90 protein-coding genes and 3 pseudogenes are annotated in these 101,991 nt (G+C 41.3%); 51 read left to right on the top strand and 42 right to left on the bottom strand.

Going from position 1 to position 101,991, the window contains the following annotated elements; genetic code table 11:
- Positions 1-68 precede the first annotated feature (68 nt).
- From V7K42_RS07380 to V7K42_RS07370, 3 genes are all read right to left on the bottom strand, one after another.
- Positions 69-203, bottom strand: coding sequence for a hypothetical protein (locus V7K42_RS07380; RefSeq protein ID WP_334914898.1), 135 nt, complete (start codon positions 201-203; stop codon positions 69-71).
- Positions 204-551: 348 nt separating this feature from the next.
- Positions 552-1,220, bottom strand: a complete 669-nt coding sequence (locus V7K42_RS07375; RefSeq protein WP_334914897.1) for a (2Fe-2S) ferredoxin domain-containing protein — start codon at positions 1,218-1,220, stop codon at positions 552-554.
- Between the two features lie 75 nt (positions 1,221-1,295).
- Positions 1,296-1,541 carry an Asr1405/Asl0597 family protein gene (locus V7K42_RS07370; protein WP_334886955.1) on the bottom strand — a complete coding sequence of 82 codons (246 nt, stop codon included), beginning with the start codon at positions 1,539-1,541 and terminating at the stop codon, positions 1,296-1,298.
- 443 nt (positions 1,542-1,984) lie between these two features.
- Between V7K42_RS07370 and V7K42_RS07365 the strand changes: the two genes are divergently transcribed.
- The 7 genes from V7K42_RS07365 to nblB all read left to right on the top strand — a co-directional run bounded on the left by V7K42_RS07365 (position 1,985) and on the right by nblB (position 11,093).
- Entirely contained in the window at positions 1,985-2,539 is a 555-nt protein-coding gene (locus V7K42_RS07365; protein ID WP_292866553.1) for a Dps family protein, read from the top strand.
- Between the two features lie 874 nt (positions 2,540-3,413).
- The gene (gene carB / locus V7K42_RS07360) at positions 3,414-6,680 is read left to right on the top strand and encodes a carbamoyl-phosphate synthase large subunit (protein ID WP_334914895.1); all 3,267 of its coding nucleotides are present in this window, start codon (positions 3,414-3,416) and stop codon (positions 6,678-6,680) included.
- Positions 6,681-7,264: 584 nt separating this feature from the next.
- Positions 7,265-8,221, top strand: coding sequence for an RNA polymerase sigma factor, RpoD/SigA family (locus V7K42_RS07355; RefSeq protein WP_334914893.1), 957 nt, complete (start codon positions 7,265-7,267; stop codon positions 8,219-8,221).
- Positions 8,222-8,480: 259 nt separating this feature from the next.
- Positions 8,481-8,825, top strand: a complete 345-nt coding sequence (locus tag V7K42_RS07350) for a DUF760 domain-containing protein (protein WP_334886949.1) — start codon at positions 8,481-8,483, stop codon at positions 8,823-8,825.
- A 251-nt stretch (positions 8,826-9,076) separates the two neighbouring features.
- On the top strand, positions 9,077-9,511 hold the full coding sequence (mutT, locus tag V7K42_RS07345) for an 8-oxo-dGTP diphosphatase MutT (RefSeq protein WP_334914891.1): 435 nt from the start codon (positions 9,077-9,079) through the stop codon (positions 9,509-9,511).
- Between the two features lie 385 nt (positions 9,512-9,896).
- Entirely contained in the window at positions 9,897-10,361 is a 465-nt protein-coding gene (locus tag V7K42_RS07340; RefSeq protein ID WP_334886945.1) for a CBS domain-containing protein, read from the top strand.
- Between the two features lie 66 nt (positions 10,362-10,427).
- Positions 10,428-11,093, top strand: a complete 666-nt coding sequence (gene nblB, locus V7K42_RS07335; RefSeq protein ID WP_334914889.1) for a phycobilisome degradation protein NblB — start codon at positions 10,428-10,430, stop codon at positions 11,091-11,093.
- A gap of 159 nt (positions 11,094-11,252) precedes the next feature.
- Here nblB and V7K42_RS07330 read toward each other — a convergent pair whose 3' ends face one another.
- The 3 genes from V7K42_RS07330 to V7K42_RS07320 form a co-directional block, all read right to left on the bottom strand.
- Positions 11,253-11,885 (bottom strand): PEP-CTERM sorting domain-containing protein, encoded by a 633-nt coding sequence (locus tag V7K42_RS07330; RefSeq protein ID WP_334914887.1) that lies wholly within the window; start codon positions 11,883-11,885, stop codon positions 11,253-11,255.
- A gap of 429 nt (positions 11,886-12,314) precedes the next feature.
- Positions 12,315-12,833 (bottom strand): DUF456 domain-containing protein, encoded by a 519-nt coding sequence (locus tag V7K42_RS07325; RefSeq protein ID WP_334914885.1) that lies wholly within the window; start codon positions 12,831-12,833, stop codon positions 12,315-12,317.
- Between the two features lie 305 nt (positions 12,834-13,138).
- On the bottom strand, positions 13,139-15,034 hold the full coding sequence (locus tag V7K42_RS07320; RefSeq protein ID WP_334914883.1) for a serine/threonine-protein kinase: 1,896 nt from the start codon (positions 15,032-15,034) through the stop codon (positions 13,139-13,141).
- Positions 15,035-15,328: 294 nt separating this feature from the next.
- On the opposite strand from V7K42_RS07320, the gene V7K42_RS07315 reads away from it, so the two are divergent.
- Positions 15,329-16,249 carry a c-type heme family protein gene (locus V7K42_RS07315; protein WP_334914881.1) on the top strand — a complete coding sequence of 307 codons (921 nt, stop codon included), beginning with the start codon at positions 15,329-15,331 and terminating at the stop codon, positions 16,247-16,249.
- A gap of 240 nt (positions 16,250-16,489) precedes the next feature.
- Here V7K42_RS07315 and V7K42_RS07310 read toward each other — a convergent pair whose 3' ends face one another.
- The 4 genes from V7K42_RS07310 to V7K42_RS07295 all read right to left on the bottom strand — a co-directional run bounded on the left by V7K42_RS07310 (position 16,490) and on the right by V7K42_RS07295 (position 21,904).
- Positions 16,490-17,740 (bottom strand): serine/threonine-protein kinase, encoded by a 1,251-nt coding sequence (locus V7K42_RS07310; protein WP_334914879.1) that lies wholly within the window; start codon positions 17,738-17,740, stop codon positions 16,490-16,492.
- 1,046 nt (positions 17,741-18,786) lie between these two features.
- On the bottom strand, positions 18,787-19,737 hold the full coding sequence (locus V7K42_RS07305; RefSeq protein ID WP_334914877.1) for an NAD-dependent epimerase/dehydratase family protein: 951 nt from the start codon (positions 19,735-19,737) through the stop codon (positions 18,787-18,789).
- A gap of 182 nt (positions 19,738-19,919) precedes the next feature.
- Positions 19,920-20,981 carry a uroporphyrinogen decarboxylase gene (gene hemE / locus V7K42_RS07300; protein WP_334914876.1) on the bottom strand — a complete coding sequence of 354 codons (1,062 nt, stop codon included), beginning with the start codon at positions 20,979-20,981 and terminating at the stop codon, positions 19,920-19,922.
- Between the two features lie 239 nt (positions 20,982-21,220).
- Positions 21,221-21,904: an Npun_F0296 family exosortase-dependent surface protein gene (locus V7K42_RS07295; RefSeq protein WP_334914874.1), complete on the bottom strand. Its 684-nt coding sequence runs from the start codon at positions 21,902-21,904 to the stop codon at positions 21,221-21,223.
- Positions 21,905-22,684: 780 nt separating this feature from the next.
- Here V7K42_RS07295 and V7K42_RS07290 point away from each other — a divergent pair.
- Complete coding sequence (locus tag V7K42_RS07290; protein WP_334914872.1) at positions 22,685-23,434, top strand: hypothetical protein; 750 nt, start codon at positions 22,685-22,687, stop codon at positions 23,432-23,434.
- 33 nt (positions 23,435-23,467) lie between these two features.
- Complete coding sequence (locus V7K42_RS07285; RefSeq protein WP_334914870.1) at positions 23,468-24,091, top strand: hypothetical protein; 624 nt, start codon at positions 23,468-23,470, stop codon at positions 24,089-24,091.
- Between the two features lie 147 nt (positions 24,092-24,238).
- Here V7K42_RS07285 and V7K42_RS07280 read toward each other — a convergent pair whose 3' ends face one another.
- The 6 genes from V7K42_RS07280 to pgsA all read right to left on the bottom strand — a co-directional run bounded on the left by V7K42_RS07280 (position 24,239) and on the right by pgsA (position 30,504).
- A complete protein-coding gene (locus V7K42_RS07280; RefSeq protein ID WP_334914868.1) occupies positions 24,239-25,558 on the bottom strand; it encodes an ABC transporter substrate-binding protein in 1,320 nt (439 codons plus the stop codon).
- A gap of 18 nt (positions 25,559-25,576) precedes the next feature.
- Complete coding sequence (locus tag V7K42_RS07275) at positions 25,577-26,230, bottom strand: glycosyltransferase family 2 protein (protein ID WP_334914900.1); 654 nt, start codon at positions 26,228-26,230, stop codon at positions 25,577-25,579.
- A 310-nt stretch (positions 26,231-26,540) separates the two neighbouring features.
- The gene (locus tag V7K42_RS07270) at positions 26,541-27,329 is read right to left on the bottom strand and encodes a glycosyltransferase (protein WP_334914866.1); all 789 of its coding nucleotides are present in this window, start codon (positions 27,327-27,329) and stop codon (positions 26,541-26,543) included.
- Between the two features lie 26 nt (positions 27,330-27,355).
- Complete coding sequence (locus V7K42_RS07265) at positions 27,356-28,462, bottom strand: class I SAM-dependent methyltransferase (RefSeq protein WP_334914864.1); 1,107 nt, start codon at positions 28,460-28,462, stop codon at positions 27,356-27,358.
- A gap of 514 nt (positions 28,463-28,976) precedes the next feature.
- Entirely contained in the window at positions 28,977-29,882 is a 906-nt protein-coding gene (locus V7K42_RS07260; RefSeq protein ID WP_334914862.1) for a S66 peptidase family protein, read from the bottom strand.
- A gap of 79 nt (positions 29,883-29,961) precedes the next feature.
- A complete protein-coding gene (gene pgsA / locus V7K42_RS07255; RefSeq protein ID WP_334914860.1) occupies positions 29,962-30,504 on the bottom strand; it encodes a CDP-diacylglycerol--glycerol-3-phosphate 3-phosphatidyltransferase in 543 nt (180 codons plus the stop codon).
- 185 nt (positions 30,505-30,689) lie between these two features.
- Here pgsA and V7K42_RS07250 point away from each other — a divergent pair, with 185 nt between their 5' ends.
- From V7K42_RS07250 to V7K42_RS07225, 6 genes are all read left to right on the top strand, one after another.
- A complete protein-coding gene (locus V7K42_RS07250) occupies positions 30,690-32,111 on the top strand; it encodes an aspartate ammonia-lyase (protein WP_334914859.1) in 1,422 nt (473 codons plus the stop codon).
- Positions 32,112-32,185: 74 nt separating this feature from the next.
- Positions 32,186-33,157 carry a DUF362 domain-containing protein gene (locus tag V7K42_RS07245; RefSeq protein ID WP_334914857.1) on the top strand — a complete coding sequence of 324 codons (972 nt, stop codon included), beginning with the start codon at positions 32,186-32,188 and terminating at the stop codon, positions 33,155-33,157.
- A gap of 1,116 nt (positions 33,158-34,273) precedes the next feature.
- A complete protein-coding gene (locus V7K42_RS07240) occupies positions 34,274-34,459 on the top strand; it encodes a hypothetical protein (RefSeq protein WP_334887065.1) in 186 nt (61 codons plus the stop codon).
- A 423-nt stretch (positions 34,460-34,882) separates the two neighbouring features.
- Entirely contained in the window at positions 34,883-35,395 is a 513-nt protein-coding gene (locus V7K42_RS07235) for an inorganic diphosphatase (RefSeq protein WP_094327814.1), read from the top strand.
- 129 nt (positions 35,396-35,524) lie between these two features.
- Positions 35,525-35,908, top strand: a complete 384-nt coding sequence (gene panD / locus V7K42_RS07230) for an aspartate 1-decarboxylase (protein WP_094327815.1) — start codon at positions 35,525-35,527, stop codon at positions 35,906-35,908.
- Positions 35,909-35,919: 11 nt separating this feature from the next.
- The gene (locus V7K42_RS07225; RefSeq protein WP_334914855.1) at positions 35,920-36,822 is read left to right on the top strand and encodes an MBL fold metallo-hydrolase; all 903 of its coding nucleotides are present in this window, start codon (positions 35,920-35,922) and stop codon (positions 36,820-36,822) included.
- A gap of 148 nt (positions 36,823-36,970) precedes the next feature.
- Here the strand turns inward: V7K42_RS07225 and V7K42_RS07220 are convergent, their stop codons facing one another.
- Both V7K42_RS07220 and V7K42_RS07215 read right to left on the bottom strand, forming a co-directional pair.
- On the bottom strand, positions 36,971-38,188 hold the full coding sequence (locus tag V7K42_RS07220; protein ID WP_334914853.1) for an HhoA/HhoB/HtrA family serine endopeptidase: 1,218 nt from the start codon (positions 38,186-38,188) through the stop codon (positions 36,971-36,973).
- A gap of 618 nt (positions 38,189-38,806) precedes the next feature.
- Positions 38,807-40,129, bottom strand: a complete 1,323-nt coding sequence (locus tag V7K42_RS07215) for a D-alanyl-D-alanine carboxypeptidase (RefSeq protein WP_334914851.1) — start codon at positions 40,127-40,129, stop codon at positions 38,807-38,809.
- Positions 40,130-40,358: 229 nt separating this feature from the next.
- Between V7K42_RS07215 and V7K42_RS07210 the strand changes: the two genes are divergently transcribed.
- Positions 40,359-41,093: a DUF1995 family protein gene (locus V7K42_RS07210; protein WP_334914850.1), complete on the top strand. Its 735-nt coding sequence runs from the start codon at positions 40,359-40,361 to the stop codon at positions 41,091-41,093.
- A 197-nt stretch (positions 41,094-41,290) separates the two neighbouring features.
- On the opposite strand, the gene V7K42_RS07205 is transcribed toward V7K42_RS07210, so the two are convergent.
- On the bottom strand, positions 41,291-44,101 hold the full coding sequence (locus tag V7K42_RS07205; RefSeq protein ID WP_334914848.1) for an ATP-binding protein: 2,811 nt from the start codon (positions 44,099-44,101) through the stop codon (positions 41,291-41,293).
- Between the two features lie 151 nt (positions 44,102-44,252).
- Between V7K42_RS07205 and tmk the strand changes: the two genes are divergently transcribed.
- Both tmk and rbsK read left to right on the top strand, forming a co-directional pair.
- Entirely contained in the window at positions 44,253-44,888 is a 636-nt protein-coding gene (gene tmk / locus V7K42_RS07200) for a dTMP kinase (RefSeq protein WP_334914846.1), read from the top strand.
- 70 nt (positions 44,889-44,958) lie between these two features.
- Positions 44,959-45,891, top strand: coding sequence for a ribokinase (gene rbsK / locus V7K42_RS07195; RefSeq protein WP_334914844.1), 933 nt, complete (start codon positions 44,959-44,961; stop codon positions 45,889-45,891).
- Between the two features lie 289 nt (positions 45,892-46,180).
- On the opposite strand, the gene V7K42_RS07190 is transcribed toward rbsK, so the two are convergent.
- Together V7K42_RS07190 and V7K42_RS07185 are read right to left on the bottom strand one after the other, a co-directional pair.
- Positions 46,181-47,095, bottom strand: coding sequence for a hypothetical protein (locus tag V7K42_RS07190; RefSeq protein WP_334914843.1), 915 nt, complete (start codon positions 47,093-47,095; stop codon positions 46,181-46,183).
- A gap of 100 nt (positions 47,096-47,195) precedes the next feature.
- Complete coding sequence (locus V7K42_RS07185) at positions 47,196-48,680, bottom strand: galactose oxidase-like domain-containing protein (RefSeq protein WP_334914842.1); 1,485 nt, start codon at positions 48,678-48,680, stop codon at positions 47,196-47,198.
- Between the two features lie 607 nt (positions 48,681-49,287).
- Between V7K42_RS07185 and V7K42_RS07180 the strand changes: the two genes are divergently transcribed.
- The 5 genes from V7K42_RS07180 (at position 49,288) to V7K42_RS07160 (ending at position 54,715) form a co-directional block, all read left to right on the top strand.
- A complete protein-coding gene (locus V7K42_RS07180; protein WP_334914840.1) occupies positions 49,288-50,343 on the top strand; it encodes a glutathione S-transferase family protein in 1,056 nt (351 codons plus the stop codon).
- 53 nt (positions 50,344-50,396) lie between these two features.
- On the top strand, positions 50,397-51,281 hold the full coding sequence (locus tag V7K42_RS07175) for an aspartoacylase (protein WP_334914838.1): 885 nt from the start codon (positions 50,397-50,399) through the stop codon (positions 51,279-51,281).
- Positions 51,282-51,513: 232 nt separating this feature from the next.
- Positions 51,514-52,497, top strand: a complete 984-nt coding sequence (locus V7K42_RS07170) for a polysaccharide deacetylase family protein (RefSeq protein ID WP_334914836.1) — start codon at positions 51,514-51,516, stop codon at positions 52,495-52,497.
- Between the two features lie 163 nt (positions 52,498-52,660).
- Positions 52,661-52,900: a hypothetical protein gene (locus V7K42_RS07165; protein ID WP_334831684.1), complete on the top strand. Its 240-nt coding sequence runs from the start codon at positions 52,661-52,663 to the stop codon at positions 52,898-52,900.
- Positions 52,901-53,116: 216 nt separating this feature from the next.
- Entirely contained in the window at positions 53,117-54,715 is a 1,599-nt protein-coding gene (locus V7K42_RS07160) for an Hsp70 family protein (protein WP_334914834.1), read from the top strand.
- A 217-nt stretch (positions 54,716-54,932) separates the two neighbouring features.
- Here the strand turns inward: V7K42_RS07160 and V7K42_RS07155 are convergent, their stop codons facing one another.
- From V7K42_RS07155 to V7K42_RS07145, 3 genes are all read right to left on the bottom strand, one after another.
- On the bottom strand, positions 54,933-55,472 hold the full coding sequence (locus V7K42_RS07155) for a L,D-transpeptidase (protein ID WP_334914832.1): 540 nt from the start codon (positions 55,470-55,472) through the stop codon (positions 54,933-54,935).
- A 463-nt stretch (positions 55,473-55,935) separates the two neighbouring features.
- The gene (locus tag V7K42_RS07150; protein WP_334914830.1) at positions 55,936-56,451 is read right to left on the bottom strand and encodes a L,D-transpeptidase; all 516 of its coding nucleotides are present in this window, start codon (positions 56,449-56,451) and stop codon (positions 55,936-55,938) included.
- A gap of 113 nt (positions 56,452-56,564) precedes the next feature.
- Positions 56,565-57,197 carry a bifunctional 4-hydroxy-2-oxoglutarate aldolase/2-dehydro-3-deoxy-phosphogluconate aldolase gene (locus V7K42_RS07145; protein ID WP_334914828.1) on the bottom strand — a complete coding sequence of 211 codons (633 nt, stop codon included), beginning with the start codon at positions 57,195-57,197 and terminating at the stop codon, positions 56,565-56,567.
- Positions 57,198-57,531: 334 nt separating this feature from the next.
- On the opposite strand from V7K42_RS07145, the gene V7K42_RS07140 reads away from it, so the two are divergent.
- From V7K42_RS07140 to V7K42_RS07105, 8 genes are all read left to right on the top strand, one after another.
- Positions 57,532-57,804 carry a GlsB/YeaQ/YmgE family stress response membrane protein gene (locus V7K42_RS07140; protein WP_094344745.1) on the top strand — a complete coding sequence of 91 codons (273 nt, stop codon included), beginning with the start codon at positions 57,532-57,534 and terminating at the stop codon, positions 57,802-57,804.
- Between the two features lie 471 nt (positions 57,805-58,275).
- A complete protein-coding gene (locus V7K42_RS07135) occupies positions 58,276-59,106 on the top strand; it encodes a metallophosphoesterase (RefSeq protein WP_334914826.1) in 831 nt (276 codons plus the stop codon).
- Positions 59,107-59,380: 274 nt separating this feature from the next.
- The gene (locus V7K42_RS07130) at positions 59,381-60,214 is read left to right on the top strand and encodes a metallophosphoesterase (RefSeq protein WP_334914824.1); all 834 of its coding nucleotides are present in this window, start codon (positions 59,381-59,383) and stop codon (positions 60,212-60,214) included.
- A 560-nt stretch (positions 60,215-60,774) separates the two neighbouring features.
- Entirely contained in the window at positions 60,775-61,695 is a 921-nt protein-coding gene (locus V7K42_RS07125; protein ID WP_334914822.1) for a histone deacetylase family protein, read from the top strand.
- 253 nt (positions 61,696-61,948) lie between these two features.
- Positions 61,949-62,086, top strand: a complete 138-nt coding sequence (locus tag V7K42_RS07120) for a hypothetical protein (RefSeq protein WP_334914821.1) — start codon at positions 61,949-61,951, stop codon at positions 62,084-62,086.
- A gap of 178 nt (positions 62,087-62,264) precedes the next feature.
- Complete coding sequence (locus tag V7K42_RS07115; protein WP_334914813.1) at positions 62,265-62,711, top strand: tellurite resistance TerB family protein; 447 nt, start codon at positions 62,265-62,267, stop codon at positions 62,709-62,711.
- 294 nt (positions 62,712-63,005) lie between these two features.
- Positions 63,006-64,361, top strand: coding sequence for a UDP-N-acetylmuramoyl-tripeptide--D-alanyl-D-alanine ligase (locus tag V7K42_RS07110; RefSeq protein WP_334914809.1), 1,356 nt, complete (start codon positions 63,006-63,008; stop codon positions 64,359-64,361).
- On the top strand, positions 64,358-64,927 hold the full coding sequence (locus V7K42_RS07105; protein WP_334914807.1) for a GNAT family N-acetyltransferase: 570 nt from the start codon (positions 64,358-64,360) through the stop codon (positions 64,925-64,927). Before V7K42_RS07110 ends, V7K42_RS07105 begins: the two co-directional genes overlap by 4 nt.
- On the opposite strand, the gene V7K42_RS07100 is transcribed toward V7K42_RS07105, so the two are convergent.
- Positions 64,905-65,240 (bottom strand): hypothetical protein, encoded by a 336-nt coding sequence (locus tag V7K42_RS07100; protein WP_334914805.1) that lies wholly within the window; start codon positions 65,238-65,240, stop codon positions 64,905-64,907. The genes V7K42_RS07105 and V7K42_RS07100 overlap by 23 nt on opposite strands.
- 201 nt (positions 65,241-65,441) lie before the next feature.
- Positions 65,442-65,843 carry a fasciclin domain-containing protein gene (locus tag V7K42_RS07095; protein ID WP_104898847.1) on the bottom strand — a complete coding sequence of 134 codons (402 nt, stop codon included), beginning with the start codon at positions 65,841-65,843 and terminating at the stop codon, positions 65,442-65,444.
- Positions 65,844-66,004: 161 nt separating this feature from the next.
- On the opposite strand from V7K42_RS07095, the gene V7K42_RS07090 reads away from it, so the two are divergent.
- Both V7K42_RS07090 and V7K42_RS07085 read left to right on the top strand, forming a co-directional pair.
- Positions 66,005-66,133, top strand: a complete 129-nt coding sequence (locus V7K42_RS07090; protein WP_334914803.1) for a hypothetical protein — start codon at positions 66,005-66,007, stop codon at positions 66,131-66,133.
- Positions 66,134-66,602: 469 nt separating this feature from the next.
- Positions 66,603-67,247, top strand: coding sequence for a ferritin-like domain-containing protein (locus tag V7K42_RS07085; RefSeq protein ID WP_334914801.1), 645 nt, complete (start codon positions 66,603-66,605; stop codon positions 67,245-67,247).
- A gap of 69 nt (positions 67,248-67,316) precedes the next feature.
- On the opposite strand, the gene trmFO is transcribed toward V7K42_RS07085, so the two are convergent.
- From trmFO to V7K42_RS07060, 5 genes and pseudogenes are all read right to left on the bottom strand, one after another.
- Positions 67,317-68,633, bottom strand: coding sequence for an FADH(2)-oxidizing methylenetetrahydrofolate--tRNA-(uracil(54)-C(5))-methyltransferase TrmFO (gene trmFO / locus V7K42_RS07080; protein ID WP_334914800.1), 1,317 nt, complete (start codon positions 68,631-68,633; stop codon positions 67,317-67,319).
- A gap of 109 nt (positions 68,634-68,742) precedes the next feature.
- On the bottom strand, positions 68,743-69,459 hold the full coding sequence (locus V7K42_RS07075; RefSeq protein WP_334914799.1) for a Uma2 family endonuclease: 717 nt from the start codon (positions 69,457-69,459) through the stop codon (positions 68,743-68,745).
- Positions 69,460-69,556: 97 nt separating this feature from the next.
- Positions 69,557-70,372: pseudogene (locus V7K42_RS07070) on the bottom strand (Rpn family recombination-promoting nuclease/putative transposase).
- A 131-nt stretch (positions 70,373-70,503) separates the two neighbouring features.
- Positions 70,504-71,274, bottom strand: coding sequence for a 3-methyl-2-oxobutanoate hydroxymethyltransferase (gene panB / locus V7K42_RS07065; protein WP_334914798.1), 771 nt, complete (start codon positions 71,272-71,274; stop codon positions 70,504-70,506).
- 164 nt (positions 71,275-71,438) lie between these two features.
- Positions 71,439-72,551 carry a ligand-binding sensor domain-containing protein gene (locus V7K42_RS07060; RefSeq protein ID WP_334914796.1) on the bottom strand — a complete coding sequence of 371 codons (1,113 nt, stop codon included), beginning with the start codon at positions 72,549-72,551 and terminating at the stop codon, positions 71,439-71,441.
- 828 nt (positions 72,552-73,379) lie between these two features.
- Here V7K42_RS07060 and V7K42_RS07055 point away from each other — a divergent pair.
- The 6 genes and pseudogenes from V7K42_RS07055 to V7K42_RS07030 all read left to right on the top strand — a co-directional run bounded on the left by V7K42_RS07055 (position 73,380) and on the right by V7K42_RS07030 (position 78,043).
- A complete protein-coding gene (locus V7K42_RS07055) occupies positions 73,380-74,810 on the top strand; it encodes a form I ribulose bisphosphate carboxylase large subunit (RefSeq protein ID WP_334914794.1) in 1,431 nt (476 codons plus the stop codon).
- A 100-nt stretch (positions 74,811-74,910) separates the two neighbouring features.
- Positions 74,911-75,318, top strand: coding sequence for a RuBisCO chaperone RbcX (gene rcbX / locus V7K42_RS07050; protein WP_334914792.1), 408 nt, complete (start codon positions 74,911-74,913; stop codon positions 75,316-75,318).
- A 46-nt stretch (positions 75,319-75,364) separates the two neighbouring features.
- The gene (locus V7K42_RS07045; protein WP_334824616.1) at positions 75,365-75,703 is read left to right on the top strand and encodes a ribulose bisphosphate carboxylase small subunit; all 339 of its coding nucleotides are present in this window, start codon (positions 75,365-75,367) and stop codon (positions 75,701-75,703) included.
- 142 nt (positions 75,704-75,845) lie between these two features.
- Complete coding sequence (locus tag V7K42_RS07040) at positions 75,846-76,475, top strand: GDSL-type esterase/lipase family protein (protein WP_334914790.1); 630 nt, start codon at positions 75,846-75,848, stop codon at positions 76,473-76,475.
- Positions 76,476-76,542: 67 nt separating this feature from the next.
- Positions 76,543-76,677, top strand: a pseudogene (locus V7K42_RS07035) (PIN domain-containing protein); the annotation flags it as partial.
- A gap of 91 nt (positions 76,678-76,768) precedes the next feature.
- Positions 76,769-78,043 (top strand): ribulose bisphosphate carboxylase small subunit, encoded by a 1,275-nt coding sequence (locus V7K42_RS07030; protein ID WP_334914788.1) that lies wholly within the window; start codon positions 76,769-76,771, stop codon positions 78,041-78,043.
- A gap of 190 nt (positions 78,044-78,233) precedes the next feature.
- Here V7K42_RS07030 and V7K42_RS07025 read toward each other — a convergent pair whose 3' ends face one another.
- The 4 genes from V7K42_RS07025 to V7K42_RS07010 all read right to left on the bottom strand — a co-directional run bounded on the left by V7K42_RS07025 (position 78,234) and on the right by V7K42_RS07010 (position 81,942).
- Entirely contained in the window at positions 78,234-78,986 is a 753-nt protein-coding gene (locus tag V7K42_RS07025) for a hypothetical protein (protein ID WP_334914786.1), read from the bottom strand.
- A gap of 1,064 nt (positions 78,987-80,050) precedes the next feature.
- A complete protein-coding gene (locus tag V7K42_RS07020; RefSeq protein ID WP_334914784.1) occupies positions 80,051-80,437 on the bottom strand; it encodes a DUF2358 domain-containing protein in 387 nt (128 codons plus the stop codon).
- Positions 80,438-80,512: 75 nt separating this feature from the next.
- On the bottom strand, positions 80,513-81,076 hold the full coding sequence (locus V7K42_RS07015) for a leucine zipper domain-containing protein (protein ID WP_334914782.1): 564 nt from the start codon (positions 81,074-81,076) through the stop codon (positions 80,513-80,515).
- 191 nt (positions 81,077-81,267) lie between these two features.
- Entirely contained in the window at positions 81,268-81,942 is a 675-nt protein-coding gene (locus tag V7K42_RS07010) for a HupE/UreJ family protein (RefSeq protein ID WP_334914780.1), read from the bottom strand.
- A gap of 193 nt (positions 81,943-82,135) precedes the next feature.
- Here V7K42_RS07010 and V7K42_RS07005 point away from each other — a divergent pair, with 193 nt between their 5' ends.
- From V7K42_RS07005 to V7K42_RS06990, 4 genes are all read left to right on the top strand, one after another.
- The gene (locus V7K42_RS07005; protein WP_334914778.1) at positions 82,136-82,909 is read left to right on the top strand and encodes a DUF416 family protein; all 774 of its coding nucleotides are present in this window, start codon (positions 82,136-82,138) and stop codon (positions 82,907-82,909) included.
- 177 nt (positions 82,910-83,086) lie between these two features.
- Entirely contained in the window at positions 83,087-83,644 is a 558-nt protein-coding gene (locus V7K42_RS07000; RefSeq protein WP_334914776.1) for a DUF416 family protein, read from the top strand.
- Between the two features lie 10 nt (positions 83,645-83,654).
- Positions 83,655-84,371, top strand: a complete 717-nt coding sequence (locus V7K42_RS06995; RefSeq protein WP_334914774.1) for a helix-hairpin-helix domain-containing protein — start codon at positions 83,655-83,657, stop codon at positions 84,369-84,371.
- Positions 84,372-84,683: 312 nt separating this feature from the next.
- Complete coding sequence (locus V7K42_RS06990; protein WP_334914773.1) at positions 84,684-86,492, top strand: endonuclease; 1,809 nt, start codon at positions 84,684-84,686, stop codon at positions 86,490-86,492.
- 249 nt (positions 86,493-86,741) lie between these two features.
- Here V7K42_RS06990 and V7K42_RS06985 read toward each other — a convergent pair.
- The 3 genes and pseudogenes from V7K42_RS06985 to V7K42_RS06975 all read right to left on the bottom strand — a co-directional run.
- Positions 86,742-87,110 (bottom strand): annotated as a pseudogene (locus tag V7K42_RS06985) (sensor histidine kinase); the annotation flags it as partial.
- A gap of 185 nt (positions 87,111-87,295) precedes the next feature.
- The gene (locus tag V7K42_RS06980; RefSeq protein ID WP_334914771.1) at positions 87,296-89,044 is read right to left on the bottom strand and encodes an ABC transporter ATP-binding protein; all 1,749 of its coding nucleotides are present in this window, start codon (positions 89,042-89,044) and stop codon (positions 87,296-87,298) included.
- A gap of 329 nt (positions 89,045-89,373) precedes the next feature.
- On the bottom strand, positions 89,374-90,027 hold the full coding sequence (locus tag V7K42_RS06975; protein WP_334914769.1) for a hypothetical protein: 654 nt from the start codon (positions 90,025-90,027) through the stop codon (positions 89,374-89,376).
- A 379-nt stretch (positions 90,028-90,406) separates the two neighbouring features.
- On the opposite strand from V7K42_RS06975, the gene galE reads away from it, so the two are divergent.
- Positions 90,407-91,405 (top strand): UDP-glucose 4-epimerase GalE, encoded by a 999-nt coding sequence (gene galE, locus V7K42_RS06970; protein WP_334914768.1) that lies wholly within the window; start codon positions 90,407-90,409, stop codon positions 91,403-91,405.
- A gap of 162 nt (positions 91,406-91,567) precedes the next feature.
- On the opposite strand, the gene V7K42_RS06965 is transcribed toward galE, so the two are convergent.
- A complete protein-coding gene (locus tag V7K42_RS06965; RefSeq protein ID WP_334914766.1) occupies positions 91,568-92,263 on the bottom strand; it encodes a hypothetical protein in 696 nt (231 codons plus the stop codon).
- A complete protein-coding gene (locus tag V7K42_RS06960) occupies positions 92,238-93,485 on the bottom strand; it encodes an urease accessory protein UreH domain-containing protein (RefSeq protein ID WP_334914764.1) in 1,248 nt (415 codons plus the stop codon). The genes V7K42_RS06965 and V7K42_RS06960 overlap by 26 nt, the downstream gene beginning before the upstream one ends.
- A gap of 469 nt (positions 93,486-93,954) precedes the next feature.
- On the opposite strand from V7K42_RS06960, the gene V7K42_RS06955 reads away from it, so the two are divergent.
- Positions 93,955-94,992, top strand: coding sequence for a M28 family peptidase (locus V7K42_RS06955; RefSeq protein WP_334914762.1), 1,038 nt, complete (start codon positions 93,955-93,957; stop codon positions 94,990-94,992).
- A 169-nt stretch (positions 94,993-95,161) separates the two neighbouring features.
- Here V7K42_RS06955 and V7K42_RS06950 read toward each other — a convergent pair whose 3' ends face one another.
- Positions 95,162-95,422 (bottom strand): hypothetical protein, encoded by a 261-nt coding sequence (locus tag V7K42_RS06950; protein WP_334914760.1) that lies wholly within the window; start codon positions 95,420-95,422, stop codon positions 95,162-95,164.
- Between the two features lie 58 nt (positions 95,423-95,480).
- Positions 95,481-96,164 carry an iron-sulfur cluster biosynthesis transcriptional regulator SufR gene (sufR, locus tag V7K42_RS06945; protein ID WP_334914758.1) on the bottom strand — a complete coding sequence of 228 codons (684 nt, stop codon included), beginning with the start codon at positions 96,162-96,164 and terminating at the stop codon, positions 95,481-95,483.
- 244 nt (positions 96,165-96,408) lie between these two features.
- Here sufR and sufB point away from each other — a divergent pair, with 244 nt between their 5' ends.
- From sufB to V7K42_RS06920, 5 genes are all read left to right on the top strand, one after another.
- Positions 96,409-97,848 (top strand): Fe-S cluster assembly protein SufB, encoded by a 1,440-nt coding sequence (gene sufB / locus V7K42_RS06940; RefSeq protein WP_334914756.1) that lies wholly within the window; start codon positions 96,409-96,411, stop codon positions 97,846-97,848.
- Between the two features lie 103 nt (positions 97,849-97,951).
- Positions 97,952-98,743, top strand: a complete 792-nt coding sequence (sufC, locus tag V7K42_RS06935) for a Fe-S cluster assembly ATPase SufC (RefSeq protein ID WP_104898859.1) — start codon at positions 97,952-97,954, stop codon at positions 98,741-98,743.
- Positions 98,743-100,107 (top strand): Fe-S cluster assembly protein SufD, encoded by a 1,365-nt coding sequence (sufD, locus tag V7K42_RS06930; RefSeq protein WP_334914754.1) that lies wholly within the window; start codon positions 98,743-98,745, stop codon positions 100,105-100,107. The genes sufC and sufD overlap by 1 nt, the downstream gene beginning before the upstream one ends.
- A 14-nt stretch (positions 100,108-100,121) precedes the next feature.
- On the top strand, positions 100,122-101,384 hold the full coding sequence (locus V7K42_RS06925) for a cysteine desulfurase (protein ID WP_334914752.1): 1,263 nt from the start codon (positions 100,122-100,124) through the stop codon (positions 101,382-101,384).
- A 103-nt stretch (positions 101,385-101,487) separates the two neighbouring features.
- Positions 101,488-101,946 (top strand): hypothetical protein, encoded by a 459-nt coding sequence (locus V7K42_RS06920; protein WP_334914750.1) that lies wholly within the window; start codon positions 101,488-101,490, stop codon positions 101,944-101,946.
- Positions 101,947-101,991 lie beyond the last annotated feature (45 nt).

The following is a 101,991-nucleotide window of genomic DNA, read 5'->3' as shown; positions in this document are numbered from 1 at the left end:
CCCGATCTTCAACGAGGGTCTGACCAGTTTTTTTTCCACAATTCTCTGAAAGCCTCTTGACAAAAGATTTACTGCCTTAACTTGTCACCAATGACCAAACCCACAGAACCGTTTTGCATTCGGGAGAAGTTTTGTGGCGGCGCTTCTTTGGTGCGGTAGAGTTTAGCGAGGCGATTCCAGTCATGACGGAATAGAAAAACCATGACTATCGTGGAAAAGGTCAAAAAAACGATGTATATCCGCTGAGTGGTATGTGGCATTGGTTTTTAAGTGATTGATGATTGACGCTTCAACTGTAAACGATGTCTAACAACAAGTTTCTTTGCGTCTACGTACTCACCAATCAACCACATTCCCTTAAACTTTTCCAAATTATGGAAGCATCGGGGTTAAAAATTGCTTCATAAAAATCCTATTCATTCAAAAAACTGGCCTCAATTAAAGCCAGTTTTTTGATTTTATTGAAAACTTCTATCAGACTTTGGAGCCGAGCATTAACGGAACACACTTGAGAAGATATTATTAAACTTTCTCATTAAAATGTCAAGATTTTATGAATTATTCCCCCAAATTTTGCTATTAAATATTACCACTTCTCTTAAATTCTCTGGCTGTGCTTCTAAACTCTTGTCACCAAAATGCTTATCCATCAATGCCGGAACTTGTGTAGCTTGAATTCGGCTATGGCGTGTTTTATCTGGCATAACTAGGTTTGGTCCAGCTTTACAGTTCTTCATACAACCAGTGCCCTTGATTGTAACTTGATCTTCTAAACCGCGATCGCTTAAAGCCGCCTCCAACGCCTGACAAACTGCTTTACCACCGCGTTTCATACAATCAGACTTTTGACAGACCAAAATCGTGGCTTTAGCCTTAGCTGGCTTGACCTTGACATTATCGCTCAATGGGGGTTCTTGGACTGGTGCGATCGTTTCAACTCTCCCCATCTCAGAACGCGCCGCCATCACCCGTTCAGCTTTCAGTGTGACAGTGCCATCTTTCAAATCATGTTTTTTATAACCAACAACTTGCAGCCAAGTCCCTGGTGGTAAGCGCAAGTCAAAAGCAGCCCGTAAATGTTTAGCTAATTTAATGTAAGACTCACCCTCATGAGTCCCCAGTATTAAGCCTTTAAGCTTATAGCCATCTTTAATAACAAAATTTATAAATCTGCCTTCAAGACAAAATTCCGATCCTTCCATACTGTGAGACGCACCCATTTTTTTTGACCTCTTTTTAACTAAGTACAAGCTATCAAGCAAGATTTTCTCAGCAGCTAAAAATTAGAACTCTTGTTAGCGATTTTTCCAACAGCACTCAAGAGTCCAAATCTGGTCTTGACGGGAGGCTGTTAATCGCCGGATCACACTCCACAGTTGAACAGCTGTCATCGGAGAGCCAATTTCAACTTTCAATGGCTGGTTAGTTGTACAACTACAGGGAATGTCTAACTCCTTTAGGCGTTGATAGACTTGCCAGCGATCTGCCCAATTTACCTCTACAAGGTGGTTGCTTTCTATTTCTGAACTAAACGATTTCAAGAGAATTGCCCTCAAAGTGCAACAAACTTGCAGTAACTACCGCGATTTAACTTTCTGGTTATTGAAAGTTTCAGGAGTGTAACCTCTTAAAACCAGCATACATTAAGTGCAAACAATTCTCATTAATTTTATGAAAAAAATAAAATGTGGATGGGGAATGGGGCATTGACTATGGGAAAAGATCCTCTGCTTTCGGTTGCCCTATTTCTTCCCCACTCAGCTTTCAGGCTATATCCATAGTTAAATCTTTATATCAACGTTTCTGGGTACGTAGATAGAACTTGATGAGCGTACCACCATCCAGCAAACAATAAACTTGAGAATTTTAGTAAGCAAGAATACAAAATATTGTGATGGCGGATTGGCTTGATATTATTATTAAAATGTTAATATGTTGAGAATAAGCAGTTAAAATCCATAACTGTTAAAAAGAGAGGAACACAATGTCAGAAACGCAAACTTTGTTACGGAATTTTGGTCATGTATATGACAATCCTGTTTTGCTGGATCACAGCGTAACTGCTCCAGTTACAGAAGGATTCAACGTCATATTAGCTAGTTTCCAAGCACTGTACTTGCAGTACCAAAAACATCATTTTGTAGTTGAAGGCTCAGAATTTTACTCTCTGCATGAGTTTTTTAATGAAAGCTACAACCAAGTACAAGACCACGTTCATGAAATTGGAGAACGTCTGGATGGACTGGGTGGTGTGCCAGTAGCTACCTTTAGCAAGCTAGCAGAATTAACCTGTTTTGAGCAAGAATCTGAAGGCGTGTATTCCTCTCGCCAAATGGTGGAAAATGACCTAGCTGCCGAACAAGCAATCATTGGCGTAATTCGTCGTCAAGCTGCTCAGGCAGAGAGTTTAGGCGATCGGGGTACACGCTATCTGTACGAAAAGATTTTGTTAAAAACTGAAGAACGCGCTTATCATTTGTCTCACTTCCTCGCTAAAGACAGCTTAACTTTAGGGTTTGTCCAAGCTGCTCAAAGCTAAAACTCTCCTAATCTAGATTTGTCTACTAGACTAAAAGCAAAAGTTGGCCGCACGAAGTCTTAAAATATTATAAAAAATGGCAGAGAATGGTATCCTTAGTTCTCTGCCATTTTTAATTTAAGTAAACATATTCTCATCATATTTAACGTTGATAATATTTAGCAATTAGCTAGTTAATAAATATTTTTATCTAAGAAATTTATTTATTCTGAATAAGCAGACAAATATATTCCACAAAAAATGACAAGTTGTTGCAAAGTTTCATCAAATTAAATAATAAAGATTCGCAAAAGCTTTAAAAATTTGAGCATCACAATTAAATAAAATTGGAAATACAAAATATTTATAGGGAATTAGGTATTGGGAATTGGGGAAATACTTACTTAAAGACTCTCCCACAGTCCCCACCCGGATTTCTCACCACATCTCGATTAAGCCTACGCTTGAGTAGGGGAGTAGGGGAGTAGGGGAGCAATGCGATTTTGTGAGCAGGGGATGCAGGGGATGCAGGGGAGGCAGAGGAAGAGAAAGAAATAAGTGTATTTATAGCTATAAAAGTCGTAAAAAATACTAAAGTTTTCTCTTCACTCCCCCTGCTCCCCCTGCCTCAAGAGCTCTTTTCACGAGGATCTCACTTTTTCGCGTTGCTCCCGGGAGCAGAGGAGCAGGGAAGCAGGGGAGAGTTCAAATACCAAGTTCTTTCCCCTCTGCCCCCCTGCCCATCTTTCCCTTCAAGCTTGTGAAAAATGCGGGCCCAGTACCTAATCCCCTTTCTGTCATCAAACCTAGAAAACTTAATAATAAAAAGCACGACAGGGTGTAAAGACCCTTAAAATAATCAGGATTTGTATTCTCATACTCCAAGGCAACGACTATGCCCCGCCGTGATGACCTCCGGAAGATTCTACTGTTAGGCTCTGGCCCAATTGTGATTGGACAAGCCTGTGAGTTTGACTACTCTGGCACTCAAGCCTGTAAAGCGCTGCGAGAAGAAGGCTATGAAGTGGTTTTGGTCAACTCCAATCCTGCAACGATTATGACTGACCCGGAAACGGCCGATCGCACTTACATTGAGCCGTTAACTCCAGAATTGGTCGAAAAAGTCATTGAGAAAGAACGCCCTGATGCTTTACTACCAACGATGGGAGGACAAACCGCCCTCAACCTCGCCGTTGCTTTAGCCAAAAATGGCGTGTTGGAAAAGTATGGCGTTGAGTTAATCGGCGCTAAACTACCAGCGATCGAAAAAGCCGAAGATCGAAAACTTTTTGGTGAAGCAATGGCCAGGATTGGGGTAGCTGTGTGTCCCAGCGACACAGCCGAATCTTTGGAAGAAGCTAAAGCTGTTGCTCGTCAAATTGGTACTTATCCCCTAATTATTCGTCCAGCTTTCACAATGGGTGGAAGTGGCGGCGGTATTGCTTACAACCAAGAAGAATTTGAAGAAATGGCACAGGTAGGTATAGATGCCAGCCCTGTTTCGCAAATTCTTATTGACCAGTCCTTACTCGGCTGGAAAGAATATGAACTCGAAGTGATGCGTGACCTAGCAGATAACGTGGTGATTATCTGTTCCATCGAAAACCTTGACCCGATGGGCATTCACACCGGGGATTCTATAACCGTTGCTCCTGCGCAAACCCTAACTGATAAAGAATATCAAAGGCTGCGGGATATGGCAATTAAAATCATCCGCGAGATAGGTGTGGAAACTGGGGGTTCTAATATTCAATTTGCTGTTAATCCGGTTAATGGCGATGTCGTCGTAATTGAGATGAATCCCCGCGTTTCCCGCAGTTCGGCTTTGTCTTCCAAAGCTACAGGTTTTCCCATCGCTAAAATGGCAGCAAAGCTGGCTGTGGGCTACACCTTGGATGAAATTAAAAATGACATCACCAAGAAAACTCCCGCCTCCTTTGAGCCGACAATTGACTATGTGGTGACAAAAATTCCCCGCTTCGCCTTTGAAAAGTTCCCTGGTTCCGACCCAGTGCTGACAACTCAAATGAAGTCTGTCGGGGAAGCAATGGCAATTGGACGGACTTTCAACGAATCTTTCCAAAAGGCACTGCGATCGCTCGAAACCGGACGCGCTGGTTGGGGTTGCGACCAAGCTGAGAAATTACCCAGTGGCGAACAAATCCGCGCCCAACTGCGGACACCTAACCCCGATCGCATTTTCTCTGTGCGTCATGCCTTACAACTAGGGATTAGTGCTGAGGAAATCTACGAACTAACTGGTATCGATCCGTGGTTTTTAGATAAATTTCAGCAACTCCTAGATGTCGAGAAATTCCTGAAGCGGACACCATTACAGCAATTGACAAAAGAGCAACTTTATGAAGTGAAACGGGATGGATATAGCGATCGCCAAATTGCTTATGCGACCAAAACCACCGAAGACGAAGTTCGCGCTTACCGCAAGTCACTAGAAATTATCCCAGTTTACAAAACTGTGGATACCTGCGCTGCTGAGTTTGAAGCCTTTACCCCCTACTATTACTCTACCTACGAAGAAGAAACAGAGGTAATGCCCGCAACCAAGCCCAAAGTATTGATTTTGGGTGGTGGCCCTAACCGCATTGGTCAGGGAATTGAGTTTGATTATTGTTGTTGTCACGCCGCCTATGCCTTAAAAGACGCGGGGTATGAGACGATTATGGTCAACTCAAACCCAGAGACAGTTTCGACAGACTACGATACCAGCGATCGCCTTTACTTTGAGCCTTTAACAAAAGAAGATGTCCTTAACATCATCGAAACTGAAAATCCAGTGGGGATAATAATCCAATTTGGCGGACAAACACCGCTAAAGCTGGCTATCCCATTACAAGAGTTTCTTAACAATGACACTTCAGGACTGCTGACTAAAATTTGGGGGACATCACCAGATTCCATCGACATGGCGGAAAACCGGGAACGGTTTGAAAAGATTCTCCAACAGTTGAATATTGCCCAACCGCCGAATGGAATTGCGCGGAGTTACGAAGATGCGTTGATTGTCGCCAAACGCATCGGCTATCCAGTGGTGGTGCGCCCTAGCTATGTATTAGGGGGGCGGGCGATGGAAATCGTCTATTCTGATACTGAGTTGGAACGCTACATGAGTTTTGCAGTACTCATAGAACCAGAACATCCGATTTTGATTGATAAGTTTTTGGAAAATGCCATCGAAGTCGATGTCGATGCGATCGCCGATCGTACAGGGCGGGTAGTGATTGGTGGCATTATGGAACACATTGAGCAAGCGGGGATTCACTCAGGTGATTCTGCTTGTTCCTTACCCTCCATCTCCCTATCACCAGCAGTTCTCAATCAAATTCGTACTTGGACGGTACAGCTAGCACAAGCGCTGTCAGTCGTGGGATTGATGAATATTCAATTTGCCGTTGTCGGTGCAAGCACCTATTCTCCCCAAGTTTACATTTTGGAAGCAAACCCCCGTGCTTCCCGTACAGTGCCTTTTGTATCTAAAGCAACAGGCATACAGTTAGCGAAATTAGCATCCTTAATTATGTCGGGTAAAACCTTAGAGGAGCTACATTTCACCGAGGAAGTTATTCCCACACATATTGCAGTAAAAGAAGCAGTATTACCCTTTAATAAATTCCCAGGAACTGATACAATATTGGGCCCAGAAATGAGATCGACTGGTGAAGTGATGGGGATTGACACCGACTTTGGCCGAGCCTTTGCCAAAGCGGAACTGGGAGCCGGGGAGCGTTTACCACTGACTGGAACTGTATTTGTATCAATGAGCGATCGCGATAAAGCTGCCGCTGGTGCTGTGGTGAAGGAATTTATCGATTTGGGCTTTACAGTGATGGCTACCCTTGGTACACGCCAAGTTCTTCTCGAACAGGGGTTAAATATTGAATTAGTGCTTAAACTTCATGAAGGCCGTCCCCACGTCCTAGATGCAATCAAAAACAAAAAAATCCAACTTATTATCAACACGCCTTCCGGAGAAGAAGCCCAGACTGATGCTAGGTTAATCCGCCGCACAGCCTTAGCTTACAAAATCCCCATTATAACCACCATTGCTGGCGCAAAAGCTACCGTCGCCGCTATCCGTTCTTTACAAAATACAACTTTGGACGTAAAAACCATTCAAGAGTACTGCCCGATTATGAGGGAGTAGGGAGTAGGGAGCAGGGGGAGCAGGGGGAGCAGGGGAGCAGGGGAGAAAACCAATCCCCAATCCCCAGTCCCCAGTCCCCAGTCCCCAGTCCCCAGTCCCCAGTCCCCAATCCCCAATCCCCAAGAAAATTAAGCAATTGTTATAAGAGAATGACTATAGTTCTCATTAGAGATATCTTAACAAATATGAGGAAGCTTATGTTAATCAGATAATTTCAGAAATTGACTTCTAGTCAGCCTTAAGAAAGAGGGCGATATTGCACGAACTGGAACAACCAGGAAATTTAATGTCGCTATATAGCCAAAACATTCTCATAAATGTTACAATTGTTAATAAGACTTCAAGAAAAAAATGTTTAATAAGCTACCTTTTATCTAACTGTAGATACTTGTGGAAAGTAGGAAATAACTGTAACTTTTAGCAGTTAAGAAGCCTAAATTTGATTATTATGAGCAGCCGAGTTTCTCGGGCGCGTAAATTGCAAACCATATATAGGTTCCCAGTCTGACTGGGTAGCACCCTACCAAAGCATCTATCCCTTAATGACCCTACCGCCAAACCCATCATTACAAAAGAGTAGCGCCATGAAGACCGCTCAGACAGCCACAGACCTCGTGCGGACTTACCTGCGTGAGATTGGCCGTGTGCCACTCTTAACCCACGAGGAAGAGATTTTTTATGGTAAACAGGTGCAACGTTCTTGTACTTTGCACGAATCAAGAGAATCTCTTGCCACCCAGTTAGATCGTCAACCGACTTTAGAAGAGTGGGCGAAAGTGACGAAGTTAGAACCAGCAGAATTGAATGAAGCGATCGCTGATGGTGAAATTGCCAAGCGTAAGATGGTAGAGGCCAATTTGCGGCTGGTAGTCTCCGTTGCCAAAAAGTACATCAAGCGCAACGTCGATTTACTGGATTTGATCCAAGAAGGTAGTATTGGTATGCAACGGGGCGTAGAAAAGTTTGATCCTACCAAAGGGTACAGATTTTCTACCTATGCCTATTGGTGGATTCGGCAAGCAATAACTCGTGCCATAGCCGAAAAAGCTCGTACCATTCGGTTGCCAATCCATATCACTGAAAAATTAAATAAAATTAAAAAGGCACAGCGCCAATTGTCTCAAAAATTGGGACGCGCTCCAACAGCTGGCGAACTAGCTCAAGAATTAGAATTAACCCCCAAACAAGTACGAGAATATTTAGAAAAGGCGCGGTTGCCTCTTTCCTTGGATTTACGGTTGGGTGATAATTATGACACCGAACTGGGAGAAATGCTGGAAGATCCAGGAGCATCTCCAGAAGAGTTTGTCATGCAATCTTCCCTATCTTATGACTTAGATCGCCTGATGGGCGATCTCACTCCACAACAGAGAGAAGTAATCACGCTACGTTTTGGTTTAACTGATGGGCAAGCGCTAACTCTGGCTAAAATTGGTGAAATACTGAATATCAGCCGCGAACGAGTCCGGCAAATTGAGCGCGAAGCTTTAACCAAACTTCGCAAGTCTAAAGCCAATATGGGTGAATATTTGGCAAGTTAGGGGAAGGTTAGGAGTTAAGAATGGGGAGTTAGAAATGAGGAGTGAGGAGTTAGGAATTAACTTCTCACTCCTTACTTTATTTGTTAGGGTGAGAAAATACGCTGACTTTGGTACGGTTACACCTACTTCCACCAGATAGCTAGACTGTTACATTAGTTGACAGGAAGACAAAATAGCTAGCTAAGTCAAATCCAAAATAGGCATTTCATATTTAAATCACAAGCACCGCAGCCAGTAGTGGTAGTTAAGGAGCTAAAAAATGAGTAACCCATCCAATCGTGTCTCAGAATTTTTCAATAGCGAATCAGAAACTAACGATTTACTATGGCAATACGTTAAATCTTTGAGTCCAGAGACAGTTACGCAGCTATCTAAACCTACATCCGCTGAAGTATTTCAGGTGATGGAACGGAATATTACAGGACTATTGGGTAATCTACCTTCAGAACACTTTGGCATCACCGTAAGCACCAGTCGGGAAAGTCTAGGTCGGCTTCTGGCTTCTGCTATGATTAGTGGATATTTCTTGCGTAATGCTGAACAGAGAATGAATTTTGAACTCGCCCTGGAAGGGACTGAAACTAACAATAGCGAAGTTGACTAGAAATGTAAAATTTAGAAAATTTTATATTGTTGTTGGGCTGATAGCTTAGTCACAGTCACGATGATAGAAATTGAAAATAAGCCTCTGCGAAATCCTTGCTGCTAATTCCCAATCATTATCAGCTAAACTTTTTTAAAATATCCCAAACTGTGATGCATTAAGGTTGAAATTTAAAAAATCAAAACTCGGCAGAGTTAAAACTAGTCTGCCGAGTTTTGTTATTAATCATCTCTCCCTCTTGTCAATCAATTATGAGTGAAACCAGTTCTTTCCCACCCCATAAAATCATTGGTGTTGCAGTAATTTGGAACAGCCAAGAGCAAATTTTAATCGATCGCCGTCGTCCAGAAGGAGCAATGGGTGGTTTATGGGAATTTCCTGGTGGTAAAATTGAGCCTGGTGAAACTATCCAAGAGTGTATTAAACGGGAAATTTCCGAAGAACTGGGAATAGTAATTGAAGTAGGAGAACATCTGATTACTATTGACCACAGCTATACAGACTTGCGCGTTACTCTCACAGTACATCACTGCCGCCATATTACAGGTGTTCCCCAAGCTTTGGAATCCGATGAAATTCGCTGGGTAACTTTGGAAGAACTGGAGCAGTTTACTTTTCCGAAAGCAAATACTCAAATTATTGCTGCTTTGAAAAGGGATCGGGGACTGGTGACTGGGGACTGGTAACTGGGGGCTGGGAACGGGAGCAACGCGAAAAAGTGAGATCATCATCTAATGAGCAGGGGGAGCAGGGGAGGCAGGGGGAGCAGGGGGAGTAAAGAAAAAACTTTAGTATTTTTTACTACTAAAAAACTAAAAAATATACTTGAATTATTTCTCTCCCCTTGCCTCCCCTGCCTCCCCTGCCTCCCCTGCTTACTCACCTCACAAAATCGTATTGCTCCCCTGGGAACTGGGGACTGGTGACTGGGGACTGGGGACTGGTGACTAGGAAAGAGTTTTTTAATACTCAAATACCTAATACCGTAACAATCTATTAATTGCATCAGGTTGAGTCCCGCAATTTTCTACAATAGGCGCAGAGACTTTGATTAAAGGTATCAGGAAATAAATGCCTAAAACCGTTGCCGATGTGATGAGCCGCGATCCTATTGTCGTCTACGCGGAAACTCCACTGAAGGAAGCTATCCAAATTCTCGCAGAACGCCACATCAGTGGACTACCTGTTGTGGATGATGTCGGGAAATTGGTGGGCATTATCTCAGAAACCGATTTGATGTGGCAAGAAACTGGTGTTACTCCACCTGCGTACATTATGTTTCTTGATAGCGTTATCTATTTAAAAAATCCTGCTACGTATGAACGTGACTTGCATAAGGCACTAGGGCAAACCGTTGGGGAGGTAATGAGTAAAAACCCGATCGCTATTTCCCCTGATAAAACTTTAAAACAAGCAGCTACAATCATGCACGATCGCAGCGTTCACCGCTTGCCAGTAATTGAGGGCGCAGATCGAGTAATTGGTATCCTCACTCGTGGTGATATTATTCGAGCAATGGCAGCAAGTCAAGATTAATTAAAAGTAGAGACGCGATTAATCGTGTCTGTCTTTTTTACACCTTTGAAAATCAAGGATAACTAAATGAGTATTACTTCGGAGTCTGTTAAGCAATTGCTCAGTTCTGAGGATTTAGGCGATCGCTTACGTGCAGTTAATCAAATTCGTCAACTGGAACCTGCGGTTGGCTTTGAATTGATTCAAACTGCCATTAGCGATCGCAATTCCCGTGTCCGTTACTCAGCAGTGAGTCAAATGGATACACTCGGAACACAAGATTTACAATTATCCTTGGATATCTTGCGCGATCGCTTGCTTAATGACTCTGAAGTAGATGTACAAGCAGCAGCAGCAGACTGCTTAGGCGCTCTCAAGTTAAGTGAAGCTTTTGAAGATTTGCAGCGACTTTATCATACAACCGGTGAATGGCTAATACAATTCAGCATAATTGCTACATTAGGAGAGTTGGGCGATCCACGAGCCTTTGAATTGCTCAAAGAAGCGCTTTCATCAGAAAACGAATTAGTGCAAACTGCTGCTATTAGTTCTTTGGGTGACTTAGGAGATTTACAAGCAGTTCCCCTGTTGGCACCCTATGCTACCAATGCAGATTGGCAAATTCGTTACAGACTTGTACAAGCCTTGGCTCGTTTGGGTAGTGCAGAGGCTAAATCTATATTAAAAACTCTGGCTGATGATGAAGTAGAAGCGATCGCAACTGAAGCCAAAAATTCTTTGCAATCAGCTTAAGTCTATCTTAGGTTAAGAAAATTCATCCTTAAATAGATTTGTCTGACAGAATAAAAAAATCGACCTGGTTGAGAAAATTGTGCATTCCAGCCAGATCGAATTGATAAATTAGAGTTACTTTTAGTTTTTAAAAGTAACTTTTTTATATTTGGGATAGGTCTATTGAGCGAAACTTTTGCGACGGCGAGACGTAGCCATTACAGCACCTACAGCACCTAAGCCTAGTAATGCAGCAGGTTCAGGAACTGTAGTTACTGCAAGACCTGTGAAACTTCCAGAAATTGTTCCACCATTATCGTAAGTTGTTTTTGCGGCAGTATTTTGAGTAATAAAAACGAAATGTCCTGTTGCTTTACTTCCGTCTTCAAACAGTCCCTCGAAATTCAAGGTTATATCTATTCCTGCATTTCCTGATGCAAATATTGCTGGAGCAAGACTGGTCAAACTAAGCAGCTTTATTCCGTCTAAAGCACCAACATCAATAAACTCGGAAGGTGAAATAAATGGATTTGTTTGAAAGCTTTTGATAAAACCTCTAGAATTAGATACAAAATCTCCTGTCCGGTCTGTAAGTAAAATTGCTCCGGGATTAGGAACAAAGTTTACAGAGTTTTTGCTAAGAGTAGACAGAGTTGGTTCATCAGAAGGGTTTCTATCGGAAGTGCTGTAGTTAAAACTACCAGTGTATGCTTGAGCAGATCCAGCAGAGGTAAACAATCCCGCAGTAGCTAAGGGGAGTGCAGCAGCAACAGCTAAAGTTGCATTTAGTAATGTAGATTTAAAATTAATCATTGTTGTTTGAGGCTCCTAGTAATAACCTTAAATCAGGCAATTGCTTTACTTTTAATCTGAGTAATTTATGGAAAAACACTGTCAGTGAAAGTGAAACTTGCGTGATGTATTTCTTATCTCCATAAAATCACATATATCCCAGGTACGCAATATTTACTTAGTTGTCCTCATCACATCTTTAATTAATGTGTCCTCTTCATAAAATTTTAATTGCTTGTATAACTAGTCTTCGTATCTTTTTCATCCCATAGAGTTGAAAAGGGGCTGTGTGTGAAGGCAGAACCTTGAAACAAAGCAGATTTTCCCTGAAGTTTGCATTAATGTAGCGATCGCACTTATACTTATGTATAGGAATCTGATTTGATTTTGAACTAATTATGTACACTTAAGGCAAGATGTAATTAATTTTTCCGTCTTACCTTAATCATGTTAAGAACCAAACACCTGCGGCCAAGTTGTCACAACAAAAACTACAACCGCAGCGATCGCTAACAATCCTTGAATCAAATTTCCTACCAAAGATCCGACTACAATTCCTATACCTGCTTTAACTGCCAACCTAAATTCACGTCGGTAAATATACTCGCCAATAATTGCTCCCAAAAGCGGGCCTAGTAAAATTCCTAACAGTGGCCCTCCAAACGGCAAAGTTGGCAATAGTCCCAAAAATCCCACCACTAAACCGACAATTGCGCCAATTTGCCCCCACTTGCTAGCTCCAGCTTGTCTTGCTCCTACATAGCTAGCTAAAAAATCTACTCCTACACTAAGGAGCAAAACAATAATTGTCACAATTAGGGGAATTTTGATAGCTGTGAAGGAACTACTAACGATTCCCCAGACGATAATTGCAATTAGAATTAAGCTGCTACCAGGAATGGCTGGAACTACTGCACCGATGATACCCACAAGCATTACGGCAATTAACAGCCAATAAATAATTTGCATAGATAAATTTCTAAATTTCTAAGCGCCCCTAGTTTATATTCTATCTGGGCAAGATAGCGATCAATGCTTAGATTTCACTGGAAGCAAATATGGGCATTGCATAAATGGGGAATGAATCAGTTAAATACAGGTATTTATCTATACTTTAAATAACGAAGTAATAATAATTAAACTAATTACTTAAATATTTATACTAATTTAAAATAGCGTTTTGGGGCGATCGCAGTTCTATCGTCAGGTTAGAAGATGTAGAGGGGGATAAGGTAGATGAGGAAAATTTTGCTCTCTTATCTTCCCCTACTTCTTCATTTCCCCCTTCGCCAAATCTTGATAGTATCATCATCGCTACCGCTAACTAGGGTTTGTCCATCAGGACTGAAGGCGACACATCGAACATAGCTGGAATGTCCTGTAAGTGTGCTGATTTCTCTACCACTGTGTAAATGCCACAGTTTGATAGTGTTGTCCCAACTGCCACTAGCGATAAATTGCCTATCCTGGCTAAAGGCAATTGACCAAACTGAATCAGAATGACCAATGAGAGTGCGAATTTCTCTGCCTGTATTTACATGCCACAATTTAATTGTGTTATCACCACTGCCACTAGCGAGCGTTTCTCCATCGTGGCTGAAGGCGATACAGTTAATGAAGAAGGAATGACCTGTAAGTGTGTAGATATTTCTGCCCGTGTATACTTGCCACAGCTTGATGGTGTAGTCATTACTGCCACTAGCCACAAGCTGTCTATCCTGGTTGTTCGACGTTGTAGCTGTTCTCGGAGAATAAGCGATTGACGAAACTGAGTCGGAATGACCTGTGAGAGTTTGGATTTCTATCCCAGTGTTGACTTGCCATAGTTTAATTGTGCAGTCAGCACTACCACTAGCTAGAAGTTTGCCATCTGGACTAAAGGCAACGGAATTTACCCAGTTGGTATGACCAAGGAGAGTGCGAATTTCTTTGCCTGTATTTACATCCCAAAATTTGATCGTATTATCCCAACTACCACTAGCCAAGATTCCCCAGTTATGGTCTGTGGTTCTCGCAGCTTTGCCTGATTCCCCTTGATAAGAAAGCTTTGGTGAGATTGGGCTAAAGGCGACGGAATGAACCATACTAGAATGACCAGAAGACCAACGACCCATTTGACGCACTAGCTTGCCAGTACCCAGTTGCCAAAGTTTAATTGTATGGTCATTACTACCACTAGCAATCAATTGTCCGTCTGAGCTAATGGCGATCGCATGAACCATACTAGAATGACCTTTGAGGGTCTGTACGCATTGCCAGTTCTGCCGATCTAATACAACAGGTGGAGGTAATTTTACTCTAGGCGTTATCACTAGAGTAGATGTTTCTGGTGTTACAATTGTCCCAGGATCGGGGCCTAATAAATCCAACCACTCCTGTACAGACTGGGGACGATAGGTTGACTCCAAATCCATACCGCACATAATAGCTTGATTTACTCTATTGCTAATATTGGGATTAAAATATTGCGGTGGTTCTAAATTAATATTGTGTCGTCTATCATCTGCGCTCGTTGGTATCACTGCGGTAAGCAAATTATACAAAGTAGCGGCTAAGGCGTAGATATCAATATATTCTCCTCGTGGTGCTTCCGATTCATACTGCTCAGGTGGGGCAAAACCAGGAGTGCGATACACTGTGTGTCTTTGGATTGCATTGGGAATAAATTCTCTAGCAATACCAAAGTCTATCAGCACTGCTTCTGATTTATCAATGCGGATCATAATGTTGCGTGGTTTGAGATCCCGATGCAGCAGTCCTTTAGAATGGATTAGTGTCAAAGCATCGCCAATTTGTCGGATGTAGAGCAGCGCTTCTGCTTCTGACAGCACCCCAAGCCGTCTTAGGTACTGTCCTAAGTCTTCGCCTTCGATGTACTCCATCACCATACAAGGCAGATTTCCATCATCGAAGATGGTTTCTATCTGTACTATATGAGGATGATGACACACAGCCAGCCTAACTGCTTCATCACGGAAGTCTTGCCGTAATTTGTTTCGGTGGAGTATCCAAGCGGGGTGGTTTAGGATTTCTTCTTTGAGAGTTTTAATCACTCGCAGTTGATTCCGTTGATTTATGGCAAGGTAAGTAATGCCAATTCCGCCTTCACCTAGTTGGCTTTCAATAATGTAGCGTCCCCCGAATAAAGACTTTCCTGCATTCCACACCATTAGTAATATTTGACAATTGCTGGTATTTATTTTGGCATAGGATCAAAACAGCCAATTGGAACTTTTGGGAATTCCATTTGAATTGCTGTTGTAGCTTTTTGGAACTTAGTTACTTAGAGAACATTTTCATTAACCTCAATAATTACTAATAGTATAAAGTTGGGTATACCCTAATAGTTTTAGCTAAACTATGCCTTTACAACCAAATATGAGAGTTGATTGTTCATGATAAAGTAAACGATGACTTTCACGATATTTGTTCATAATAATTTGACTTGTAGGTAATCTGTAATTATGCTAAAGAATCTGAAGCTGAAACAAAAGTTTACAATTCTGCTGCTGGTAATTCTGACATTCGGTTTGAGCTTGAGTGGATTTGCTCTTTCTTCTCTGCTCAGGGAGAATGCTAAACAAGATATTAGCTCAACAGCTCTTATGCTTATGCAAACTATGAGTTCTGTTCGTAAATACACCAGTACTCAAGTAAATCCAGAGCTAGCCGATAAATTAGCTACTGAGTTTTTGCCACAAAGCGTACCTGCATACTCAGCACGGGAGGTCTTTGAGATTTTACGGAAAACAGCAGATTACCGTGATTTCTTTTATAAAGAAGCAACTCTCAATCCTACAAATCTTCGGGATAAAGCTGACGGTTTTGAGACGGAAGTTGTAGAAAGGTTCAGAAGCAAATCAGACCTTAAAGAAGTGAGTGGATTTCGCTCACTTCCTGGTGGGGATATCTTTTATATTGCTCGTCCGTTACCAATTTCTGAAGAAAGCTGTCTGAAGTGTCATAGTGTACCTGAAGCAGCACCTCAAAGTATGATTACTCTTTATGGCACAGCTAATGGATTTGGGTGGAAGCTGAATGAAATTGTCGGCGCTCAAATTATATCAGTACCAGCGAATAATGTCATTAGCAAAGCCAATCAGTCTTCCTTAGTAATTATTTTAATTGTATCAGCTATATTTATCGCAACTATCCTATTAGTCAATTTGTTCTTGAATCGACAAGTTGTGATACCTCTCAAACGCATGACTCGCATAGCTGAAGAAGTTAGTACCGGACACATGGAAGTTGAATTTGAGCAGATGTCTAATGATGAAATCGGTAATTTAGCTAAAGCCTTTAAACGGATGCAGTTAAGTTTAGAAATGGCAATGAAAAGAATCAAACGTACTCAGGGAGGTACAGGGGATTCAAATAATTTGTAATTCGTAATTCGTAATGACGCTCTCTACGAGACGCTAAAAGCGAACGAAGACTTGCTCTAAGCGAAGCCATGCCGATAAGGCTTTACGCTACGTTAACGTCATTCGTAATTAAGTTTTATAACGGAGATTTAGCCCAACCGACAAAACTGGCTGTGTTGAGTTTCTCTTTACTTAAAATTGCCATACCATAATTTAGTTAAATAATCAAAATTATCTCTAAATTAACAATGGTATAAATATCTATGAAAATAAGCTTTTTTTGAATTCAAAAGCTGCTTGAAAGTTAGGAATTTCTCTGGCTATGAGTTCAACAAATTGGTCAGGTAAAATATAAGGATTTTCTTCTAATATTTCTTCTATAATCAGATTTGCGATTGGCCCGATGTGGTAAGCTAACCCTTGCTGACAATGTTTGATAAATGCTGGTTGTAAAGAAGGTTGTTGTTGTTCAATCTGCCCAATTTGTGGATTAGAAGGTAAATTAGGTGAACTAAAAATTATTTCTCCAGGTTGGTTGTATGATTGCGATATTGCTGACATAGCCTGGAATTCAGGATTAAATACTGTAGCAGGCAAATCATCAAGGATGATTGGAGGAGACATTGGCACTTCTGGTTCTCCAATCCGCTCTAAATCGTTAATAACTTCTCTAGCTGTTTGATATCGCTTGTTAGGTCTGTCTGCCAACATGCAATCAAGTACTTGAGCAAACCCATCACTAACGTAAGTATAATAACGCCAGTTCCATTCAAGTGAGTATTGATCCATTAGTAAAGATGGATCTCTACCTGTGAGCAGTACAACAGCTGTTACCCCCAAAGCATAAAGGTCACTAGAGGGCGAACATAAACCCAAGCTAATCTGTTCGCGAGGAGCATATCCCACTTTGCCTACAAGAGACATTTTGCCAACAAACGTTACCTGATGGTTAGAACTTCTCCCTTCATTCATATCAGTCATTTGCTTGCCGACACCGAAATCAATCAGCACTGGTAAATCCTTGCCATCAGGTAACATGATGTTGTCAGGAGAAATATCTCGATGGATGATGTTGTGCTGGTGGACATATTCCAAAACAGGTAGCAGATTCTTTAGCCACTGTATAACTTCGTCTTCAGAAAAATTTCTTCCTTCACGTTGAAGTTCTCCCAACAGCCTAGAATATGTTTTACCGTCAACATACTCTTGTACCAGAAATAACCGACCATCTCCTTCAAAGCAAGCTAAAAACTTGGGAATTTGAGGATGTTGCAATTGATGAAGAATTTTGGCCTCTCTTTTAAATAAGTTGCGATATTGTTCCAGTCCGCTTTCCCCTGTGCCAATGGGTGCAAACTCCTTGAGAACACAAGCTTCATTAAATCGCCGAGTGTCAAACGCCAAGTAAGTTCGCCCCAATCCTCCTTGTCCCAGAAGTTTTTGGATAATATAACGGTTATCGATTAGAGTTCCAGATGCTATTTCTGGTCTTGTGGTATGGGACTGTGACATCTCATCGCACTCCTAGCGATTTATATTGTTGATAGATTATCTAGTTTGCTGAAAGTTGGAAACTCTAGCAGATAAAGGCTGATAACATCCCTAAAATTGAGGTTAGCACCACTATCAACACAAGGAAATACACTTTTCTACAATCTATTGAGGGCGTTGTGTGACCAAATAGACAATTTCTATCTGGGTAGTCCGATCGGACTACTCATACTTACGTATTTTAGCAGCCAGAACATAACCACTGTTTGCGGTAACATCTGCAAGTGTTTAGAGCATCACCTTTTGGATTCGCAGCTGAACCACATTTTACCCCTAGTAACCTAACTGGCACTGATTTTGGGAACAGTAAGGATATAGCCTGACATCATGGTTTTTCAGAAAACTGAGGTTGCTATAGAGTTGCCGAAGGATATATTATATGTATTTAAAGTGCTGAATGGGCGATCGCTCTAAAAAATTAATCTTTCTGAGAGTCAATATCGTTATGAAATATAGGAATTATATTTTATTTTTGAAAAAATATAAGTATTTGTAGGGTGTGTTAGGGAGTTCCAAATAAAAAAATACTCAAAAAACTGACGGATAAAACTTTCTCCTCCTCATTCCTCTGTATTCTCTGTGTCTCTGTGGTTCGTTTCATTTGGGTAATTTATTTCTTGGAAGTCCCTTAGAGGATGTTTGAAAAGTGGTTGGCTGTGATTTTAGGCACTAACTGATCCCCCCTAACCCCCCTTAAAAAAGGGGGGAACCGGAATTCAAGTCCCCCTTTTTAAGGGGGATTTAGGGGGATCTAGAACGTTTTGCTACCCAGAAGAGGACTTTTCAAACATCCTCTTAGACGGAACGTCGTAACGCACCATCCGTAAGATTTCAAAAATCAAATACTAGTCTTATAGTTGCTTCGCCATTGGCTATCAAAGTTTTCAGTACACTGATTCTTAGCGTTGCATAAATGCGGGATGAATTAGCGACTGAAACTATTAATAATTCGTTCAGCATCAGGCGAAATCATCCCATGATTCAGCAACGCCAAACTACCTTACTGGCTAACGTTTAACGCCACTAATTTTTAAAACATCATTCATAGTTGCACAGTAATTTTGCAAGCCGAAACTATCGGGATTAATGAATTTTTTATATGTGAAATGTCGATAGTTCATGCAAAACCTATCCCAAGCCGCCATTTGAATGCGGAACAGAACAATAATCAAATTAGCCAATACTATGGATATAGGAATGCGAAAGTAAATCTTTTTGCCCAGATAAGCACAAACCTGTTTAACTGCTTGATTAGCAGTTAATGGTGCTTGACCTAAAACAAGTTGACGTGATTGATCGTTTTCGGGAGGACAATCGATTAAATATTGCACGACAGTAGCAATATCTCGTGCGTGGATAAAGTGAAAACTACCATCTGCTTCTAAAAAGCGAATCAAATTAATATATTTGGTAACTTCTGTAATCCCAGATGTGACAGCAGAATAGGGTTTATTTGCATCACCGCCTAATACTATAGTGGGAAATACTGTGGTAATTTTGGGTGCGATCGCTAATTGTTCTTTTTTATGTAAGCACTCATATTTAGAACGGATGTAATCTGTCCCAATTTCCCCGGCTTCTTTTAATGGTTGATTGTTGCGATCCAAAACGCTAGCTGTCGAAAAATAAATCACCTGCTGGCAACGTTCTGGATCTAGCAGTTCGAGCAACTCTATAGTCTTGACAACATTAATATCAAATGTATTATCACCACCCCAAGCTGTGGCTGTGAGTACCGCCGTATCAATTGTGGATAGCAAATCGGCAAACTGGCGAATATTTTGCATATCACCTTGTAAAACGTTGATACCTGAACGTGCCTTAGTATCAACTTGCAGTTTACTTGGGTTCCTAACTAGTAGATACAGTTCGCGATCTGTTTCCTTAATTAAGGCTTCTGTTAAATAATGACCTACACAACCACTTGCACCAGTCACTAAAATCCGTTTCTGGCTCATAGAAAATTTTTTAAAAGTAAGGAGTTAAAAATGAAGAGTTAAAAATCAAGTTAAAAGTTCCGAATCAGAAGTTATGAATTAAGTTAGGAATTATAAGTGAGGAGTTAAAAATAACTCTGCACCTCACAATTGATAACTTAATAACTCATAACTCCTAACTCATAACTCATAACTCATAACTCCTAATTCTTAACTCCTGCAAGATTCAGTTCCTTTGCAGTTTCAAAGAAGAAAGCGACATTTTCTTCGGGAGTTTCTGGTAAGACACCATGACCGAGATTGAGAATGTGACCCCAATTACCAGCTTTGCGAACGGTATCGAGAATGCGATCGCGGATAAACTGTTTAGAGCCGAATAACACGCCTGGGTCAAGATTTCCTTGAACTTTGACTTGCTTACCTAATCTTGCTCGTGCATCTGCCATATCCACAGCCCAATCTACACTGACAATATCAGCGCCAGATTGTGCCATTCTTTCCAACACACCCGCACTACCACTAACTAACAGAATCAAAGGTGTATCGGGGTGGGTTTGCTTGACTTGCTGAAAAACTCGCTGTTGATAGGGGAGAGCAAAGGTGTCATAATCTTGAGGACTCAATTGACCCGCCCAAGAATCGAACATTTGTACAACTTGAGCGCCAGAGTCAATTTGGTAGCGGGCATAGATGGCGATCGCATCTGCTAATTTAGTTAACAATTGATGCAATATCGTCGGATCTGAGAATGCCATATTTTTGATGATGGAATAGGTTTTAGAACCTTTTCCTTCCACCGCATAAGCTGCTAACGTCCACGGCGCACCCACAAAGCCTAACACCGTTGATTTATCGCCCACTTCAGAACGCAACGCCTGCAAAATTGTCTTGATAAATGGTAAAGCTGCTTCTGGTTCTAAGGGATGCAGACGATCGATTTGTTCTTTAGTGCGGAGGGGCGAGTGAATGATTGGCCCTTTACCTTCGGCGATATCCATGTCAATACCCAAACCAGGTAATGGGGTGACAATATCAGAAAATAAAATTACTCCATCTGGTTGGAAGGCTTTCCACGGTTGCAAAGAAACTTCAATTGCTACATCTGGAATTTCCGAGCGATCGCGAAACGAAGGATACTTCTCTCTTAAGTCTCGATATGCTTTCATATATCGTCCCGCTTGTCGCATCATCCATACAGGGGGACGATCTACTACTTCACCACGAGCAGCCCGTAAGAGATGAGGAGTCGTTGAATAAACACCCATTTATTACTTCATCCTATTTATGCCACTGTTTAGCTTATCATTCTGGGATTACGCTTTTCCAGCAAGTTCTCAGGAAAAGGTGAGTAACAGCGCATAGTAGTAATATTTTATAATATTTAAAATATTTTGGATATAAGCGCTCGGTTGGCTTTCCTACAGTATTAATGCCAAGTAGAAATGTCTCTACGCTAGGCGTAGAGACATTTGCTCAAGGGTTTTCAACAGGTATCCCGATCAATTTATACTTTCACTGTCACTTTCCGTTGTGAGCGTCTAAATAGTGAAGTCATACCACAAGCACCTATTGCTAACACACCTAACACCGCATTAGACTCGGGAACGCTCGCTAGTCTATAGGCGTGGTTATCTGTTTCAAAAGCAATTCCATCTGAGCGCATCACAACTCGGTCAAATGTTTCTCCTGTATCAGCTACAAGATTGACAAACATATTAGCTTGAGAGCTAGTCCAACTACCATCAGCTATTGCAGTTGGCACATCTGCACCACTAAAAGTCTTTAACAACTGATTACCTTTGTAAATGTCAACATAGTTGTAACTATCTAATGAACCTGCATAAAAACCGAAGTAATTAACAGCTTCTTTGAAGTTAATATTGACAAAACCACTGTCGCCTGCGACATTACTACCTGATGGAGAAATTGTCAGAAATTTGGTATTATCCCCATAAGGTGAGGCGTATTGACCAGATACACTACCTTGAACAATGTTACTAGTAATATTAGAGTAAGTAACAAATCCATTAGGATCGTTTGCTGTGCCATCGTCAAAGGTGACAGTTTTGGCATCAGAGTAGCTAGAAAACGGGCCACTGTTGACTTGCATAGTCACAGCACTAGCTGGATTTGCATTTATAACTACAACAGTTGTTGCTACTAAAGCCAAGGATAATTTTTGCTGCATTCTAGTAATAAATTTTGAAGAACACAAAGACAATTAAGACTGAACTTTTCTTGAAACCTAGCTATTAAAAAGTGGTTTCATGACTCCAACAACGTAGAAGAAAATCACAAAGATTATTATTTGTTTCTATATGACTGTTGTTGGTTACAACAAGCTTGGAGATGGAAGTTTATCTGGATGCTTTGTTGATACTATTTTGATTTTTCTAAGTCCGAAAAGATACGGTATATATACTAAAATATCTTTAAAGATTAAGTGAAGGTTATTATGCAATTGTAGGGAACAAGATAAAGGTATCTAAATTAGTCTCGATCGCAACCAAGGTTAAGAAGTAACAAAAAAACCACCATTTATCATTTGGTTTAGTTTCCAAGACTCAAAGCGATGCCTACGAAGGGCGACCCTTAAACCTTTAGCAATACAGCGCTTCCTGCTGGTATGAAGTACAGTTTCTCCCCTCCCCGCTACCTCCTCTAGCCTTTTCTAGTTTTTCAGGACTAAGAACGTACCTCACAATAGCGAGAACTGCTGTAAGCATAGGTTACTGAGATTAGTTAAGACTCTACTGAGAATGCACTGCCATTATTGGCATAATATGCCCACTTTGAGGACTGGGAAATTGCAAGTGGAAAATAATAATAGAAAATAGGGACTGGCGAGTGAGAAATAGGATAAAACAAGAATCAATATTGAATTGGGAATTGGGAATTGGGCATTGATTATTTCTCCCCCATTTTCCTCACTTCCCAATCCCCAGCCCCTAATCCCCAGTTCCCTAACATGCAAACTGACTCTAACAGTCCCGATGGTGTTGCATCTGCTAATAACGAGCCTAACCCAAGAAAGTTTTTGATTCCGCGATCGCAGCGACAAAGGTTCTTTATTCAGTTTACCTTAATGACCTTGATTGGATGGGTTGTGGGTGGTGTTGCTAGTATCGCCTTAGAGAAAATTATTCTCCAAAGCTCATCTAGTATTTCTTTCCAGCCACAAACATGGAGTATTTTAGTTAGAAGTCTCAGCAACGTTGTATTTGCCGTGATTTTCGCTGCTGACCAAGCCCTTGTCGTTTACCGATATTTACCGGGTTTGCAGTGGATATTTGCGACTAGCGTCGGTTGGCTGATTGCCAACGGTGTTTCTACAGCCTGGATTAACTATATTTCATCTATAGCCTCATCATTAAATGAAACTTTATCTCCTGAACAAACTTTTATTTTTGGGTTTCTGTCTGCGATCGCATATATAGTTTCTGGTATTTGGCTAGGGCTTTGCCAATGGCTGGTACTGAGGCGATATACACCAGGCATTTGGTGGTGGAATTTTTTACCCTCAATCTCTTTCTTCTTAATCACTATTTTGGTTTGGTTACTTTTTATTGTGCAAAATTTGATTCCAGAAACCTACCGTACTCCCATATTATATTGGAGTGGGCAAGGACTTACAGCAATGATTTTGGGAGCCATACCAGCAATTGGTTTGTGTACATTGAAAAGAAATTTACATCACAAAACTGAAGTTTCTCGCTGACTTGTGTCGATATATTCCATAATTTTAATGTTTATGACTCGTCCGCGCATTCTCCAACCTGGTCAAAGTTATACATTTAGTAAGTATTTTGAATTACCCTACGCCCCAGCAGACATCTTAGTGGAACTGGGATGTAGTTACGAACGCACATCGCTGCAACTACCACAATATTCAGGTGTAATTGACTATTTAGAATTTTTACAGCGTTACTTACGGCGCAATATTATTCGCGTCAACCCTATCAGCGAAGCTGCAAAACGTGAAGTTTTAATTGCTCCTATTTTGTTGGAAATTTGCGACCAAACGCAAACTCAACTGAACATTGAGTACCCCATTAATGTTAGTGAACAACTCAAAGGAAGTTTTGATTACTATATTTCATCTTCCAATTCACTGTTAGTAGTTGAAGCCAAGCAATCTGATTTAAGCCGGGGGTTTACTCAACTTGCAATTGAATTGATAGCACTCGATCAATGGACAAATTCTCAAACCCCAACCTTATATGGTGCTGTAACAAATGGAGAAGATTGGCGATTTGGGATATTTTATCGGCAAGATAAACTGGTCATGCAAGATATCAAACTTTATCGTGTTCCAGAAGGTTTAGAAGAATTAGTGCGAGTACTTGTAGGAATTCTTACCAATGCTAATAATTAATTATAGTGTTGCATATTTGCAGAATGATTTAGCAACTTCCAAAATTACTCCCCTGCTTGCGCCAATTCATCTCACCGTTATGCAACACCTTAATTATGTTCTCAAGCCACTGCACTTCAGAAGATACCACAACCTATCCAATCCCATTTAATTACTATCCCAAATAGTTTCCAAACGCTCTTGCGCTGTTTTGAGAGCCTTTTCGGGAGACTCACCCAGCAATGTAGCCTCAATAGCTCGACCAAGACTGTCAGAAAGACGACTATATCCGGGAATAATCGGTCGAGCGCCAGCCAGGGGAATTTGTTCCATAAACACTTTTAACCAAGGTTTTTGGTTGATAAATTGCTGATAAGCTTCACTTTGAGCAGCTTTAAAATTAATTGGTAAAAAACCGGTTCCAATACTCCATTCTTTTTGGAATTCTTCACTCAAAACATATTCTAAAAACTTCAATGCGGCTTCTTCTCTAGCTGGTGTTGTCTTCATCACATAGAGATTTCCACCACCTGTCACTGTAGCTTGGCCAACATTTGCAGGTATAGGAAATGCGTCGTAATCAACCTTAGATTTAGTTATATAAGTCCAAGGGCCTGTAATTTGCATAGCAACACGACCCGCTATAAAAGCATCCTCTTCATAACCCCGTTCTGGAGAAGAAAGCATTGCTGAACCATCTTTTAATAGCTCTTGCCAGAATTGTAAAGCTTTCAGCGCTCCAGCATTTGTTAAATCTGGTCGGTTATTTGTTAGTACTTCTCCGCCGGCACTCAATAAAAAAGGAAACCAGCTAAAAACTGTCCATTCTCCCTTCCCCAAAGGCAGTATAATTCCGTACTGTTCTGGTCGATTGTCGCCGTTGCGGTCTATGGTTAATTTTTTGGCGACTTGCCTCAATTCTTCCCAAGTTTTGGGCGTTTGCGTAATTCCCGCAGCTTCAAAAAGCTTAGGTCTATAAAAAATACCTATATTGCTCGTATATAATGGGGCTGACCAAAGATGACGATCTAATTGCAATTCTTCAAGTAGATTAGGTCTAATTTCTGACTTTAGTGGTAATTTTTCCAACCAATCTTCTAAAGGTATAATTGCTCTTAAATCTGCCAACTGACCTGTAATTTGCGGGTAGAATGCCAGGATATCTGGAGGCACATTACCCACAACTGCTGTTAATATTTTTGGCAATTGAGGTTGAGCTAAGAAGATAGATTCTACCTGGACATCAGGATGAGTCTGATTAAATTTGTCTACCAGTTTGTCAAACACATCCCGATTAGTCGGGGGATTGATTGCTTGCCATAAAGTCAAATGAATTACTCCGTCGTCCTTCTGTGTTATTCCCTGACAACCAGATAAAAGTATTAAGTACGAACTTAGGACAATCCCTAGAAGTAATATCTGCCAAATAGAAGCAAGAAATCGGCGACAATAATGGCTTATTTGGGATATAAATATGATATTCTTCATATCAGGTAGTTAATCAAATTAAGAAATATTCTCTAAAACACTTTTGGTAATACTAGTTTCTGCTCTTGTATAAATATAAGTTTGAGGTTCGCTTATTTTTTCAGTTCTGAATATTTTTGCTGCTCGATACCAAAAGTCTGTATCCTCTCCGTAGGCAATATTATTAAATCCTTTTACCTCAAAAAACACCTGTCTCTTACCAAAAAATGTTGGGCCTAAAACACATTCTCGAAGATTAATTGTTTGACCTGGTTTAAAATAATCTGCAACTAAAACCTCTTCTTCTGTTGCGAATCCACCTTCAATCAAATCAATTTCTGGATTAGCTCTCATATATTCGATTCGAGCATCCAGGTGATTGACTTTGTACGCATCATCACTATCCAGGAATGTTATATATTTGCCGAAAGATGCCTGGATACCAGCATTTTTAGCATACCATAGCTTCCTGTTTTGATGTTTCAAATACCGGATATTTTGAAATTCTTGAATATAAGGATTGACAACTTCAAATGTATTATCTTGGCTGCCATCATCAACTATAATCAGTTCCCAGTTGTTAAAACTTTGAGCAATCACACTATCAATACAATTGTTTAGATATTTTGCTCGATTATAGGTACATAGGATAATTGATACTTCATGAGTAAAATCAAAAACTATAGTTTCCATTGTTAAATTATTATCAATCGTATTGTTCACACAAAAATCCAAATAATCAAGTATGATTTTTAGACCACTTAAGAAGAGGATACTAAACTGAATCTTACATAAACAAAGTTATTAACAGGCTGAAAAATTACTTCTTAACTGTGTAAATTTATAAATTCATGCATTATATTATTATAATTATAAGCGATGAGACTAAGATCAAAGTTTTCTCTGACGTATTATACAATATTTTTGCGATGATATTGGTTTTTATCAATCATTTTTCTAATTGTATCAATAACAATTCTTTGAGCTTCTGGTCTAGTGTCATTTAAAATATTATCTGGCAAAACCTAATGAATTCTTTCTGATGTAAATTTGCACTAGCAGATTCAGAAACAACGATACATAAACCTGCTGCCATTGCTTCTAATACCACAAGTGGCGCAACTTCACCTTCACTAATTAAAACTAAACAGCTATAATTTGTGAGACAAGAATAAACTTGTTCTAAACTCCATACACCTAAATGTTTTGTTGTTGTTCCTTCAACAAAATCAGGATCATCTAAAGGGCCAACAAAATCTATTTCAATATTTCTGTCTATGATTTTTGCCAGTAATTTCTGCTGTTTTCTTGGTTGTATCCAACCTAAACAAATAGCTTTATTATTTCCTTGAGATTGAAAATTTATTTTCTGAGTATCAATACCATTCACTTGCACTGATATATATCCAGAATATCCTGATTTCAAGAAAAATTTTTTGGTTAAATGAGACAGGGCAATTATCCCAGGTGCATTAAAATAATGTTGGTATGCTTCTCTAAATTCTTCGTTCCATTTATCTGTTTTAAACAGATAACCATCATGGCAGGTGAAACAATATTTCTGTTTAAGGTTTCGATTAAATTCGCTCACAAAACCGTAGGCGTGTAAATGCACAGAATCATAATTATTATTAATATATTCTATGGCTTTGTTAACATCTTTTTCATTTAAGATATCAACTTGATGCCCAATTTTATCTAAACAGTTTTTATACTCATTTATCACAGTTAAAACAGAATGCGATAAAGGAGGTTCAGGGATATAACCCCAAGCAACAAGAGGAATTTTCATAAATAATTTAATTTTTTCTCATAGATTTACTTTTCAGCCAAAATACAAGTTGCAACGGGATAATCTGGATGATAAGCGTCTAGTTCTTCAGATGTCAGTTCTTCTACGGCTATTCCATGATAAGAGGCTATTACAGTGCTAGGGTTGCCATAGACATACAACTTCTGTTGTGAGAAATTTTTATACATCCAGGCGAAAGCATCAGGTAAAGGCCGCCAATAATCAACGGGAGTAGCATGAACTCTAATGGCACTTGGTACCATCGCAAAACATTTTCCACCAGGTTTTAGCCAAGTGTGGATGTTTTCTACTGCTATCCAGGGGGCATAACAATGTTCTAAAACGTTAAAAATTATCACTGAATCAAAAGATTCTGGTTTGATAACAGAGACATCGTGAACATCCCCAACTATATCTACTCCTGGGCCTGGTTCTAAGTTGAGAATCTGATATGATGTGCCTGGATTAATTTGATAGAAATCTTTATCTTTTGGTGTTCCTCCTATTTCTAAGATATTGCCACCAATTTGGGTTTGAATTTCTTTAAGGAATTTGCTGAGATAGTATCTATCGACGGGTGTCCCTCTTGTCAATCCAAATGCTTGGCAAATAGGAACTGTTTTTTTTAAATCACCCCAATCTATTGAACCTGTAGCAGGAGATAGTAAACCAAGATTTTCTAGGTGTTCTACTAATTTACGAAAGTCTTCTATATTCTCAATAGATTTTAGGTCATCTTTTAATTGATATTGGGAAAATAATTGTAGCAATACTTGATAATTTTCTCTACTTAATAAACCAAGTTCATATTGCATTTCCTTTTCTATAAAACTCCGAAAGCCTTTACCAAAAATTGTGAGGCTACCATCTGCTAAAAAAATTAGAGCATTTTGAAGAAGCTGCTCATATTTTTCTAGCTCATGAATGACTTTCTCTGCTATAGGTTCTAATTTAAGTTTTTGAAATATTTGGTAAGCTTTCTCTAGCGAATGTTCGTGAATAAATATTTCCAGTATTGCCAACCATGATTTGGACGGGATCATTTCTGCTGTTTGCTGACTCCAAGCAAAAATTGCATATAACTGTGAATCCTCAACTTTTAAAAAGGCATTAGGTACATATTGTTTTGGCATAGAATTAATAACTCAACTTTTTCTAATAAGGAGGATGATTTGGGTATTATAAGCTATTTTTTATTTTATCTATAATGACATCACATTTCTTTTCACCCACGCTTAGAATACTAATTCAGTAATTCTGTGAGAACTTGTCTCAACCCTACCCTGTTTCGGAGAGCGGAGTTTTACTCCGCCTTCCCTAGTAGATAAGAAGGCTAGAGGGTTAGGTTTTTAATTATTGAATCGATGCTCTAAATATCTCTAATTGTCGCAGGGGATCACTAGAGGCGATTACCTTTGCTTGGATATTCGAGTTGATCTCAGAGGATGTTTTAAAATTCATGATTGATGTGTCAAATATTTCTCTACCCCACCCTAACCCTCCCCTTATAAAGGGGAGGGAACCGGATTTTATTGTTTCCCACCAATATATCGGGGGGATTAAGGGGGGTAATAATTCGATTCAAGTTACAGCTAAATTCTGTGAGTGGATTATGACTGTTTAATCAGAAGTGGATCTGATTTTAACTTAATGGGGATGCCCGATCGCTAATATTCCCGCATCCCCATCTAAAGTTACCTCTACACCCACTGGTAATGCTGCATTGGGACTATCATGGCCAAAAGGTAAGTTAGAGACAATAGGAATACCCAAATCGCCCAAGCGATCGCGCAATACTTCTTCTACACTAAAGCTAGGCACATTTGGCGGCGCTTCACAGCGAGTAAAACCGCCTAAAGCAATACCGCAGACTTGAGACAAAGCACCACTCAAACGCCATTGTGTCAGCATTCTGTCGATGCGATAGGGTGCTTCCGTGACATCTTCTAACGCCAGGATTACACCATTGAGATTTGGCAGGATTGGTGTAGCTAAAAGGTTAGTAGCTACCGTGAGATTACCTGGTAATAAAGTACCAGATACCACACCACCACCCCATCCGCAACCTTTGAGAGGCGCGAGAGGACGACCTTCTACCGAATCGAATAATCGTTCAATTGACCAATCAGGCTCATCTGCGAAAGTCACCATTACGGGAGCATGAATGCCGGAAATTCCTGCTATGTATAGGCTCCACAATAAAGCTGTGATATCAGAAAAGCCAATCAACCATTTGGGAAGGGCTGAGTTTTGTTGCCAATTCCAATCTTCTAAAATACGGGTACTACCAAAACCGCCTCTGGCGCAGAGAATACCGCGACAATTAGGATCTTGCCATGCTACTGCTAGTTGCTGACGGCGGATTTCATCTGTTCCAGCTAGATAACCCCATTTGTCATCTATCTGTGGACTGATTTCTAATCGATAACCACGCGATCGCCAAATTTCAACACTCTGTTCAAATACCTCAAATTCTCGCAAAGCACCACTAGGGGCAATTACTCGTAGTAAGTCTCCAGGTTTTAAAGGCGGTGGTAAGATTTTGGATGGCATGAAAAAAATTAGGGGTTCAGAACTCCGATAAAATTTTATTGAAATCTTTTTTGAAAGCGATCGCTACAGTGGTTTTATTTTAGGTTCGTTTTGTATCTAACTGTGGATTTTCCTTAGCTGGATTTTGCGGTACAAGATAAATACCTCCAGAGATTAAAGTTAGGGCGACAGAAACCCAAAAGGCAATCAGAGAGGGAGTTTGCCAAACTTCCGCGAGAGGCGCAATTAAAAGTGCGATCGCGATTATTTGACTAACAGTTTTGAGTTTACCCCAAATATTTGCCCCGGTAATCGTCGTTTGATTCACTCGCCAACCAGCGATCGCTAATTCTCGCGCTAAAATCAAAAACACTCCCCAAGCTGGGACTTTTCCTAGTTGAATAAAAACCAGCAACGGCGCAAGCACCAAAAGTTTATCCACTAAAGGATCGAGAAATTTACCCAATTCACTAATTTGGTTGAGTTTCCGCGCCAAATAGCCGTCTAACCAATCAGTTAATGCCGCAACGATAAAAATTGCCAAACATATCCACTGAGCTTCAGGTGTAGGATTATATAAACCGTAAAGCAGAAATGGTATCCCCAATAGGCGAGAGAACGTAATCCAATTGGGTATGGTCATAATAATTCGTAATTCGTAATTCGTAATTCGTAATTTGTCATAGGGAATTCAAAAATAAAACTTCAAAGTTAACGAGTGTAAAGCAACAAGCAGTCAAGCAAATATGCAAAATCTATGCAGATTAGTGTATCTGAGTGTGCCTGCATGGGAAAATCTGTTTTCTGTAGCTCTCTTAAAACAATACTATGACTGAACACACAGACAACCAATTCCGCATCGAACGCGATTCGATGGGCGATCGCCAAATTGCTTGTAGCGCTTATTACGGCATTCAAACGCTGCGGGCAATCGAAAACTTCCCAATTAGTGGTATTAAGCCTTTATCCACTTACGTAGATGCCGGATTAATAATTAAAAAAGCTACAGCAATTGTGAATGGAGAACTGAATTGCATTCCCCAAGATATTAGTCAGGCGATTATTCAAGCTACTGATGAAATTCTAGCTGGTAAGTTTCGGGATCAGTTTGTCGTGGATGTTTATCAGGCGGGTGCTGGAACATCTCACCACATGAATGTCAACGAAGTTCTGGCAAATCGCGCCTTAGAAATTTTGGGTGAAGAAAAGGGTAATTACAAACGTGTCAGTCCTAACGATCATGTTAATTATGGGCAGTCTACCAATGATGTGATTCCTACCGCCATTCGGATTGGTGGATTATTGGCATTATCCAAGACATTGCACCCAGCAATAGATAGTGCGATCGCATCTTTAGAAAACAAAGCTGTAGAATTTCAAGATATCGTCAAATCTGGCAGAACCCACTTGCAAGACGCAGTACCGGTGCGTTTGGGTGAAAACTTTCGGGCTTGGGCGTACATTCTTGCAGAACATCAAAACCGGATTTACACCGCCTCTGGTGATTTGATGGTGCTGGGTTTGGGAGGTAGTGCAGCCGGAACGGGGTTAAATACTCATCCTCTATATCGCGCCCGTGTGGTAGAAGTTCTCTCAGAATTGATTAATACACCTTTGGAACCTGCGCCCCATCTTATGGCAGCAATGCAGAGTATGGCCCCATTTGTAAACGTTTCCGGTGCTTTACGCAACTTAGCGCAGGATTTAGTCAAAATATCTCATGATTTGCGACTAATGGATTCGGGACCAAAAACTGGTTTGAAAGAAATTCAACTCCCCCCAGTGCAACCCGGTTCCTCAATTATGCCAGGGAAATATAACCCAGTCATGGCAGAGATGACATCAATGGTGTGTTTTCAGGTGATGGGTTACGATAGTGCGATCGCATTAGCCGCACAAGCCGGACAATTAGAATTAAATGTGATGATGCCACTAATTGCCTATAACTTGATTCACAGTATCGAAATTCTTGGTAATACCATCGCCGCACTCACCGAACGCTGTATCGAGGGAATTACTGCTAACCAGGAACGTTGTTTAGCTTATGCCGAAGGCAGTTTAGCTTTAGTAACCGCACTCAATATCCACATTGGTTATTTAAATGCTGCTGCTGTCGCTAAAGAATCTTTAGAAACTGGTAAATCTCTGCGCCAGATTGTCCTAGAACGCGGGTTGATGAGTGAAACAGACTTAGCTACAGTGTTAAATCTAGAACAAATGAGTGGTATCTTACCGCTCAAAACAGAATAATAGTTATGGGGAATTGGGCATGGTTATTCCTCCTTGTCCCTATTCCCCAATCCCCAATCCCCAATCCCTAATCTATGCAGACTCAAAAACCATCTGTTAGTCTCATTCGGGCTACATCCTACGAACGAGAGGCTTTAAGAGAATCCTTGATCGTTCTCCTGGAACCTTTTGGAGGAATAGCAGCATTTGTGAAAAAAGGCGATCGCGTTTTACTCAAACCCAATCTACTTACAGGATCGCGTCCTGGTAAAGAGTGTATCACCCGTGCCGAACTAGTTTACGAAGTTGCCCAGATGGTAATTGAAGTTGGCGGTAAGCCATTTTTGGGTGATAGTCCTGCTTTTGGCAGTGCTAAGGGCGTAGCAATCGCAAACGGCTATCTGCCTATTTTAGAAGAACTCAATCTTCCCATCATCGATTTTCACGGTCGACGTTACCAAACCGTCAGTGATAATTTTAACCATCTGCGACTATCTAAAGAAGCAATGGAAGCAGACGTAGTGATTAACCTACCGAAAGTGAAATCCCATGCCCAATTGACATTAACACTGGGGGTAAAAAACTTATTTGGTTGCGTCCCTGGCAAAATGAAAGCTTGGTGGCACATGGAAGCCGGAAAAGATGCCAATAGATTTGGTGAAATGTTAGTAGAAACTGCTAGGGCTATTAACCCTAACTTAACCATATTAGATGGCATCATCGGTCATGAAGGAAATGGCCCTAGTAATGGTGAACCTCGTCAACTCGGTATTTTAGCAGCCGCATCAGATATATTTGCTTTAGATCGGGCAATGATAGAAATCCTCAATGTTTCTCCTGAACAAGTGCCCACAGTTGCAGCTTCCCAAAGGCTAGGAGTTTGTCCAGAACTTGCTGCTATAGAGTTTCCACATTTAAATCCTGACTTATTAAAAATAGAAGATTGGCGACTACCAGACAAGTTGATACCCATAGATTTTGGTATGCCCCGCGTAATTAAATCTACCTTTAAGCATCTTTACACCCGATTTATCAAAGAACCAATTAGTGTTTACGGAAAGAATTAGGGACTGGAAACTGGGAAGACAAGGAAGATAAGGGGAATAACCCATACCCAATCCCCAATCCACAATTTAGTGCAAACTTCGTTACAGCAATCTTATTTATTAGCAGAGTAATCTGTAATTACCCTCCGATTGCTTAACCAGACCGCCCTATTGTATTAGTGGCGGTTTTTTTAGCTGATTAATTTATTATGCAATTTCTCCGATTAGATTTTGATTTATCCAAAAAGTTATACAGATTTAGCATCTGGAAATTAGACCAGAGTTAGGCAATAACGCGCTACATATAGGACTCCTATTTGATTTTTGAACAAGATTCAGTACCATCTATACCCTTCTTTTCTGTTAAGAGTCCCCTATTTCCTACCTACGCAGATAATTATGGCTACGCCACGCTACGCGAATAGGAATCAAATCGGATTACTATATCTATGCGAACTTCTAAAATATCTTTTACTCTACCTATATATAGATTGACAAAAGCGCTGTAATATTACACAGATTTGAAGTTGAAATTATTAAATATTTGTTTGGTAGTATCACTGAATCCACGCTGCTCAACACAGTTGATGTATCTGTATTTATTCGGTAGCTATCATTGGTTACATAAATAATTCCGACTCATTTCTTATTTTGTGTCAAATATTTGTGTGTATAACTACCAGATAACAATCAAAAGCATAGGTAGATATTCAGTGCAATTGCTGTTATGTGTCCTGTATCACAAATTAGCAATTCCAGTAAAATAACCTTATCAAAGGCATTTTAGAATGTTATAATCATGAAGTATCAGACAAATATGTTTTGCTAATTAATCTTTAAGCAGCGAAAAAATGTAATTTATGATGCTGTCAAAGTTGGCTTTGCGTATGCGAACCATTACACCATACAGGGAAACATCTGAAAATATTAATTACAAAATAAAACATGATTTGTTTAGTTGTAACTTTGTATTAAGAACTCTATGTATCAAAAGGCTATTATGACAGTTGTATAACTGGTTTAGATTGTAGGATGCTACACATTCTACAGTTTAAAAATAGCTAATATAGCATTTAATACTCTCAATTAGAGAGTAGACCTACACCTACACAGTGTTACGAATAACTTCAATTTTGTATGAATTCAAATAGCCAGTCTGCCAATCCCGACACATATTCCCAACGTTTGGCAGACATTGTGGGAACTGCGATCGCTCTGTTGACCCTCACTCTACCCGTATTTGTCATCGCTCACTATTCTTCAACTAATGTTCAAAATAACCAGCAACCCCCGATCCACAACATTAAAGCAAGTCAAGATTGATAAAGCTTGCTAATAGCATCTCACCAACAGGAGAGCTACAAAAAAGGAGAAAACTGATTTTGATAGAACTTCTGGAGATGTGGATGTAGTTAATCGAGAATAACCTGAATTTGCATTGTGTAACTCCAGGTTTCAGTTGTCTTGACAGAGTAGGGGCACAAATCCCTCCAACAGCAATCAAGGACGGGAAAAAATAATCCCCTCTTGGAAAAAGCGTTGCGAAGTAACTTCGCAACGCTTTTTCCATTTTTTGGTGTAATTCAAGGAAACTGTCCAGTAGGGGAGATGAAGGAGAAATAACCAGCCCCCAATCCCATAAAATGAATACCTTGGGAAGAGATCCCCATATTGCCCTAAAATTCTACACGGGGAGCGAAGCTGAATGAGTGCCCCCATGATTCACTGTTATCAGAGGACTTTTTTGTGGATTTATCTCGTATTCCTGCCCAACCGAAACCCGGTCTGATCAACGTTCTGATTGAAATTGCTGGCGGAAGTAAAAATAAATACGAATACGACAAGGAACTAGAAGCCTTTGCTCTAGACCGAGTACTTTATTCATCGGTACAATATCCTTATGACTACGGCTTTGTACCCAATACTTTGGCTGAAGATGGCGATCCCCTCGATGGTATGGTCATAATTGATGAACCAACCTTTCCAGGCTGTGTTATTGCTGCACGACCGATTGGCTTCTTAGAGATGATTGACGGTGGCGATCGCGATGAAAAAATCCTTTGTGTTCCTGACAAAGATCCGCGCTACACTCAGGTAAAATCCCTGAAAGACGTAGCGCCACACCGCTTAGATGAAATTGCCGAATTTTTCCGTAGTTATAAAAATTTGGAAAAAAAGGTGACTGAAATTCTCGGTTGGCAAGATGTAGACAAGGTTGCAGCTTTAGTAGAAAAATCCGTAAAAGCTTATAGAGGATAATAGAGGAGTTAGGAGTTAAGAGTTATAAATTTTTATTCCTCACTCCTGTAGAGACGCGATTAATCGCGTCTCTACTTATAACTTTCGCTTGTTACGGATCGCAAAAACTGCCACCAACCCTAAAGCAAAATGCAGCGTACTCTCCTTTTGGCAAAAATTCATAACTGCACCCTCACAGGGGCGAATATCAACTACGTGGGTAGTATCAGTATTGATGAAACCCTTTTGGAAAAAGCTGGTATCTTACCTTATGAGCAAGTGCAAGTAGTTAATAGTGCCAACGGTCAGCGCTTTATTACCTATGCGATCCCGGCTCCAGCCCATTCGGGAGTAATTGAGCTAAATGGGGGAGCGGCACGTCTAGGCATTATTGGCGATCGCTTGATTATAATGACTTACGGGCAGTTCACTCCAGAAGAGTTAAAAAATTACTCTCCTACAGTAGTCATTGTGGACGAAAAAAACAGGTTGTTGGAAGTTCGGCGCTACGATGACCTGCTCGTTAAGGTCTAATTTCAAGGAAAATGTCAAATTTTGAGTTGTCGGATTCCCAGAGCAACATCCCTGAAAAATCTGCTCCCTTGCCAAGTAGCCCAGCAGGTGAATTTATCGTGCAATTCTGGGGTGTACGGGGTTTAATTGCCACCCCAAGTAGCGATACCAGTCGTTATGGTGGTAATACTGCTTGTGTAGAAATGCAGGTAGCGGGAAAACGCTTGATTTTTGATGGCGGTACTGGTTTACGGATACTGGGTAAAGCTTGGCAAGAACTACAACAGCCACTACAAGCCCATTTATTTTTTACCAACTGCCAATCAAACCGAATTCAAGGGTTTCCCTTTTTTGCTCCCGCATTTATTGGGGAAAACTGCTTTCATATTTACGGCACAGCTGCCTCAAATGGAGCCTCAATCAAACAATGTCTGTACGATCAGATGCTCCAGCCCCACTTTCCTTATCCTTTACAGGTAATGCAGTCGGAATTGCAGTTTTGTAATCTGACTCCAGACAGTGATGTAAAATTAGATGATGTCACCATTACAACTGCATTAATTAATCAAACTCAGCGCTCAGTTGGCTACCGAGTTACTTGGCAAGATTATAGTGTCGCCTACGTCACCGACTTACACCAGAATGCCGAACAAGTTGAGCAAGAGCGGATTTTAGAGTTTATAAAAGGCGTTGATTTGCTCATTGCCAATGCCACTTATACTCCCCCGACCTCTCACAACCATGATTCTGCTGAGTTACTTTGGCAAGCTGCGGTGAATGCAGCTCTAAATGCTGATGTTAAACGGCTAGCCATTTCTCATCATCATCCAGATGACCATGATGATTTTCTTGACCAAGTTAAAGTCGATGTTAAATCTGCTTTCCCTCAAGCAATATTAGCCCATGAAGGTCTAGTTTTAGCTGTTGGTAAGTGATTTAGACTGCTTAAACGGACATGACATGACACTTATAAATAAGGAGTAGCCTCATGGTAGACATTCCCAGCCAGAGACTGGGAACGAGAAAAAGGTTATTCTAAACTGCCTTTCAGCTTAAGTTGACACCCGTAACAGATGTATGTGTCTAGGACGCATTTTGCAACTCGGCTGTGCGGATTGAAAGCTGCTGTGTCTGATTACCTCGTTGCACTTTTACCTGTAATACTTGACCAAGACGACTGTCTTCCACAAAGTTCTGCAATTGTTCAGCGCTGGTAATAGCTTTACCATCAACTTGCAGAATTACATCGCCGCGCCGGATACCGGCAGATGCAGCTGGAGAATTGGGGACAACTCGCATCACAAAAACACCATTAATTTCTGGTATCTGAATCGGAGAGTTGGGATCGGTATTATTTTGCTTGGCAAGATCGGGTGTTAAAGTTAGCATTTGCACACCTAAATAGGGGTGAGCAACTTTGCCATCACGTTGCAGTTGCGCTGCGATCGCTTTAGCTTTATCAATAGGAATGGCAAATCCAATACCCATCGCATCGGGACGAATAGCTGTATTAATGCCAATCACTTCACCTTGGCCATTTAATAGCGGCCCGCCAGAGTTACCTGGGTTAATAGCGGCATCGGTTTGAATGAAGTCTAAGCGTTTGTCGCTAATGCCGACTTGAGCGCTGGAACGTTTGAGGGTGCTGACAATTCCTAAGGTAACGGTGTTATCAAATCCTAAAGGATTACCAACTGCGATCGCCCAATCTCCTACTTGGACATTAGTGGAAGAACCCAAGGGTGCAACTGGTAAATCGTTACCAGCATTAATTTTGACTACTGCCAAATCTGTAACTTCATCAATACCTTTAACTTTCCCTTCAAAGGTGCGGCCATCTTTGAGTCGGACTGTTACTTTATCAGCCTTATCGACCACATGAGCATTAGTCATAACTAAGCCGCTCTTGTCAATAATGAAACCTGAGCCTAAACCGCGCAACTGCTCAGAAGACGGCATTTGTTGAGAGAAACCGTCACCAAAAAACCGACGGAAAAACGGGTCTTCCATAAATGGATCGACGCGACGAGTAATTGTTCGCTCAGTATCAATCCGAACAACTGCTGAACCAACACGATTTACTGCTGCTGTGACAAAGCTAGTACTACCGATCGCAGCCGTAGCTGGTGATTGGCTTTGAGCATTCACTTGTGAAGTATCTTTAGCTATGACTATGGGTGCGGGTTCGGCTTGGGAAGGCAACACCTGTAATGTGCTAACCGTTAACAGTACTCCTACCGCGATCGCTAAAACATAACTACTGAGTTGACCTATAGACCTGGGTAATTTGAGAAATCGCATAATCACAACCTAATTTATAAGCCTAGAGGCTGGGAGCAGGGGAGAAAGATTCGGAAATTTCCTTGGAATCAAGGGTTTTAGAGCCAATACATTGATGTATGGGGTCTTCTCCCCTGCCCTGAGTCCCCTGCTCCCTTTCCTCTTGATGTGACAAATCTATTTACAGTTATTTTTACTTCAGGTTTCGCCCAATCTCCCCAATACTCTAGTTAGGGCATTTTGCGAGTTACCTGTAATCAACTTAATGGAAAATTTAACTCAAAAGCTATTATGGACATTTACCCTTTACAAGTTCGGTTTTTACCCATCAATAAGACTTTTGGATTGCTAACAATACTACAACTTTCAAAGTAGTGACACCGATAAAAAGGAGATAGGGGACAACGGGAGCAATGCGATTTTGTGAGCAGGGGGAGCAGGGGGAGCAGGGGAGGCAGGGGAAGAGAAAGAAATAAGTGTATTTATAGCTATAAAGGTCGTAAAAAATACTAAAGTTTTCTCTTCACTCCCCCTGCTCCCCCTGCCTCAAGAGCTCTTTTCACAAGGATCTCACTTTTTCGCGTTGCTCCCGGGGACAACCATGCTCGCTTTTGGTTCAATACTAAATCGGATGATAAACTAACTTTTGAATAAAATTTCATTCCGACTGCTTGCACCTAGCTGGGGTAAAGAGTTGATGGCTGAGTGGGGAGTTAAAGCAGTCGGAACAGTTAGAGGTAATTGTAATTGTTTGACAACACTTTGTAGTAGTTGGTCTTGTCCAGTTCGGAAACCCCAAACATTTGTACCACGGTTGATAATGGCAAACCAAACCAAACCGCGATCGCGTGTGGGCATGACTCCGGCTAAAGCGCTCACATCTCGGAGAGTACCAGTTTTGATCACAGTAGCAAGGGGAATGTGTCTGCTATGTACTGTTCCTCGGTGATCGAATCCAGACATGGCGAACAAGTCACCCAGATTTAACTGATGGGCAGATGCCTCAGCTTGAATAGCCATAAACATGGCACAAACAGCCCTAGGGGAAATGCGGTTTTCCGGCCCCAGTCCAGAACCATTGATTAACTGAATTTCTGCTTGTGGGACTCTTGCAAGGTTAGCAGCAGTAGATTGAACTACAGTTGCTCCTCCCACTGAATCTGCTAGCATCTCTGCCATATCGTTGTTACTGTAAACGTTCATTTCCTTAAGGAGTTGCTTTAAGGGTAATGAACGATGACGCAGTAACAAAGTTTGTTGAGGGTTTGGTTGAGCCTCAACTTTCACCGTACCCGCAATCACGACTTGAGGCTTGGGCGTTCCCTTAGGCATGATTGAGTATGTATAAAGAGCGGGGCGGCCCCAAGTGGCCCGATTTAGTGTTTGCTTGAGCATCATACCCGCCAGCATCGGTTGACGTTGGAAATTCATGGCAAAACTGCCATTAATGATTAAATTTCCCTTTACCTGTTTGATGCCCATTTGATTGAGAGTATTACCAAGAGCGATCGCTTCTTCCCAAACAAACAAAGGATCGCCACGGCCTGTAATCACCAAATCGCCCTGTACAACTCCATTTACCACTGGGCCAGTGACACTCACTAAAGTATCAAATTGGTAATCTGGCCCCCAAGTTTTCAAAGCAACTAATGAAGTGGCAATTTTAGTTAAAGAAGCAGCCGGCAGAGGTGTCGTACCTTGGTGATTTGCCATCAGCATTGGCCCCGACTGCATCCAAATTCCCTGACTCTCAGCCAGATTTTGCGCCACCACCTTTGATGTTATGAGCTTTTTCAGATATTCCTGCACCGTAGTCGCCCCAGTTGGATTGGGATCGGGCGCAAGAACTAAGCCAGGGCTACTTTGCCAAGTTAAGGCATCCAAGGCATCCATAGGCTTGATTTGTACCCCGGCCATTTCCAGCCAGAGTGACACCAAACCTGAACCCAATAATTCCAGCATTTTTTATTCCTCTATAAGGATCTGATATGTTGTTTACTGTGCTAATATACAAGCTTTTTTCCGAAAATCAGTATTGAGCCATAATAACTGGTGTTTTTCTCATCTGGAAATAGCACTTTTTTGTCATCTTGATTCTGACACCGATGTTTGGTCGATCGTCACCGTCTGTCTACTCAATAAGAGCCAATACTGAAACAATAAGAGTAATGCTAAAGCGACATCATAAACTATGAGTGAACTTCCTAACAGTCTTGAAGATGCGATCGCCCAATCTCGTGTAGCTGTCCAAGCTGCCCTTGCAGATGGTTGTACTCGCTTGCAAGTTGAGTTCCTGTTCCCAGAACTCAAGTTTATGCCCGTGGCGGAACAATTTGTGCCCGTGTTTACAGATTATGATTCCCGTTTGAAGATTTTCTTTGCTGACGCTGGTGCTGCGGCTCTAGCCCGCCGCAATTGGGCAGATGCACCATTTCAAATTTTAGATATCGGTACGGGAAGGACTGCTTCTTTACAGACAAAAATTCAGCCAGAGGATGAAATTTTCTTGTTCGTTGCTCCCACTTCCGTAGAAGTACCGCAATTGGAAAAGTTATGTGAACTAATAGGCGATCGCCCTGTAGTCTTTTTAAATCCCCGTCTAGAAGATTCTGGAACTGTGGGCATTGGTTATGCAGCAAGGCAAACTCGCCTGCGTTTTACCAATACCATTGAATCCTGTTATTACCTGCGCCCCATAGACGAGCAAAGTGCCCTATCTCGCTCCTACCCAGGACAGTGGGAAGTTTGGCTGGAAACTGACGGCGAATATCAAAGAATTGCCGAATTACCCACAAAACCGTCGGGTGATGATTTGGATCAGATCCTTTTAAAAGGACAACCGCAAACAACAACCGATGCAACACCTGCGAGAAAACCCAGTGTGTTTAAGAGTTTGCAACGGTTCTTAAAGGCTTTGAGTAGTTAGCAAAAAGCAGAGGAGCAGGAAACTCGCTCGTCTGCTGCTTCATCATTTAGTGTAGCGGATGTGCGGTGCTATTCCCTAAATCCTTTGTGATATCATGTCTGGTTAAACAATGGTCATTGCGAGTGCAACGACATATCACAAATAATTTGCCGGACATGATATTAGTCTGCTTTTTGAGACTTAACGGAAAAAGTCAGTTAAAGAGTTTGCTGCTTAAGCGGAATTACAACTACAAATTCTGTACCCTGTCCAGGAGTAGAAATACATTGTAAGTTTCCCAGATGTTTTTGGGTGATAATCTGGTAACTAATAGATAAACCTAATCCCGTACCTTTACCAACTGGTTTCGTAGTAAAGAATGGTTCAAATAATTGTTTTTGGACGTTTTCGGGAATGCCTGTACCATTATCAACAATGCGAATAACTACCTGATTTTCACTAGTAAGTTGAGTATGAATATAAATTTTGGGAGGAGAGAGTGCTGCTTTCTCTGCTCCCCATTCACCATTTTCCACTGCCTCTTCTAAAGCATCGATCGCATTTGCTAGAAGATTCATAAATACCTGATTGAGTTGTCCAGCATAACATTCTACTAATGGTAGATCGCCGTACTCTTTAATCACCTGAATTGTTAGAGAGTTAGATTTTGCTTTGAAGCGATGTTCCAGAATCATTAATGTATTATCTATACCCTCATGGATATTCACAGCTTTCATCTCTGTTTCATCTAACCGGGAAAAGTTTCGCAGAGATAAAACAATTTCTGTGATTCTTTCGACACCGACTGTCATAGAAGTTAGCAAATTAGGCAAGTCTGCTATTAGGAAATTTAAGTCGATCGCTTCTATTTCTTCTTGAATTTCAGTTACTGGATTAGGATAGTTTTGCTGGTATAATTTCAGTAGTTTTAGTAAATCTTCAATATATTGATTGGCATAACTGATATTGCCATAGATAAAGTTGATTGGGTTGTTGATTTCGTGCGCTACACCTGCTACCAACTGCCCCAAACTAGACATTTTTTCACTCTGCACGAGTTGAGCTGCTAGCTGCTTTGCCTCTTGGCGCAATTGTGCTTCTGAGTATCGCAATATCTGTTCTGCTTGTTTGCGCTGGGTAATGTCGTGGAGAATGACAACATACTCTTGAAAATCCTGATGGGGCCTGTCTGAGATGGAAACTTCCAGGATTTTGTTTTTGCCATTGCGGAGTAAGGTTTGTTCGCTGCGCTTTGTCCACTCGTCTGGATAATAGACTAATGCAGTTAGCCATTTGTTGAGGTGATTTCCTCGCAACTCGGATGGGTTAACACCAAAGAAAGATTCAGTCGCCGGATTCGCCTGTTGAATAATGCCTCGCTCGTCCACAACTAAAATACCATCCTGGGCAACAGTAAACAGGTGTTCGGCAGCTTCACGGGCTTCTGCGATCGCCACCACTTGCGGTAAACTTGTCCAACAAGCGATCGCCACTCCCACAAATGCTACCGTCATCAGCAGCACCACAAATAGATTTTCACCCCCCGCACTTGCCGCTTTATTAAGTTTGTCACCAAATAACCAGCCAGCTGCCACTGCGCTGCACAGTAAAAAAATTAGGATGCTCACCTGAAGAACTACTGAGTCCTTGATAATTACCACAGGACGCGATTTATATCGCCGCATCCACCAACTGGGGTGGAAGGGAGGGAAATTCACCCGGCGAATCACCGCATCTATTCCCATAACGCCAATGGGAAATAATAGCCCAATTAGCAAGTTGAGCCAACCCCAGGCAAATCCACCCACCACTAGCACCACAACTTCTAGCAGCAGAATCGCCAGAGATATGCGAGGGAACAAAACTTCCGGGCGATCGCGCCGCAGCCAAAGCCCCAAATGCAATAACATAAACGAGACAAACCAGCCGACATTGCCAACAGCTACGATTCGCGCGACATCTCCCCAAATCAGATAGATTAGACACAACACCAGTGTTAAGGTTAGCGCGGGCACAAACACACCCCGGCGTGACACAACGGAAAACACAGGTGAAATGTGTTTGTCTAAAGCCAACTGATACAAAATCCGAGGACAATTAGAAACAACCGTTGCCGAACCTAAAAGACTTGCAGCCACCAGCAAAAAGGAAACACTTATAGCTGCTGATTCTCCCCAGAAGGGGTGGGAAGCTGCCACAAGATTCAGAAAAGCATTGTCTTCAAGGCTTGGATTGGTTGCTAACCGCATCATTACCCAAGATCCCCCCAAAAAGATGGGTGGCATCATCCAAGCCGCAACCTCTAAAAAGCGCAACGTTTGGGTGGGTTGACGGCTATCGGCGACGAAAGAAGAAGCCGTTTCACAGCTATAGGTGGCATAAGTGACGAAAAAGAACCACTTGGCCCAATCCACAAAACCTAAAGATGACCAATTGTTAGGAAAAAATCCCGGACTAACATTAGAGAACGCTAACCAGCCCAAACCCTGTATGCAGAAAGTGATTAGTAGTCCAAAGGCTGGAATTATAAAAAACAAATGTAAAATACTCAGGGCGCGAGTCCCACTAAACGCCACGATAAACGGCAACAGTGTAAAACCAATATTCAGCCATATTTCTGGACAGCCAATACCCAGCGCCTCCAAATTCACCTTAATCAAATCTTTGAGGACGATGGTATTAACTGCCAGGTAGGAAACCCAGTTGAGGAGGTATCCAATTGCGGCATAACAAGCTAGTGCTGGGTAGTTTTGCAGCAGCTTAGTAGCATAATTAGGCGTTCCTCCAGCCACATTTATAAAATGCATACCCAAGCGTTTTACCTGGTAGTTGAGCAGCATTCCGAAAATCACCGCAGGTATCCAAACAAAAATAGCTTGGGAACCGAGAGCAGCATGAATTGCTGGAACCAGTGCTGTCCAAGAAATATGAGCCGTCAAACCGAAGCCCCAACTTTCTACAGCACTTAGGCTTCTAGTCAAGCGAGGGTAAGAAGATTGGCTCAAAGTGGGATGAGCAGGATGGGACATGGTTGGCAGTACTGGGTGGGATACTTTAATTAAGCTTATTAGCTAGAGTTCCCATGCTAGAAATATTCTGAACAAAGAGTTTATATTCAAAACCTTCAGGTTATTCTTGATCGAACGTCAGCGAATAAGTTTATTGCAGCGAACAAATAGCATGGGTGGCAAACTAATTGTATTTGAAGGTGTGGAAGGCTGTGGCAAAACCAGCCAAATGCAGCTTTGTTGTCAGTGGTTGGAAAGTCTCAATGTTTCTGTGGTGGTAACTCGTGAACCAGGTGGAACAGAGTTAGGCTTACATCTTCGCCGTTTGCTACTAGAAAAGGCAGAGGATAAACCAGTTGCTGAAGTGACAGAACTTTTATTGTATGCTGCTGACCGATCGCAACACGTGGAACAAGAACTTAAGCCAAATCTCGCAGCCGGGAAATATATTTTATGCGATCGCTATACTGACTCTACCATCGCCTATCAAGGATATGGTCGCGGTTTGAACATGAGTTTAATCAATCAGCTTAACTATATTGCCACTGCTGGCTTAGAGAGTGACTTAACTATTTGGCTAGATGTCAATGTCGAAGTCGGACTAGCTCGCAAACGGGGAGATGGAATAGGATTAGACCGCATTGAACAAGAAACGATCGCTTTTCATCGGCGCGTTCAGCAAGGATACGCAGAGTTAGCAGCATCCCATCCCTCAAGAATTGTACGGGTAGATGGCAGCTTGAGTAAAGAAGCTGTACAACGCGCAATTCAAGAAATTTTGCGCGTACACCTGCACTTGATGAGGTAAAGCGATCGCAGACTTTAACCGCGATCGCTTGCTGTACTATTAGGCTAAATGACTTTAAATATCAACAAAAATGAGTATTATCGTCTTCGGCAGCATAAATATAGACTTGGTAGCAAAAACACCTAGGTTGCCAGTTGCTGGAGAAACGTTGCTAGGAGAAGAATTTTTGAAAGTTTCGGGAGGTAAAGGAGCGAATCAAGCCGTAGCATTAGCAAAATTGGGAATTCCTACCCAAATGGTGGGGCGTGTAGGTGCAGACGATTTTGGTGTGGAACTTGTCAACAATTTGCAAGCATCTGGTGTGCAGATTGGCAATATTTTCGTCGATAAGACATTTAGTTCTGGAGTCGCCATCATCGCTGTAAATCATGCTGGGGAAAATCAAATTATTGTCATTCCTGGTGCAAATGGGTGTGTCAATCAAGAAGACGTAGAACGATTGTCCAACTTATTACCAGAAGCTACAGCACTGCTTTTACAGTTAGAAATTCCGATTACTGCCGTGGTTGCAGCCGCTAAAGCCGCAAGAAAAACCAAAATCAGGGTAATTCTCGATCCAGCACCCGCACGATCTGATTTCCCAGATGAACTTTACCCGTTAGTGGATATTATTACACCGAATGAAGTTGAAGCCGCGCAGTTAGTAGGTTTTCCTGTGGATAGAGAGGAACAAGCAGCAAAGGCTGCTGAAGTTTTATTACAACGGGGTGTGAAATGTGCGATCGTCAAACTGGGTGCTAAAGGTGTTTTTTGTGCCACTGCTGAGGAAAAGTTTTTTGTCCCCGCGTTTCCAGTTCATGCGGTTGACACAGTAGCTGCTGGCGATGCTTTTAATGGCGGCTTAACTGCGGGACTTTTTACAGGACTTTCTTTACATCAGGCAGTTGTTTGGGGTGCAGCAGCAGGTGCTTTGACGACAACAAAACCAGGCGCACAAACTTCACTACCCGATAGGTTGACATTTGATGCGTTTCTTAGAGAAAGGGCATCTGTCAGGGATTAGAATAGACCTCTTGTATAAGTCGAATAGACCTTCCTTAATCCCCCCTTTATAAGGGAAGAAACTTGAAATCTTGCGCCTTCCCCAACACATCGGGGAGGGTTGGGGAGGGGTGATTCAAGGATTTTTGCAAGAGGTCTAATAAAGCGACTTTTGTCAATCAATTAAAATATTTATTGGTCATTGCTAATAGTGACTAATTGATCGATGACTCGAAAAGCATAAAAAGCCCTCAAGGAAAGACGAGGGCTTGGTACTTTTTTGCTAAATATCGGTATCGGCTGACTCCCTTTTACCCACGAGCAAGCGTAATCTGAGTAACGTCAAAGTTTTGTAGCCGAGTCATGTTTCCACTATTTTTATCTACGCTATACACAACATTAGGTGTCTCATACCTCATAGCTCCGAAGGCGAGGAGTTGACCTGTTGCAGAGCAAACTAAGCTTTGTAAGCCATTATTCAATGCTTTACCATCAACTTTCAATTGTGCCAGTTCGATCGGCTTTTTTTGATTTGAATCTAGCTGCACTAAGGTTGTATCACCATTTAGTCCAATTAAAGACGTATAGAGTTTTCCATCTGGACATTCAGCTAGATTGATGATCCGCCGATCATTCGGGAATTTAATCTTACTAATAGGACTTATCTCTCCTGTTTGAAGGTCAATATCTACCAATATAATGGGTGGTGTCCCGTTCTTTTTACCTACTAGGCCGATGAGTCGCCCATCAATAGTGCCTAGCAAGCTTCCAAGCTGTTGATTCCTTTTAAGTCCTGAGACTATCAAAGTTTTTACAGGCGTACTCAAAAATGTAAGGCGAGTAGGTGTTGCCTGTCTCCTACTAGTCGTAACAGGAGTAATGGCTACAACAAGTGTGCCATCGCTTAAAGATGTGAAGCCACTCAATATCTCATTAGGCTCTAATAGAGGTGTACTTTTATCTCCAAGTACCTGAGAATTTCCTGTAATTAAGGATTGCAAAACAAGTCCTACGGGCTTAATAACCGTGGGTACGATATTTGGGGCAGTGTTATCATCTGATTCAGTGATGTTTACCTCTGGAACAACCGTTTGGTCAGTAGTGATGATAGAGCTAGAACCTATACCTACAATATTTAAATTTGGAATATTTAAGCTTGGTGTTTGTGCAAAGGCTTTATTGCCTAGATAACTAAGCCCAGATGCTACAGTTCCAGTAAGTGCCAACTGGCCAAACTGTCGACGTGAGAGCTTGTAATTCATATTTCCACTCCTAGAATTAATGACTTTTATTAAGTAGTTGTGTATTGAACCTAAACGGGTAAGGCTAAAATATTCGCGTCCAGGTCGCTACTGAAGGTGTCCCATTGTTGTCACTAATAAAAAGCATGTACCACCCTGGTGGTGCGATGTTTCGATTGTCTGTTACCGTGACATTGAGAGAAGTAGCATTCCTAAAATTAATCGGTACATCCACCAGCCTTTGTTCTGTATCACAGGAATGGGTGGTTGCCATTGGTTTAATCAAACTGACCCATTTAATATTCGCAGCCTGGGGTGTCTGAATCGTAAATTGCAGCCCGTAGTTCAAGGTTTGAGGAGCGCTCTGAATAATTGGTCGTGACTGCGACATGTAGGCAGGACTGTAGATTTCTAATTGCAGTTCATTGACCCTCCGTTGAGGGTTGCCCCCAGCTGTGGCTACCCTACCATCTGGCAGGAGCAAGGCCACTGAGTGATATACGCGAGGCACATTTTGTTTAGCTACTGCTGTCCAGGAATTTGTGACTGGATTGTAGATTTCTGCTGGTAGCATTGATTGTGTTGTGTCCTCATTCATTTTGCTACCATTGCAAACAAACACTGTGCGATCGGGTAACAAAACTGCGCTATGATGCTTGCGAGCGTATTTTAGAAAACTCGATCCTACGTAAGTTGGGTTAGCAGCTTTTAGATTTACAATATTCACCCTATTTGTTGCCGTATTACTACTACCCCCACCAATAATCATCACCCTTTGGTCTTGTGCAGGTGGTAAAAGTACACTGGCAGCTTGATCGCCGAAAGCTGGGTCTTGCAGCCCTGACACCACTTTTTCTGCAATGGATTGTGTAAATGTATCTGGCAGGGTTAATATCCTTGGTGTCACTCCACTTCCACCCATCTGAGCGCCTGAATAAAAGATGTTTCCATTACTTAACAGAAACACATGTGGGTATGACGGTAAGGCACTAGTTATTGGAAAAGCGTTCCAACCATTTGCAAATGTAGCAGAATAAATTTCTGGTTGTCTGTTGAGCTTGCCATCTATATCAAGCCCAGCCACTGCTAATATCCGACCACTGCCTAGTGTTAACACACTAGGATACCAGCGACCATTATTCATTGATGGCTTGTTGACCCATTTCTCGGTAATGGGATCAAACATCAGAGCAGAGGGTAAACCATAGAAGGGATCGTAGCGCAGAGTTCCACCCGCAACCATCAACATACCATCAGAGCGGAAGGAGTGACCAGCGCAAAAAAGGTCAATAGGGTTATTATTACTATCCAATGGAGGCGCTTGACGGGTGAAGGTTCCGTTGTTTACATCCCATAGCACACTGTCATAGAGAGAATTTAACCGATTGGGATCGTTACCTGAGCCACAGAAAAAGAATACTTTACCAGTACGAAGTAGGGCGGCATGTATGGGTAGGATTGGGGCATTGTACGACAATACTTGCCATCTATCTGTGGTAGTAGTCTGAGCGATTAAAGTCCCTAAATCTGTTTCCTCTTGGAGGTTAGTCTCGCTATTAAATTGAGTCACTTTATTTACAATTATTCCTACGTAAATTTTGTTTTTTATTCTTTTTTTAGTAATCTCTTCCTAAACTTATATCTATACTTCTTTAGGTTCATTGACTGTTAAGATGTGATGTTTTTTATAACAAGATAAAGTAAAATCCCTTGTGCTAATAGTAATTACTCTGTTAATAATCAATGCTATCAAGTATCTAATTAAGCTTTGTACTGGGTTGTTGAGGTCAGGATCAACGATGCTTTTAAGACGACACATAAACGCAAAGAGAAGTTTGAGGGGTCAGTTCTCTTTGCTGATATATTTGGGAAATAGGGTGCCATTGGGGATCGCTGGCTTAATAATTGTGTTTTTGACCTTGATTTTTGACACTATTATTTATTGATAAATGGTTGATAAGCTTAACTTGTCAGCAATAAGCTGATGTTACAAAAGTTACATGCATACAAATATGCAATTTGAATGACGATTAGCTTATAAATTTTTTATAAAAAATATGATCCAAAGCACAGACAAAGCGTAGTAGAGTAGTAAAATTCAGAGCAAATTGTAAGCATCAAAATATAGTTAGTAAAAACATTGATAACGTCAATCCTCCTAAAGCAAGATTGTCACTATGAGCAATTCAACTCCAATGGATGACGAAAAAAATTCCCCAAAGAAAAAGGGTAAGACACTTCCTCCAAAGCTAATCATTTGGCTAGGAAAGTTTGTCTGGACGACTATGTGGCAGATAATGATGTCAAAACTTGCCCCTAGCAATCAGTCGGGAGCATATATTCGTCCTAATAGTCAGTTTCGCAAGTTTATTAGCACAGAAGAAGGAAATCCGCACCCACCAGCAGCAGGACGCTACAAACTCTATGTTGGGTTAGGTTGTCCTTGGGCGCATCGAACCCTGGTTGTGCGATCGCTCAAAAAACTTGAAGCGGTAATATCAGTATGTATCGTTTCTCCTTCTCCCATTGAAGGCGGTTGGATATTCAACCAAGAAGAAGAAGGTTGTCGCACACTGGCTGAATTTTATCAGTTGACTGAACCTGGTTACAGTGGACGCTCTACAGTTCCAATTTTATGGGATAACCAAACGAAAACTATCGTTAATAATGAGAGTTCAGAGATTATCGTCATACTGAACTCTGAGTTTAACGAGTTCGCCAGCAATCCCACACTCAATCTTTACCCGGAAGCACTCAAAGAGAAAATTGACTGGTGGAATGAGAAAATTTATCACGCGGTAAATAACGGTGTGTATCGCTGTGGCTTTGCCCAAACCCAAGAAGCATACAATCAAGCTTGTAACGAACTGTTTGCAACTCTTGATGAGATTGACATTGCATTGCAAACTAGTCGATATTTATGTGGGGACAATCTGACGCTTGCAGATGTCCGTTTATTCACAACGTTATTTCGGTTTGATAGTGCCTACTACGGGTTGTTTAAGTGCAATAGACAGCGAATTCGAGACTATCACAACTTGGGAGCTTACTTACGCGATTTATATCAGCTTCCCGGTGTGGCTGACACCTGCGATGTAGAAAGTGTAAAGCGAGACTACTACGGGAACCTATTCCCACTCAATCCCGGCGGCATTATTCCCGATGGGCCTGATATGTCTTATCTTAATCAACCATCAGGGCGCGATCACATCGGCACAGTGAATGCTTCATAGGGTACATTGATAACTGATACCTCGATGGCTGCACGTCTGTAGTTGATGTAATTGTGAACCAGATTAATCGAGTTGCAATTGTCGGTGGAACTCATGGTAATGAGTTCACTGGGGCCTATTTAATCCAAAAATTTGCCCAGTTTCCTAATTTGATTGCTAGACAAAGTTTTGAGACAGTCACTCTATTAGCAAATCCTAATGCTTTTGCAGCAGGGAGGCGATATGTAGAAAAGGATTTAAATCGCTGTTTTCTCCAGCAAGATTTGCAAGATCCAACTTTTAACAGTTACGAAGAATTGCAAGCTAAATCAATTCAAAACACCCTATCTTCAAAAAAAGATAAACAAGTAGACTTTATCTTAGACTTGCACAGCAGTACAGCTAATATGGGTCTGACAATTATTTTGGTAAACAGTCATCCCCTAAACTTGCAATTAGCCGCTTATCTCAGCCAGATTAGCCCTTTGGTAAGAGTTTATCGCTGCTCTTTTAAATCAATTGCAGAAAATCCATTTGTCAATTCTTTGTGCGAATTAGGCTTTGCGATCGAGGTTGGCCCGATTGCTCAAGGACTCTTAAAAGCAATGCTGTTCCAACAAACAGAGGAACTTGTCTATGCGGTTCTCGACTATCTAGAACAGTTTAACCAGGGGGAAATTTCATCAACTAACAAAACCTTGATTCTCTATGACCATTTATCAGTTGTGGACTATCCAAAACAACAGAATGGTCAAATCTTTGGGATGATTCATCCAGAGCTTCAAGACAAGGATTACCAAGCCTTGAACCCAGGAGATCCAATCTTTTTAACTTTTGACGATAAAACAATTATTTACGAGGGTGCATCTACCGTTTGGCCGATTTTTATTAATGAGGCAGCTTATTACGAAAAAGGAATTGCAATGTGTTTGACTCAGAGACAGCAAATCAATATTTAGGATGTTGAAAATTTTTGTCCGATCGCTTTTTCTTGGAACTAATGATATAAATTGAGCATCATAACCTAGAAAATATGCCGATCCTAATTTATAATTCCTGTAACTGTTGAGATGTTGAATATCCAGTTGGACACATTCCTAAGGAATAAAGTAAAGTTGCAGGTTCTTAAATCCGTCTTTCTAAGACTTAGTTAAATTTACGCTTAAAATTGTCCAAATACTTAAATTCATAATGAAAGCGAAGCGACCAGGAAACAAACCAATAGCCAGTCTTTCTTTAGACTTGGATAACGTTTGGTCTTTTCTAAAAAACCAGGGCGCTCCGGGTTGGGAGACTTTCCCCTCTTACTTAGATATTGCAGTCCCTCGTTTCTTAGATATTTTTCAGCAGTGGGATTTGACAATCACAGTTTTCATTGTGGGTCAGGATGCAGCCCTGGAAAAGAACACCAAAGCATTACAAGCGATCGCTAACGCCGGCCACGAAATTGGCAATCATTCATTTTACCACGATCCTTGGCTACATCTGTATTCAGAGGATGAAATTGAACAAGAGGTGGCGTTGGCCGAAGAACATATCAAGCGCGTCACTCATCAACATCCTATCGGCTTCCGGGGCCCCGGATACAGTTTTTCTCCTGCGGTATTGAAAGTCTTGGCACGACGGGGATACGAATATGATGCTTCGACCTTCCCCACATTTTTGGGCCCCATAGCACGAGCATATTATTTAATGACCTGTAAACTGAGCAAGGAAGAACGCAAGAAACGGGAAGCCCTGTTTGGTGGTTTTAAGGATGGTTTGCAGCCTTTAAAACCTTTCCAGTGGAAGATGGGTAAGGATAAACTGACTGAAATTCCCGTTACCACCATGCCAATTTTCAAAGTGCCAATTCACTTCAGTTACATCATGTATCTCAGTACATTTTCTTCGGAAGTGGCCCTACTCTACCTGCGAATTGCCCTTTGGCTGTGTAAACTTACGCGTGTCCAGCCTTCTTTTCTATTCCATCCGACAGATTTTATCAGCCAAGAGGATGTGCCAGAACTATCATTCTTCCCTGGAATGAGTGTCCCTACCTACAAAAAGCTAGCAATAGTAAACAAAAGTTTGGAACTTATATCTAGCCAGTTTAATGTTTTAACTGTTGGACAACACGCCAAATCCGTAGTTGGCGCACGTCAACTACCTGTATTAGTGCCTCAAAAGAGGTAAAAAATATAATCTATGGGATTTATTCAGGCAAACTTGTATCCTTAATTACAGGCAAAATTAATTTTTACTTGTTTCATTTTTGAAACCAGCTGACATTTACTGGCAAGAATGTGTAAAGTAATTGATAGTCAACTTCTATCTTCAATTTTTTACACATCTATCTATGGTTAGAAAAACTCAACGCCTTTTGCTGCTAGTTATTTCCTGTAGTATAACTGGTGTAATTTTAGGAGGTACTGCTGCTTGGGCAGAAACTAATCTCTGCTTGGAAGACAGTAAGGTTACAAGTGACTGTCTAACTCAAGATCCAATCCAAAAAACTATCCAAGGAATGAGTACCGGATTGTTAGCTGGGGCTGGGGCGGCTTGCGGTGCAGTATGGCAGTTAAGGCATGAAGATTGAGCTTAAACTACCTACCGCTAGCCTGTAGTATCGGGTTAGTCGTAGGTTCTTTATTAATAGATAAAAACTAGCTGCACCAGAACGGACTGAATTGATATCTGGGTTGAGATACAAAGAAGCAAGCGTCTGGGCGTATTTGCATTCTTGGTAACTTATAGAGAATAATCACAGATAAAGCAGCTTTGGCCTCTTCGTGCGAGAGAATAAATATAAAATATGGCGATCGCAATCGATTTTGGTACTAGCAACACAGTCATTGCTCGTTGGAACCCAGTAACCCAGCAGCCAGAAACCCTGACTCTACCAGGTTTATCAATTAAACAAAGTCTCAATCCACCACTGATTCCCAGCTTGGTTTATGTTGAAGACGCAAGCCAGAATCAAGTCTTAGTCGGGCAACAAGTGCGCGATCGCGGTCTTGACCTCAAAGGCGAAACTAGATTTTTCCGCAGCTTCAAACGCGGTATTGGTGCAGATATCCAAGGTTATTTACCTGAACTAGATGGGAAAATTGTCACCTTTGAACAAGTAGGGCAATGGTTCCTTACCAAAGTAATTGCAGAACTAGCACCCCTACAAGGTGGGTTAGATTCTCTCGTCTTAACCGTACCTGTAGATAGTTTTGAAGCCTATCGTCACTGGTTGGGTCAAGTTTGTCAAGCCCTCCCTATCGAACAGGTGCGGATGCTGGATGAACCCACAGCAGCCGCCTTGGGTTATGGCTTGGCAGATCGAGAAAATCTCTTGGTGATTGACTTCGGTGGCGGTACTTTAGATTTGTCTCTTGTTCGGTTGGATCAAAGCGTGCAAGCAACCACAAAGCCCTTGGGATTTCTTCTAAAATGGGGTAATAAGTCTTTGGCTGAAGATTCAAAACAAAAACTTAAAACTGCCCGTGTCCTGGCGAAAGCTGGGCAAAATCTGGGCGGTACTGATATTGATAATTGGTTGGTAGATTACTTTGCCAAAACTCAAGAACTGACGGTAAGTCCTTTGACAACACGATTAGCAGAACGGGTGAAAATTCAGCTATCAACCCAAAACCAAGCTAGTGAAGTTTATTTTGATGATGAGACATTTGAAAGCTATGAATTAGAATTGAACCGCGATACTTTTGAAAATATCCTCAAAGAACACGCATTTTTTGAGTTATTGGATGAGTCGATGACAACACTGTTGCAGCAAGCAAAACGCCAAGGAATTGAACTTCCTGATATTAATGCAGTTTTGTTGGTTGGTGGAACTGTGCAATTACCCGCAGTGCAGACATGGATAAAACAGTATTTTGAGCCAGAAAAAATCCGTTGCGAACGTCCCTTTGAAGCGATCGCTCAAGGTGCATTACAGTTAGCACAAGGCATACAAATCAAAGACTTTCTCTATCATAGTTATGGTATCCGCTACTGGGATCGCCGCAATCAGCGTCACAAATGGCATTCTCTGATTAAAGCGGGACAAGCATACCCGATGAGTCAGCCAGTGGAATTAGTCTTAGGTGCTTCTTTAGAAAATCAGCCCAGCATTGAATTAATTATGGGAGAATTGGGAGCAGATACGGGTAGTACTGAAGTTTATTTTGATGGCGATCGCTTGATTACCCGCCGTCTAGATGATAGCGAAACCAGCGTCAGACCTCTCAACGATCAAGAAGGTGCGAGGACAATTGCCCAACTGACACCAGCAGGATATCCTGGAAGCGATCGCATCAAAATTCTCTTTCAAGTTGATGAGCAACGCTTTTTACGAATCACCGTTGAAGACTTGTTAACCAATGACACGCTTTTGGAAAATCAACTCGTGGCACAATTGAGTTAGAGGTTATTGAAACGGAGTCAGAAGCGCTATATTAGCGTAGGCGTAGCCCGCAGAATGATCCGCTTTTGGAAAATCAATTTTCACATTGATACTAGTTTGTTTGAGAATTAGGCTATGTCTACGACGGGCTACGCCTACGCAATCCTTAATTCATAATTGGAATCTTAATTACGAATTACGTTAGGGTAGCGGGGCGTAGCCCATTACGAATTACGAATTATTTATGCACCACTACTAAGGTTCCATAGCTAGCCCAGTTGTAAACATTGCGAGCTTGCTTAACGGGTAAATTCACGCAACCGTGGCTGACTGGAGTTCCAAAACGGTTATGCCAGTAAGCACCGTGGATGGCATAACCTTCATAAAAATACATTGTGTAAGGAACGTCAGGAATATTGTAGCCCTTGCCTCGCATTCGATGAGTGCGATACTTAGAATTAATCCGAAATCTACCTATGGGTGTGGGAGTCGATCGCTTCCCTCCAGAAATGCGGTATGAATAAACAAGTTTTTTACCTTCCCATGCACGTAACTGTTGCTCTGACAGGTCAATTTCAATCCAGCGAGGTTGGGATGTTTGCCTGAGATTAAATTCAGTGATGCCATTTTCATCGACTGACGCAGCTATAGCTGTGGTAGAGTGGCGATCGCCTGCTAACGGTGCTGACCACGAAAATAAAGTCACCACCACTAACGCCACGCTTGTACAAAAAGTTTTTGAAGAACGAATCCCACCACTGCGAATCCAGAATTGCATTATGCCTGACCTTCTAAAGTACGTAAAAATCATGAAGTGAAGGATTTACGCAATTCATCCGCTAATACTTTTCAAAACAAGTCCTAAACTAATCCGCATCTAATTAGTCATTCTTTAATGACTAAGAACAAACTTTACAAAAAAATCTGTAATCTAAATGCGTCAATGCAAACTTTTCCCGAATTAATATTTGCATTTGTAGTTTTACACAGGAATTGTCAGGATTTACGCTTATTTCTTTGGGGGAAAGCGGATAATATCAAATTAGGAAAAGATTTTTAATCCTCAATCCCAAATCTAAAATCCAAACTTGGGATGAATACCCTCTTATATATTTTATTTCAAATTCATTAATTCCGACTCCGAAGATTCTCAGCATCAAATATTGCTGAGAATCATTCAATTGTCTTGATTTATTGTTATTAATGATTTTATCTAAATTGCCTTATAGTTGCTCCACCTACTATTTCTGGATGACTACTGGTGTTCCTATGGATGCCCACTCGAATAGCCATTTTGCATGTTTAGGTGAGAGATTGACACAGCCGTGGCTTACTGGAGTACCAAATCTTTTATGCCAGTAAGCACCGTGAATACCGTAGTTACCTTGGTAAAACATCACATAAGGAACGTTGTCAACGTTGTAGTCTTCTCCGCGCATCCGCGTAGTTTTGAACTTGGATTGAATTTTAAAAGTACCAACAAGAGTGGGAGTAGCTTTTTTGCCAGAGGAAATTGCACTTCCATAAACCACTCTGTCACCTTCCCAAGCTACTAAGCGTTGCTTTGAAAGATCAATTTGAATCCAACGCTTCTCTGATTGTTGTAATGTCTGGATTGTTTGTGCAATCACTTGATCTTTGGAATTCGCCCAAACTTCACTTGTTCCAGTAGTAGTAAAAACACTTAAAGACAGTGCTGTACCAGTAAGGAGTATTTTTAAGCGACGCACCCAGTCAGAATAAATAAGTCTGTTCATTTTAGATACACTCATACTCAAATCATCAGGTATTGAGAAACTTATCAGGTTTCACTTTTATTTCCTTATCCACTACTTTAATAGACGTTAATTTTTGATGATTTGATTCTAATTTAACCTAACTGTTGCATGAGTTTTTTTGCCCTAGATGCGATCGCTTCCCAATTTCCCTCTGTGACAAGCTTTTTGGGAAATAAATCACCGCTCAAACCGACAGCGATCGCTCCTGCTTGCAAAAATTCTTTGGCATTTTCTAGAGTCACCCCGCCAGTAGGAATTAAGGGAATCTGACCTAGTAGCCCTTGCAAACTTTTGATATAATCAGCCCCTCCCACTGCTTGTACGGGAAACACTTTTACACAACTAGCGCCCTGACTCCAGGCGGTGACAATTTCTGTAGGAGTCAGCGCTCCTGGTACGATAGGCACATTTTTTTCTTGGGCTGCTTGAATCATTGCGGGGTCAACATGAGGGGTGAAGAGGAATTGACACCCAGATGCGATCGCTTCTTGTAGCTGCTGCACATTGAATAACGTACCAGTACCAATAGTACAGGCTGGTAATTCTGAGCGTAGTTGACTGATTAATTCTCCAGCGCGATCGCTATTCCAGGTAATCTCAATCAGCTGCATTCCCCCAGATGCTACAGCCATTGCCATTTTTTGTCCCACTTCGATTCTAGGGGCGCGGATGACTGCGATCGCTCTATGTCTTTGCAACTGTGATAACCAAATTTTATTGGGCATTTTAAGTGGGAATTAAGAATTAGTCGCCTGATTTTGCTTCCTTTACATTACTTTAGAGACAGTCTCTAAAAATTCAGCTTAATTCTTCTAGTAGAGGAGAGAGGTAAGTAAAAAGGCATATACTGCAATTACCAAGCAATAGTTTAATAAGCTCCTAGTTCAAGACCTACTAGGAGTTTTTTTTATCTCAGTGGAGGCAAATATCAATAAACCTAGTTGTGATTAAGCTATTCCTCATGGATATTCATGATTAATTCTGATGGTAGATGGAATCAAAAGATTAAGATTGATAGTATATAGCTGTGAGTGAAAAACGTTTACCGAATTAATAACAATGAATATTCTTGCTTGGATTGTTTTAGGTCTAATTGCTGGTGCGATCGCTAAGGCTATCTACCCCGGTCATCAAGGCGGCGGAATCCTGGGAACTATTTTATTAGGAATCATCGGTGCTTTTGTTGGCGGCAGCTTAGGAGTATTTTTCAGTACAGGAACGTTAAGTTTAGCAGCTCCGACCCTCAGCATTCCTGGTATTGCAGTAGCAGTTCTTGGTGCAATTGTTGCAGTTTTCCTCTGGAATTTAATAACCAACCGCAGCGCTGTATAAGAGCAAAATTGCGGATAATGAGTGAAGGGAATTTAGTAAATTCATTTAACTATTGTGAATTAAATAAAAAAATAGCGTCCGCCTGTTATTATGGTGACGCTATTTTTTTATTTATTGATAAATAAAAATTTGTAGGATTTTAATGGTGTGCGATCGCTCAGTGTAAAATTTTATTAAAAGTCTTAATTAGCTCTAAGAATTCCTATACCAGCTTTTCTTTCAATATAATCTGCTAAACCGTATAGTTGATTTATATCCGTTACATCAATCGCTCTCTCCCCGTTTTTCAGAGAAATGCACCATACTCTGATGTGAAATAACAGCAAAGTTAGGTCTGATTTAAACAAGTATAAATACCCTAAAGTCTATAGATTTAATAAAATTTTCAATAAGTTGCACTGCTCGATACACACAAAGCAACAATGTTTGGTTAAGCTGTAAGCGCTATGATTAGAGTTTATTGAACGTCTTATGCACTGGTTATTATCTGGGCCGTTGAGTACTGAAGAATTGACGGTTAACATTGCAGGGTTGCCTGCATCGTTACAAGGTAAGAAGCTGGTGCAGTTGTCAGATTTCCACTACGATGGTTTGCGGTTGTCGGAAGATATGCTAGAAAAAGCGATCGCAGTTACTAACGAAGCTAAACCAGATTTAATTTTATTAACTGGTGACTACGTAACTGACGATCCGACACCCATTCACCAACTGATACTTCGACTTAAATATCTGCAAAGCAGCAGTGGTATCTATGCGGCTCTTGGTAATCATGATATACATGGCAAAAACGCCAAATCAGAAGTGACAGATGCCCTTACTAGCATTGGAATTCACGTCCTTTGGAACGAAATTGCCTATCCACTAGGAAAAGAATTGCCAATCGTTGGACTGGCTGATAGTTGGTCGCGGGAATTCTACCCTGCACCGGTCATGAATCAACTAAACCCCGATACACCCTGCATCGTTTTATCCCACAACCCAGATACTGCGGAGATACTGCAAGCATGGCGAGTTGATTTACAATTATCTGGTCATACTCACGGTGGTCAAATCGTGATTCCCGGATTTGGCCCGGCGGCATTGGCTTACAGCAAGATTACAAAAAACATCCCCTTAGCAGTGCGCCGTCGAGTGCCATTTCTAGAAGTAAATGTTTCTGTAGTCAAGCATTGGGAATGGGCACAGGGTTTCCATCGGATCGGAAAAAATCAGATGTATGTCAATCGTGGTTTGGGAACTTATCTCCCAGGACGCTTATTTTGTCGCCCAGAAGTTACTATCATCACGCTACAAAGTGAGTAACTAATTCAAACTTCAAAATTAAAAAACGGAATAGCAGCAGGTATTTCGGCTAATGAATGCCTGCAAACTAAGGCAAAGTCTTCTTAGACTATCTTTAGATTTAAGCTAATTAGTTAATTATTTTTGGAATATAAGTACTTGGACAGAATTAATTACACCATGATTGTAAATATTTTTGTCCAACTACTTGCGACATAAATTATTGCAGTTTCTCAAGTTACATTTTTATTTTTGGTAAGCTGTAAGCGCTGGTATGAGGAGTATCGGTTGGCTTATGCATTGGTTATTTACGGGGCATTTAAGAGTAGATAAAATCACGGTTAAGATTGCGGAACTTCCAGCATCTTTACAAGGTACAACGCTAGTGCAGTTGTCAGATTTTCACTACGATGGTTTGCGGCTGTCGGAAGATATGTTAGAAAAAGCGATCGCACTTACTAACGAAGCTGAACCGGATTTAATTCTGTTAACTGGTGACTATGTAACTGACGATCCGACACCGATTCACCAATTGGTGCATCGACTCAAACATCTGCAAAGTCGCTGTGGTATCTACGCTGTACTGGGTAATCATGATATCTATTACAGCCATTCAAAAGCAGAAGTTACACAGGCGTTAACTAGCATTGGGGTGCATGTGCTTTGGAATGAAATCGCCTATCCATTCGGAAAACAATTACCATTGGTAGGACTAGCTGATTATTGGTCGCGGGAATTCTACCCCGCACCAGTCATGAATCAACTAGATTCTGTTACACCCCGCATCGTTTTATCCCATAACCCAGATACAGCTAAGATACTGCAACAATGGCGCGTAGATTTGCAATTATCCGGTCATACCCACGGCGGTCATATCGTCATTCCTGGCATTGGCCCTGTAGTATTTTATTATAAAAAGCTACTCAAAAAAATTCCCAAAAAATTACGGCGTTGGGTAACATTTTTTCTAGGAGACTGCTCGAAAGTCGTGCGATATTGGGAGTGGGCGCAAGGGTTTCACAAGGTGCAAAAAAATCAATTATATGTCAATCGGGGTTTAGGAACTTATAAACCAGGACGTTTATTCTGTCCGCCAGAAGTGACTGTAATTACCTTAGTTAGTCATTAGTCATTTGTCATTGGTCATTGCTCTAAATAAATGACAAATGACTAATGACACTCAAAGCAGAAACCGCCAGAAGCTACGATGGATGAATATCAGCAGCTTGAGGCGGTTTATTGAAGATTGGAGAATTCAGAAGTAAGTAACTCAACTAAGGTGGATAATATTCGCGTAGGCGTAAGCCCGTCGCAGACATCGCTCTACTCAGAATTGCACATCCCAACATCCTAACTAGGCAGGCATTTTCTGGCTGTACGTCTTCAAACCTCCAAAACAACTCATTAAACTAAAGGTAAAATTCATTGAATGGATGCCACAACCAATCATAGCGATCGCAATATTATTAGAGCATAAGGCACAGGCTCTAATATGAAAGTTTTTGTTAACTTTTAACCTGTTTGTACCTTGTTCTTAATCTAGCATCGTGTTTATTCATCTGAGGTACATTTTTATGAAACTTAAGCTTTTTCGACTTCATTGGTTTTTTAATACAAAGAAAAACGGTTTGTGCCAGTGACGATACAATAAGTAACATTCATTGTCCTGCTGCCAAGCTTTTTCGTCCTATGCTGCCAGTCATCTATTCCGACGAATTTTTAGATCACAAGACTGGAAAATACCATCCTGAAAAACCAGAACGTTTAAGTGCGATCGCCACTGCCCTAAAAGCAGCTACATTCGCAGATAAAATTGACTGGCGATCGCCCACACCAACATCAGAACAGCCAGCACTAATGTCTATGTTGGTTAAAGCCCATAGCCCAGCCTACATCAAAAAACTTTGGCAAATCGCTTCTAGTGGTGGCGGCCCTCTGGATGGAGATACGCCAATTTCCCCGCGCAGTTATGATGTGGCTTTGCTGGCAGTCAGTGCATGGTTGGATGGTGTTGAAGCTGTGTTAAAGTCGGCTAATCCAACTTTTGTACTATCACGTCCCCCAGGACATCATGCAGAAAGTGATGCTGGGATGGGCTTTTGCCTATTTTCTAATGCGGCGATCGCCGCATTATTTGCCCTCGAACAACCCGGAATTAACCGTGTTGCCATCCTTGATTGGGATGTGCATCACGGTAATGGTACGCAAGCGATCGTTGAAAGTGAAGCACGCATCGCCTACTGTTCCCTACATCAATATCCCTGCTACCCCGGTACTGGCAGAGCGACAGAACGCGGCTTTCATAATAATGTATTAAATTTACCAGTCCGCCCTGGTAGCGATATTGCAGAATATCAGCCACTTTTTGAAAAACAGGTTGTACCATTTTTAGCGAACTTCCAGGCAGATTTACTGATTGTAAGCGCTGGTTATGATGCCAATGCCGCAGATCCTTTGGCAAATATCAATTTGCAGCCAGAAGATTACGCTTTATTTACTGATTATTGTCTAGGCATAACTCGTAAAATTCTCTTTGGCTTAGAAGGTGGTTATGACTTTGAGACTCTTTCGCAATCAGTTGTAGCGACAATTGAACGCTGTTTAGTTTAAGCTTTCCTTGGTTTCTTGAAATGGGGACTAGGGAAGAGCAAAGGAGCAGAGGCATAGAGGCGTAGAATAATAATGCCTAATGCTATTCTTTCTCAAGTTCATTAAATTTTCTGAAATAAAAATTTTGAAGGATGTTCTGAAACAGCTAAAGTTTTGTTAAGATGCAATTGCTAGCAGTTTCTCAGCGAAATTCACCCCTCGGGATGTGGAGAAATAAAAAGTACTAGCAGCACAAAGTTCAAAAGGTGAAGCAATGACCACCTACATTTTCTTCGATGAAGCCCTGCGGATGCTGACAAACGCTTATTTAATATCAGTGGTACTGTTAATAGCAGCTTCTGGTATAGGTTTGGCGGTAATTGAAACAATAGAAAAGACAGAAGAACACTAAGTTTACAGATAGCAGTGTACTTCTTACCAAAACCATTGGGTGCAAGTGTTCGCCGTGGAAAGATCTTGGGAATACTAAAGCATGAAAGTCTCACAGCGTTACAGTCTTATCTGTAAATCTACCAAACATATAAGTAAGACGGTAACGCTATTGGGACTCTAACCAAGGAGTTAATATAATGAGTCTATTCGACGCTGTTTTGGGCACAGAAGGCCAATCCCAAGCAGCACTCAGTCCTGCGGAAGCTTTTGCTGTTATTGTTTTGGTGGCAACAGCGTCAGATGGTTATCTTTCTGTCGAGCAAGCAAATTCTATCACTTTTGTGTTGTCTCGGATGAAACTTTTTAAAATTTATCCTCATGAAATGATGGATAGGCTGTTTGACAAAATTTTGGGCATTATCCAAGGGGATGGTTTTAATGCTTTATTCAATGCAGCAAAAGATTCTCTATCTCAAGACTTGCGGGAAGCAGCCTTTGCAGTAGCCACTGATTTCGTCTTAGCTGAAGGGATTATGGTAGAAGAAGAAAAAAACTTCTTAAACGATCTATATCAAGCATTAGGCATTTCTAGTGAAAGAGCAATCCAAATTATGCAAGTAATCTTAATTAAAAACCGGGGATAGGGCAATGAAATATATGCTTAATTAAACTATATAAATAGCTTATAAATAAAGCGTGCCAAAGAAGTTAGGCTTCTTTGGCACGCTTTTTGGTGTTATTGTGACTAGGCTTAGATTCGCGCCTTTTCGGAGAAGTCACAAATCTAGAAATTACGCACAAGATATTCTCCAACCTCTAAAAAAATGAGGATCTAGGGTTGAGGTTTTAAGTGCGTAAATCCTGAAATCTTGTTGTTCAATGCACTATTGTGTCATAATTCGATTTTCTAATTTTGAACTTTAAATTGTAAATTACTTATGCATTGTTCTGCTACCCTAACCCAACTGCTTGAAGTTATTTTGGCCAGTCCGATAAACTTATCTCAAACTACTTTAATACAAGTAAGTAGTGGTATACAAACAGATAGCCGTGCCCTCAAGCCAGGTGAAGTATTTCTGGCTTTGCGAGGCGATAAATTTGATGGACATGAATTTGTGCCAATTGCGATCGCAAAGGGTGCAATCGCTGCAATTGTAGATTTTGAATACGAAAATCCCGGTTTACCGGTATTACAGGTAAAAGACACTCTCAAGGCATATCAACAAATTGCTAGATGGTGGCGCGATCGCTTTAATATTCCTGTAATTGGTGTAACTGGTTCTGTGGGTAAAACTACAACCAAAGAATTGATCGCCGCAGTTTTAGGGACAAAGGGACGAGTTCACAAAACTTATGGAAATTACAACAACGAAATTGGCGTTCCGAAAACTCTCTTAGAACTTGGTGCAGAAAATGACTACGCCGTGATTGAAATGGCGATGCGGGGTAGGGGACAAATTGCCGAACTAACCCAAATAGCGCGTCCAACAATTGGAGTAATTACCAATGTGGGGACGGCACATATTGAGTTACTGGGTTCCGAAGAAGCGATCGCTGAGGCAAAATGTGAGTTATTAGCTGAAATGTCTGCCGATAGTGTGGCAATTCTCAACCACGATAATCCCCTATTAATGACCACAGCAGCGAAAGTTTGGCACGGAGAAGTTTTGACTTACGGCTTTTCTGGTGGGGATATCCAAGGGCAATTAATTGATAACGAAAGGGTGGAAGTTGCAGGAATCCAACTACCCTTACCACTACCTGGTCGTCATAATGCGACTAATTTCTTAGCAGCTTTAGCGGTGGCAAAAGTACTGGGGATCGATTGGGCAACCCTTAAAGCAGGTGTGGAGGTGGATATGCCCACAGGACGATCGCAGCGATTTAACTTGGCTAATGATGTGGTAATCTTAGATGAAACTTACAATGCTGCACCAGAAGCTATGATTGCAGCTTTGCAATTATTGGCAGATACACCCGGAAAGCGGAAAATTGCCGTGTTGGGTGCGATGAAAGAATTAGGGGAGCGATCGCAGCAGTTGCACCAGCGAGTGGGAGAAACAGTACGAAAATTGAATTTAGACGGTTTGTTGGTTTTGGTAGATGGAGAAGATGCCGAAGCGATCGCTCAAAGTGCCGAAGGTATTCCATCGGAGTGCTTTGCAACTCATAACGATTTGGTGGCTAGGTTAAAGACATTTATGCAAACAGGCGATCGTTTATTGTTCAAAGCCGCCCATTCTGTGGGGCTAGATCGGGTTGTCAATCAGTTACGTGCAGAATTTCCCAAATGAATCTACCGCTAGAAACCGAACGTCTCATATTGCGAGACTTTGTAGAATCAGATTGGCCAGCAGTTCATCGATATGCTGGCGATCGTGAAGTTGTGCGCTATTTGACATTTGGCCCTAATAACGAAGAAGAAACCAAAAGATTTTTGCAAAGAGAGATTGCATTGCAACGCGAAAAACCCCGTCAGCATTTTGCCTTAGCAGTGACTGTGAAAGCCCAAAATCAATTAATTGGTATCTGTCGCATATCCGTTAAGGATATTAATAATAAAACAGGCTCTATTGGATACTGTTTTACTAAGCAATTTTGGGGATACGGATATGCAACAGAAGCTGTAAAAGCAATTCTATCCTTTGGTTTTCAGGAGTTAGGCTTACATCGCATCTTTGCGACTTGTCACCCAGAAAACATTGCTTCAGCACGAGTTATGCAAAAAATCGGAATGCAGCAGGAAGGATATTTGCGAGAACACCATTGGATTAAGGGAGAATGGCGAGACTCTTGGCTATATGCCATCCTTGAGCATGAATGGAGAAGTCTAGATTTCAGACGTTATTGGAAAAAGTAGGGGTGTTACTGTAACGTCTTTGAAAAATAATTGCTGCCAAATTAGTCACCAAACAAGTGATTGCTAACCACAGCAAGATGTAAGTAGGAGCCATCACCACGCCAATCATGAACCAAGTATATACGTGCAATATCATTATAGAAGCGAAAAAGCCGGCAATTCCAGCAGATTGCCACACTTGATAGGATGGGCGACGCAAGGCTACTAGGCTAATCGTTAAAATTGTGACAATCAAGTTCGCTGGTACGAGAAACGCACAAATACCTATGCAGTTGCCACGAGAGAATTCTACCAAGGTGTTAAAGTCGAGCATTAATTTTTCGGGATAGATGTTAGCTTTTCAGGAACTTAATTTATTTTAAAATAACTAAATTTACATTAACAGATGAGTGAGTACTCACATTGCAAACATAACATAAATTAAAATATTGAGTCGCGTTTTGATACTACTCAATAGTTAGTTAATTATAAAGATTTTGGACAAGTAGGGTGGAAAACACCCACCCTAGCTAAATTAACCGGGTAAAATCACGGTATCGATAACGTGTACCACGCCATTATCAGCTTCGATATCTGCTGCTAAAACCGTGGCATTTTTAACTTCAAAACCATCTGAAGAATGAATTTTAATAGGTGAACCTTCCACAGAATTAACCGTACCGAGTTCTGCCAAATCAGCCTTTAGCAGCTTTCCGGGAACGACATGATACTTTAAAATCCGCGTTAGCTGGGGAATATTTTGTAACAGAGTTTGGATAGTTCCCGGTGGTAACTTGGCAAAAGCATCGTCATTGGGTGCAAACACAGTGAAGGGGCCAGGACTTTTTAATGTTTCTACTAAACCAGCAGCTTGTACAGCCGCTACTAGTGTTTTGAAAGACTCAGCCGTAACTGCAATATCAACAATATCAGCCATATATGTTACCTAAATTTCTGCAAAATATTTTAAAGGATAATAAACCTATTTGAAGTTTTATTAAATAAAATAAATTTAAAATCAGGCTTTGAATAAATTCGACGTAGAGGCATACTTCACAGTCAGACATCACCTTATGATGTTTATAGAAAAATTTCTAGTTGATTAAATACCTGATGCGTGAAGTGGCGGCAGGGGATTATCAGCGATCGCTTCATTCAAACAATGCTCGATTATCCTATCGAGATGAAGCCTTACCGCCCACCATAAAAACTGGCTACACAAAGTAGTCTAGGGCAAAACTCATCACTTCGCAAGTCAAGTACCGATGTTTGACAAACACGCCTTTGCTAGCCCTCTATAGAGGAAACTGAGCTTTTAACTATTTTCTATCTCTTCATCAGCATCACTGAATAAATTTTGGTGGTATAAATAATGAAAATTTGACTTTCCTTGTTATTCAAGGCGAAGCAAATAATCTTACTAAATGCTTGACTACAGTACGTTTCGTAAAAAATAACAAAATAGTATTTATCCCATTCTAGTGTAATTGATGACACAATTGCCAAAATGAGTTACAAATGAGCAGTTATTGACTTGGAAAGTGAACATCTAGTCAAGACACATTAGAACTATTTGTTGGGAAAATTCTTTTCATCCAAAGGCAGTACTTGCAGCCAGGGTTATTCATACCCTGGCTACTCTCTGATTTTCATATCCGCATCAACGAACAGTAATATTTTTAGGAGACACTAACTCATGGACTATCAAAGCCCTTTAAGCAAAAATTCCTCTCGCCGTGCGCTAATAGTGAGTGGGGCAGTCGGTGGTATAGCGACTGCATTGGGTTTGCCGCTGTTTGCCCAAAATGCTGATGCTCGAACAACAACTTATGGACGAAACGATGCAAAAATTCTGAACAATGCTCTTTATTATGAACACCAGGCGATTTGGGCTTATGGCGCTGCTGCTGGCAAGCTAACTAGTACTGAGGTTGGTAAAGCTGTTTTGGCTTTAGCGCTCCGCAACCAAGCCGATCATAAAAAACATCGGGATGCTCTAGCAGCTACTATCACCAGTTTGGGTGGAACTCCAGTAAAAGCAGAATCTAGCTATGATCTCTCATCATACATCAAAAAGGGTGAGGGAAACTTGGATAGCGATGTGAATATTGCCAAGCTGGCTTTAGCTTTGGAGACTGATGCTGCGATCGCCTATAGCCAAGAAATTGCTAAGTTGAAAACTCCAAAATTGATTACTGTCGGGGCGAGTATCGGCTCTACTGAAACTGCCCATGCTGCCGCTATTCGTGCCACTTTCAAAGCATTAGGAGTGAATCTCGAAATTGTACCAGCGTCTTTTGTTAGCCGTGAAACTCGTGAAGCCTGGGTGTTGAAAGTATAGATGGGAAGCAGAGGGAAATTGCAATAAGTCTTTCCTCTTTGCCCCTCTGCCTCTTATGCCCAATATCCATTAATTACGATCGGCTTTCCAGTTTGCTAGATCGGTTAAAGAGCGATCGCGGTAACGTCCATAACGCTCTGGTTTACTTTTGATTTTCATTCCTAAATCAGGAAAAATCCCAAAATTGGGCGGCATTGGTTGAAAATGCTTCGGTGAAGCGGAACTTATAAATTCCAATAATGCACCCATCATTGTTGTTGGTGGTAAAACCAAAGCTTCTTTACCCAAAGCTAGCCGTGCTGCATTAATTCCCGCCAAGCAGCCACCCGCAGCCGCAGCAGTGTAGCCTTCAGTACCAATCAACTGTCCAGCAGCTAACAACGTTGGACGCTCTTTAAATTGCAGAGTTGGATGCATTAGCTGAGGAGCATTAATAAAAGTATTGCGGTGCATCACTCCTAACCGGACAAACTCCGCCTTTTCTAAACTGGGAATTAGCTGAAATATGCGTTTTTGCTCACCCCAACGCAGATTAGTTTGAAATCCTACCATATTCCACAGTTGACCGGCTTTATCTTCTTGTCGCAACTGCACCACAGCATAAGGACGTTCCCCGGTGCGAGTATCTGACAATCCTACTGGCTTTAGGGGGCCGTAGCGCATGGTATCTTCCCCACGCTGTGCTAGTTCTTCAATGGGTAAACAGGCTTCAAAAAATTTCGCTGTTTCCCGTTCAAAACCCTTGAGTTCTGTTTGTTCCGCTTTGCAAAGTTCTTCTCTAAAGTGCAAATACTGCTCTTTATTCATTGGGCAGTTGAGATAGGCGGCTTCACCTTTGTCATAACGTGAGGCCATAAAAGCAACGTCACGGTTAATCGATTCTCCGACAATAATCGGACTCGCGGCATCGAAAAAGCTGAGGTATTCCATCCCCGTAAAGCGTTGCAAATCTTCGGCTAAATCGGGACTCGTTAAAGGCCCGGTTGCCAAAACTACAATTCCTTCAGGAATCGCAGATACTTCACCCCGACGAAATTCAACTAAAGGATGATGTGCTAAAGTTTGAGTCAAATCTTGGCCAAATTGTCCCCTGTCTACCGCTAGCGCCCCACCAGCAGGTACGGCGTGTTCATCAGCTTTGGAAATGACGATAGAACCAAGTTGACGTAATTCTTCGTGCAATAATCCCGCCGCGCGATCGCTTGCCATTGCCCCAAAGGAATTACTACACACTAATTCTGCCAAATGTTCTGTATGATGAGCAGGGCTGAAGCGTTTTGGACGCATCTCATGGAGAATTACTGGTACTCCAGCTTGGGCTATTTGCCACGCTGCTTCAGTTCCAGCTAGTCCACCTCCAATTACTTGTATCGGTTGTTGTTCCATAGTTAAATTTTTAGTTCTTAATATTATAAGTATCCATCAGCATCACAGAAGAAAAAATAAATAGAAGAGGCAAACTCATGACTTACTTCTGTAAATACAACAGTAACAATTACAAATTATCTGTATCAATTTCCTTTTCTTTGAGTTTAGCTAGCAATTCTTGATAGCGATCGCGCTCTTTTTCTAATTCCTGTAAAGCTGCCTCCTTTGCTTGACGTTCCTGTTCTGCACGTTGACGTTCTTGTTCCCGCAACTGGTCAATTTCTACGGGACTCAAAAACTTTTGTCCAGAAGGGGAAAAAATTTCTAGCATATCCGATGTTAGTTGAAAACGCATTCCTAAACGCGGACTTACCCAGCCATTCATTTCTTCAATGACTTCAAAACTATCCCCAGAACGAAGTAATCCATTTAAATCATTCTTCTCAGGATCGTAAATATAATATTCTTCCACACCGTAACGCTGGTAAAACTGCAATTTTTTGGTCATTTCTTTGAGGGTGTTACCTGGCGAGAGAATTTCAAATACTACCTGCGGGGGTATATTATCTTCATTCCACTGTAAATAGGAACCCCGTTTTCTTTTTGGTCTGCCAAAAACTACCAGCGTATCAGGCGCTTGTTTAATATTAGGGCTTCCTTTAACTGGATACCAAAACAAATCTCCGGCGATAAATACATCAGCCGAGGATGCAAATAAGATTTCTAAATTTTCTTTAATTTTGACAATCCATGCAAATTGTTCTGTATTATCCGCCATTGGTTGCCCGTCACTTTCTGGGTAAATAACTTCGATTGGGGTTTCTGGTGTGACTTGTTGTACCATTGCTGCACCTCCAAGTATGGGGTTTTTAGCTGATATTTTTAGTTAAGAAGATGTGTAGATACAAAGCGGCTTGTAGCCAGATATAGCTTGTCTGAACTTATTGATTGAGAGGTATTTGCTGTACTGCTTGCTGGACTTGTGCAACATCCAAATCTAACGCCTGTGCGATCTGTTCCACACTTAAACCTAGTGCTAGCAGTTTAGGTACAGCTTCTAACTTTGCCTCAAAACGACCTTCTTGTTTGCCTTCTTGTTTGCCTTCTTGTTTAGCTTCTTGATAAACCCGTGTTTGCTTCAACTCACTTAACCCAAACATCGCTTCTATCTCCTCTCGACTTATGTTAGGCAATTTATAAACCAGGATTGTCTCTATTAATTCTAGTAATTGTTTTTGTGGAAGTTGTAAATTTACCGCTTGTTTGGTACGGTTGATTAAAACTCTTGCGGTAGTAATAGTTGTATCTTCATTTTCAACTACTAATTTTAGGGTAGCAATACCTATTGGTAGTGATGCAGCTTCGCCTAGTTCATCTAAGTAAATTATACTAATACGATCGCTATTGAAGAATTCGTGGCAATCTTGTCGTTCACCAGTATCTATACTCCTTCTGGGATAAATCACTACTCCTCGCCAAGAATTTTTAGATTTCTTTTGCCGCAAATAGAGAAATGCTTCCGAAACTAGGCGTAAATAAATATCTTAATCTGGTTGGAATTGAACTTCAACGAAATAAATCGGATTTGCTTCGTCTTGAGTGGGAAGAAATACACCATCTATTCTAAAGGCAGTTTGTTTGATTTCAACTGAAGAGAATTGATAGGTATTTGCAGTCTCAGGAGGATTGCCAATCAGTTCAAAGAAGATACTGGGGAATTCTTGAAATAGGCGATAAAATATACTGTCAGTTTTCACTCTGGATTTTATAACACAGTTTATAACTTCAGCAATTTTATAATGTGCTGTTCTCTGATTGCATAAATTATCCCAGATGAAAAACTAGCTATTTAGCAGCTTTTTGTATTTTTTGATCGTAAAATCCATGTTTATGGAAATTTGCGATCGCGCACTTCCACAGCATAATCTTGTACAGCTTTGGTAATCGTCTCCCGCAAGTTGGTGTAAACCTTGGCGAATGGTGGATGCTTCTCAGCAAGTCCGATTACATCTGAGGTAACTAAAACCTGTCCATCGCAGTGAGTTCCTGCACCGATACCAATTGTCGGAATCGTAAGTTTTTGTGTAATTTGCATTGCTAAATCTGCGGGGATATGCTCTAAAACTAGAGAAAATACACCTGCTTGTTCCAGAGCGATCGCTTCAAGTAAAATTTTCTCACTCGCTTCTTGGGTTTTGCCTTGTTGTCGCAAACCGAGTTGATGTACTGATTGCGGTGTCAAACCTACATGACCCATTACCGGAATTCCAGCTTCTACCAAACGGGCAATCGTTTCTGCGATCGCTGGATAGCCACCCTCCAATTTTACTGCTTGAGCGCCCGTTTCCTTCAATATCCGCCCAGCTGAGTGCATTGCTTGTTGGAGACTTTCTTGATACGTCAAGAATGGTAAATCTACAACTACTAATGCCCGTTTTACCCCGCGACGCACAGATTTTGCGTGGTATATCATCTCATCTAAAGTTATCGGCAGTGTTGTTTCATACCCTAAAACTACTGCCATAGAGTCACCCACAAGGATTAAGTCTACACCAGCTGCATCGATGAGTTGAGCGATCGCATAATCCCAGGCCGTCAATGCCACAATTGAACGTCCCTGTTGTTTCCATTGAATTAATTGCTGGGTAGTGATTGCCATTTTTTGAGTGCTGAGTGCTGAGTAGTGAGTGCTGAGTTAAGAGTTAAGAGTTACGAGTTAGAAGTGAAGATAGAAGTTAGGAGTTAGCGGTGAGATAGGAGTAAATAGTTGAGAGTTTAATTTAATTCATAACTCCTAACTCCTAACTCCTAACTCTTAACTTGTCATTTAACGGCGCGACTGAAAGCAATATGGGTTTTTGCACTGTCCGTTTTGGGCATTAACCAAGCCAGACCTTCACTAGTGCCAATCCATAATTTATTAGCGATGTCAGGTACAAGGGCAAGAACCCGACTAGAAGGAAGTCCAGCAACTTCTGCATCTAACACAGCACCTGTATTTGGATTTAATCGTAACAAACCATTGCTAGTTCCAACCCAGACACTACCATCTTTAGCAAAACGTATTGCTGTCACATCACGCCCACGTAAACGAGTTATAGAACGTAACACCGCACCGGTTTTTGGGTTAATAACTAGTAAATTATTCGGCATTCCCGCCCAAATTAATCCTTCTGGACTGATAGCTAAAGCTTGAACAGTCGTCCCTGGCAAATCGGCAATCCGCTTCATAATCCCAGCACTAGCGGTATTTACTCGCACCAATCCATCAAGAGTACCAACCCAAAGTTGACCTTCAGCATCTAAAGTTAGGGTATTGGCGCTGACACCAGGCAGATTTTTGACTGTTGTCATAATTAAGCCTTGGTCGGGACTAATTAAAGCTAAACCGCTATCGGTTCCAGTCCACAAATAACCTCGTTTGTCAAGTAACAGTGACAAAACCCGTTTAGAAGGCAAAAATAAATTCTGTGCGGTGATTTCATTCGTGCGAGGGTCTACTCGAACTAGTCCGCCATAACTTCCTACCCACACACGTCCTACTTTGTCTTGGGCTAAAGCACCAATGGCAACATTCGGTAAGCTAACACGAGAAATAATCTTGCCAGTTTTAGGATCAATCCGCGACAATCCCCGCCAAGAACCTACCCAAAGATTGCCTGTAAAATCTTCCAGCAAGTTACCGACACGATAATCAGTTACTGGCGAATTTTCTTGTACTCCCCGTTCATCAGGCAAGGATTCTACTCGCGGTGGCGGTGCAGAAGGTGGGTAAGCGGGGGTTAAATCAGATGGTTTAATGTCAGGAGTTTTTTGTGCCCATCCCATACTTGGCACAGCTATCAACCCCAGCAACATAGAAGTAATCAATAAACTAGTACGCTTGCAAAACAATACCACGGTGACATTTCCTTTGGAGACAGTACCCCTAGCCATTACCTAACCTGGCTTTGGGTTAATTTCAGTGTTCCCCTCGCTGAGATTTTTTAAACGTCATCTGGAATTTTTGTCAAATTTTATTAGGATTGGGAATTGGAAATTGAGAATTGGGAAAGAATTCTTATAACTCCTAACTCTTGTACAGACGCGATTAATCGCGCTCTCGAAAGGCTTCTGTACAGTTATTGATGACATCTTGTAAAGCATTTGTAATAAAATGTTAAATATTTCTTTAATAACAAAACTAAATATATAAGTTCAAAACTTTGAAAGAATAACTTATCGAATTCTTGATATATTGTGAAATAAGTTACAAATTACGTGATGTGCGATTTTTTATCTTTAGCTCATCACTCTACTAAATCTCTGTCAAGTAAATTCTTTTGTGGTATCTTTTCCAGCAACGGAGAAGATATAGGGAGTGTAAAGGCGGGAATGTGTGCCAGTCAGCCCAATCCCCTGAATACCCCGAATTGTAGGGGAATTATCTAAATCAATCCGTAAAAAGCGGAACTTTTGGTGAAATTGAGAAGGTTTAGTCGGGTGCGAAAAAGAGGTAAAAAAGAATTTTGATTCGTAGAAAGAGGCAACAGTAGAAGCGCTAGGTCGTGTACCCCTAGAAGGGGATAACACTGGTGAGGAGGGCTACCACCGCTACCAAAGTGTCAGCCGCAAAAAAACTGCTACCCTTTGCAAAAAAACAACCCCTAACAAAAATTTTTCCCAATCTTCTCCCCGATGAAGGGGGGAAAAAATTGGGTGAGGGGAAGTTGCACAAAACGTGATTTGATAATTAACAAGAGTGATTTCAGGGAAGGATAAAATATGTCTTACGCTCAAACGAAGACTCAGAGCAAATCTGGGTATCAAGCCGGGGTTAAAGATTACAGATTAACTTATTACACACCCGATTACACACCAAAAGATACCGATCTTCTAGCTGCGTTCCGCATGACACCCCAGCCTGGTGTTCCTCCCGAAGAAGCAGGTGCGGCTGTAGCGGCTGAGTCTTCCACTGGTACTTGGACAACTGTGTGGACAGACTTGCTCACCGACCTAGATCGCTACAAAGGTCGTTGTTATGATATCGAACCAGTTCCCGGCGAAGACAACCAGTATATTTGCTACGTTGCCTATCCTTTGGACTTGTTTGAAGAAGGTTCTGTAACCAACGTATTGACCTCAATTGTCGGTAACGTATTTGGTTTCAAAGCTCTGCGCGCACTACGTTTAGAAGATATCCGTTTCCCAGTAGCTTACATCAAGACCTTCCAAGGGCCTCCTCACGGTATCCAAGTTGAGCGCGATAAGTTAAACAAATACGGTCGTCCTTTACTGGGTTGTACCATTAAGCCCAAATTGGGTCTTTCTGCTAAGAACTACGGACGCGCTGTATACGAGTGCTTACGCGGTGGTTTGGACTTCACCAAAGACGACGAAAACATCAACTCCGCACCATTCCAAAGATGGCGCGATCGCTTTTTGTTCGTAGCTGAAGCTATCAACAAAGCTCAAGCAGAAACAGGTGAAATTAAAGGTCACTATCTAAACGTCACCGCCCCCACCTGTGAACAAATGTTGCAACGGGCTGAGTACGCTAAAGAACTCAAGCAGCCCATCATCATGCACGACTACCTCACCGCAGGCTTCACCGCCAACACCACATTGGCTCGTTGGTGCCGCGATAACGGTATCTTGCTACACATTCACCGTGCTATGCACGCTGTAATCGACCGTCAAAAGAACCACGGTATTCACTTCCGTGTATTAGCTAAAGCCCTCCGGTTATCTGGTGGCGACCACATCCACACCGGTACAGTTGTTGGTAAGTTGGAAGGTGAGCGCGGCATCACAATGGGCTTCGTTGACCTATTGCGTGAAAACTACATTGAGCAAGACAAGTCTCGTGGTATTTACTTTACCCAAGACTGGGCTTCTCTACCTGGTGTAATGGCAGTTGCTTCTGGTGGTATCCACGTATGGCACATGCCCGCGCTGGTAGAAATCTTTGGCGATGACTCCGTACTACAATTCGGTGGTGGTACTCTGGGACACCCTTGGGGTAACGCTCCTGGTGCAACTGCTAACCGCGTTGCCTTAGAAGCCGTTATTCAAGCTCGTAACGAAGGCCGCAACTTGGCTCGTGAAGGTAACGATATCATCCGCGAAGCTGCCAAGTGGTCTCCTGAACTAGCTGTTGCTTGCGAACTGTGGAAAGAAATCAAGTTCGAGTTTGAAGCAATGGATACCGTCTGATCTGGGTTAACAGTTAAGAGTTAAGAGTTAAGAGTTAGGATTTGCATTAATTCATAACTCATAACTCATAACTCATAACTCTTCAGGGCTGGGGTCAAGCATGAATCTTAAGCAAATTGCGAAGGACACAGCCAAAACTCTCCAAAGCTATCTGACTTATCAGGCTCTAAGGACAGTATTGGCACAGCTAGGCGAGACAAATCCTCCATTAGAACTTTGGTTGCATAACTTTTCGTCTGGCAAAATTCAAAATGGTGAGTCATTCATTGAGCAACTGTTGCGAGAAAAACCAGATTTGGCTTTGCGAATCATGACTGTCAGAGAACACATTGCGGAAGAAATAACGGAATTTTTACCGGAAATGGTTCGCACTGGCATTCAGCAAGCCAACATGGAGCAGCGTCGCCAGCATTTAGAACGCATCACACAAATAGACACATCTAACCCCAGTCTGCAACCAGAACAGCAAGCAACTTCAGATCCGAATTTGGATAACTTATCCAATTAGTTCGGTCAACCTAGTAGTAAAAAATCGCAACCCATTATCAAAAGCTATGCAAACTTTACCAAAAGAGCGTCGTTACGAAACCCTTTCTTACCTGCCACCTCTGTCTGACGCTCAAATTGCCAAGCAGATTCAGTACATTTTGAACCAAGGTTACATTCCAGCGATCGAGTTTAACGAAACTTCTGAGCCAACAGAATTATATTGGACACTGTGGAAGCTGCCTCTGTTCGGTGCTAAATCTACTCAAGAAGTATTGAGCGAAGTTCAAGGATGCCGTTCTCAATTCAACACCAGCTATATCCGTGTTGTGGGTTTTGACAACATCAAGCAGTGCCAAATTCTCAGCTTTATTGTTCACAAACCCAACAAAGCTAACAGATACTAAAAACTAGCTATTAGTAATTAGTTGATCCCCATAGGAGAGGTAGAATTATCTACCTCTCCTATTTACTAGATTTTGTTTGAAACGCATAGGCGCTTCGCCTTCCCGCAGGGTAAAAGCGTAGAGTTATTCTCTCTGTGCCTCTATGTTTTTTAAGAGAGTAATAATGCTACAAGAGGTAAGAATTTGTTTTGTTGGTGACTCTTTTGTTAACGGTACCGGCGATCAAGAATGTCTTGGTTGGACAGGGAGAGTATGTGCTAATGCTAATAAAAGAGGTTATGACATTACTTACTATAATTTAGGAATTAGGCGTGATACTAGTAGTGATATAGCAAATCGTTGGTTACAAGAAGTATCACTGCGATTACCCAAAGAATATGATGGCAGAGTTGTGTTTTCTTTTGGATTGAATGACACAACATTAGAAAATGGTAAAACTCGCGCAGATTTGGCAGATTCGCTCAAAAATGCCCGTGAAATTTTAAATAAAGCTCAAAAGTTATATCCTATTTTGATGATTGGCCCAGCACCATACGCAGAACAAGAAGATAGTCAAAGAAGGAAGAGAAATATTGATTTATCTAAACAGTTTGCTTTAATTTGCAATGAATTGAATATCCCATATTTAGAGGTTTTTCCAATATTAGAAAAATCAAGTATCTGGATAGATGAAGCAAGAGCTAATGATGGCGCTCATCCCAGAGCAGGAGGTTATGCAGAATTTGCTAAAATCGTGGAAAATTGGGATGCTTGGTTAAATTGGTTTCCCTAAAGTTTAGCAATGGGCAAATAGCGATCGCCCTAAGTTATTCTATAAAAAAAGGATTAACCACGTTACTGTTGTTGCTACACTATCTTTACATCATCGCGATCCATTTGATCGAATTTTAATTGCACAAGCACTCGTAGAAAATATACCTATACTGAGTGCTGATAAAATTTTTGATGCATATCCAATTGGGCGTTTGTGGTAATTAGCGCTCCTTTTCTACCAAAAGATAAATAAACAGTCATTACCAAAAAAACTTAACATTACTTTAGGCAGTGCTAGGCAAAGATAATTTTATGGGTTACTACATCGCTCCCCGCTTTCTGGACAAACTGGCTGTCCACATTACCAAAAACTTTCTAAAGCTTCCTGGAGTAAGAGTCCCAGTGATTTTAGGTATTCACGGACGCAAAGGTGAAGGCAAAACATTTCAATGTCAATTAGTCTTCGAGAAAATGGGTATCGAAGTGACTAACATCTCTGGCGGCGAGTTGGAAAGTCCAGATGCAGGAGATCCAGCGCGGTTGATTCGGTTGCGATATCGAGAAACAGCAGAACTGATCAAAGTACGCGGCAAAATGTGCGTACTGATGATTAACGATTTAGATGCGGGGGCTGGACGCTTTGATGAAGGCACTCAATATACTGTAAATACGCAGTTGGTGAATGCCACACTGATGAATATTGCTGATAATCCCACAGATGTGCAGTTACCTGGAAGCTATGATTCCACACCTTTACATCGTGTGCCGATTATTGTCACAGGTAATGATTTTTCTACTCTCTATGCACCGTTAATTCGGGATGGACGGATGGAGAAATTTTACTGGGAGCCAGACAGAGACGACAAAGTGGGAATTGTCAAAGGGATTTTTGAACAGGATGGACTGTCGCAGAAGGAAGTTGAACAGCTAGTTGATACTTTTGTCAATCAGTCAATTGACTTTTTTAGCGCTTTGCGATCGCGCATTTATGACGAACAAATCCGCAACTACATCCATAAAGTCGGTTTTGAGCGAGTATCTTTGAGTGTAGTTAACAGTACTGAAGGGCCACCAGAATTTAAAAAGCCAGATTTCAGACTGTCTCACTTAATTGAGTCTGGTAACTTTCTCGTTGGCGAACAAAAACGGGTAGAAAATTCCCATTTAGTTGATGATTACAATCGACTCAATCGAGGTAGAAATTCTCAATCTGCACCACCTGTTGCTGTAAAACCAATTAATCAGCCTTCAAGCAATGGTGCAACTCAAGAAGCAAAAACTAATGGATTCCAGAAACAGGAAGCATTGAGTAGCCATTTAACCCTGGATACACAAGCTCAAATTAGGCAATTATTGTCTCAAGGTTACAAAATTAGCATTGAACACGTGGATGAGCGCCGCTTCCGCATGGGTTCTTGGCAAACTTGTGTTCATAGCCACATTGATGCAGAGTCTGATGCAATATCAAATTTGGAAGCAACTCTGGCAGAATATAGCGGTGAGTATGTGCGCTTGGTAGGTATCGATCCGAAAGCCAAGCGGCGGGTGGTGGAGACGATTATTCAGCGTCCAGATGGGAAAAATTAGGGATAGATAATTGAGAAAGAGCGATCGCTTTTGTCAATTCTCAAATAACTGGAAAAATATGCTTCCTCAATTCCAAGACTTACGCAAAAAATAGCCCAAACCTTAATTTTTTGGTAGGGGCAATTAATGAATTGCCCCTACTGGGTTTAGTTTTGCTAAGTCCTCAATTTGATAGCTGAATCCTTACCCTTTAACTACAAGTAGCAGCTGAAGCTGAGTTAACCTTTGTTAAATCGCCAGTGAATACTGCTGTGTATATATAAGGTGATGAACCAGTGCAAGTCATGGAATTTGTATTAGCGCGTCGAGGAGTCCACCATGACTTTGCTTGCACAGTCAAATTTGTGCCATTCCATGATAAGGTTTGGACAACTAAAGAGTTTGTATTTCCATTATCTGCCTTTTTAGCAGATAAAAATGTGGCATAGTTAACCTCACCATTAGCTGGATTAATCCGGGCTATAACTGCAACTTTTGGGCCGCCTCCGCTACCATAGCTAGACAACCAACGCCCAGTTGCAAAGCGGCGAAAATCACTACCAGTTTGACTGCCGGTGGAAGAGTAAACGCCATATAAAACATCTCCACCATTCCAATACAATCCGTAACCTGTACCGTCGTCATTCGTTGTTTCGTAATCAGTCCGACACCATGATTTAATACTATTGTTAAAACGGATAGTTACAGGGTTTTTGTTATTAGATGAGACTTGCTGATAACCAATGTAAAAGGCTGAACTTCCATTAACTACTCTGGGGCCATTTTTAGCTTTGATTGTCGCTTCACTATCATTACAACTGAATGTTACAGCACTACCAATAGATGAATTGATAGTTTCAGCAAAAGCCGGACGAACTTTTTGTGTGATTACTAAATCAGCTACTAGTAATACAGACAAAGAGAAACCTGCCAAATACTTCTGTAGTTTGGGAGAATAAATCATGGTATAAACTTGCCGAGAAATTGTAAGGAAAAACACCGTATTACTATAAACTCTAATGACAGTTTAAACAAGTAATTGTTTTGAAAGTCTCAGATTGCAGCATTGTCAATATCAGTAAAAATGATATTACACTACAAAATGTATAAGCTAAGATGCATGATATTATCTGAATTATTCTTCAAGAAATGGCATCTCAGGAATCACAGTCAAGATGCTCTCTTAGAGGATGTTTGAAAAATCCTCTTGTCGGTATCAAAAATTTTAGATCCCCCTAAATCCCCCGATCAATTGGGGGACTTTGATTCTGGTTCCCCCCCTTTTAAGGGGGGTTAGGGGGGATCTAAAAGTGCCTAAAATCACAGCGAAACACTTGTTCATTCAACCTCTAAGAGAAGCTGGGCGAGTGTCTTGAAAATTACTAAATCATAGATTTGGTGGAGATACAAAAACTTAGTTTATTCAGGCGATTTTTTGATCAGAATTAATTTTCAATTCTGACGAATAGCACCAATATTGCTGTTTGATAAATTGCGATGTCTACGACGGGCTACACCTACGCACTAGTCAGCAACAAATAGTTTTAATGAACAATTAGCATTTGCTCATTCTCTATATCTATTGTTAGAAGCTTTAATCCATATTTGAATCAGTTTTTTTCTGTCCATCGGATCTAAATTCAGCTTTTTCTAGAACATAGATATATTTATTAGAGAGGGTTCTAGAGTTAGTTTGGCTTAGTAAAGCTGTTTTCTGGTTCAGTAATATTCGTGAATAATTTTATTTTTATAAAACCAATACATACATCTGAGTAATTTCTCTTAATTCAGAGACTGCATCTGGTTTTTTGGACGATTACTTTAACGTTAGTGATTCATCATAATGGGTTCTAATGTCGGCGTATAGACGCATAGCGGTTTGTCATCCTCATCTACAAGGTGTAACTTCAAGATGGAAAAAAACTAGATTTGAAGTAAGTATTTATATGGAAGAACGAACCACAGAGACGCAGAGGACACAAAGGAATGAGAGTTTGAGAAATATTTTGCGTAAGTCCTATATATTGATTAAATTTTTTTAGCAAATAAATGCTGCTTTAATACATCTAAACGCGAACAATTCCAATAATCGATATGGGAGACAATCAAATTATCAGAGTTAAGACCTAATTCACTCCAACCAGGAATAGAAATTCTTGGCTTCCAGGGAAGAGGAGTATTCCAACTGAGTGTCCACTCAGTTTTTATTGTGTCTCCTAAACGTTGAATATTATGTAAGTCTATCTTGGGATCTAAAAACCAAGTTTGGATAAAATTAATCATTTCTTTATAACGTTTAACACCACTAAATTTATTCAGTGGATCTTTAAAATAAACGTCTGGAGCGTAAATAGTGTAAGTTTGATTTACTGGGAATCTTTGATAGTCTTTTTTGAGGATTTCAATGATATCCATAATAAATAGAGATATTTGTAAATTACTTTAATATGTCAACTTGGGACGGATATAAATCCCGATTAAAGGTCAAAATTAACCTTCGTTCCATAAACGTTCTAGCTGATACCGCCAAGTAGCTAAAACTTCTTCTCGCGCCTCCGAACTTTGATTGATTTCACCCATAAATCCTTCTGCATAAAAGCGTTCTAAGCTTTGCATAGTAGCTTGGAGAGATTGTCCTTGTTGTTTTGCTGCCTGAATAATTTGCCGGATGCGGCTTTCAATTAGTCGATTAAAAACATTATTTAATCTAGCCTGATAGAGAGATACAAGTCGGTTGATTGCATTGGACAAATCTGTACTCACTAAAGTGCCACTATTATGTTGAAATACTCCCCAAATTACTCCTTCATACAAAGCGTAACGTACTTCTTGAGTGTCATCAAAGTTGGCTTCTAGGAACTGTCCTAAAAATGGTTGCCCTTCTTCTACGGACACAATAGGTAGTAAAACTCGTAGCCAAGTATTATCTTCGGAAAGTAGCACCAACAGCCGAAAAGTAGAAGTGTCTACTTGCCACGATCCTGGCTCGATCGCACTAATAGCCGATGTGCCAAATAATTCTGTTAACGTATCCGCAATTTCTTCAACTGTCATAAGCCTTTGTTTACAACATATAGCTTCTAGATTAGCGCAGAGATGTATCAGCTTATTCACTAAAACTTTGTGGTGCTGCTGCAAAAATTCTTGTTGTAAAAAAGTTTCAGTTCCCTTGAACGCGCAGTGGGGGCATACAGCTAAGTGTACGCCCCCCAAATAATGTATTTCACTAAATTGAAATATTTTATTTAGATCGTTGAATTGCTCAAAAACACGATACCGATCGCACACAAAGCGAAGCCAGCAATGCTAATTTTCCAGGGTAAAGTTCGGTTTCTTTCTCCCAGACCCATTCCAACACCAATTTCTCTGGCACTCATGGCAACCACAAACAGAGTCAATGTCATACCTAGTATATAGGCAACTAATGGAATGATTCCTGCCCCAATAATAGATTCAGCTACAGTGTAACCCTGAAATGAACCAGCACTGATGCCCATCAGAGCAAGTACCACAAAGCTTGGTTGATTTGGAATTATCAGCATAGTACCAAAAACGATGGTAGAAATGGCGAACGCTATTTCTATGGATGGTAAATTTAGCTGGAATAGATGAATTACAATGCCCAAAATTGCTGCTAAAACAAAACATCCAGCGATCGCAGCGCCACGAACAAACATAGATGACAGTAAGCCAATAGCAATAATACCCACTAAACAATCCAAACCAATTACTGGATCTGCCAATCCCCAGACAAAGCCTTCCCAGCAGTTAGCGATCGTATGGTTAAGTGGTGTTCCACTCAATGAACTCAGTAAGCTAATTAAAATTAAAGCTGCGATCGCTCCAATATGGCGATCGGCTAACTTTGAGGTATAAAATTCTGGTGAAGCACGGAATTGTGAGAATTTAGTTTTGAACATCACTATATGCCAAATTAGTTTTTTCGGTAATTTATACTACCCACTTTCCTAAAAAACTAACAGTTATGTAAAGCCGCAGTTGCAGGAACAGCCCCTGAGAATAAACTGTATTAATAATCACCAGCACTTGAAATTTAAGATGCGATCGTTAATTAGCGATCGTTTCAAATGACAATACAACTCAACTATAAAAATGAATTTAAAGTACGGTGAATTTGATATCTTGGAGCAAGGATTAGAAGCTCTTCCACCGATGCATCAAGTGGCGTTTGCAGCAGCTTGTTGTGAGAGATTGTTTCCGAACTATGGCATTTTCTTGCGAGAAATAAAAGCACAAGGCTGGAATGGAAACGATCCTATAAGAGAAGCACTTGATGAAATCTGGGAATTTTTGGCAGGTAAAAAAATCGATGCGGCCAGATTTCGTGAGTTATTGTCTAATTGTGAAGAATATCCCTACGAATATGAAAATGAAGAAACTCCAGAAGGGCAGAGAGGCGCGTGGATTGTCTCTGAGACTATAAAACTTTGTCTCGAACAAACTCCGCAAAAAATTATTTTAGTAGCAAAAGAAATAGACGGAACTCTTTATATATATATAGATTATTTAAGATGCGAGTCTGAAGACGAAAACTCGCAAGACATTTCACACGAACAACTATTACAATTACAAATTCGTTTAAATCGAACTAGAAAACAGACTATTTCAGTAGTAAAACAAATACATGAAACTCTTTTTGAGTATATAGATTATTTATGCCAGTGTGAAGACGAATACTCGGCGGACATTTCCCACGAAGAACTAGTAGAAATAGTTTCCAACCATTCGTTTACAGTACGGGAAATGGCAAAACAAAGCGAAGATTTGCAGCGCTTGCGAGAAACTTGCACCTTAACCCCTGAGTTTTTACAATGGCTGCGTACTTCTTCTCAGAATGGTGGTAAAAGTCTGCTAGATTTAAGTTGAGAAAACAATCGTGAAGGGTGCGAGTATAGAATTCAAAAAAACGTAGCAGAAAATTATCACATCAATAATCGTTCCGACGACTGCTGACAATACAACTAAATTATAAAAATGAATTTAAAGTACGGTGAATTCCATATATTGGAGCGAGAACTAGAAGCTCTTGTGCCTATGCATTGAGTGGCGTTTGCGGCAGCTTGTTGCGAGAGATTGTATCCACACTATGATATTTACTTGCGAGCAGCTAGAGAAGATGATTGGGATGGAGAAGATTTATTTAGAGTAGCACTCGATGAAATCTGGCAATTTTTGGCAGGAAAAAAGGTTGATGTGTCAAGATTTCGTCAACTTTATTCTGATTCCGACCAAAGCTACCCCGACTATGAAAACGTAGAAACTCCAGAAGCGCAGAGAGCCGCAAGTGCAATTCTTAATACTTTAGAACTTTGTTTAGATCCAAGCGTACGACAGACTATTTCAGTAGTAAAACAAATACATGAAACTCTTTTTGAGTATATAGATTATTTATGCCAGTGTGAAGACGAATACTCGGAAGACATTTCCCACGAAGAACTAGTAGAAATAATTTTCAACCATCCGTTTACAGTACGAGAAATGGCAAAACAAAGCGAAGATTTGCAGCGCTTGCGAGAAACTCCCACCTTAACTGGTGAGTTTTTACAGTGGCTGCGTACTTCTTCTGAAAATGGTGGTAAAAGTCTGCTAGATTTAAGTTGAGAAAACAATCGTGAAAGGTGCGACTAAAGAACCTCAAGAAAACGCAGCCTCAAATTTGGATGCTGTAAAAATTAAATGGTTTCGCCACCATCTGTCTACATGGGGAACACAAAATTTACGCGATTTTCCTTGGCGGCAGACTTGCAATTCTTACGCAATTTTAGTCGCGGAGTTTCTGCTACAAAAAACAGACGCAGCTACGGTTGTTTCTATTTACAAAGCATTTCTCTTGAAGTATCCTACCATCGAAAACTTAGCCAAAGCAAGCATTAATGAATTGAGCGAACTGCTCAAGCCTTTAGGTCTTTACTTCCGAGCAGAAAGACTGTACCAATGCGCTCGTATCATAATAGAGCAGTATGGAGGAAAAATCCCCGATTCAGAAAAGCAGTTACTTGAATTACCTGGAATTGGTAAATATACGGCTCGTGCTATCTGTTCTCAAGCCTTCAGTCAACCGCTAGCTGTACTCGATACTAACGTAGCTCGCATCCTCGAACGCTTTTTTGGTTTGCAAGGAGAAAGAGTTAAATCGCGCTGTAAAATTCTTTGGGGTGCAGCAGAGATAATTGCTCCCAATAAGGAAGTTGGCAAGTGGAATCTAACCTTGCTAGACTTTGGAGCGATGGTTTGCAGGGCAAAAAATCCTCTTTGTAATGATTGCCCTCTCTCAGCAAAGTGCAATTACGTCCAAACGCAACGTAACTCAGATAAACAGATATTTTAAGGAAATCGCTTCCATAATTTTAATAATTAACATTTACTTTATTTCCGACTTCATCACCGAGTTGTTGCAGTGGCTGCGTACTTTTTCTGAAAATGGTGGTAAAAGTCTACTAGATTTAAGTTGACAAAACAATAAAATTCCAGTTTTAAAAATTTCCTTAAAACTATTTATGAGCTAGCATCATTGTTGCTACCACTCCTAGATGAAGATTTTTTCAATAGATTAAAAGCTTTACCCAACCTAAAACTTTTCTTAACTGAACTCTATTAATAAAGAAGATTAATCTAGAAAGTACCTTCATTGGAAGAGAGAATGAAATTCATCAAATTTCAACTACTTAGTGTTGCTCTCATCTTCTTTGTATGGATTAGTCCCCTACACGCTAGTCCAATAGCTCAATTGCCAACTCCTTTACTTCCAGTTTCACAACAGGAAACAACATTTCTAAAAAGTTCCCAGGATGTATTGACTGTTGCAACTTTTAATGTCGAGAATTTAGACCCAAAAGATCGACGCTTTGATAATATTGCCAAAATTATTGGCAATAATTTGAACGCACCAGATATCATCAGTTTGGTTGAAGTTCAAGATAACAACGGACCAACCAATGACGACGTTGTAAATGCAAACGAAACTTACCAAAAACTGATTGCTGCGCTCGAAAATATCGGTAGTCCAGCATACGACTTTGTGGAGATTGCGCCCAGCGATGACCAAGATGGTGGAGAACCTGGAGGTAATATTCGTGTTGGTTTATTATTTCGACCCAGCCGGGTAACTCTAGCAAAACTGCCTAGAAGAGGCGGTTCATTAGATACTGTAGCTATTACTCAAAGTTCAAATGGTCTTGACTTTTCACTCAATCCAGGTCGGATCGATCCTACCAATAGTGCTTTTGAGTCAAGCCGTAAGCCACTGGCGACAGAATTTATATTTAACGGTCAAAAAGTGTTTATCATTGCTAATCACTTTGTTTCTAAGCTTGGAGGTTCGCCTAGCGATGTTCAACGAGTCAAGCAAGCCGAAATTGTTAATGAATTCGTAGGACAAATACTAGAAGTTGACCCGCAAGCCAAAGTAATTGTACTCGGTGACTTAAACGATTTACCAGATTCTCTACCTCTGAAAACTTTGAAGGGTAACATTCTGGAAAATCTGACGGATAGTTTACCTGCTAGCGATCGCTTTACTTTCAAATTCAAGGGAAATCCTCAACTCATCGACCATTTGTTGGTCAGTGAAAATCTTTCTCGTTTTGCTCAACCGAAAATTGACATTGTGCATGTCAATGTTGGCTTTAGTAGACCTGTCAGCGACCACGATCCTGTGATTACAGCGTTTACACTACCTGCTACCCAATCCAACACTGACACAATCCCTCCCGTTGTTGAACCCACTCCCACTCCCGTAAGTGATTCGGCAATTATATTGCCTCAATTATCCAAAATTGCTCTAGTTGAAGAACTTGCTAAGGAGTATACGCCTAGCAAAACTTTGAACTACGATCGCGCCAGAGACGAAATGTTTGGTGTTATCGACAACCAAGCAGGTATTGTGACAGATATCTATGCTAGTTACCAAATTCGTCTAAATGGTAATGGCGATCCTAGTCAGGAAGCTGACAAGTTAGGGCTGAATACCGAACACGTTTGGCCACAAAGTAAAGGGGCTGACAACGGTAATGCCAAAAGTGACCTGCACCATCTATTTCCCGCACGAGAAGATATTAATAGCGAGCGAGGAAATAAACCCTTCGACGATATAGCCGACACCAAGACTAAAAAATGGTATCGAAATGATACTGTTCAATCTACAATTCCTACAAGTGCGATTGACGAGTTTAGCGAATCGGCATCTGCTAAATTTGAACCTAGAGAGAAAGTAAAAGGGGATATAGCTAGAGTAATTTTCTACTTTTACACTATTTATCGGAATCAAGCTGAGAAAGTTGACCGAAATTACTTTCAGAATCAGCGTCAGACTTTGTGTAAATGGAATCAGCAAGACTTACCTGATATTACTGAAATAGAACGCAGTCGGGCGATCGCTAAATTTCAAGGTAATGACAATCCATTCGTGCTAGATGTCACATTAGCAGAACGGGCATACTGTGATTCTTAATACGTATAGCAATTCTATTTATTTGATTTGTGAGTGTTGAACTCCCCAGATTCCCGATTTATTTGAGAAGTCGGGGATTTTGTTTCTACGCCTTTGATTCAAGATTGCTACAGACCAAATTTAGCATCAAACAGACTTTATCTGAATCGGAATCTGGATGGTAAACTCTGTGCCTTGAAGCGGTGTAGAAATACACTTGAGTATGCCACCATGTTTGTTGATAATTTGGTAGCTAATCGACATCCCTATTGGCAAAGCTAAAGCCTGGGGAATGATCGGTAAAAGTGCGATCGCTGTATATAGTGAAATAATCGCCGTAATAAATTTAATGAAAGTGGACAGCCAGTAAGTTGGATGCCAAAGCGTCCATACATCCATCAGATGGGTTGTACCACAAGAGACGATAAAAGCTCCAAATAATAAAAGTATCCATTTAAAGGGGAAATCCTTTCGTTTGTGGACAAAGTAAACAAGGGCAATGGGAATAGAATAATACACCAAAGTAATCAAAGAATCTGAGATGATGTTTAGCCACACTAAGCTCGGTTTCCAGAGGTAACAATGTCCATGTGGAATAAATGAGCTGTCAGTCAAAAAATCTTGTCCCACGTTAAGCATATAACTATGCAATTGTCAACGAATAAACAACAAATTATACACGCTGTATAATAAATTGTCCTTAAGGTTAAATGTTGTAAGCTAAAACACATCTAATTTGCATATTCAAATTTGCTCAGTATCTTGTGGGGGTGGGCAAAATGAGCGCCCTGATTATGCAACTTAAATGCCGATTAGCTTACTTACTAATGTAGTAATTCTTCCACTTGATGCTGACTCCACAAAGTTCTGTATAAACCTTGTTGTTGTAAAAGTTCTAAGTGATTTCCAACCTGAACAATTTTTCCCTTTTCCATGACAAAAATTCTGTCAGCCGCCGCCGCCGCCGATAACTGATGGGTAATGAAAATTACTGTTTTACGCTCAGTACCACCGGAAAGATTTTTGAGAATTTGTGTGGCTGTTTGATTATCCACACTAGAGAGAGCATCATCCAAAATTAACACTGGAGCATTAACCAGCATCGCCCTAGCCAAAGCAGTACGTTGTCGTTGACCGCCAGAAAGAGTAATGCCGCGTTCTCCAACAAGAGTTTCATATTGCTGGGGAAAATTATGAATTTCGGATTCAATTTGGGCAAGTTTAGCAACAGATTCTATCTGCTCTTGTTCGCTAATTGGATCGCCATAGCGGATATTATTCTTGACTGTAGTGCTAAAGAGAAAACTATCTTGAGGAACGTAGGCGATCGCACCTCGTAAATCTGCCAAAGCTATTTTAGTAATATCCAGCCCATCTAAAAACAATTGTTCTGATCCAATATCCAACAAGCGCGGTAAAGTATTGGCTAAAGTGGATTTCCCCGAACCAATTGCCCCAACAATGGCCACGGTTTCTCCCGGAGCAATGGTAAAGTTAACATTTTCTAAAGCTGGCGTATTGGAACCAGGATAAATGTAGGTGAGATTTTTAGCTGTCACTTCCCCTTTAAGTTCAGCCACTGGAAGGCGTATGGCATCATCTGCATCTTGAATTTTCGGTGTGACAGAGAGAATAGATTCCAGGCGGTCGATACTAACTTCACCCCGTTGGTAGGTAGTAATTGTGAATCCTAAAATGGCTGTGGGGAAAACTAGACGCTCTACAAAGATTAACAGTGCTAAAAAATCGCCAATCGTAAGGGCCCCAGAAGACATTCGCGCCGCCCCTAGCCAGATGATTACTAGTAAACTGATATTAGCTAGCCCGCCAATTAACCCAAACAGTGTATTTCGGAGTTTTGCCAGTTCTAGGTTAGCAGTCAATAGCTGCTGATTTTTATTAGCGAAGGCTCGACGCTCATTTGCTTCTTGGGCATAGATTTTAATTAAGGCAATGCCACTAATATCCTCCTGGATAAGTTCGCTGATCTCAGAGAGTTGCTCTTGAACTGCTGCTTGTTGTTTGCGTAAGCGATTGCTAAACAGACTCACCAACAAGAGCATAAAAGGGTAAACTGCCAGAGACGCTAGTGTGAGATCCACACTAATCGCCAGCATTACTGGCAGTGTCAGGGCGTAGGCAAACACCGTATTTGCCAAACTCAAAACTGCAAAACCCAATAACCGTTTGATATTGTCCACATCACTGGTAGCGCGACTAATTAAATCACCAGCAGTATTACTGGCAAAATAAGCCGGCTCCAGCTTGAGTAAGTGTTCAAAAATCCGTTGTTTCAGGTCAAATTCCACCTGACGACCCACCCCAAATAGCCAAATGCGTGATGCCATCCGCATGAGCCACATTGCCGAACTGAGTAGGACAATAATTACTACGTAATGTAGTATTTGGTAGTTGAAGGTTGTCGAGAGTTTATCAATACCAGCACGAATCCACAAGGGGATATAAACGCCCAGAGCATTGACAGACAATAAAGCAAGAATGCCTAAAGACACATCCCGCCAATAGGGTCGTAGGTAAGCACCGAGTTTAGCAATTCGTCGAGATTTTGCCATTAAAGCAATTTTGCAACTTTATCATCCTAGATTAACTGCTACTCCAAGAAGGCAGCTATGTAGAGAGAATATGGCTTCTACAATTAACAAGAAAGAATTCAGGAGTCAGAAGCCAGAATACCCTTTCAGGGAAGCAAGCTACAGAATTCAACTCTGTACAACAGCTAGGACGAGTGTCACCCGTTCGCTCTTAGCTTTCCTACAGGGTAGGGTGAATGAAAAAACGGGTTTAAGTCCCCCACCAAATTCAAAATTTGGTGGAATGCAAGACGCTTGCGGACTCACATTCTGAATTCTGTATTCTGACTTCTGACTTCTCTCTTACTTTATTACCGTTGAACACGCAAGAACCTGTAAATTTCAAAGAGATAACTTTCCCAAGTTCTTGTTGTCAATTGCAACGTTTCCGCATTCGGTACAAAGTCTTCAAGTCGTAAACCGCGTGTGCGAATATCTTGAGGACTTCCTTGTAATAGGTAGGGAGGCACTCTCAAATTATAAGAAAGAATGCTATCCCCTGTTACATCTGAGATGTTGGGTGCGGTGGTTAGTTGCCCTAATGCCACCAGTGTCCCCGATGGTGGTGTAGCAGTTGCTACATAGGTTTTACCTGTCATTGCTAGAGGTGCCCTATAAAGGAAATAAGCAACTGCTGGTGTACTTGCCAACAGCAAAATCGTCAGCGCCCAACCTACCAAGTATCCTCCTGGTTTCTCTATCCCACCTCCTTTGATTCTCTGAGATGCAAAAATCATCAGTAAAACAGAGGCTCCTAGAGGCTTAAGTGGAAAAGACAGCAACCTCGACAACGACGCTACAGCTGGTTCATTAGGGTTAACAAATGATAGGGCAATGATTACCAAGATAACGACTAAGATCAATCGCCCTACAAAAGTTCCAGAGGGATAAAATCGCTGGAACAGAGAATATACGATAGTGCCAATCAGCAGCCACAACAGTACCCGGCTTAGCAATAGAAACATAGATTAACTCTCAAATTTTCTGGTGCGGTGAGCCAGTGTGGTGGTCAGACAGTCAGCTTTACTAGGGGTTTTCATGCCCCAGGATGAACTGTCCTGCATGGTTTCCCTGTATAAAACAACTAGTGACTTCTTAGCCGCGACGCTAGAAGCGTCCTGCGTAAGGGTCAACCTAGAGGTTTCGGGAAATGGATTTATTTTATTGTCAAATTGTAATCGTACTATTTGACTTAAAATACCTCAAACCTCACACCCAAAGACTACCGTCGTAGTGATTTTAGTTCAAATTTTTAACACTGCGTCTATTATTTATAATTTTCCAGAAGAGTAATGTGGCACCGATAAACTAAATTAATTGAGTAATCCACTTAAAAGGAAAACTATGTCGCCTGGAAAGCCTACTATTTTGGTAACGGGGGGAGCTGGATATATTGGTTCTCATACGGTGCTTGCTTTGAAGGAAGCGGGTTATAACGTTGTCATACTTGATAATCTGGTCTATGGGCATCGTGACCTAGTAGAAAGGGTTTTACAGGTAGAACTGATTGTAGGGGATACAAGCGATCGCGCTTTGCTAGATCGTTTATTTAAAACCCGTGATATTACTGCTGTAATGCACTTTTCTGCCTACGCCTACGTAGGAGAATCGGTGACTGACCCTGCTAAATATTACCGCAATAACGTCCTTGGTACTTTCACCCTGTTAGAAGCGATGCTGACGGCATCTGTAAAGAAATTTGTCTTTTCTTCTACCTGTGCCACTTACGGTATACCGGAATTTGTGCCCATTCCAGAAAACCATCCTCAAAATCCAATTAATCCTTATGGCGCTACAAAGTTGATGGTAGAGCGGATTCTTGCTGATTTTGATGTTGCTTATGGTTTCCAATCGGTGCGTTTCCGCTATTTTAATGCTGCTGGTGCTAATCCCAATGGCTTACTGGGCGAAGATCACAACCCAGAAACTCATTTGATTCCCTTGGTGTTGATGACAGCTTTAGGCAAACAAGAATCTATATCAATCTTCGGCACCGATTACCCCACGCCCGATGGTACTTGTATTCGCGATTATATTCATGTTAATGACTTAGCAGATGCCCATATTTTGGGATTGGAATATTTATTAAAAGGTGGCGATAGCGAAGTTTTTAATTTAGGTAATGGTAGCGGCTTCTCCGTCAGAGAAGTGATTGCAGCAGTCGAACAGGTGACAGGAATTTCGATACCAGTAGAAGAACGCGATCGCCGTCCTGGAGATCCCCCAATTCTCATTGGCAGCGGCGAGAAAGCCAGAACAATCTTAGGCTGGAAACCTGAGTATCCATCCATCCAAGATATTGTGGCTCACGCGTGGCAGTGGCATCAAAAGCGACACAAGTAAGGGCATGGGGCATGGAAAAGAGACAAGGTAGACAAGGAGGACGGGAGACAAGAGAGAGACTTCTTCAATAATTCCCCCTTGTCCCCCCTGCTCCCCTGCCCCCCTGCCCCTCTGCCCCTCTGCCCCTCTGCCCCTCCGCTCCCCTCACCCTCTGCTTCTTCCCTACTCCCCACCCTCTCTCATGCTTCGCAGTACGAAGACTAAGATGCCGATAAATCCGAAGATTGGAAGTGCGATCGCCCAAATTGGTAATTTCTGAGATTCACCCTCTACTAAATTACCATTGACATCTTGCTGGTTTTGTGAGTTCTGTGTAGACCCACCTGCCACAGTAACTTCAAATTTGAACTCAAAGGGTTTAAATCTCGCCCCAGAGACTGGTTTACCATTTAGCTCCAACTCATAAATCCCTGGCTTGGGAAAGGTAATTTCTGCACCTGGAATACCTTGATAGCGTTCAGCTGCCACAGGTTCTAACTGTGGTTCTAAAAGTGGTGGTTCTCCGGCTGCATAAGGTTTGGCATAAACAGCTAACCGACAATTACACTGTGACAGAGGAATCACCTTTCCACCTTTGCGGCTAAGTGCAAACCAGGTTTGGGAGGGTTCTCCAGCCTGGGGATTATCATTTGGTTCAACGTGGAGAGTGCCACCAACATCTCCAGTGACTTCCACCTTATGAGCAGATGCCGGGGAGAGATTAGCTATCGATATCACTAAGCAACTCAGGAATAATAAATACTTTATTTTTCCTTGATGCAAGGATTTACCTTTGAATGGGTAATGCCTCTGTTTTTGACTCGTTGGGATTGAGCCAGAAAATAAGGATGATTTACCGCGATTTGGTTGGGGGAACATAAAACTTTTCTACGGCTAACTTTGACCAAAAAAAGCGCGAACGTACTAGCAATACACCGAGAGTAAGAATTCCCATCAGTATTACCGCTAACTTATTTCCCCAAGTTGATTGGGAGGAACCCAGATAATGGGAACCAATCAACACAGCATGAATGACGCTCAAGAGCAAGGCTGGCACACCCAATAGATGAATCTGTCGCCAACGCTTGCCCAAAGATTTCTGCAACGATTCCCAACTCGTAAAAGCGGCGGGGGACATTAATATCAATGCTACAGCACCCGCAGCCATACCCCACTGAAATTCTGGCGGCAGGAAAAAAAAGGCGGCAAACTTCCACTGCAATGAATGTTCTATCATGTGGAAGGTGTGAACCACAGAAAGGACAAAAGAACCCACTCCCAAACCCCGACGGTAGCGCAGTGGTGAAGCCCAAAAGCCACTAATGGGGCGGGCAATAAGCGCCAAAATTAAGCAGATTAACGCCGCGTGTCCGGTGTAATCTACCATTGTGTCACCAGTCCGCAACAAGGTAATGATGCCAATGATGAGCGTTACCCAACCGCCTAATCGAAACAACTGACTGCGCCTGTCTTTACTTACCAACGATGTGGAAACACCTACACCTAGCATCGTGGGTAGAGTTCCCAAACCAAAAGCCAGCATTGTTGCCCCACCCATCCATAAATTGCCAGTTTCAGCAGCTTTTATTTGGGCAGCATATAGGAAACCACAGGGCATTAAACCCCAAGTCATCCCCAAAAGCATTGGTGTCCACCATTTGGTTTTAAAGGAAAGCTTAACCATTCCTGCGCTGAGGCGATCGTGTAAACTACCCTGCAAGAGGGGGTGTAACACGGGAATGCGCGGCAGCAAATCGGGTTTTACTTGTCCTAAGCCAAACCAAATCAGCATTACACCAGTTATAATTGCCATCCAGCGCCGGAAATCGCTACCAATACCTGCTAGCTGTCCACCTTGCAGCAATACCGAACCCAGCGCCCCAATGCCAGCACCGACTAGACCATAGCTCAACATCCGCCCCAAGTTTAGCAGGATATGAAATTTTAATTGCTGTTGCCAAGTGTCGGACTTTTCTAAGGTTGATGTCCCTTTTGGTTGATGAGATAGGGAAAACGCCACTGTCAGAGGGCCACACATCCCAAAGCAATGCCCAAAACTCCCCAGTAACCCCACAATTGCGATCAGCAACAAATCTACCATAAAAAAAGTCCTGAGTTCTGAGTCATGAGTTCTGAGTGTCAGAATAAAGATTTTGAAGAATTAAGAAGAAATTGTTTTCTCTTCTTCTTTGCTCAGTACTCAGTACCTAGCACTCCTCTAGTGGGGCAATTTAAATGAAGTTGTGTTCTCTGTCAAAAGACAAACTGTCAAACTTGATGTTTACTTCAGTATTAAGAATCCATGTCTATACGTTGATGATGAATACGCTCTTTTTCTGCAATCCTTGGGAATGGGAATGGCTTTCTTTGCAAGCCAACAGAATGTGAAGAAATTTTTGTCTCAATAAGTAGCCTCTGAGTACTTTTGCGATATTTTGCAATGCTCTTTGCAAAAAGACTCAACATGAGCATCATATAGTCTCTTTGCTAACTAAAAATTTTCTCTTTTAATAAAAGTGGACTGATTGGGATTCGCGCTACCTTAATTCAGGAAGCCAAGGATAAATCACATGAAAAAATGGATTTGGCTGATGCTATTACTGCTAGTGGCGCTTGCTGTGGTGGGTAGCAAAAGTAGCACATTTTTTGAACAGCGTCCGTCACCGGCAATTGTTGAGCGCATTCCAGTGGAAACACCCCAACCACAGCCAGAGTTAAAGGAAGTTGACAGTGCGCCACAAGTGTCTACTGACAAGCTGTTAACCCATATCCAAAAGTTGAATTTTCAACGCTATACAACAAAAGAGCGATCGCTTACTCGCACTTATATCACAACTGAACTCAGAAAATTCGGCTGGAAACCTAAATTAGAAAAGTTCTCTGAGGGTGTGAATATTTTTGCTGAACGCCCAGGAACTGACAAAGCCGCTAAAGCAATTCTGGTAGCAGCGCATTACGATACCGTTGCCTTATCCCCCGGTGCTGATGATAACGCCAGTGGTGTAGCCGTGGTACTGGAAGTTGCACGGTTGCTCGGTTCTCGTCCCACACCACGGACGTTACAACTAGCTTTTTTTGACAAAGAAGAAGCAGGACTTTTAGGTAGTCAGGCTTTTGTGAGCAAAACAGCACGCTTGCAAAAGTTAGACGGAGCGATCGTGATGGATATGGTTGGTTATGCTTGTTACACTGTTGGGTGTCAGAAATACCCTGCCGGATTGCCTGTTACACCACCTAGCGACAAGGGCGATTTTTTGGCAGTAGTTGGTGATACAGAACATTTGTCTTTGCTGAATGCCTTTCAAAGCTCACAGATGCTCCCCTCAACCGCTCTGAATAAACAGGAATCAAATCTGCCAGCAGTTCTGACACTACCAATTCCTTTTAAAGGTTTACTGACACCAGATACTCTACGCAGCGATCATGCACCATTTTGGTATCAGGGTGTGGGTGCTGTATTGGTAACAGATACCGCAAATTTACGGACTCCGCACTATCATCAACCTAGCGATGTTCCAGCGACTATCGAGCGATCGTTTTTTACAGGAGCAGCACAGATTGTAGTCAATACAACTACTGCCTTGTTAGATAAAAAAAAGGGTTTGTAAACTCAACCACCAAGCTCGGAGAAACGCATTTTATTTACTAACCAAATATAGCGATGCTGTAACCTAAAAAAACTCGCTTTCTACTCCTTATTAAGTACCCAATATTGTTAAAACTGTTAGTATTAAACTCAGGATCATCACGGTAAAACTGTAAAATTTTTTAGACAAATTACCATTTCAGGTATGAAGCCTCAATTCCCTGCTCACGGCGAATTTTCGCATCTTTTTCAAACCAGGAAATTAATTGCTGCGCTGTCAAATCTTCAATAGCAACATCGTCCTCTTGAGCGATATGCTTTAAAAGCTTAAGTGATGAAATTGTCAATCTTGTTAAAAACTTTTCTGGGGAAGACAACAAAGCCGCGTCTACTTTTGCTGACTCTTCCAGGGTTAAAAACTGTGCTGATGGTTGCTGTGGTAATACGTCCATAAACGCTATCTCAAACTTACTTGATTATTAGGTAGTGGGGAGTAGTTTTTACAAATGACTAATGACGAATTTGTACCAAATAACCACAACGATGTTCGCCATCAATAATCCAGTGGGTGCGTTCTACGGTACAATCAGGTAAGACGGCTGCAAACATTTCTAATTCGTGACCACAAATGCTGGGGAAAGACTCGGCAACGTTGGAAATAGCGCAGTTATGCTCCATTAAGATAAAGCGATCGCACTCAAAGGAATCACCCACATCAACAGGGTGATACTCTGCCATGAAGCCTTCCGCTTTTCTCAACTCTACTAAGTTGGCTACCCGTTCCCGGAGTGAACCGCTACCTACGCGATCGCGGTATTCAAGTGCTTTGCGCTCCCACTGTTTCTGTAAAATCGATTTAAATTGGTCGTGTCCTACCGTTTCGGCTAAGGTGTCTAGCAGCGAAACCGCAAAATGACCGTGGCCATCACCAAAGCGATCGCTCATGGTTCGATGCAAGCGATCGCGTCCTTGACGACTCAGTTGATAAAGGTGCTGCGGCCGCCCCATACCCGCCGCCTGCATTGATGTCAAATACAAAACTAGCTCCTCCGTCTCCAAGTCCTTGAGGTGGCGACGAATCGCTTGGGGGGTAACGTCTAAAACTTCAGCTAGCTCCAAAGCCGTTGCTTTTTCGTGTCTGTGCAGATACTCAAGGATATCTTGCTTGGTTGAGGACTGGTGGGTAGTCGCCATCTTATGGTTGGTGCGAGGCGTTCAGCGAACGTCCCAAAAATTTCTTTGAAAATTTGACTTTGACAACATTGTTGTTGTTAATCTAGCGTAAAATGAAGATAGGTTAAACAACAAAGCTGTTGTTTTAGTCTCCACCACTATTCTAGCAGCCGTGTAACCATTGCGTAACCTGATATGGGAATCGACTAAAGATAAAGTCCGTCTTCCATCCTAAAAGAGTTCAGAACACGAGAGATTATTACTGATGAGTGCCACTGTCAAAACCTTAGTCAACCAACCCTACAAGTACGGCTTTATTACTGATATTGAGGCCGACACTATTCCGCGTGGACTAGACGAGGACGTTGTTCGCTTGATCTCCTCTAAGAAGAACGAGCCACAGTTTATGCTGGACTTTCGCCTCCGGGCTTATCGCCAGTGGCAAAAAATGACGGAACCAACTTGGCCGAATGTCAAGTATCCGCCAATCAATTATCAGGATATCATTTATTACTCAGCGCCAAAACGCAAGAAAGAAAAACTAAACAGCTTGGATGAAGTCGATCCAACCCTGTTAGAAACCTTCGAGAAGTTAGGCATTTCCCTATCTGAACAGAAGCGACTGGCAAATGTCGCCGTCGATGCGATTTTCGATAGCGTTTCTGTCGCTACTACATTTAAAGAAAAGTTAGCGGAAGATGGCGTTATTTTCTGTTCGTTTTCCGAAGCGTTGCAAGAACACCCAGAACTAATCAAAAAATACCTGGGTAGCGTTGTTCCCATCGCTGATAATTATTTTGCCGCTTTGAACGCCGCCGTATTTAGCGATGGTTCTTTTGTCTATATTCCTAAAGGCGTAAAATGTCCAATGGAATTGTCTACCTACTTCCGCATCAACTCTGGTGACACGGGACAATTTGAGCGGACTTTGATTGTCGCTGAAGAAGGTAGTTATGTTTCTTACCTTGAAGGTTGTACCGCACCGATGTATGACAGCAACCAGTTGCACGCCGCCGTTGTGGAACTCGTCGCCCTTGATAATGCTGAAATTAAATATTCTACCGTGCAAAACTGGTACGCTGGAGATGCTAACGGTAAAGGCGGTATTTACAACTTTGTCACCAAGCGCGGTTTGTGTCAGGGTGTAAATTCCAAGATTTCCTGGACTCAAGTAGAAACAGGTTCAGCAATTACTTGGAAGTATCCTAGCTGTGTGTTGGTGGGTGATAACTCTGTGGGTGAGTTTTACTCGGTAGCACTGACAAATCACATGCAGCAAGCCGATACTGGCAGTAAGATGATTCATGTGGGTAAAAATACCCGTAGTACAATTATTTCTAAGGGAATCTCCGCAGGTAATTCTAGTAATAGTTACCGGGGTTTGGTAAAAGTCAATCCGACAGCTAAAGGGGCGAGAAATTATTCTCAGTGCGACTCAATGCTGATTGGGGATAATGCCCATGCGAATACTTTCCCTTATATTCAGGTGCAAAATAATACTGGGAAGGTGGAGCATGAAGCTTCTACTTCTAAGATTGGGGAAGATCAGTTATTCTACTTTGCTCAACGGGGTATTTCTTCTGAAGATGCTATTTCGATGATGATTAGCGGCTTCTGTAAGGATGTTTTTAATCAGCTACCGATGGAGTTTGCTGTGGAAGCTGATAAGTTGTTGAGTTTGAAGTTGGAAGGCAGTGTTGGATAAATGGAATCAGAGATAAACACTGACAGATATATTGGTGTTTATCTTTTGATGAATAACGAACCGCAGAGGCGCAGAGAGCGCAGAGTAAGAGAAGAGAGAGAAGATGATTATTGAAAATAGTGAAGTTGTGCTGTCGGTACGGAATCTGACGGCTAATGTTGATGGAACACCGATTCTTAAGGGTGTGAATCTTGAGGTGCGATCGGGTGAAATTCATGCGATTATGGGGCCGAATGGTTCTGGTAAGAGTACCTTTTCTAAGGTTTTGGCTGGGCATCCGGCGTATGAGGTGACTGGCGGTGAGGTGATTTTCCAGGGGCAAAATTTACTTGAGTTGGAACCGGAGGAACGGGCCAGAAGTGGTGTGTTTTTGGCGTTTCAGTATCCGTTAGAAATTCCGGGTGTGAGCAATTTGGATTTCTTGCGGGTGGCGTATAATTCTCGTCGCAAGGCGCAAGGTTTAGAGGAAATAGACGCTTTTGATTTTGACGATTTGATTGAAGAAAAGCTGGATGTGGTGAAGATGAATCCCAGTTTTCTCAGTCGAAGTTTGAATGAAGGGTTTTCTGGTGGTGAGAAGAAGCGGAATGAAATTCTGCAAATGGCGCTGCTGGAACCAAAGTTAGGAATTTTGGATGAGACTGATTCGGGTTTGGATATTGACGCGCTTAGAATTGTGGCGAATGGGGTAAATCAACTGGCAAGTCCAGATAATTCGACAATTTTGATTACTCACTATCAACGGTTACTTGATTATATTGTGCCTGATTTTGTCCATGTGATGGCACAAGGGCAGATTATTACTAGTGGTGGTAAAGAACTGGCGCTGGAATTAGAGTCTCGCGGTTATGATTGGGTACTGGCAGAATTTGCAGCTGCTGAGGTGGGTGTGTAATGAGTATTCAAGTATCTCCTAGCCCTATTCCTAATTCAAATGTAGTCAGCTTGACATCGACTCTGTTAAATAGAGATGATTATCTGACTGGGTTGTTAAATCAAGTAACCGCAACGAAAACAGAAGGTTGGTTGCAAGAATTACGCCAAAGTGCTGCTAATTGGGTACGTCACTCGATTATCCCGACTACCCGCGAGGAAGAATGGCGATTTACTGATTTGTCGTCTCTACGAAAGGTGCAATTTAATCTAGAGACGGGAAATTTTGCGTCTTTGCAATTCGAGATTTTGCCAGAGGCGGCTAATAGTCGTTTGGTTTTTGTTAATGGCATTTTTGCGCCGGAGTTATCCGCAGTTACAGATTTACCATCTGGAATTGTGGTGAGTAATTTGGCTGGTTTATCTGCGGTTGAACAGGAGGGTGTACGGCAGTATTTAGCTCAAGCTGAGGGAGCGCAGGAGGTTTTTACTGCTCTCAATACGGCTGGGATAACTGATGCTGCTGTGGTGTGGGCAAGGAAGAATGTGGTGGTTGAGACACCAATTCATTTGGTGTTTATTTCGGTTGCGGGGGAGACTGCGACGATTTCGCAGCCGCGTTGCTTGGTGGTGGCGGAAAGTGGTTCGCAGGTGAGTTTGGTTGAAGAGTATACGAACCGCAGAGGCGCAGAGGACGGAGTTTATTTAACTAATGCGGTTACGGAAGTTTGGGTTGGTGACAATGCTGAGGTGAGTCACACTAGGGTTGAGCGAGAAGGTGTAGAGGCTTTTCATATTGGGAAAACTGCGATCGCACAAGCTCGTAATAGTCGATATACAAGTCATGCCATAACTTTAGGTGCAAAGTTGTCACGGCACAATTTAGAGATTCTGCAAACTGGTGAGCAGACAGAAACTACTCTCAATGGGTTGACAATAATTTCTGGTAAGCAATTGTCTGATACTCACAGTGCGATCGCACTAAATTATCCTCATGGTACAAGTGACCAATTGCATAAATGTATTGTAGGCGATCGCGCTCATGCAGTGTTCAATGGTAAAGTTTTTGTGCCCAAACTAGCGCAATTAACAAATGCATCTCAGTTGAATCGCAATTTGCTGCTATCGTCTAAAGCCAGAGTTGATACCAAACCCCAATTAGAAATTACAGCAGATAATGTCAAATGCGCTCACGGCGCTACCGTTAGCCAATTGGAAGATGATGAAATATTCTATCTGCAAAGTCGGGGAATTGATGAAAACGATGCTCGGAAGTTATTAATTAACGCCTTCGCTGCTGAAGTTATCAACAAAATACCGATTCCCTCTCTGCGAGAAATCCTTTTAAACACAGTGAATAATCTCAAGTCCCTGACTAATGAGTAATAACTAATCTACCAATGACTTTTACCTCTACCAAAACCCTTGCTGATAAAGTTCGCGCTGACTTCCCGATATTGCATCAGGAAGTCAACGATAAACCTCTGGTTTATCTCGATAATGCTGCGACATCGCAAAAGCCTTTGTTCGTATTAAATACCCTACGGGATTATTACGAGCAATATAATGCTAATGTGCATCGAGGTGCCCATACTCTGAGTGCCAAAGCTACCGATGCTTATGAAGGTACTAGAGATAAAATTGCCAAATTCATCAATGCTGCATCGCGTCAGGAAATTGTCTACACCCGCAACGCAACCGAGGCGATTAACTTAGTAGCCTACAGTTGGGGAATGAATAATTTGCAGCCGGGAGATGAAATTATTCTCTCGGTAATGGAACACCACAGTAATATTGTGCCTTGGCAATTGGTGGCACAAAAAACAGGTGCAGTTCTGAAATTTGTAGAATTAACACCAGAAGAAACTTTTGATTTGGAACAGTTTCAAAAGCTGGTTTCTGAAAAAACTAAGTTGGTGTCAGTGGTGCATATTTCTAATACTTTGGGTTGCATTAACCCAGTGGCAGAAATTGGTGCGATCGCACACAAATATGGTGCTAAATTTTTAGTTGACGCTTGCCAGAGTGTTCCCCACTATCCTATCGATGTACAGAAGATAGATTGTGACTGGTTGGTAGCATCTGGTCATAAAATGTGCGCTCCAACTGGGATAGGATTTCTGTATGGCAAGTTAGAATTGTTAGAATCAATGCTACCATTTTTTGGCGGTGGTGAGATGATTGCAGAGGTGTATTTAGACCATTCCACCTATGCAGAATTACCGCATAAATTTGAAGCTGGTACACCTGCAATTGGAGAAGCGATCGCACTTGGTGCTGCAATAGATTATCTTAACAGTATCGGCATGGATAAAATCCACGCCTACGAAGCAGAATTAACAGCTTATTTGTTCCAACAATTAGAACAAATTCCCCAAATTAGAATTTACGGCCCCAAACCAAATGCTAAAGGTGAAGGTAGAGCCGCTCTTGCCTCATTCACAGCCGGAGAAGTCCACGCCAATGACTTATCTACATTATTAGATCAAGAAGGCGTTGCCATCCGTTCTGGACACCATTGCACTCAACCATTACACCGTTACTTAGGTCTTGCTGCAACCGCACGAGCAAGTTTATCTTTCTACAACACCCGCGAGGAAATTGATATTTTCATCAAAGCACTGAAAGAAACTCTCGACTTTTTTGCAGGTTTCCTTGCTTAAAGTTACAAAATATTCAGAAACTGATTGTGCCAAATATCAGCAATATATATTGCTAATATTTGGCACAATTTAATTATCTGGATTTTTTATAGGAACAACTAAAGTGTCATACAGTGACTTTACTTTAGACAGAGTTAGAAAAACCTTTGGCTTAACTATTTCTGATAAAATTGATATATTTCCATCTGTACAAGAAGTAGAGTGTCCACCATTACTTGCAGAACTATTACGGGAAAAGGTACCTTTAGCTCTTGCTAGTAATACAGATAAATCTCGATCAGAAATGATTATTACACCAATTTTAATTGCTGTAAGAAAATATTTAAATAATCAAATAAGTTTATTTTCTGGTATCGAATTTACTGTTGATTCAGCACAAGGTTTAAATGGAAATTGCGATTTTATTATTAGCCGTTCACCAGAATTATTAATTCTGAACGCACCAGTTGTCACAATTGTAGAAGCTAAGAAAGAAAATATCAATGCAGGATTAGGTCAGTGTGTAGCAGAGATGTTATACCAATTTAATATGAAGCTGCATAGAAAAGGGCTTCTAAAATAAAGTTATAAGAGGAAACAGAAATTACCTGCTCAAATGTAAGTTGCT

Origin of the sequence: Nostoc sp., from assembly GCF_036917455.1 — a bacterium.
Lineage (GTDB): Bacteria > Cyanobacteriota > Cyanobacteriia > Cyanobacteriales > Nostocaceae > Nostoc.
This window is presented reverse-complemented; position numbering and strand designations above follow the sequence as displayed.

Bases quoted from the DNA above. Each gene is read 5' to 3' on its own strand.
- V7K42_RS07380 (WP_334914898.1), bottom strand. From the start codon at position 203: ATGGTTTTTCTATTCCGTCATGACTGGAATCGCCTCGCTAAACTCTAC.
- V7K42_RS07375 (WP_334914897.1), bottom strand. From the start codon at position 1,220: ATGGGTGCGTCTCACAGTATGGAAGGATCGGAATTTTGTCTTGAAGGC.
- V7K42_RS07365 (WP_292866553.1), top strand. From the start codon at position 1,985: ATGTCAGAAACGCAAACTTTGTTACGGAATTTTGGTCATGTATATGAC.
- carB (WP_334914895.1), top strand. From the start codon at position 3,414: ATGCCCCGCCGTGATGACCTCCGGAAGATTCTACTGTTAGGCTCTGGC.
- V7K42_RS07355 (WP_334914893.1), top strand. From the start codon at position 7,265: ATGAAGACCGCTCAGACAGCCACAGACCTCGTGCGGACTTACCTGCGT.
- V7K42_RS07350 (WP_334886949.1), top strand. From the start codon at position 8,481: ATGAGTAACCCATCCAATCGTGTCTCAGAATTTTTCAATAGCGAATCA.
- mutT (WP_334914891.1), top strand. From the start codon at position 9,077: ATGAGTGAAACCAGTTCTTTCCCACCCCATAAAATCATTGGTGTTGCA.
- V7K42_RS07340 (WP_334886945.1), top strand. From the start codon at position 9,897: ATGCCTAAAACCGTTGCCGATGTGATGAGCCGCGATCCTATTGTCGTC.
- nblB (WP_334914889.1), top strand. From the start codon at position 10,428: ATGAGTATTACTTCGGAGTCTGTTAAGCAATTGCTCAGTTCTGAGGAT.
- V7K42_RS07330 (WP_334914887.1), bottom strand. From the start codon at position 11,885: ATGATTAATTTTAAATCTACATTACTAAATGCAACTTTAGCTGTTGCT.
- V7K42_RS07325 (WP_334914885.1), bottom strand. From the start codon at position 12,833: ATGCAAATTATTTATTGGCTGTTAATTGCCGTAATGCTTGTGGGTATC.
- V7K42_RS07320 (WP_334914883.1), bottom strand. From the start codon at position 15,034: ATGGTGTGGAATGCAGGAAAGTCTTTATTCGGGGGACGCTACATTATT.
- V7K42_RS07315 (WP_334914881.1), top strand. From the start codon at position 15,329: ATGCTAAAGAATCTGAAGCTGAAACAAAAGTTTACAATTCTGCTGCTG.
- V7K42_RS07310 (WP_334914879.1), bottom strand. From the start codon at position 17,740: ATGTCACAGTCCCATACCACAAGACCAGAAATAGCATCTGGAACTCTA.
- V7K42_RS07305 (WP_334914877.1), bottom strand. From the start codon at position 19,737: ATGAGCCAGAAACGGATTTTAGTGACTGGTGCAAGTGGTTGTGTAGGT.
- hemE (WP_334914876.1), bottom strand. From the start codon at position 20,981: ATGGGTGTTTATTCAACGACTCCTCATCTCTTACGGGCTGCTCGTGGT.
- V7K42_RS07295 (WP_334914874.1), bottom strand. From the start codon at position 21,904: ATGCAGCAAAAATTATCCTTGGCTTTAGTAGCAACAACTGTTGTAGTT.
- V7K42_RS07290 (WP_334914872.1), top strand. From the start codon at position 22,685: ATGCAAACTGACTCTAACAGTCCCGATGGTGTTGCATCTGCTAATAAC.
- V7K42_RS07285 (WP_334914870.1), top strand. From the start codon at position 23,468: ATGACTCGTCCGCGCATTCTCCAACCTGGTCAAAGTTATACATTTAGT.
- V7K42_RS07280 (WP_334914868.1), bottom strand. From the start codon at position 25,558: ATGAAGAATATCATATTTATATCCCAAATAAGCCATTATTGTCGCCGA.
- V7K42_RS07275 (WP_334914900.1), bottom strand. From the start codon at position 26,230: ATGGAAACTATAGTTTTTGATTTTACTCATGAAGTATCAATTATCCTA.
- V7K42_RS07270 (WP_334914866.1), bottom strand. From the start codon at position 27,329: ATGAAAATTCCTCTTGTTGCTTGGGGTTATATCCCTGAACCTCCTTTA.
- V7K42_RS07265 (WP_334914864.1), bottom strand. From the start codon at position 28,462: ATGCCAAAACAATATGTACCTAATGCCTTTTTAAAAGTTGAGGATTCA.
- V7K42_RS07260 (WP_334914862.1), bottom strand. From the start codon at position 29,882: ATGCCATCCAAAATCTTACCACCGCCTTTAAAACCTGGAGACTTACTA.
- pgsA (WP_334914860.1), bottom strand. From the start codon at position 30,504: ATGACCATACCCAATTGGATTACGTTCTCTCGCCTATTGGGGATACCA.
- V7K42_RS07250 (WP_334914859.1), top strand. From the start codon at position 30,690: ATGACTGAACACACAGACAACCAATTCCGCATCGAACGCGATTCGATG.
- V7K42_RS07245 (WP_334914857.1), top strand. From the start codon at position 32,186: ATGCAGACTCAAAAACCATCTGTTAGTCTCATTCGGGCTACATCCTAC.
- V7K42_RS07240 (WP_334887065.1), top strand. From the start codon at position 34,274: ATGAATTCAAATAGCCAGTCTGCCAATCCCGACACATATTCCCAACGT.
- panD (WP_094327815.1), top strand. From the start codon at position 35,525: ATGCAGCGTACTCTCCTTTTGGCAAAAATTCATAACTGCACCCTCACA.
- V7K42_RS07225 (WP_334914855.1), top strand. From the start codon at position 35,920: ATGTCAAATTTTGAGTTGTCGGATTCCCAGAGCAACATCCCTGAAAAA.
- V7K42_RS07220 (WP_334914853.1), bottom strand. From the start codon at position 38,188: ATGCGATTTCTCAAATTACCCAGGTCTATAGGTCAACTCAGTAGTTAT.
- V7K42_RS07215 (WP_334914851.1), bottom strand. From the start codon at position 40,129: ATGCTGGAATTATTGGGTTCAGGTTTGGTGTCACTCTGGCTGGAAATG.
- V7K42_RS07210 (WP_334914850.1), top strand. From the start codon at position 40,359: ATGAGTGAACTTCCTAACAGTCTTGAAGATGCGATCGCCCAATCTCGT.
- V7K42_RS07205 (WP_334914848.1), bottom strand. From the start codon at position 44,101: ATGTCCCATCCTGCTCATCCCACTTTGAGCCAATCTTCTTACCCTCGC.
- tmk (WP_334914846.1), top strand. From the start codon at position 44,253: ATGGGTGGCAAACTAATTGTATTTGAAGGTGTGGAAGGCTGTGGCAAA.
- rbsK (WP_334914844.1), top strand. From the start codon at position 44,959: ATGAGTATTATCGTCTTCGGCAGCATAAATATAGACTTGGTAGCAAAA.
- V7K42_RS07180 (WP_334914840.1), top strand. From the start codon at position 49,288: ATGAGCAATTCAACTCCAATGGATGACGAAAAAAATTCCCCAAAGAAA.
- V7K42_RS07170 (WP_334914836.1), top strand. From the start codon at position 51,514: ATGAAAGCGAAGCGACCAGGAAACAAACCAATAGCCAGTCTTTCTTTA.
- V7K42_RS07165 (WP_334831684.1), top strand. From the start codon at position 52,661: ATGGTTAGAAAAACTCAACGCCTTTTGCTGCTAGTTATTTCCTGTAGT.
- V7K42_RS07160 (WP_334914834.1), top strand. From the start codon at position 53,117: ATGGCGATCGCAATCGATTTTGGTACTAGCAACACAGTCATTGCTCGT.
- V7K42_RS07155 (WP_334914832.1), bottom strand. From the start codon at position 55,472: ATGCAATTCTGGATTCGCAGTGGTGGGATTCGTTCTTCAAAAACTTTT.
- V7K42_RS07150 (WP_334914830.1), bottom strand. From the start codon at position 56,451: ATGAACAGACTTATTTATTCTGACTGGGTGCGTCGCTTAAAAATACTC.
- V7K42_RS07145 (WP_334914828.1), bottom strand. From the start codon at position 57,197: ATGCCCAATAAAATTTGGTTATCACAGTTGCAAAGACATAGAGCGATC.
- V7K42_RS07140 (WP_094344745.1), top strand. From the start codon at position 57,532: ATGAATATTCTTGCTTGGATTGTTTTAGGTCTAATTGCTGGTGCGATC.
- V7K42_RS07135 (WP_334914826.1), top strand. From the start codon at position 58,276: ATGCACTGGTTATTATCTGGGCCGTTGAGTACTGAAGAATTGACGGTT.
- V7K42_RS07130 (WP_334914824.1), top strand. From the start codon at position 59,381: ATGCATTGGTTATTTACGGGGCATTTAAGAGTAGATAAAATCACGGTT.
- V7K42_RS07125 (WP_334914822.1), top strand. From the start codon at position 60,775: ATGCTGCCAGTCATCTATTCCGACGAATTTTTAGATCACAAGACTGGA.
- V7K42_RS07120 (WP_334914821.1), top strand. From the start codon at position 61,949: ATGACCACCTACATTTTCTTCGATGAAGCCCTGCGGATGCTGACAAAC.
- V7K42_RS07115 (WP_334914813.1), top strand. From the start codon at position 62,265: ATGAGTCTATTCGACGCTGTTTTGGGCACAGAAGGCCAATCCCAAGCA.
- V7K42_RS07110 (WP_334914809.1), top strand. From the start codon at position 63,006: ATGCATTGTTCTGCTACCCTAACCCAACTGCTTGAAGTTATTTTGGCC.
- V7K42_RS07105 (WP_334914807.1), top strand. From the start codon at position 64,358: ATGAATCTACCGCTAGAAACCGAACGTCTCATATTGCGAGACTTTGTA.
- V7K42_RS07100 (WP_334914805.1), bottom strand. From the start codon at position 65,240: ATGCTCGACTTTAACACCTTGGTAGAATTCTCTCGTGGCAACTGCATA.
- V7K42_RS07095 (WP_104898847.1), bottom strand. From the start codon at position 65,843: ATGGCTGATATTGTTGATATTGCAGTTACGGCTGAGTCTTTCAAAACA.
- V7K42_RS07085 (WP_334914801.1), top strand. From the start codon at position 66,603: ATGGACTATCAAAGCCCTTTAAGCAAAAATTCCTCTCGCCGTGCGCTA.
- trmFO (WP_334914800.1), bottom strand. From the start codon at position 68,633: ATGGAACAACAACCGATACAAGTAATTGGAGGTGGACTAGCTGGAACT.
- V7K42_RS07075 (WP_334914799.1), bottom strand. From the start codon at position 69,459: ATGGTACAACAAGTCACACCAGAAACCCCAATCGAAGTTATTTACCCA.
- panB (WP_334914798.1), bottom strand. From the start codon at position 71,274: ATGGCAATCACTACCCAGCAATTAATTCAATGGAAACAACAGGGACGT.
- V7K42_RS07060 (WP_334914796.1), bottom strand. From the start codon at position 72,551: ATGGCTAGGGGTACTGTCTCCAAAGGAAATGTCACCGTGGTATTGTTT.
- V7K42_RS07055 (WP_334914794.1), top strand. From the start codon at position 73,380: ATGTCTTACGCTCAAACGAAGACTCAGAGCAAATCTGGGTATCAAGCC.
- rcbX (WP_334914792.1), top strand. From the start codon at position 74,911: ATGAATCTTAAGCAAATTGCGAAGGACACAGCCAAAACTCTCCAAAGC.
- V7K42_RS07045 (WP_334824616.1), top strand. From the start codon at position 75,365: ATGCAAACTTTACCAAAAGAGCGTCGTTACGAAACCCTTTCTTACCTG.
- V7K42_RS07040 (WP_334914790.1), top strand. From the start codon at position 75,846: ATGTTTTTTAAGAGAGTAATAATGCTACAAGAGGTAAGAATTTGTTTT.
- V7K42_RS07030 (WP_334914788.1), top strand. From the start codon at position 76,769: ATGGGTTACTACATCGCTCCCCGCTTTCTGGACAAACTGGCTGTCCAC.
- V7K42_RS07025 (WP_334914786.1), bottom strand. From the start codon at position 78,986: ATGATTTATTCTCCCAAACTACAGAAGTATTTGGCAGGTTTCTCTTTG.
- V7K42_RS07020 (WP_334914784.1), bottom strand. From the start codon at position 80,437: ATGGATATCATTGAAATCCTCAAAAAAGACTATCAAAGATTCCCAGTA.
- V7K42_RS07015 (WP_334914782.1), bottom strand. From the start codon at position 81,076: ATGACAGTTGAAGAAATTGCGGATACGTTAACAGAATTATTTGGCACA.
- V7K42_RS07010 (WP_334914780.1), bottom strand. From the start codon at position 81,942: ATGTTCAAAACTAAATTCTCACAATTCCGTGCTTCACCAGAATTTTAT.
- V7K42_RS07005 (WP_334914778.1), top strand. From the start codon at position 82,136: ATGAATTTAAAGTACGGTGAATTTGATATCTTGGAGCAAGGATTAGAA.
- V7K42_RS06990 (WP_334914773.1), top strand. From the start codon at position 84,684: ATGAAATTCATCAAATTTCAACTACTTAGTGTTGCTCTCATCTTCTTT.
- V7K42_RS06980 (WP_334914771.1), bottom strand. From the start codon at position 89,044: ATGGCAAAATCTCGACGAATTGCTAAACTCGGTGCTTACCTACGACCC.
- V7K42_RS06975 (WP_334914769.1), bottom strand. From the start codon at position 90,027: ATGTTTCTATTGCTAAGCCGGGTACTGTTGTGGCTGCTGATTGGCACT.
- galE (WP_334914768.1), top strand. From the start codon at position 90,407: ATGTCGCCTGGAAAGCCTACTATTTTGGTAACGGGGGGAGCTGGATAT.
- V7K42_RS06965 (WP_334914766.1), bottom strand. From the start codon at position 92,263: ATGTTCCCCCAACCAAATCGCGGTAAATCATCCTTATTTTCTGGCTCA.
- V7K42_RS06960 (WP_334914764.1), bottom strand. From the start codon at position 93,485: ATGGTAGATTTGTTGCTGATCGCAATTGTGGGGTTACTGGGGAGTTTT.
- V7K42_RS06955 (WP_334914762.1), top strand. From the start codon at position 93,955: ATGAAAAAATGGATTTGGCTGATGCTATTACTGCTAGTGGCGCTTGCT.
- V7K42_RS06950 (WP_334914760.1), bottom strand. From the start codon at position 95,422: ATGGACGTATTACCACAGCAACCATCAGCACAGTTTTTAACCCTGGAA.
- sufR (WP_334914758.1), bottom strand. From the start codon at position 96,164: ATGGCGACTACCCACCAGTCCTCAACCAAGCAAGATATCCTTGAGTAT.
- sufB (WP_334914756.1), top strand. From the start codon at position 96,409: ATGAGTGCCACTGTCAAAACCTTAGTCAACCAACCCTACAAGTACGGC.
- sufC (WP_104898859.1), top strand. From the start codon at position 97,952: ATGATTATTGAAAATAGTGAAGTTGTGCTGTCGGTACGGAATCTGACG.
- sufD (WP_334914754.1), top strand. From the start codon at position 98,743: ATGAGTATTCAAGTATCTCCTAGCCCTATTCCTAATTCAAATGTAGTC.
- V7K42_RS06925 (WP_334914752.1), top strand. From the start codon at position 100,122: ATGACTTTTACCTCTACCAAAACCCTTGCTGATAAAGTTCGCGCTGAC.